This is a genomic window from Bradyrhizobium sp. Kon56 (assembly GCF_055807635.1).
In genome coordinates this window covers 1-115,343 of the sequence record NZ_JBVVOU010000019.1, presented here as the reverse complement: position 1 = coordinate 115,343, position 115,343 = coordinate 1, and the positions used below count along the sequence as shown (strand labels likewise).

Annotated in this window: 88 protein-coding genes and 5 pseudogenes; 31 read left to right on the top strand and 62 right to left on the bottom strand. The window is 59.3% G+C overall.

The window, feature by feature from the left end:
- Positions 1-110: 110 nt before the first annotated feature.
- The gene (metK, locus tag AC0L3B_RS26485) at positions 111-1,307 is read right to left on the bottom strand and encodes a methionine adenosyltransferase (RefSeq protein ID WP_247290184.1); all 1,197 of its coding nucleotides are present in this window, start codon (positions 1,305-1,307) and stop codon (positions 111-113) included.
- A gap of 60 nt (positions 1,308-1,367) precedes the next feature.
- A complete protein-coding gene (locus tag AC0L3B_RS26480) occupies positions 1,368-2,723 on the bottom strand; it encodes a hypothetical protein (protein WP_018457294.1) in 1,356 nt (451 codons plus the stop codon).
- Between the two features lie 172 nt (positions 2,724-2,895).
- Between AC0L3B_RS26480 and AC0L3B_RS26475 the strand changes: the two genes are divergently transcribed.
- The 3 genes from AC0L3B_RS26475 to AC0L3B_RS26465 all read left to right on the top strand — a co-directional run bounded on the left by AC0L3B_RS26475 (position 2,896) and on the right by AC0L3B_RS26465 (position 6,237).
- Positions 2,896-4,611, top strand: a complete 1,716-nt coding sequence (locus tag AC0L3B_RS26475) for a caspase family protein (RefSeq protein WP_473381361.1) — start codon at positions 2,896-2,898, stop codon at positions 4,609-4,611.
- Between the two features lie 273 nt (positions 4,612-4,884).
- The gene (locus AC0L3B_RS26470; RefSeq protein ID WP_473381360.1) at positions 4,885-5,133 is read left to right on the top strand and encodes a hypothetical protein; all 249 of its coding nucleotides are present in this window, start codon (positions 4,885-4,887) and stop codon (positions 5,131-5,133) included.
- 18 nt (positions 5,134-5,151) lie between these two features.
- Positions 5,152-6,237: an acyltransferase family protein gene (locus AC0L3B_RS26465; protein ID WP_473381359.1), complete on the top strand. Its 1,086-nt coding sequence runs from the start codon at positions 5,152-5,154 to the stop codon at positions 6,235-6,237.
- Positions 6,238-6,331: 94 nt separating this feature from the next.
- Here the strand turns inward: AC0L3B_RS26465 and AC0L3B_RS26460 are convergent, their stop codons facing one another.
- From AC0L3B_RS26460 to AC0L3B_RS26435, 6 genes are all read right to left on the bottom strand, one after another.
- Complete coding sequence (locus AC0L3B_RS26460; protein ID WP_473381358.1) at positions 6,332-7,450, bottom strand: cobalamin-independent methionine synthase II family protein; 1,119 nt, start codon at positions 7,448-7,450, stop codon at positions 6,332-6,334.
- A gap of 19 nt (positions 7,451-7,469) precedes the next feature.
- On the bottom strand, positions 7,470-8,186 hold the full coding sequence (locus tag AC0L3B_RS26455) for an ABC transporter ATP-binding protein (RefSeq protein ID WP_247361668.1): 717 nt from the start codon (positions 8,184-8,186) through the stop codon (positions 7,470-7,472).
- Complete coding sequence (locus tag AC0L3B_RS26450; RefSeq protein WP_085394522.1) at positions 8,179-8,934, bottom strand: ABC transporter ATP-binding protein; 756 nt, start codon at positions 8,932-8,934, stop codon at positions 8,179-8,181. Before AC0L3B_RS26450 ends, AC0L3B_RS26455 begins: the two co-directional genes overlap by 8 nt.
- On the bottom strand, positions 8,931-9,959 hold the full coding sequence (locus AC0L3B_RS26445; RefSeq protein ID WP_085348722.1) for a branched-chain amino acid ABC transporter permease: 1,029 nt from the start codon (positions 9,957-9,959) through the stop codon (positions 8,931-8,933). Before AC0L3B_RS26445 ends, AC0L3B_RS26450 begins: the two co-directional genes overlap by 4 nt.
- A gap of 8 nt (positions 9,960-9,967) precedes the next feature.
- Positions 9,968-10,837, bottom strand: a complete 870-nt coding sequence (locus AC0L3B_RS26440; RefSeq protein WP_007601971.1) for a branched-chain amino acid ABC transporter permease — start codon at positions 10,835-10,837, stop codon at positions 9,968-9,970.
- Between the two features lie 146 nt (positions 10,838-10,983).
- Complete coding sequence (locus AC0L3B_RS26435; RefSeq protein WP_456653845.1) at positions 10,984-12,174, bottom strand: ABC transporter substrate-binding protein; 1,191 nt, start codon at positions 12,172-12,174, stop codon at positions 10,984-10,986.
- Positions 12,175-12,704: 530 nt separating this feature from the next.
- On the opposite strand from AC0L3B_RS26435, the gene AC0L3B_RS26430 reads away from it, so the two are divergent.
- On the top strand, positions 12,705-12,989 hold the full coding sequence (locus AC0L3B_RS26430; protein WP_018457287.1) for a hypothetical protein: 285 nt from the start codon (positions 12,705-12,707) through the stop codon (positions 12,987-12,989).
- 37 nt (positions 12,990-13,026) lie between these two features.
- On the opposite strand, the gene purU is transcribed toward AC0L3B_RS26430, so the two are convergent.
- A complete protein-coding gene (gene purU / locus AC0L3B_RS26425) occupies positions 13,027-13,890 on the bottom strand; it encodes a formyltetrahydrofolate deformylase (protein ID WP_085348724.1) in 864 nt (287 codons plus the stop codon).
- A 141-nt stretch (positions 13,891-14,031) separates the two neighbouring features.
- Between purU and AC0L3B_RS26420 the strand changes: the two genes are divergently transcribed.
- On the top strand, positions 14,032-14,871 hold the full coding sequence (locus AC0L3B_RS26420; RefSeq protein WP_456653843.1) for a uroporphyrinogen-III synthase: 840 nt from the start codon (positions 14,032-14,034) through the stop codon (positions 14,869-14,871).
- 16 nt (positions 14,872-14,887) lie between these two features.
- Here the strand turns inward: AC0L3B_RS26420 and AC0L3B_RS26415 are convergent, their stop codons facing one another.
- The 3 genes from AC0L3B_RS26415 to AC0L3B_RS26405 form a co-directional block, all read right to left on the bottom strand.
- Positions 14,888-15,568: a redoxin domain-containing protein gene (locus AC0L3B_RS26415; protein ID WP_085348726.1), complete on the bottom strand. Its 681-nt coding sequence runs from the start codon at positions 15,566-15,568 to the stop codon at positions 14,888-14,890.
- Between the two features lie 21 nt (positions 15,569-15,589).
- Positions 15,590-18,913, bottom strand: coding sequence for an adenylate/guanylate cyclase domain-containing protein (locus AC0L3B_RS26410; protein WP_473381375.1), 3,324 nt, complete (start codon positions 18,911-18,913; stop codon positions 15,590-15,592).
- Between the two features lie 142 nt (positions 18,914-19,055).
- Positions 19,056-19,733, bottom strand: coding sequence for a Crp/Fnr family transcriptional regulator (locus tag AC0L3B_RS26405; RefSeq protein ID WP_026233339.1), 678 nt, complete (start codon positions 19,731-19,733; stop codon positions 19,056-19,058).
- A 332-nt stretch (positions 19,734-20,065) separates the two neighbouring features.
- Here AC0L3B_RS26405 and AC0L3B_RS26400 point away from each other — a divergent pair, with 332 nt between their 5' ends.
- The 6 genes from AC0L3B_RS26400 to AC0L3B_RS26375 all read left to right on the top strand — a co-directional run bounded on the left by AC0L3B_RS26400 (position 20,066) and on the right by AC0L3B_RS26375 (position 27,329).
- Positions 20,066-20,887, top strand: coding sequence for an ABC transporter ATP-binding protein (locus AC0L3B_RS26400; RefSeq protein WP_007601963.1), 822 nt, complete (start codon positions 20,066-20,068; stop codon positions 20,885-20,887).
- Positions 20,884-22,806 (top strand): AMP-binding protein, encoded by a 1,923-nt coding sequence (locus tag AC0L3B_RS26395; RefSeq protein WP_473381357.1) that lies wholly within the window; start codon positions 20,884-20,886, stop codon positions 22,804-22,806. The genes AC0L3B_RS26400 and AC0L3B_RS26395 overlap by 4 nt, the downstream gene beginning before the upstream one ends.
- A gap of 220 nt (positions 22,807-23,026) precedes the next feature.
- The gene (locus tag AC0L3B_RS26390; RefSeq protein WP_018457279.1) at positions 23,027-23,920 is read left to right on the top strand and encodes a branched-chain amino acid ABC transporter permease; all 894 of its coding nucleotides are present in this window, start codon (positions 23,027-23,029) and stop codon (positions 23,918-23,920) included.
- A 3-nt stretch (positions 23,921-23,923) separates the two neighbouring features.
- Entirely contained in the window at positions 23,924-24,997 is a 1,074-nt protein-coding gene (locus AC0L3B_RS26385) for a branched-chain amino acid ABC transporter permease (RefSeq protein WP_085348728.1), read from the top strand.
- 45 nt (positions 24,998-25,042) lie between these two features.
- Complete coding sequence (locus tag AC0L3B_RS26380; protein WP_026233336.1) at positions 25,043-26,326, top strand: ABC transporter substrate-binding protein; 1,284 nt, start codon at positions 25,043-25,045, stop codon at positions 26,324-26,326.
- 160 nt (positions 26,327-26,486) lie between these two features.
- Positions 26,487-27,329, top strand: coding sequence for an ABC transporter ATP-binding protein (locus AC0L3B_RS26375; protein ID WP_473381356.1), 843 nt, complete (start codon positions 26,487-26,489; stop codon positions 27,327-27,329).
- Here the strand turns inward: AC0L3B_RS26375 and AC0L3B_RS26370 are convergent.
- The gene (locus AC0L3B_RS26370; protein WP_473381355.1) at positions 27,326-28,480 is read right to left on the bottom strand and encodes an AGE family epimerase/isomerase; all 1,155 of its coding nucleotides are present in this window, start codon (positions 28,478-28,480) and stop codon (positions 27,326-27,328) included. The two genes, AC0L3B_RS26375 and AC0L3B_RS26370, sit on opposite strands and share 4 nt — an antisense overlap.
- 86 nt (positions 28,481-28,566) lie before the next feature.
- Here AC0L3B_RS26370 and AC0L3B_RS26365 point away from each other — a divergent pair, with 86 nt between their 5' ends.
- The gene (locus tag AC0L3B_RS26365; protein ID WP_473381354.1) at positions 28,567-29,790 is read left to right on the top strand and encodes a phenylacetate--CoA ligase family protein; all 1,224 of its coding nucleotides are present in this window, start codon (positions 28,567-28,569) and stop codon (positions 29,788-29,790) included.
- A gap of 411 nt (positions 29,791-30,201) precedes the next feature.
- Here AC0L3B_RS26365 and AC0L3B_RS26360 read toward each other — a convergent pair whose 3' ends face one another.
- Positions 30,202-30,531 carry a hypothetical protein gene (locus AC0L3B_RS26360; RefSeq protein WP_473381353.1) on the bottom strand — a complete coding sequence of 110 codons (330 nt, stop codon included), beginning with the start codon at positions 30,529-30,531 and terminating at the stop codon, positions 30,202-30,204.
- An 807-nt stretch (positions 30,532-31,338) separates the two neighbouring features.
- Positions 31,339-31,899 carry a D-glycero-alpha-D-manno-heptose-1,7-bisphosphate 7-phosphatase gene (locus tag AC0L3B_RS26355; protein WP_473349124.1) on the bottom strand — a complete coding sequence of 187 codons (561 nt, stop codon included), beginning with the start codon at positions 31,897-31,899 and terminating at the stop codon, positions 31,339-31,341.
- Between the two features lie 436 nt (positions 31,900-32,335).
- On the opposite strand from AC0L3B_RS26355, the pseudogene AC0L3B_RS26350 reads away from it, so the two are divergent.
- From AC0L3B_RS26350 to AC0L3B_RS26335, 4 genes and pseudogenes are all read left to right on the top strand, one after another.
- A pseudogene (locus tag AC0L3B_RS26350) lies at positions 32,336-33,130 on the top strand (YqaJ viral recombinase family protein); the annotation flags it as partial.
- 240 nt (positions 33,131-33,370) lie between these two features.
- Positions 33,371-33,667 (top strand): ERF family protein, encoded by a 297-nt coding sequence (locus AC0L3B_RS26345; protein ID WP_473381352.1) that lies wholly within the window; start codon positions 33,371-33,373, stop codon positions 33,665-33,667.
- 357 nt (positions 33,668-34,024) lie between these two features.
- Positions 34,025-34,312: a hypothetical protein gene (locus AC0L3B_RS26340; protein WP_473381374.1), complete on the top strand. Its 288-nt coding sequence runs from the start codon at positions 34,025-34,027 to the stop codon at positions 34,310-34,312.
- The gene (locus AC0L3B_RS26335) at positions 34,239-34,580 is read left to right on the top strand and encodes a hypothetical protein (protein WP_473381351.1); all 342 of its coding nucleotides are present in this window, start codon (positions 34,239-34,241) and stop codon (positions 34,578-34,580) included. Before AC0L3B_RS26340 ends, AC0L3B_RS26335 begins: the two co-directional genes overlap by 74 nt.
- Positions 34,581-35,360: 780 nt before the next feature.
- On the opposite strand, the gene AC0L3B_RS26330 is transcribed toward AC0L3B_RS26335, so the two are convergent.
- The 8 genes and pseudogenes from AC0L3B_RS26330 to AC0L3B_RS26295 form a co-directional block, all read right to left on the bottom strand.
- Positions 35,361-36,146, bottom strand: coding sequence for a YdcF family protein (locus AC0L3B_RS26330; RefSeq protein WP_473381350.1), 786 nt, complete (start codon positions 36,144-36,146; stop codon positions 35,361-35,363).
- Between the two features lie 1,009 nt (positions 36,147-37,155).
- Positions 37,156-38,116 (bottom strand): annotated as a pseudogene (locus tag AC0L3B_RS26325) (GDP-L-fucose synthase family protein).
- Positions 38,097-38,285 (bottom strand): annotated as a pseudogene (locus AC0L3B_RS26320) (GDP-mannose 4,6-dehydratase); the annotation flags it as partial. The pseudogenes AC0L3B_RS26320 and AC0L3B_RS26325, both read right to left, overlap by 20 nt.
- 2,038 nt (positions 38,286-40,323) lie before the next feature.
- Positions 40,324-41,274 (bottom strand): phytanoyl-CoA dioxygenase family protein, encoded by a 951-nt coding sequence (locus AC0L3B_RS26315; protein WP_473381349.1) that lies wholly within the window; start codon positions 41,272-41,274, stop codon positions 40,324-40,326.
- A gap of 321 nt (positions 41,275-41,595) precedes the next feature.
- Complete coding sequence (locus tag AC0L3B_RS26310; protein ID WP_473381348.1) at positions 41,596-41,847, bottom strand: hypothetical protein; 252 nt, start codon at positions 41,845-41,847, stop codon at positions 41,596-41,598.
- 775 nt (positions 41,848-42,622) lie between these two features.
- Positions 42,623-42,868: a hypothetical protein gene (locus AC0L3B_RS26305; protein WP_473349115.1), complete on the bottom strand. Its 246-nt coding sequence runs from the start codon at positions 42,866-42,868 to the stop codon at positions 42,623-42,625.
- A gap of 2,154 nt (positions 42,869-45,022) precedes the next feature.
- Positions 45,023-46,039: an NAD-dependent epimerase gene (locus tag AC0L3B_RS26300; protein ID WP_473381347.1), complete on the bottom strand. Its 1,017-nt coding sequence runs from the start codon at positions 46,037-46,039 to the stop codon at positions 45,023-45,025.
- A gap of 23 nt (positions 46,040-46,062) precedes the next feature.
- Positions 46,063-47,337: a nucleotide sugar dehydrogenase gene (locus AC0L3B_RS26295; protein WP_473381373.1), complete on the bottom strand. Its 1,275-nt coding sequence runs from the start codon at positions 47,335-47,337 to the stop codon at positions 46,063-46,065.
- A 167-nt stretch (positions 47,338-47,504) separates the two neighbouring features.
- Here AC0L3B_RS26295 and AC0L3B_RS26290 point away from each other — a divergent pair, with 167 nt between their 5' ends.
- Complete coding sequence (locus AC0L3B_RS26290) at positions 47,505-48,482, top strand: GDP-mannose 4,6-dehydratase (protein WP_473381346.1); 978 nt, start codon at positions 47,505-47,507, stop codon at positions 48,480-48,482.
- A 27-nt stretch (positions 48,483-48,509) separates the two neighbouring features.
- On the opposite strand, the gene AC0L3B_RS26285 is transcribed toward AC0L3B_RS26290, so the two are convergent.
- From AC0L3B_RS26285 to AC0L3B_RS26265, 5 genes are read right to left on the bottom strand one after another with little or no spacing between them, the layout of a single operon-like run.
- On the bottom strand, positions 48,510-49,463 hold the full coding sequence (locus tag AC0L3B_RS26285) for a UDP-glucose 4-epimerase family protein (RefSeq protein ID WP_473381345.1): 954 nt from the start codon (positions 49,461-49,463) through the stop codon (positions 48,510-48,512).
- The gene (locus AC0L3B_RS26280; RefSeq protein ID WP_473349109.1) at positions 49,460-50,617 is read right to left on the bottom strand and encodes a glycosyltransferase family 4 protein; all 1,158 of its coding nucleotides are present in this window, start codon (positions 50,615-50,617) and stop codon (positions 49,460-49,462) included. Before AC0L3B_RS26280 ends, AC0L3B_RS26285 begins: the two co-directional genes overlap by 4 nt.
- On the bottom strand, positions 50,614-51,480 hold the full coding sequence (locus tag AC0L3B_RS26275; RefSeq protein WP_473381344.1) for a class I SAM-dependent methyltransferase: 867 nt from the start codon (positions 51,478-51,480) through the stop codon (positions 50,614-50,616). The genes AC0L3B_RS26280 and AC0L3B_RS26275 overlap by 4 nt, the downstream gene beginning before the upstream one ends.
- The gene (asnB, locus tag AC0L3B_RS26270; RefSeq protein ID WP_473381343.1) at positions 51,471-53,405 is read right to left on the bottom strand and encodes an asparagine synthase (glutamine-hydrolyzing); all 1,935 of its coding nucleotides are present in this window, start codon (positions 53,403-53,405) and stop codon (positions 51,471-51,473) included. Before asnB (AC0L3B_RS26270) ends, AC0L3B_RS26275 begins: the two co-directional genes overlap by 10 nt.
- Positions 53,405-54,526 carry a glycosyltransferase family 4 protein gene (locus AC0L3B_RS26265; RefSeq protein WP_473381342.1) on the bottom strand — a complete coding sequence of 374 codons (1,122 nt, stop codon included), beginning with the start codon at positions 54,524-54,526 and terminating at the stop codon, positions 53,405-53,407. Before AC0L3B_RS26265 ends, asnB (AC0L3B_RS26270) begins: the two co-directional genes overlap by 1 nt.
- A 623-nt stretch (positions 54,527-55,149) precedes the next feature.
- On the opposite strand from AC0L3B_RS26265, the gene AC0L3B_RS26260 reads away from it, so the two are divergent.
- Complete coding sequence (locus tag AC0L3B_RS26260; RefSeq protein WP_473381341.1) at positions 55,150-56,172, top strand: FkbM family methyltransferase; 1,023 nt, start codon at positions 55,150-55,152, stop codon at positions 56,170-56,172.
- Positions 56,173-56,410: 238 nt separating this feature from the next.
- On the opposite strand, the gene AC0L3B_RS26255 is transcribed toward AC0L3B_RS26260, so the two are convergent.
- From AC0L3B_RS26255 to AC0L3B_RS26165, 19 genes are all read right to left on the bottom strand, one after another.
- On the bottom strand, positions 56,411-57,277 hold the full coding sequence (locus AC0L3B_RS26255) for a class I SAM-dependent methyltransferase (RefSeq protein WP_473381340.1): 867 nt from the start codon (positions 57,275-57,277) through the stop codon (positions 56,411-56,413).
- Between the two features lie 418 nt (positions 57,278-57,695).
- Positions 57,696-58,958, bottom strand: a complete 1,263-nt coding sequence (locus AC0L3B_RS26250) for a glycosyltransferase family 4 protein (RefSeq protein ID WP_473349097.1) — start codon at positions 58,956-58,958, stop codon at positions 57,696-57,698.
- Positions 58,955-60,025, bottom strand: a complete 1,071-nt coding sequence (locus tag AC0L3B_RS26245) for a Gfo/Idh/MocA family protein (protein ID WP_473381339.1) — start codon at positions 60,023-60,025, stop codon at positions 58,955-58,957. The genes AC0L3B_RS26250 and AC0L3B_RS26245 overlap by 4 nt, the downstream gene beginning before the upstream one ends.
- Complete coding sequence (locus AC0L3B_RS26240; RefSeq protein WP_473381338.1) at positions 60,018-61,268, bottom strand: methyltransferase domain-containing protein; 1,251 nt, start codon at positions 61,266-61,268, stop codon at positions 60,018-60,020. The genes AC0L3B_RS26245 and AC0L3B_RS26240 overlap by 8 nt, the downstream gene beginning before the upstream one ends.
- The gene (locus AC0L3B_RS26235) at positions 61,265-62,266 is read right to left on the bottom strand and encodes an NAD-dependent epimerase/dehydratase family protein (RefSeq protein WP_473381337.1); all 1,002 of its coding nucleotides are present in this window, start codon (positions 62,264-62,266) and stop codon (positions 61,265-61,267) included. The genes AC0L3B_RS26240 and AC0L3B_RS26235 overlap by 4 nt, the downstream gene beginning before the upstream one ends.
- Positions 62,263-63,627 carry a nucleotide sugar dehydrogenase gene (locus AC0L3B_RS26230; protein ID WP_473381336.1) on the bottom strand — a complete coding sequence of 455 codons (1,365 nt, stop codon included), beginning with the start codon at positions 63,625-63,627 and terminating at the stop codon, positions 62,263-62,265. The genes AC0L3B_RS26235 and AC0L3B_RS26230 overlap by 4 nt, the downstream gene beginning before the upstream one ends.
- Before the next feature lie 282 nt (positions 63,628-63,909).
- Positions 63,910-64,413: an NUDIX hydrolase gene (locus tag AC0L3B_RS26225; RefSeq protein WP_473381335.1), complete on the bottom strand. Its 504-nt coding sequence runs from the start codon at positions 64,411-64,413 to the stop codon at positions 63,910-63,912.
- 130 nt (positions 64,414-64,543) lie between these two features.
- Complete coding sequence (locus tag AC0L3B_RS26220; protein WP_473381334.1) at positions 64,544-66,043, bottom strand: O-antigen ligase family protein; 1,500 nt, start codon at positions 66,041-66,043, stop codon at positions 64,544-64,546.
- A 32-nt stretch (positions 66,044-66,075) separates the two neighbouring features.
- Positions 66,076-67,959 carry an asparagine synthase (glutamine-hydrolyzing) gene (asnB, locus tag AC0L3B_RS26215; RefSeq protein ID WP_473381333.1) on the bottom strand — a complete coding sequence of 628 codons (1,884 nt, stop codon included), beginning with the start codon at positions 67,957-67,959 and terminating at the stop codon, positions 66,076-66,078.
- On the bottom strand, positions 67,959-69,092 hold the full coding sequence (locus tag AC0L3B_RS26210) for a glycosyltransferase (protein WP_473381332.1): 1,134 nt from the start codon (positions 69,090-69,092) through the stop codon (positions 67,959-67,961). The genes asnB (AC0L3B_RS26215) and AC0L3B_RS26210 overlap by 1 nt, the downstream gene beginning before the upstream one ends.
- Positions 69,089-69,868, bottom strand: coding sequence for a glycosyltransferase family 2 protein (locus AC0L3B_RS26205; RefSeq protein WP_473381331.1), 780 nt, complete (start codon positions 69,866-69,868; stop codon positions 69,089-69,091). The genes AC0L3B_RS26210 and AC0L3B_RS26205 overlap by 4 nt, the downstream gene beginning before the upstream one ends.
- Before the next feature lie 64 nt (positions 69,869-69,932).
- The gene (locus tag AC0L3B_RS26200; RefSeq protein ID WP_473381330.1) at positions 69,933-71,192 is read right to left on the bottom strand and encodes a glycosyltransferase; all 1,260 of its coding nucleotides are present in this window, start codon (positions 71,190-71,192) and stop codon (positions 69,933-69,935) included.
- A gap of 63 nt (positions 71,193-71,255) precedes the next feature.
- Complete coding sequence (locus AC0L3B_RS26195; protein WP_473381329.1) at positions 71,256-72,935, bottom strand: hypothetical protein; 1,680 nt, start codon at positions 72,933-72,935, stop codon at positions 71,256-71,258.
- Entirely contained in the window at positions 72,932-73,627 is a 696-nt protein-coding gene (locus tag AC0L3B_RS26190; RefSeq protein WP_473381328.1) for an acylneuraminate cytidylyltransferase family protein, read from the bottom strand. The genes AC0L3B_RS26195 and AC0L3B_RS26190 overlap by 4 nt, the downstream gene beginning before the upstream one ends.
- A gap of 31 nt (positions 73,628-73,658) precedes the next feature.
- Positions 73,659-74,813: a UDP-N-acetylglucosamine 2-epimerase gene (gene neuC / locus AC0L3B_RS26185; RefSeq protein ID WP_473349079.1), complete on the bottom strand. Its 1,155-nt coding sequence runs from the start codon at positions 74,811-74,813 to the stop codon at positions 73,659-73,661.
- Positions 74,813-76,009: an N-acetylneuraminate synthase family protein gene (locus AC0L3B_RS26180; RefSeq protein ID WP_473381327.1), complete on the bottom strand. Its 1,197-nt coding sequence runs from the start codon at positions 76,007-76,009 to the stop codon at positions 74,813-74,815. The genes neuC and AC0L3B_RS26180 overlap by 1 nt, the downstream gene beginning before the upstream one ends.
- Positions 75,972-77,432 carry an oligosaccharide flippase family protein gene (locus AC0L3B_RS26175; RefSeq protein WP_473381326.1) on the bottom strand — a complete coding sequence of 487 codons (1,461 nt, stop codon included), beginning with the start codon at positions 77,430-77,432 and terminating at the stop codon, positions 75,972-75,974. The genes AC0L3B_RS26180 and AC0L3B_RS26175 overlap by 38 nt, the downstream gene beginning before the upstream one ends.
- Before the next feature lie 132 nt (positions 77,433-77,564).
- The gene (locus tag AC0L3B_RS26170) at positions 77,565-78,527 is read right to left on the bottom strand and encodes a TylF/MycF/NovP-related O-methyltransferase (RefSeq protein WP_473349074.1); all 963 of its coding nucleotides are present in this window, start codon (positions 78,525-78,527) and stop codon (positions 77,565-77,567) included.
- 601 nt (positions 78,528-79,128) lie between these two features.
- Positions 79,129-81,453 (bottom strand): FG-GAP-like repeat-containing protein, encoded by a 2,325-nt coding sequence (locus AC0L3B_RS26165; protein WP_473381325.1) that lies wholly within the window; start codon positions 81,451-81,453, stop codon positions 79,129-79,131.
- A gap of 199 nt (positions 81,454-81,652) precedes the next feature.
- Between AC0L3B_RS26165 and AC0L3B_RS26160 the strand changes: the two genes are divergently transcribed.
- Together AC0L3B_RS26160 and AC0L3B_RS26155 are read left to right on the top strand one after the other, a co-directional pair.
- The gene (locus AC0L3B_RS26160) at positions 81,653-81,949 is read left to right on the top strand and encodes a hypothetical protein (RefSeq protein ID WP_473381324.1); all 297 of its coding nucleotides are present in this window, start codon (positions 81,653-81,655) and stop codon (positions 81,947-81,949) included.
- Between the two features lie 820 nt (positions 81,950-82,769).
- Positions 82,770-83,462, top strand: a complete 693-nt coding sequence (locus AC0L3B_RS26155; RefSeq protein WP_473381323.1) for a hypothetical protein — start codon at positions 82,770-82,772, stop codon at positions 83,460-83,462.
- 176 nt (positions 83,463-83,638) lie between these two features.
- Here AC0L3B_RS26155 and AC0L3B_RS26150 read toward each other — a convergent pair whose 3' ends face one another.
- On the bottom strand, positions 83,639-83,863 hold the full coding sequence (locus AC0L3B_RS26150) for a hypothetical protein (protein WP_473381322.1): 225 nt from the start codon (positions 83,861-83,863) through the stop codon (positions 83,639-83,641).
- Between the two features lie 441 nt (positions 83,864-84,304).
- On the opposite strand from AC0L3B_RS26150, the gene AC0L3B_RS26145 reads away from it, so the two are divergent.
- The 4 genes and pseudogenes from AC0L3B_RS26145 (at position 84,305) to AC0L3B_RS26130 (ending at position 88,679) form a co-directional block, all read left to right on the top strand.
- Positions 84,305-85,498: a CaiB/BaiF CoA transferase family protein gene (locus tag AC0L3B_RS26145; RefSeq protein WP_473381321.1), complete on the top strand. Its 1,194-nt coding sequence runs from the start codon at positions 84,305-84,307 to the stop codon at positions 85,496-85,498.
- 537 nt (positions 85,499-86,035) lie between these two features.
- Complete coding sequence (locus tag AC0L3B_RS26140; protein WP_473381320.1) at positions 86,036-86,938, top strand: O-antigen ligase family protein; 903 nt, start codon at positions 86,036-86,038, stop codon at positions 86,936-86,938.
- A 640-nt stretch (positions 86,939-87,578) separates the two neighbouring features.
- Positions 87,579-87,912: pseudogene (locus AC0L3B_RS26135) on the top strand (CoA transferase); the annotation flags it as partial.
- A gap of 278 nt (positions 87,913-88,190) precedes the next feature.
- On the top strand, positions 88,191-88,679 hold the full coding sequence (locus AC0L3B_RS26130; RefSeq protein WP_473381319.1) for a hypothetical protein: 489 nt from the start codon (positions 88,191-88,193) through the stop codon (positions 88,677-88,679).
- Positions 88,680-88,703: 24 nt separating this feature from the next.
- Here AC0L3B_RS26130 and AC0L3B_RS26125 read toward each other — a convergent pair whose 3' ends face one another.
- From AC0L3B_RS26125 to AC0L3B_RS26105, 5 genes are all read right to left on the bottom strand, one after another.
- Complete coding sequence (locus AC0L3B_RS26125; protein WP_473381318.1) at positions 88,704-90,203, bottom strand: tripartite tricarboxylate transporter permease; 1,500 nt, start codon at positions 90,201-90,203, stop codon at positions 88,704-88,706.
- A 12-nt stretch (positions 90,204-90,215) separates the two neighbouring features.
- Positions 90,216-90,758 (bottom strand): tripartite tricarboxylate transporter TctB family protein, encoded by a 543-nt coding sequence (locus tag AC0L3B_RS26120; RefSeq protein WP_473381317.1) that lies wholly within the window; start codon positions 90,756-90,758, stop codon positions 90,216-90,218.
- 175 nt (positions 90,759-90,933) lie between these two features.
- Positions 90,934-91,920 (bottom strand): tripartite tricarboxylate transporter substrate binding protein, encoded by a 987-nt coding sequence (locus AC0L3B_RS26115; protein WP_473381316.1) that lies wholly within the window; start codon positions 91,918-91,920, stop codon positions 90,934-90,936.
- A 127-nt stretch (positions 91,921-92,047) separates the two neighbouring features.
- Positions 92,048-92,845, bottom strand: coding sequence for an enoyl-CoA hydratase/isomerase family protein (locus AC0L3B_RS26110; protein WP_473381315.1), 798 nt, complete (start codon positions 92,843-92,845; stop codon positions 92,048-92,050).
- A 61-nt stretch (positions 92,846-92,906) separates the two neighbouring features.
- Positions 92,907-94,106 carry a pyridoxal-phosphate-dependent aminotransferase family protein gene (locus tag AC0L3B_RS26105; RefSeq protein ID WP_473381314.1) on the bottom strand — a complete coding sequence of 400 codons (1,200 nt, stop codon included), beginning with the start codon at positions 94,104-94,106 and terminating at the stop codon, positions 92,907-92,909.
- Positions 94,107-94,280: 174 nt separating this feature from the next.
- Here AC0L3B_RS26105 and AC0L3B_RS26100 point away from each other — a divergent pair, with 174 nt between their 5' ends.
- From AC0L3B_RS26100 to AC0L3B_RS26090, 3 genes are read left to right on the top strand one after another with little or no spacing between them, the layout of a single operon-like run.
- A complete protein-coding gene (locus AC0L3B_RS26100) occupies positions 94,281-97,292 on the top strand; it encodes an FAD-binding and (Fe-S)-binding domain-containing protein (RefSeq protein WP_473381313.1) in 3,012 nt (1,003 codons plus the stop codon).
- Positions 97,285-97,713, top strand: a complete 429-nt coding sequence (locus AC0L3B_RS26095; protein ID WP_473381312.1) for a GlcG/HbpS family heme-binding protein — start codon at positions 97,285-97,287, stop codon at positions 97,711-97,713. The genes AC0L3B_RS26100 and AC0L3B_RS26095 overlap by 8 nt, the downstream gene beginning before the upstream one ends.
- Positions 97,713-99,032 carry a site-specific integrase gene (locus AC0L3B_RS26090; protein ID WP_473381311.1) on the top strand — a complete coding sequence of 440 codons (1,320 nt, stop codon included), beginning with the start codon at positions 97,713-97,715 and terminating at the stop codon, positions 99,030-99,032. The genes AC0L3B_RS26095 and AC0L3B_RS26090 overlap by 1 nt, the downstream gene beginning before the upstream one ends.
- Positions 99,033-99,165: 133 nt before the next feature.
- Here AC0L3B_RS26090 and AC0L3B_RS26085 read toward each other — a convergent pair whose 3' ends face one another.
- The 5 genes from AC0L3B_RS26085 to AC0L3B_RS26065 form a co-directional block, all read right to left on the bottom strand.
- Positions 99,166-100,815: a hypothetical protein gene (locus AC0L3B_RS26085; protein ID WP_473381310.1), complete on the bottom strand. Its 1,650-nt coding sequence runs from the start codon at positions 100,813-100,815 to the stop codon at positions 99,166-99,168.
- Positions 100,812-101,153: a hypothetical protein gene (locus AC0L3B_RS26080; protein ID WP_473381309.1), complete on the bottom strand. Its 342-nt coding sequence runs from the start codon at positions 101,151-101,153 to the stop codon at positions 100,812-100,814. The genes AC0L3B_RS26085 and AC0L3B_RS26080 overlap by 4 nt, the downstream gene beginning before the upstream one ends.
- Positions 101,154-101,609: 456 nt before the next feature.
- The gene (locus AC0L3B_RS26075; RefSeq protein WP_473381308.1) at positions 101,610-102,671 is read right to left on the bottom strand and encodes a class I SAM-dependent methyltransferase; all 1,062 of its coding nucleotides are present in this window, start codon (positions 102,669-102,671) and stop codon (positions 101,610-101,612) included.
- Between the two features lie 324 nt (positions 102,672-102,995).
- Positions 102,996-103,511, bottom strand: a complete 516-nt coding sequence (locus AC0L3B_RS26070; RefSeq protein ID WP_473381307.1) for a hypothetical protein — start codon at positions 103,509-103,511, stop codon at positions 102,996-102,998.
- 323 nt (positions 103,512-103,834) lie between these two features.
- Entirely contained in the window at positions 103,835-105,343 is a 1,509-nt protein-coding gene (locus AC0L3B_RS26065; protein WP_473381306.1) for a tetratricopeptide repeat protein, read from the bottom strand.
- A gap of 2,020 nt (positions 105,344-107,363) precedes the next feature.
- Here AC0L3B_RS26065 and AC0L3B_RS26060 point away from each other — a divergent pair.
- Entirely contained in the window at positions 107,364-107,714 is a 351-nt protein-coding gene (locus AC0L3B_RS26060) for a hypothetical protein (protein WP_446480984.1), read from the top strand.
- 175 nt (positions 107,715-107,889) lie between these two features.
- On the opposite strand, the gene AC0L3B_RS26055 is transcribed toward AC0L3B_RS26060, so the two are convergent.
- Positions 107,890-111,225: an AAA family ATPase gene (locus AC0L3B_RS26055; protein WP_446480983.1), complete on the bottom strand. Its 3,336-nt coding sequence runs from the start codon at positions 111,223-111,225 to the stop codon at positions 107,890-107,892.
- A gap of 920 nt (positions 111,226-112,145) precedes the next feature.
- On the opposite strand from AC0L3B_RS26055, the gene AC0L3B_RS26050 reads away from it, so the two are divergent.
- Both AC0L3B_RS26050 and AC0L3B_RS26045 read left to right on the top strand, forming a co-directional pair.
- On the top strand, positions 112,146-112,274 hold the full coding sequence (locus AC0L3B_RS26050; RefSeq protein WP_283806975.1) for a hypothetical protein: 129 nt from the start codon (positions 112,146-112,148) through the stop codon (positions 112,272-112,274).
- A gap of 470 nt (positions 112,275-112,744) precedes the next feature.
- Entirely contained in the window at positions 112,745-112,927 is a 183-nt protein-coding gene (locus AC0L3B_RS26045; protein WP_446480982.1) for a hypothetical protein, read from the top strand.
- 322 nt (positions 112,928-113,249) lie between these two features.
- Here the strand turns inward: AC0L3B_RS26045 and AC0L3B_RS26040 are convergent.
- Positions 113,250-113,366 (bottom strand): annotated as a pseudogene (locus AC0L3B_RS26040) (cold-shock protein); the annotation flags it as partial.
- A 506-nt stretch (positions 113,367-113,872) separates the two neighbouring features.
- Here AC0L3B_RS26040 and AC0L3B_RS26035 point away from each other — a divergent pair.
- Positions 113,873-114,001, top strand: a complete 129-nt coding sequence (locus AC0L3B_RS26035; protein ID WP_446480981.1) for a hypothetical protein — start codon at positions 113,873-113,875, stop codon at positions 113,999-114,001.
- 180 nt (positions 114,002-114,181) lie between these two features.
- Here AC0L3B_RS26035 and AC0L3B_RS26030 read toward each other — a convergent pair whose 3' ends face one another.
- Both AC0L3B_RS26030 and AC0L3B_RS26025 read right to left on the bottom strand, forming a co-directional pair.
- A complete protein-coding gene (locus AC0L3B_RS26030; RefSeq protein WP_473381305.1) occupies positions 114,182-114,418 on the bottom strand; it encodes a DUF4142 domain-containing protein in 237 nt (78 codons plus the stop codon).
- 763 nt (positions 114,419-115,181) lie between these two features.
- Positions 115,182-115,343 (bottom strand): cold-shock protein (locus AC0L3B_RS26025; protein ID WP_473381372.1); only part of this gene is annotated, 162 nt, incomplete at its 5' end.

Here is a 115,343-nt window from a genome sequence, read left to right as displayed (position 1 = left end):
TTGAATTGGTCATCCCGGGTCACCCTGGAGGGCGAGCCCGGAATCTCGATGCGATCGATTAGGAATTCCGGGTTCGCCGCTGTCGCGGCGCCCCGAAATGTCGTCGGTGATCAGACCGCGCGCTTGAGCGCTTCGACGAGGTCGGTCTTCTCCCAGGAGAAGCCGCCCTCGTTGTCGGGAGTACGGCCGAAATGGCCATAGGCGGAGGTGCGCGCGTAGATCGGGCGGTTGAGATCGAGATGGCTGCGGATGCCACGCGGGGTGAGATCCATCGCCTTGGCCGCGGCCTTCTCGAGCTGATCCTCCGACACCTTACCGGTGCCGTGGGTGTCGATGTAGATCGACAGCGGACGCGCCACGCCGATGGCGTAGGCGAGCTGCAGCGTGCAGCGGTCGGCAAGACCGGCCGCGACGATGTTCTTGGCGACATAGCGGGCAGCGTAAGCCGCGGAGCGGTCGACCTTGGTCGGATCCTTGCCGGAGAACGCGCCGCCACCATGCGGAGCCGCGCCACCATAGGTGTCGACGATGATCTTGCGGCCGGTCAGGCCGGAATCGCCGTCGGGACCGCCGATGTAGAACTTGCCGGTCGGGTTGATGTGCCAGATGGTCTTCGCCGTGATCCAATCCTTCGGCAGCGCCTCACGCACATAGGGCTCGACGATGTCGCGAATCTGCTTGGACGAGATGTCCTCGACCAGATGCTGGTGCGACACCACGATCTCGCGCACGCCGACCGGCTTGCCGTTCTCGTACTGCACGGTGACCTGGCTCTTCGAGTCCGGGCCCAACACCTTCTCGCGGCCGGAGTGCCGCGCTTCCGAGATGAGGCGCAGGATCTTATGGGCGTAGAAGATCGGCGCCGGCATCAGATCGGGCGTCTCGTTGGTGGCGTAGCCGAACATGATGCCCTGGTCGCCAGCGCCCTCTTCCTTGACTTCGCCCGGCTGCAGCGCATCGACGCCCTGCGCGATGTCGGCCGACTGCGGATGCAGCAGGATCTCGATATCGGCCTTCTGCCAGTGGAAACCTTCCTGCTCGTAGCCAATGTCCTTGATCGCGGCGCGCACGACACCTTCGATCTGCTCGTTGGTCACGGATGCGGGACCGCGGGTCTCGCCGGCGATCACGACCTTGTTGGTGGTCGCGAGCGTTTCGCAGGCGGCACGAATTTGCCAGGGATCGATGCCGGCTTTCGGTCCTTCGCGGTAGAACAGATCGACGATCTCGTCGGAGATCCGGTCGCACACCTTGTCCGGATGGCCTTCGGACACGGACTCGCTGGTGAAGAGATAGGACGCGCGCATCAGTAACCCCTTGTTCCGCCGCTAGCTGGCGGGCGTTGCGATATTTAGCATTGAATGATGTCAATCACGCCGGCGCGAGATGACGTAGGATTCGTCGAGAAACCAGAGCCCATTGTACTTTCGCAGCACGTCCCTGGCGGCGTCCAGAGTGCGGCCGTTTTGAGTCATTTCCGTCAACCGGTCGTCCTCAATCTGAGCGACATACACCGCCGCATTCCAGGCTGCAAAGGCCGTCGAGGTTCCGATGGTGCCCGTCACCTCGTTGGGCAGCGCTTCCATATCATACCTGAAGATCGAGCGGTTATCTGCATAAGCATTAAAATTTAAGTCGCGGCCCACCGAGCCGAGCTCGTACTTCACCGCGCGCAATAGCTCATGACGGCTCACCGAGAAAGGATTTTCTCCGGGCCAGATCGCCTGGATCATCTCCATGCCCGGATCCTGGCCATGGGAGTGAATACCGATCAGGCGGCCGCCTGCCCGCAAGGCCCGCGCCAGGGGCGCTATGATCCGTTTTGCCCTGAAATTGACCGAGGACAGCGCCCGGTATGGCTGGGATGCGATAACCAGGTCGAAATTGGCCTCGGCCTGACCCGGCCGTGGAATGGTCGAATCGAGCAGAAAACGCTGATCTTCACGGTAGAGCACCAGCACGACGGGCCGCTCATAGAGCGGCATCCCCGTGCGCGGGCTGACCGCTGCGCGCCAGTTCTGCTCCAAAAACGGCTTCAACTCCGCGATTTGCGTCTCGAACTCACCGGAGGAGGCACCCCGCAGGGGAACCTCGTGCCAGACGGTCGCGGCGGCCGCCGCGGGCGATGCCGGCGTGAGCCAGGGCGCCTCCGCGTAGAGCATGTTGGTAAAAACGAACACCGAGGCCGGGTGCTCGAAAATGCGATCCGGCACCTTGTCCAGCGTCAGGCGGAGGTCCTCGAGACTGAGCTCCTTGCCAGCGACATAGAATGGCATGTGCGGAAAGCGCTGGTGCATCGAGCGCAGCACGCGCGCCAGCACCGTGCCGTCGCCAACGCCGGCATCGAACACGCGCAGCGCCGGGGGCCGGGGATGGATGCTGGCAAGCTCCAGCGCCACGCGCTCGGCGACCACCCGCTTCTCACTGCAAGTGTGGACGAACAGCAGGTATTTCTGCCGGTTCTCGAAAAAGCGGAAATTGCCGCGCGGATCGCGCTTTTCCGGGGGCACCTGAAGCCCCCGCGGCGGCGGCACGCCGCCGGCCATCGATGCAGCCATGTAGGCCTGGATCCGGTCCAGGGTATCGATCGTGATGCGTTTGCCCTCGCGCAAGCGGTGCACGAGCTTCCCATCGTTCACCGCGCGCCGGCCGAACGTCGACTCCGCCATGTCCGCCTTACGGCAGAACTCGGTGATTTGGCTCAGGATTTCGTCATTCTTCATGGAGTGGGACGCAGTGGGCAGAGGGACTGGGTACTGCCTCCTAGCAAAATCTGCCCACCGAGGGAATAGCGATAGAGCCACCCCTGTTTGCCGTTTGTACAACAGGGAGCCGTGAACCACCTTCCCCTGCCGGGTAACCAACAGACGCCTCTCCTCTACGGGACCACCGCCAATGCGTCGCCTGCTCGTCGCGCTCTGCCTGCTCGCCGCAACCCTGTGGTCGGCGCCAGCTTTTGCGCAGGCGCGCAACCAGCTTGGGCCGCTCTGCACCACCGACACCATGCCGGCAGACCAGATGATCGACGCCTGCAGCAAGATCATTTCGCTGAACGTGTTTAAAGGCGAGCAGCTCGCGACGGTCTACTTCTGGCACGCGGTGGGCTGGAATAGGAAGGGCGATTACGCCAAGGTCATCACTGACGCCACGGAAGCGATCCGGCTCCAGCCGAGCCAGGCAGTCTACAATCTACGCGGCTCGGCGTATTACGACAGAGGCGAGTACGAGATCGCGGTCGCTGATTTCGACGATGCGCTGAAGCTCGGCCCGCCTGACGGAACCATCTTCCACAATCGCGGTAATGCCTGGCGCGGCAAAGGCGATTACGCCAAGGCGATCGCCGACTACGACATGTCGATTAAGGCCAATCCAAAGTCGGCGTTCTCGTACCAGAACCGCGGCATCTCCAAGGAGGCGCTCGGCGATCTCGACGGCGCGCTGACCGACATCAACCAGGCGATCCGGCTCGACCCGACGCTGCCGCAGCCGCTGATCAACCGGACCGCGATCTGGCGTGTCAGAGGCGATTACGATCGCGCGATTGCCGACGGGAGCGAAGCGCTTCGGCTCGCGAAAGAGAAGCCGCCCGTCAACATCATGACTCCGCCGAACAGCGTGCTGATCTCAGGCTACACCCATCGCGCGCTGGCCTATGAGGCGAAAGGGGATTACGCGCACGCGAGCGACGACTACAAGGCGACGCTGGCGATCGCGGCGTCCGATGCCGGCAGCAAGGCCAATCAAGCCACCGCAAAGGTGCGGCTGTCGCTGATCACCGACGCAAGCACACCGATCCCGCGCGATGCGCCGTCACCGACCGAGCCGGCAAAGGCACCGGCTCCCCAGCAGACCGGTGCCGCGCCGCCCCCCTCGCCTGCTCCGGCCGCGCGCGGCACGCGCATGGCGCTGATCATCGGCAATGGCGCCTATTCGCATGTCAAGGCGCTCCCCAATCCGCCCAATGACGCGCGCGCCATTGCCAGGGCCTTGCGCGATATCGGCTTCACGGTATCAGAAGGCGTCGATCTCGACCGCGCGGCGATGCAGAAGATGACGCGTGACTTCTTGCGGGAAGCGGCGCGGGCGCAGGTCGTATTAGTCTACTATGCGGGCCACGGCGTGCAGGTCGACGGTCGCAACTATCTCATTCCCGTCGACGTCGAACTCAAGCCGGGCGCGAGGATGACGGACGCGATGATCGACATGGACACGATCATGGTCGGCCTCGACGACCAGGTCCGCACCAACATTTTGATCTTCAATGCCTGCCGCAATAATCCGATGGCACAGCAGGTCGCATCAGCCGGCACCAACCGCGCCATCGAAGCTGCCTCGGGCCTCGCAGCGCCACCGAGCCTGGGCGCCGGCGCGATGCTCGGCGCCGGCACGCTGATCGCTTTCGCCACTGCGCCGGGCCAGGTCGCTCTCGACCGCGAAGGCGCCAACTCGCCGTTTTCCGCTGCCCTCTCCCGCCACATCGGCACGCCCGGTCTCGAGGTGCAGCAGATGCTGACACGTGTGCGGGCGGAGGTGGTTTCGACCACGAAGAGCAAGCAGGTGCCGTGGTCGAACTCGTCGCTGCTGGGAGAGGTCTATCTGGCGGAGAAATGATGCGAATTGGCATCGTCCCGGCAAACTGCCTTTACCCTGGCGAGCGTAGCATCCGGGAACAAGCAGTCCCGCACATCGCGAGGCTCTTGCGGCCAAAGTTGCGGTTTTGATCCTGCTGACATCCCGCGCCGACGCGCCAAAATTACAACAGCGCGCGAGATAGTCGAACGCAACCTGCGGCTGCTCTTTCCCATAGCCTATCGTTATCTTATAATGACTGCACCACCGACCAGGCGGTGGACTGGTTGCTGGGGAATTCTGTGAGAAAATTCGTTGCCGCCGCCGGCATCGTCCTGTTTGTCGTGTTCGGATTACAGCCGGTTTTCTCACAAGGCGCTCCGCCCCGCAGCCCTCGGCGCGTGGCGATATGATCCGCATGCACCCGAGAACGTCGCCTATTACGGTGTCCCGCTCCAGACCAAGCGCGAATATGGCGGCGCCTATCTCGCGCTCGCAGCCTTGCTCGCGGTCATGACCTACGATGTCCACGAGATGCTGGGATCAATGATGCGGCCGAGGTAGCCGAAGGCCGTATTCATCATGCCGAAAACATTGCCACTGCCGGAGGCCCGGAAGCTCCTGGGATTGGAGGGCCTACGCTTCCTTGCGACCCTCGCCGTGCTGTTATGGCACTATCAGCACTTTGCCCTTGTCGCCGAGCCCGCCGTCAAGCTCACCAGAAGCGAGCTGCCGTTCTACCGCGTTCTGTTCCCTTTCTATGAGGCCGGCGAGTACGGCGTCTGGTTCTTCTGGTGCATCTCGGGCTTCATATTCTTCTGGAAGTATCGCACCATTATCGCCGATCGCACGGTCGACGGCCGAAGCTTCTTCGTGAACCGGCTGTCGCGCCTCTATCCGCTCCATATCGCAACGTTGCTGCTGGTCGCGGTGCTGCAACCGGTCTATTTCGCCCAGCATGGAGTCTACTTCGTCTATCCGAACAACGATCTCCCGCACTTCCTCGCACAGCTCTTCATGGCGAGCGACTGGCTGCCGCCGCGCAGCGAAAGCTTCAACGGGCCCATCTGGTCGGTCTCAGTCGAGATTATGGACTATGCGACCTTTTTCATGGCGTTGCGCTTTGTAACGGCATCGCCGCTGTTCAATTTGGTCGTGATCCTTGCCTCGATCACGATCGGAACGCAGGTCGGGACCAGCCTCGCCTTCTTCTATGCAGGCGGACTTGCCGCCATGGCCCGGCAGGCCGTCGTCGATTCCGGGCATCGGCGGATATCGGAAGCAACGGCCGCGTTCGCCGCCATCGCAGTCCCGGCGGCGATCTGGCTGGCGGGCATCGAGCTCGCCCCGGCCGCCGGACCGCTGCTGCTGATCTATACACCGATCCTGCTGTTCTGCTGTTCCGGCCAACTCACCTTGCCGCGGCGGGTGCAGGCACTACTCGAGATGGCCGGCAATATGACCTACTCCTGCTATCTTCTGCACTTCCCGATTCAGCTCGCCATCGCACTCGCCTGCGTGGCCATGCAGCGACCGATTCCCTACGGCGACCATCTGTTCTGGGTGGCCTTCGTGCTGCCGACACTCGTGGCCTCGCACCTTACCTATCGCTGGTTCGAGGCGCCGGCGCAGCGCCTGATCCGCAGTACCCTTCGACGCAAAAAATAAGCGGGGCGGACAAGTCCGGCCCCGCTCTGATGTCGCGGATCGAGCAGCTTTGACACAACGCGTCTCGCTTACGCAAAGACGCGGCTGCACCCGATCACTGCCCCCACACTTCCTTCGCAATCTCGACCGCGAGGCTGAGCTTGGCCCACTGCTCCTCCTCCGAGAGGATGTTGCCTTCCTCGGTTGAGGCAAAGCCGCATTGCGGGGAGAGCGCGAGCTGCTCCAGCGGGGCGAACTTGGCGGCTTCCTCGAGACGCCGCTTGATCGCGTCCTTGTTCTCGAGCTCACCGAACTTCGAGGTGATGACGCCGACCACGACGACCTTGTTGCCCTTGGGCAGGAAGCGCAGCGGCTCGAAACCACCGGCGCGGTCGCTGTCGTATTCGAGGAAATAGCCGTCGTAATTGGTGCCGGCGAGCATGGTCTCGGCAACCGGCTCGTAGCCGCCTGAAGAAATCCAGGTCGAACGGAAATTTCCGCGGCAGACATGCGTCGTCACCACCATGTCGGCGGGCTTCTCGGCCAGCGCGTAGTTGATGACGCGCGCATAGATCTGCTGGAGACCCTCGGGATTGTCGCCCCGCTCGCGCGCCTTCTGCAATTCGTCCGGCGAGCAGAGATAGGCCCACACGGTGTCGTCGAACTGGAGATAGCGGCAGCCGGCGTCGTAGAACGCCTTCACGGCCTTGCGGTAGGTCTTGCCGAGGTCTTCGTAGAAGGCATCGAGATCGGGATAGACGTCCTTGGAGATCGCCTTGCGGCCGCCACGGAAGTGCAGCACCGCCGGCGACGGGATCGTCATCTTGGCGGTGACGTGAGCCTGGTCGGCAGCCTTCTTCAGGAAGCGGAAGTGATCCAGCATCGGGTGGTCATCGGGGAAATCGAGCTTGCCGATCACGCGCACCGCGTCGTGCCGGGTCTCGACGCCCGCAAACTGGATGCCGGTGTCGGGGTGAAACATTTCACAGCCGGTGAGCTTGGCCAGGAAGTCGAAATGCCACCAGGAGCGGCGGAATTCGCCGTCGGTTGCGAGCTTCAGGCCGAGCGAAGCCTGCTTATGCACGACCTTCTCGATCTCCAAATCCTCGATCTTGCGCAGATCGTCGGCCGAGATCTCGCCCTTCTCCAGCCTGGCGCGGGCTTCCTTGATCTTGGCGGGACGCAAGAGGCTGCCGACCTCGTCGGCGCGGAAGGGGGCTTTGGTTCGCTGCATTTCTTACTCCCAGTTATTTTTAGTGGGCCGCCGCCCCTGCAACGCCGAGGTGGCGCTCGAGGACCGACGGGTCGGCCTTCAGCGCGGCGCTCGGGGCGTCGTGGACGATCGTTCCGCGCTCCAATATCACAACACGGTCGGCCAGCCCCAGAATCTTTTGGGCATTCTGCTCGACGATGATCGAGCAGATGCCGCCCGCCCGCGTGATGGTCCCGATCGCCTTCAAGAGCTCCTCGACGATGATGGGGGCAAGGCCCTCGGTCGGCTCGTCCAGGAGAAGCACTTTGGGATTGAGGGTCAGCGCGCGGCCGATTGCCAGCATCTGCTGCTCACCGCCGGAGAGCTGGTTGCCAAAATTGCTCCGCCGCTCCTTCAGCCGCGGGAACATCTCGTAGACCCTTTCGACGGTCCAGGGACCGGGCTGGGCCACTGCGGACATGTTCTCCTCCACCGTGAGCGAGCGGAAGATGTTGCGCTCCTGCGGCACCCAGCCGATCCCGGAGCGCGCCCGTTGGTCGGGCCGCAAGGTCGTGACGTCGGTACCGGCGAGCCTGACAGTTCCGGAGAAGCGACGGGTGACGCCGACGATCGAGTTGATCAGCGTGGTCTTGCCGGTACCGTTGCGCCCCAACAGCGCCAGCACCTGGCCTTCGGCGAGACGCAGCGACATGTTCGGCAGCACCACGGCCTCGCCGTAGCCGGCGCGAAGCGAGTCGATCGCGAGCAGGTCAGACATTGACCGCCTCCTCGCCGAGATAGACCGCCTTGACCTGCGGGTCGCGCGCGACCTGCTCGGGCGGGCCTTCGGTGAGCAGCGCGCCGGAGACCAGGACAGAGATGCGGTCGGCGAAGGAGAACACGAGGTCCATGTCGTGCTCGATCAGTAGCACGGTAACGTCGCGCGGCAGGCTGCCGACGACGGCGAGAATGTCGTGGCGCTCGCTCTCGGGCACGCCGGCGGCGGGCTCGTCCAGCAGCAGCACGCGCGGCTTGGCGGCGATCGCGACCGCGATCTCGAGCAGGCGCTGCTTGCCGTAAGGCAGCGTCACCGTCTGTTCGTTCATGACGTCGAGCAGGTGGAAGCGCGTCAGGAGGTCGGCGATCTCGCCGTTGACGTCGCTGCGCGTGCCCATCCGCCGCCACCAGTCGCCGCCATGGCCGAGGCGCTCGGAGACAGCGAGACCGATGGTCTCGAGCGGAGTCAGGTCGGGATAGAGCTGGTTGATCTGGAAGGTGCGCGACAAGCCGCGCAACACGCGCTTGTGCACGGGCAGATCCGTGACGTCCTGGCCTTCGAGCAGGATGCGGCCCGAGTTCGGCTTGAGCACGCCGGTGAGCTGGTTGATCACCGTGGTCTTGCCGGCGCCGTTGGGGCCGATCAGCGCGTGGCGGGCGCCTTGTTCGATTTTTAGCGACAAGTCGCGGGTGACGCGCAGACCGCCGAACTGCTTTTCGAGATTCTGGGTTTCGAGCACGATGGTCATGCGTCGCTCTCCGGCACGGCGACGACGGCCTTGCGCCCCGCTATCTGCCTGATGACCAGATTGGGCACATACAGCATCCAGCGATGCAGGCGCTGGCGGCCGACCAGGACGATCACGACCAGCACGAGGCCGATCCAGAACTGCCAGTATTGCGGAGTGATGGTCGAGAACAATTCCTGCAGCATGCGAAACAGCACCGCGCCAATCAGCCCGCCGTAGAGATAGCCGGTGCCGCCGATCACGAGCACAAGCATCAGGTCCGCCGAGCGCTCGAAGGCGAACACATCGAGCGAGGCGATCGCGGTAGTCTGGGTGAACAGCGCGCCTGCGATGCCGGCATAGAACGCCGCGAGCGTGTAGATCGCAATCAAGCGGCGGTTGACGGGGATGCCGATCGCGGCCGCGCGCAGCGGATTGTTCTTGATCGCGCGCAATGACAGCCCGAACGGGGAATGCACGACCCGGCGGGCGAACAGGAACAACAGGAACAGAACGGTGAGCGAATAGAAGAAGCCGGTCTTGCCGAACATGTCGAACGGAATCTCACCGAAGATCGGCTGCATCTCGATACCCTGCAGACCGTCGGTGCCGCCGGTGATGTTGGAGAAGCGTTCGGCCAATGCCTCAAGCAGCAAGGCGATGCCGAGCGTCACCATCAGTCGCGTCAGATCGACGCCGCGGATCACGAGGAAACTGGTAGCGAAGCCGAGCACCATCGCGACAACGCCGGCGACGACAAGCGCAAGCACGGGCTCGTTGATGATCCCGTGCAGCGCAAGAAGCCCCGCCGCGTACGCGCCGACGCCGAAGAAGGCGGCATGGCCGAGCGAGACGATGCCCGCGTAGCCGAGGATCAGATCGAGCGACATCGCAAACAGCGCGAGCCGCAGGATATCCGTCATGATCAAGTAGCGCGAGGGAAATACGAAGCCGCAGGCCAGCACGATCAGCCAGAAAGCGGCCTCGCCATAGTGCCAGCGTGCCTGGCGCTGGGCGTGATAGCCGACGTCGGAGGAGGCGCTCATCGGCGAACTCAACGCGCGGCCGTGCGGCCGAACAGACCGTTCGGGCGCCAGATCAGGATCACGATCATCATGGTGTAGATCACGAAAGGTCCCATCTTCGGCACGTAATATTTGCCGGCAACGTCGCCGATGCCGAGCAGCAGCGAGGCCAGAAACGGGCCGGTGATGGAGGACGAGCCGCCGACGGTGACCACGATCAGGAAGTAGATCATGAACTTCAGCGGAAAATACGGGTCGAGGCCGAGGATCTCGGCGCTCAGCGCGCCGCCGAGACCGGCCAGGCCGCAGCCAAAAGCAAATGTGAAGGCGAACACCTGCGGCACGTTGATGCCGAGGCCGCTCGCGGCGCGGGGATCGTCGACCGCGGCGCGCAGGCGGCTGCCGAACCGCGTCTTCGCCAGCACCATCTGGAGACCGATGGTGAGCAGCCCGCAGATCACGATGATCATCAGCCGGTAGCGGCCGATGCCGACGCCGAACAGGTCGAACTGGCCCTGTAGCGCCGCCGGCAAGTTGATAAAGACGCGCGACGAGCCCTGGATGTAGTCGACGGCCGCGACCGACATGAACGTGAGGCCGATCGTGAACAGCACCTGGTCGAGATGGCTGCGCGCATAGAGGTGTCGGTACAGCGTGCGCTCGAGCACGATGCCGATCGCAGCGGAGGAGACGAAGGCTAGCGGCAACGCAGCGAAAAATGGCCAGCCCATCCGGTTGACCAGCACCATGCAGACATAGCCGCCGGCCATGGCGAAGGCGCCATGGGCGAGGTTGACGAAATTCATCAAGCCGAGCGTGACCGCGAGCCCGCAAGCCAGCACGAACAGCAGCATGCCGTAGGCAACGCCATCGAACAGGTTGGTGAGGATTGAGGTCATCGTCTCAGCTTGGCGTTATCGTCATGGCCGGGCTTGTCCCGGCCATCCACGTTCTGTCTGGTGTTTCTTTTCCCGGCTTTGCGTGGATGCCCGGGACAAGCCCGGGCATGACGCAGACACGGAGGCGAGCCCCGGAACGACGCGAGTCACTTCTTGGTCTTGCCGAGATCCTTGACGGCCTCGAAGGTCGCGAACTCGACGTTGTAGAGCTCGCCGTCGACCTTCTCGACCTTCCGGATGTAGATGTTCTGCACGATGTCGCGGGTTTCGGGGTCGATCGAGATCGGGCCGCGCGGGCTCTCCCACTTCTGGCCCTTCATCGCTTCGACCAGCTTGGTGCCGTCGGTGTCGCCGTTCGTCTTCTTCAGCGCTTCGTAGATCAGGTGAATGCCGTCATAGCCGCTCACCGCCATGAAGCCCGGCCGGTTTCCGTAGGCCTTCTTGTAGGCCGCGACGAAATCCCTGTTCATCTGCGAGGGATGCGCCGCGGAATAGAGGTGAGCGGTGACCGTGCCCAGCACGGCGTCGCCCATGTTGTTGAGGAGATCGTCGTCGGTCACGTCGCCCGGTCCGATCACCTTGATGCCGGCCTTGTCGAGCCCGCGTTCAGCGTACTGCTTCATGAAGTTACCGCCCTGGCCGGCCGGCACGAACACGAAGATCGCGTCAGGCTTGGCATCCTTCATACGCTGGAGGAACGGTGCGAAATCAGGATTTGCAAGCGGCGTTTTGACCTCTTCGACCACCTCGCCGCCACCGGCGGTGAAGTTCTGCTTGAAGAAGTTGAGCGCGTCATTACCCGGCGCGTAGTCCGAGGTCAGCGTCGCCACCTTCTTGATGCCGTTTTTCACCGCCCAGTCGGCGATGATGGTGGAGGACTGCGCCAGCGTGAAGCTGGTGCGCACGATATAGGGCGAGCGCTCGGTGATGATGGAGGTGCCGGCTGCCATCACGACTTCCGGAATCTTGGCTTGCGTAGCCAGCGGCGCCGCCGCGAGCGCGGCCGGCGTCACGCCGAAGCCGGCGATGAAATGGACCTTGTCGTTGACGATCAGCTCCTGCGCGGCGGTCTTGGTCTTGTCGGGAATCGCAGCATCGTCCTTGAGGATGATCTCGATTTTCTTGCCGGCGACGGTGTCGCCCTTCTGCTGCATGTAGAGCTTGATCGCGTTCTCGATCTGCTTGCCGGTCGAGGCCTGGCCGCCGGTCATCGGCAGGATCAGGCCGATCTTGACGCTGTCCTCGGCCTTGGCCGGAGCGACGGCCACGAGGCCCGCGATGGCGGCAGCTGCTGCGGCCCAAGCGGCCTTATGAGACGGTTTTTTACGTTCGAACATCAGATGTCCCTCCCCTTCATTCCTGATCTCTTGTGCGCCGGACCGAGTGCCCGATCCTTTCCTTAAGTCTAGCTCACGCACGCGTGATGTCGCGCGCAACATGGCGTCTTTCGCGCCCTTATTGTCAATCGGACGTTTGGCGACCATTCGGCGCAAGCCGAGCGTTCCGATTGCCGACGGCAGAAGCGATATCGGGTCACGTCCGGGTACCGCCGGCATCATGATTGCGCTCGCTTTCATTTGTACGATTGTACAAATGAACTGGACCTGTCAACGAAAAAGCCTCTTTGCTGATCAAGCCACTTTGTCGCGAACCCTTGCCGCAGTCTAGAAACGCTCCCAGCCGGGTGGATGGAGGATTTCGTCTTTTGTTTGCAGAATTTCAACATCGGCAAGGCTTGGGTCGGTACACTCCGGTATCCAATTACCTACCTCGAATAAGCCTATTTTACCTTGTTGAAGGCTACTCTCCCGGCGACAGCCTGACCTGGCGTCCAACACGGCTGACCTCGCCTCTGTACAATGGTGCAATGCCTAGATCCTTCGGTTCCCTCCTGATCCTCCTCGCGCTCTCCGCGGGCCTGTCCGGCTGCGGCACAGTCAACGAAAAGCTCTCCTCCGGCATGGGCGACTACGTCCCGCAATGGGCCGGCGGCTTGCCGGCGGACGCCCCGCCGCGGGCGGGCACGCCGCAATACGATGCCTACATGAAGGAGCGCGAGCGCAGGCGACTGATGCCGGCAGCGGATCGCGAAAAGGAAGAGCAGGCGCAGAAGGGCGCAACGGGCTCGGCGTCCGGCACCGCGGTGCGCTAGTCGCGCCCCTCGCCGCTTGCGGCGAGAGCGTAGCAAATCAATCCACGAACACCACGGTCTTGCGGCCATTGAGGATGACGCGGTCGTTGAGATGGTAGCGGATCGCGCGCGCCAGCACGCGGCGCTCGATGTCGCGGCCCTTTCGGACGAGATCCTCAGGCGTGTCGCGATGGCTGATGCGCTCGACGTCCTGGTCGATGATCGGGCCCTCGTCGAGGTCGCGCGTGACGTAATGCGCGGTGGCGCCGATCAGCTTGACACCACGCTCATGGGCCTGGTGATAGGGTTTTGCGCCCTTGAAACCCGGCAGGAACGAGTGGTGGATGTTGATACAGCGTCCCGACAGATTTGCCGAGAGATCGTCGGACAATATCTGCATATAACGGGCGAGCACGACGAGATCCGTCCCGGTCTTGGCGACGAGATCGAGGATCTGCGCCTCCTGCTCGCGCTTGGTCTCTTTCGTAACAGGCAGATAGTGGAACGGAACCCCGCCGAAATCGAGCCCGTCATAGACCTCGCGCGGATGATTGGAGACGATTGCGGCCAAAGTCATCGGCAGCTCGCCCGTGCGCCAGCGATAGAGGATGTCGACCAGGCAGTGATCGGACTTCGACACCAGCAGCATCACCTTGCGATGCGCAGCGCGATCGCGCATCTGCCATTCCATTCCGAAGCGCTCGGCGATCGCGGCAAAGCCGGTCTGGAGTGCCGACAGCTCCACGGCGAGATCGGCAGCGGTGAACACCACCCGCATGAAGAACTTGTTGGTCTCGGTGTCGTCGAATTGTTGGGCGTCGAGGATGTTCTGTCCGGAATTCGCCAGGAAGGTCGACACCGCCGAGACGATGCCGGGACGATCCGGACAGGACAGGGTCAGGACATATTGATGATCTGGCATGGGCCTTGATGAAGGTTTGGGCAGCGGCTGCGGAACGACCCGCGATTTGCGCCCTGCTCTATCACCGACCCTACCTTGCGCCAATCCCGACCGTGGAGTCAGGATGAACGCACGATTGCTTTGACTGACCGGAGTAGGCTCATGGCCCACCGCTTGAACGGCGCCCGCATCCTGATCCTGGAAACGCGCGAGGAGGCGCAGTTTTCGAAGCTGCTGGCCGAGCAAGGCGCCGAGGTCGTGCAATGCCCGATGTTCACCATCCAGGATGCACCGGACCCCGCCCCGGTCGAGGCCTGGATCCGCCGCGCCATCGACAAGCCCTTCGACGATCTCGTGCTGATGACCGGCGAAGGCCTGCGGCGGATCATGAAGCTCGCGCGAACCCGTGGTCTCGACCAGGCCTTGGTTGCTTCCCTCGCCCGATCGCGAAAATTCACCCGCGGCCCGAAGCCCGGCAAGGCGCTACGCGAGATCGGGCTCGAGCAGCAGCAGATGACGGAGAAGCCGACCACCGAGGGTGTGATCGAGATGCTGAGCAAGCTCGACCTGAACGGACGTCGCCTCGGCCTCCAGCTCTATCCCGACAAGGACCACAGCGCGCTGACCGGCGCGCTCGCCGCGCAAGGTGCCGAGGTCGATACCGTGTTGCCTTACGTCTACGATCCAAAGGCTGCGGACGCCAGCATCGTCAACGCAATCGACGACATGGCGGAAGGGCGGATCGACGCCATCGCACTGACCAATCTCGGCCAGGTCCGCCGTCTCCTCGAAGCTGCGAGGGCGCATGGCAGCGAGGCGCGCCTGCGCGCAGGATTCGAGCGGACGCTGATCGCGTCAGTGGGGCCGGCCGTCTCCGGCGAGCTCGTAGCGCACGGCTTGCGCACGGACATCTCGCCGGTGGAAGACCACTATTTCATGCGCCCGCTGATCTCGGCGATGGCGGCAGCATTGGTGGACAAGCGGCCGAAGGTGGCGGAATGATCGCCAGACGCGGTGCCTAGCTTGCCATCTGCGAGGCGGCCGACATCAGCTCCTGCGGGCTCGGCGCGGCAAACATGCGATGGCCGCCTTCGGGCACCTCGGTAAAGCTCCAGCGCACAACCCCCTCGCGGTCGAGCAGAAACTGCCCGAAGAGCTGGCCCTGGCCGGTTGCCGCCATGCGCTGATCGGCTTCCGTTATCTCATAGCCGTCCTTGTTATTGAGGTACTCCGCGGCCGCGGGCCGGTTCATCGGGGCGGGCAATTCGCCGGGCATGTCGACTTGCATGCTCATGACCACGTTCATGCCGACCTTGTGCGGCCACTCGGTCTCGTTCTCCGTGAACTCGAGATTGGGCAGGCCGAATGCGCGGTGCGAGAGCCGCTCGGGATCGGACGCAGCGAGCAGGTTGGGCAACGGATGGTAACGAAAATAGAGTCGCGCGCGCTCGATCGGCGTGTTGACCACCGTGAGACTTTCGACGCCTTTCTCGTGCAAGGCGGCATCAAGTTGCGCCTGTGCCGCGATATGGCGGCGGCAGAACGGGCAATGCAGCCCCCGATACAGGCCCACCAATATCGGGCTTTGTCCGCGAAAGTCTTCGAGCGCGATCTTTCCGTCGCGTGTGATCGCGTCCAGCACGACGTTCGGTGCACGATCGCCCGGTTGAAGTGGTCCCTCGACGTGACGTTCAGACATGATGGCACTCCTTCACATGATCTAGTCAAGAAACGGCAGTACGATCAGCCCTGCGGGATCAAGCCCGTGCCGCGTGCAGACGTCCTGTGCCAGCGCGAAATATCGCTCGGCCTCGGGCATGTCGCCTCGATCAAGGTTCAGCGTCGCAAGACCATCATAGCATGGAAACAGCTGCTGCGGCTCGCCGGTTTCGCTCGCCACCTCGATTGCCTCATTGTAGCAACGAGCAGCCAGATCGGGCCGGAAATGGCATTGATGGATTTGCCCGAGCACGATCAACGGCACGGAGAGATGCTCGCGCTGATCAAGCGCGCGGTCGATTTCGATCGCCTTTTCGGCGGCCGGCACCCCCTCCTCAGTACATTTGTCCGTGAAGGTGCAACAGGCAACAGCAAAATTGGCAAGAAGGCGCGCCTGGAACCCGAGATCGCCGATCCGACACGCGACATCGAGTCCGCGCCGGCAAACCTCCACGGCTTTCGCCGGGTCGACAATCGTGTAGAGCACACCGAGATTGGTGTAGCCGCGGCAGGCCACGTTGAGGAGCCCGGCGGCCTCGGCTGCTGCGACACTTTGCTCCACCTCACGCACCGCCTCCTGGTGTCGGCCAAGCCGCGCCAGTGCCACCCCCTTGGTGTTGAGCGACTCTGCAATGGCGCGCGCCGCCTCGAATCCGACTTGCCTGTCGGCGTCCGCCGGTACGCTTCGGGCGTAGCCAAGCGCCTCGTCCGCCCATCTCGCGGCGGCCACGTGATCGCCCGTGCGAAACGAAAGACGGCCGCGCTCTTGCAGGAGGTGCGCCCACTCGATGGGCGCGTCGGTCCCTCCTAGCCGTTCGGCCGCCTCGGCATAATGCGCCTCTGCCTTGATCCGCTTGCCGGCGTCCCACAACAATCGGCCAAGCTTGCGGAGAATTCGCGCTTCGCCGATGCGGTCCTCCGCATTGCGATGACCTTCCAGCGCACTCTGGTAGTGCTCCTCAGCCGTGATCCTCCGGCCGGCCGCGGCACACAGCTCCGCGATCCGCTCGCAGAGGATCAGGCGTTCGGGCTCCCATTCCCCGCCGGCCAACAACACGGCGAGAGCCTGTTGGTAGAAGCGGATGGCATCGTCATTGGCGTAGGTCGCGCGGGCGCGATCGCCGGCCGCGCGCAGATAGCGCGCACCTTTCGGCTTGCTCGCGCTCAGACTGAAATGATGTCCGAGCAGTATGAGGTCCTCGAGGCGCTCGGGCTCATTGCCATAGAGCCGCTCCAGCGCGGCACCAATCCGTCCATGGAGCTCGATCCGACGCTGCAAGAGCAGGTTTTGATAGATCACGTCCTGAAGCATGGTTTGCGTAAAGCGATAAGATCGCAGCGAGATCGAGTTCGCGCCCGCGACCTCCTCGACAATCTCGGCATCGCACAGAAGTTCGAGCCCCGCTTCCACCTTCGTCCGCTGCGATGCCATCGCACCGAGAAGAGCCGCATCGAAACGTGGGCCGATCACCGCGGCCTCCTGGGCCAAGCGGCGCACCTCATGCGGCAGCCGGTCCAGGCGCGCCAGTAACAGGGCCTGAATGCTTGCCGGTATATCGGCGGCGGCTTCATCTGACTTGATCCGCCACTGTGAGCCGTCACGCTCCAAGGCGCCAGCTTCGATGAGACCGCGGATGATTTCCTCAAAGAAGAGTGGATTGCCGCCCGCGCGCTCCAGGATTCGACTGAACAGACTTCCCGGCGGTTCACTCCAACCGTGGCTGAAGTAGGCCGCGAGCAGCTTTTGTCCGTCTGCATCACCAAGCGGAAGCAATCGAAGGGTTGTATGGCTGATCCGCCCCGAGCCGAACTGATCCAGTTCCAGCATAGGCCGATGCGTAAACAACAGCATCAGCCGCGTACGCTCCAGCCGGTCCATCAGGAACCGCAGCGCTTCAAGCGATACGGCATCGGCCCAGTGCAGATCCTCGACAATGATCAGGAGCGGCGACAGGACCAGGCGCCGTTCGAACACGGTACGAATCGCAAAGAATATCTGCCGCCGAAGCTGCTCGGGCTCGACGTGCTGCAGCGCGGCGTCCGGATCGCCGAGGCCGAGAACGTGGAAATAAAGGGGCATCAGGCGATCGGCCTCTTCGACCCCAAGGCCGAGCTCCGACAGTGCCGTCGCCAGCTTGGCCTGGGCCTCCGCCACGGTCGTCTTCTGCGCGATGCCGTAGGCGCTGCGCAGCACAGCGGCAAGGGTGCCATAGGACTGTTCGCCCAGCGGCGAGCAGACAGCGCGCCGGATCGCCACGCCGGCGAAACGGTCCTCATCGCGGGCGTGGGCAACGAATTCGTCCACCAGACGCGTTTTGCCGATGCCGGCTTCACCGACCAGCCGCACCAGCTGCGCCGCGCCGCCACACGCGAGATCAAGATTGTCGACCAGACGGGCGAGCTCGGCGTCGCGCCCAATCACCGGCGCACTCAGGCCCAGCGTATCGAGGCCGCGTGCCGCACGGGGCGTGTCGAGCGGTCCGTTCAAGCGATGGACCAGGACGCTGCCCATCTTGCCCTTCAGCGAGACCTCGCCAAGCGATTCATATGAGAATGCATGCCGCGTAAGACGGTAGGTCAGCGGCCCGACCAGCACCTCGCCCGTGGAAGCCATCGACTGCAATCGTTGAGCCGTATTCACCGTATCGCCCGTGACCGAGTAGGATTTGGCAACTCCAACACCCAGTCCGCCAGCAACCACGTGCCCGGTGTTGATGCCGACATGAAGCAGGAGCGGTGACCCGGCATACGCCTTTGCACGTTCGCTGAGTTGCGCCGTTCGGCCGATCATGTCGAGCGCGGCGCGGACGGCCCGCTCGGGGTCGTCTTCGTGCGCGGCCGGCGCTCCGAATAGCGCAAGCAGCGCGTCGCCGATGAATTTGTCCACGAAGCCGCCAAAGCTTTGCACCGCCGCCGTTAGCTCCTCGAACAATTCGTTCTGAAGCGCCTGCATGACTTCAGGATCGAGTCGCTCGCTCATCGTGGTGAAGCCGCTAAGGTCGGCAAACAGCACGGTAATGGTGCGGCGGTTGGCTTCGCTGTCGATCTTGTCCGGCTGCGATCGAAACCCGTATTGGGCTTCGGCCGTCGGCGCCAGCGGTGGCGAGGACGCACTGGTCGGGACTGTCACGCGGCTGGCCCGCATTGATGCCAGCCCGCCTGACTTGGAGGCTTCACTGACGAGGGCGCCGCATTTCGGGCAGTACGCGAAATCCGGTGCGCACGCATAGCCGCAACCGGGGCAGGCGTTCGGCTGCTTCGTGCCGCATTTCGGGCAGAAGACAAAGCCGCTCTGAACCTCGGAACCGCAACAGGAGCAGTTCATGGTCGAGACCCCGCGGGCGCCGCGATGGCGCAGCCTGCTGGACCCGGTCAGATGGCCCAGGATCTCGGCAAGGATGGGCTCGTCGTGCCGGAAGAGCAAGCGGTGGGTTGCGGCGCTCGCAGTTGCGGCCGCGAACGCTGCTTCACTCCTCCCCGTACCCCCTTAGCCGTTCGATATCGAGAATAGTCACGCCACCATACTCCAACCGGAGCAAGCCCTCTTTCTCCAGCCGGTTCAGCGCGCGGTTGGCATTCTGGCGGGACATGCCGGAAAGCGCGCCGATCTCTTCCTGGGTGATCTCCAGATGCGCGGTGGATTCCGGATAGAGGATCGGATTGAACAGCGAAGCAATGCTGCGGGCAAGCCGCGCAGTGGCATCCAACGTGCGGTTGACCTCGAGCATGCCGATGAACTGGCCGAGCCGCTCGTTGAGCTGGCGTACCAGGAAGCGGTTGAAGCCGACGCTGTTCTCGAACAGCCACATGAAGGCGCTGCGTTCCATCAGCGCGACGCGGCTGTTGCGCAGCGCGACCACGTCATAGCGGCGCGGCTCGTTCTTGAGCACGCTGCCCTCGCCGAACCAGGCCCCTGCCGTCAGCCCGGCAAGACTCGTCTCCTTGCCGTCGCGCGAGACCCCACCCATCCGGGCAAGGCCGAACACCATGCCGGCCCAATAGTCGAACGTATCGCCGCGCATGAAGACGGTCTCGCCAGTGCCGTAGGACCGCTCCGTGATCCCCGTACGAGCGACCTCGATCTCCGCTTGCGTGAGCTCGCGCGACCAGGCAGCGACGCGCTTCAGTTGATCCTCTGAAATCATGATCCCGAAGCCAGCCGCACCGTTCGTCACTCCTGTTCTGCTGCAACGCAGCATGACCGTTTCGAACACCATCCAACGAAAGATGGATGATCCCCCCATCCAAAAACTTTGTCGCAGAATTGTCAGGCGGGAGACATTTTAAAATAACGCTTTCCCCTATTGAGGACCACCTCGGGCGATGCGGCTTTTGATCCCAAACGGGAACGAGAGCGGCGCGGCTCCGGTCGAGACCATCTGCTGCATGGCCTCACCGGCACGGTCGTACTAGGATTGCCCGATAGAACGGACGAAGAGCGCCACTGAAAGCGCCATCACCGGGAGGGATCTGTTTGGTGGCTACCAGTCTTGAAGTGCGCGGCGTGTCCTTGCGATTCGGCGGCGTTCGTGCGCTGACCGATGTCGGCTTCGCCATCAGGGAAGGCGAGCTGTTCTCGATCATCGGCCCCAACGGCGCCGGCAAGACCTCGATCGTGAACTGTATTTCCGGCCGCTACAAGCCGACCGAAGGCCAGCTGTTCTACCAGGGCCGCGACATCACCGGCCTGACGCCCAACGCGCGCGCGTCGCTCGGCATCGGCCGCACCTTCCAGAACCTGGCGCTGTTCCACCACATGAGCGTGCTCGACAACATCATGGTCGGACGCCATCACCTCCTGAAGAACAATTTTCTCACGGGCTCGCTGTACTGGCTCACCGGCGCGCGCAAGGAAGAGCTCGAGCACCGCCGCAAGGTGGAAGAAATCATCGATTTCCTCGATCTCCAGTCGGTGCGAAAGGCGCCGGCCGGCACTCTCTCCTACGGCTTGCGCAAGCGCGTCGAGCTCGCCCGCGCCATGGCGCTGGAGCCGCGCCTCATTCTCCTCGACGAGCCGATGGCCGGCATGAACTTCGAGGAGAAGGAGGACATGGCCCGGTACATCGTCGATCTCAACGAGGAGTTCGGCATGACCGTGGTGATGATCGAGCACGACATGGGCGTGGTGATGGACATCTCCCACCGCGTCATGGTGCTGGATTTCGGCCGCAAGATCGCCGAGGGCGATCCGGCCGCCGTGCTCGCTGATCCCCACGTCAGGCGCGCCTATCTCGGCGAAGAGGATGAGGTGCTGGTCGATCCTGACGATGCGCCGCCGGCGCAGGAGAGCGCGGCATGATGGATTACGCAGGCCGCGTTGCGCAGGCCGACACCTATCCGAAGATGCTCCGGCTCAATGCGAAGGAGTACGGCAACGAAATTGCGCTGCGCGAGAAGGATCTTGGGCTATGGCGCCCGTTCACCTGGAACGACTACCAGACGCGGGTGCGCGACTTCGCGCTCGGCCTCGTCGAACTGGGCCTTGGACGCCAGGATGTCATCGGCGACAACCGGCCGGACTGGGTCGCGGCGGAAATCGCCACTCATGCGGTTGGAGGCTTGAGCCTCGGGCTCTACCGCGACGTGCTCGACGAAGAAGCTTCGTATCTCCTCAATTATGGCGAGGCGCAGCTCGTTTTCGCCGAGGACGAGGAGCAGGTCGACAAGCTGCTCACCCTCGCCGACCGCGTCCCAAAGCTGAAGCACATCATCTATTCCGATCCGCGCGGCATGCGGAAATACGATGATCCGCGCTTGATGTCGGCGGAGACGTTTGCCGAACTCGGCCGGGCGCGGGCTACGCGCGAACCGGATCTTTACGATCGGCTGGTGGACGCGACCAAGGGCGAGGACGTCGCGATCCTCTGCACGACATCAGGTACCACGTCGCATCCAAAGCTCGCGATGCTCGCCGCCGGCCGCGTGCTCGGCCATTGCGCCACGTATCTCGCTTTCGACCCGAAAGGGCCGGACGACGAATACGTGTCGGTGCTGCCGCTGCCTTGGATCATGGAACAGGTCTATGTACTCGGCAAAGGCCTCTTGTGCCGAATGAAGATCAACTTCGTCGAGGAGCCCGAGACCATGATGAACGATCTGCGCGAGATCGCGCCGACGTTTATCCTGTTTGCACCGCGCGTTTGGGAATCGATCGCCGCCGATGTCCGCGCCAGGGTGATGGACGCAACCCCGTTCAAGCAGCGCCTGTTCGACATCGGCATGAAGAGCGGGCTTGCCGCGCTCGAACAGGGCGAGCGTTCCGGCTTTGCCGACGCGATCCTGTTCCGTGCATTGCGCGACCGTCTCGGCTTCACCCGCCTGCGTTCAGCCGCAACCGGCGGCGCGGCACTCGGGCCCGAGACCTTCAAGTTCTTCCAGGCCATGGGCGTGCCGCTGCGCACGCTCTACGGCCAGACCGAGCTGCTGGGGGCTTACACGCTGCATCCTGCTGGCAAGGTCGACCCCGACACGACGGGCGTGCCGATGGCCGACAGCGTCGAGATCCGCATCGACAATGCCGACGTCCACGGCGTCGGCGAGATCGTGGTGCGGCATCCCAACATGTTCCTCGGCTACTACAAGAACCCGGAGGCGAGCGTAGCCGACATCAAGGACGGCTGGATGCTGTCCGGTGACGCCGGCTATTTCAACGCGAACCGTCAGCTCGTGGTCATCGACCGCATCAAGGATCTCGCCGAAACCTCGCGCGGCGAGCGCTTCTCGCCGCAATTCATCGAGAACAAGCTGAAGTTCTCCCCCTATATCGCCGAAGCCGTGGTGCTGGGCTCGGGCCGCGACGCGCTCGCCGCAATGATCTGCATCCGCTACTCCATCATCTCGAAATGGGCGGAGAAGAACCGGCTCTCGTTTACGACCTACAGCGACCTGGCCTCGCGGCCCGAGGTTTATGCGCTACTCAAGAAGGAAGTCGAGACCGTCAACGCGACTCTGCCGCCGGCACAGCGCATCTCCCGTTTCCTGCTGCTCTACAAGGAGCTCGACGCCGACGACGGCGAACTCACCCGCACGCGGAAAGTGCGCCGCAGCGTCATCAACGAAAAGTACGAAGGCATCATCGACGCGATCTACCGCGGCCAGGCCGACATCCCCGTGGACACCGTGATCCGCTTCCAGGACGGCAGCACGCAGCGCGTACGTACAACGCTGAGGGTCGTGGACCTGGGCGGACCCGGGCACATGGCGGAGGCCGCGGAGTGAGCCTACTTCGAACCGAGAGCGCGATGCGGGTCGATGCGCCCTCTCCCCTTGCGGGAGAGGGCATCTCCGCTATTAGCCAAGACCCCACTCGGGTGAGGGGTCCTCTCTCCCCGCCCTTACTGCTGAGACAACCCCTCACCCGTCTTCGCTTCGCCAAGCCACCCTCTCCCACAAGGGGAGAGGGGAAGAGCGCGCCGGATTTGTCAGCGAGCACCACTTCATGAACACCGCCTTCCTCATCCAGCTCCTGGTCAACGGCCTCGTGGTCGGCACGCTCTATGGCGTGGTCGCGATGTCCTTTGTGCTGATCTACAAGGCTAGCCAGGTCGTCAATTTCGCGCAGGGCGAGCTCTTGCTTGTCGGCGCCTGGGTGTGCTGGACCTTGCTCGCGAAATACCAGGTGCCGTTCTGGATCGGCATGCCGATGACGCTGGTGTTCATGTTCGTGTTCGGCATCGCGGTGCAGGTCCTGATCCTGCGACCGATGATCGGCGAACCCATCATCTCGGTCATCATGGTGACGATCGGCCTCTCCACCGTGCTGCAGGCGACGCTGAAATGGATGTTCGGTGTCAATCCACAGCCGTTCCCGCGTGTGTTCGAGAGCCAGTCCGTCAGCCTGCTCGGGCTCCAGATCCAAACCGTCTATGTCATGAGCCTCGTCGTCTCGGTCGCGATGATGATCGGCATGGCCTGGTTCTTCCGCGCCTCGAAGTACGGACTTGCGATGCGCGCCACCGCGTTCAACCAGCAGGTGGCACAGTCGCTCGGCATCTCTGTGAAAAGCGTGTTCGCGATGGCGTGGGCGATCTCAGCGACGGTTTCCGCGGTCGCGGGCGTCGTCGTTGCCGTGGTGAACGGCGTCTCGTCCGGGTTGGCCGGCTACGGCATTAAGGTGTTTCCGGCGGCGATCCTCGGCGGACTCGATTCCGTCGGCGGCGCCGTGCTCGGCGGCATCATCATCGGCCTGCTCGAGAACATCGCGCAATATGTCGACAGCGAATACCTTCACTGGGGCAATCTCTACGAGATCGCGCCGTTCTACGTCCTCATCATCGTGCTGATGATCAAGCCCTACGGCCTGTTCGGCACCCACGACATCGAGCGGATCTGATCCATGGCCGGCCCTGTCCTCATCCCTGCTGGTGACTTCCGCACCTCCTATGCGGCCGACACCACGATCTTTCCGACCACGACCAGCCGCAATTTTGCGATCGTCGGCGTGCTGCTGCTGTGCTTCGCGCCCCAGTTCTTCAGCGGTTACTGGCTCAGTATCCTGATCCAGATCGGCATCTTCTCGATCGCGGCGCTGGGGCTGAACATCCTGGTCGGCTTCACCGGCCAGATCTCGATCGGCCATGCCGCCTTCTTCCTGCTCGGCGCTTTCACCTCGGCCTACATCTCCAACAACACGCCGATCCCGGTCTTCTTCGCGATCCCGCTTGCCGGCATCATCACGGCGCTGATCGGGCTGATCTTCGGCATCCCGGCGGCGCGCCTGAAGGGGCTCTACCTAGTGATCGCGACACTGGCCGCGCAATACATCCTGCTCGACTTCTTCTCCCGCGCCGAGTGGTTCACCGGCGGCTCGGTGCCGGCGAGCGCAAGTCCGTTCTCGATCTTCGGATACACGCTGCGCGGCGACAGGCAGTATTTCTACGTTGTGCTGGCCTATGTGCTGGCGAGCTACATCCTCGTCACCAACCTGATGCGTACCCGCGATGGCCGTGCGCTGGTGGCAATCCGCGACCATTATCTCTCCGCGGAGATCATGGGCATCAATCTCACAAAGTATCGCACGCTGTCGTTCGGCCTTGCCGCGTTCTTCGCCGGCATCGCCGGCGCGCTCTATGCGCACTACCAGCTCGTGGTATCGCAAGAGGGTTTCGGCATCGAACGTTCGATCCTGTTCCTCGCCATGATCATCATCGGCGGCACCGGTTCTATCATGGGCACGCTGATGGGCACCGCGTTCGTGGTGCTGCTGCCCGAGACGATGGAGTTCCTCAGCGTCGCGCTGAAGGGCGGCGCGATCGACAAGGCGCTGTCGCTCAACAACAACATCACCTTCCTGCGCGAGATCGCAATCGGGGTGATCATCATCGCGTTCCTGATGTTCGAGCCGGACGGGCTCGCCCATCGCTGGCGACAGATCAAGGCGTACTGGAAACTCTACCCGTTCTCGCATTGAGCGCGGGCACTCGCTAACCAACAAATAAACAGGAGGAGGCAACCCATGAAGACAAAATCCCTTTTGAGCACCGCGTCGCTGGCGCTGGCGATCGCCGCATTCTCGGCAAGCGCGCAGGCGCAGATCGCAATCGGGCACCTCGCCGATTATTCCGGCGGCACCTCCGACGTCGGCACACCCTATGGCCAGGCCGTCGCCGACACCTTCGCCTGGGTCAACAAGAACGGCGGCGTCGGCGGCAAGCAGCTCAATGTCGACACCAACGATTACGGCTACCAGGTGCCGCGCGCGATCGCGCTCTACAAGAAGTGGTCGGCGCCCGACTCCAAGGTCGCGGCCATCATGGGCTGGGGCACGGCAGACACCGAGGCGCTGACCGGCTTCCTCGCCCAGGACAAGATCCCCGACATGTCCGGCTCATATGCCGCCGCGCTCACCGACCCCGAAGGTATCAGCGGCAAGGCCAAGCCCGCGCCGTACAACTTCTTCTACGGCCCGAGCTATTCGGACTCGCTCCGCGCCATGCTGATGTGGGCCGCCGAGGACTGGAAGGCCAAGGGCAAGTCCGGCAAACCGAAATTCGTCCACATGGGCGCCAACCACCCCTATCCGAATGCACCGAAGGCCGCCGGCGAAGCCATGGCGCAGGAACTCGGTTTCGAGGTGCTACCGCCGCTGGTGTTCGCGCTCGCGCCGGGTGACTACAGCGCGCAGTGCCTGAGTCTGAAATCCTCGGGCGCCAACTACGCCTATCTCGGCAACACCGCCGCCTCCAACATCTCGGTGATGAAGGCCTGCAAGACCGCCGGAGTCGACATCCAGTTCATGGGCAATGTCTGGGGCATGGACGAGAACGCCGCCAAGACCGCCGGCGATGCCGCCGACGGCGTGATCTTTCCGCTGCGCACCGCTGTGAGCTGGGGCGGCGATGCGCCCGGCATGAAGACGGTCATGGAGATCTCGAAGATGTCCGACCCGACCGGCAAGGTCTATCGGCCCGTGCACTACATCGCGGCGGTGTGCTCGGCGCTCTACATGAAGGAGGCGATCGATTGGGCCGCCAAGAACGGCGGCGCCACCGGCGAGAACGTCGCCAAGGGCTTCTACCAGAAGAAGGACTGGGTGCCGGCCGGCATGGAAGGCGTCTGCAATCCCTCGACCTGGACCGACAAGGACCACCGCGGCACGCTGAAGGTCGACCTCTACCGCACCAAGATTGCGGGCGCGACCGACGGCGACCTCAACGACCTCATGGCCAAGGGCGCGATCAAACTCGAGAAGGTCAAGACGGTCGAGCTGCCGCGCAAGCCGGAATTGCTGGGCTGGTGAGCTTAGCGCTTACCTCACACACAAATGTCATCCCCCGCCTTGTGCGCAGCGCGCACTGGAGCGGGGGATCCAGTACGCCGCGGCCTCTCCGTAAGTGTCAGGCGTCTCTGGAATACAGGGTCGCCCGGTCAAGCCGGGCGACGACAGCGGAGTATGAGACATGACCGAAATTCATGAAGCAGCTGCTCGTCCCTCCCCAGGCGCTGTACCCGCGCCGCCTCTCCTCGCCGTGCGCAACATCGAGGTCGTCTATGACGATGTCATCCTGGTGCTGCGCGGTCTCAGCCTCGACGTGCCCAAGGGCGCGATCGTGGCGCTGCTCGGCGCCAACGGCGCCGGCAAGTCGACGACGCTGAAGGCGATCTCCGGGCTGCTCAAGACCGAGGACGGCGAAGTCACGCGTGGCGAGATCCTGTTGGAGGGCGAGCGCATCAACGGCATCGATCCCGATAAGATCGTTCGCCGCGGCATCTTCCAGGTGATGGAGGGCAGGCGCATCGTCGCCGACATGACCTCGCTGGAAAATCTCAAGCTCGGCGCCTTCACCCGCAGGGACCGCGAGGTTGGCGCCGATCTCGACATGGTCTTCAACTATTTCCCGCGCCTGAAGGAGCGCACCGGACTGGCTGGTTATCTTTCCGGCGGCGAGCAGCAGATGCTCGCGATCGGCCGCGCGCTGATGGCGCGCCCGAAGATGATCCTGATGGACGAACCCTCGATGGGTCTGTCGCCGCTGCTGGTGAAAGAGGTGTTCTCGATCATCCACAAGATCAATCGTGACCTCGGCGTCACCATTCTCCTGGTCGAGCAGAACGCCCGCGCTGCGCTGTCGGTGGCAAGCCACGGCTACATCATGGAGCAGGGCAAGGTCGTGCTCGACGGCACCGCGGACGAATTGCGCGACAACGAGGACGTCAAGGAATTCTATCTCGGCGGCGCTGGCGACCAGCGCAAGAGCTTCAAGAACCTCAAGAGCTTCAAGCGGCGCAAGCGCTGGCTCTAACCTTCCAATACCTGTTCCGCTTCCGTGACTGCGCAGAGAACATGATAGAACGACGACGCAGGAATGGTGTCGATCAGCGATTTGCCGTCGCGCTCGAACTGGTCATACCAGCCGCCCCGCACGGGATGGCTGAGATAATGGCTTTCGAGCCGCGCCAGCGCCATGCGCGCCTCCTCCGCCGCGCCCGCCTCGCCGGATTCGGCCTGCGCGATCCACGCCTTCGCAATCTCGGTCTGTGGCCACAGCCGGCGCGTAGTGCGGCGAATGTTGCCGGCGTCGTCACCCTCGTCGATCAGGCAGCCGGTGGCCTCGTCGCGATAGCGCAGCGCGGTTTCCAGCAGCTCGGCGCGCCGCTGTCCGGTCGGGCAGCCCGTGATGCGTTCGAACCCCTTCAGCAACCAGACCCATTCCGCCTGGTGGCCGGGCTCGACGCTGACTGGCGCGATCTTCGACCAGTCCTCTTCGAAATATTCGCCGATCGCGCGCGTCCGCTTGTCGTAGAGATTGGCGAGGAACAGCGCGAAGAACTCGCCGGCACGGTTCTGGAACGACAAATCGTGGGTCGCGTCGAAGCACGCGATCATCGCCTCGAACAGATGCATGTGCGGGTTCTGCCGGCGCGGCAGCGAGACCGGAAGGCCTTCGTGGACGCCGCCGTGCGGCGAGCGCAGATGGCCGTCGAGGAAGGCGAGCAGCGCGTCGATCTCGGCGCGAATTTGCGCGTCCTGGTCGAGCGCATAGACGGCCGCGAGCGCAAACAGGATGAAGGCGTGGTCGTAGGCGTCGCGCCGGCCGTCCAGCACCGCGCCCTCCGGCGTCAGCCGGTGCACGTAGCCGGGCCGGCCGTCGGGCGCCTTTGCTTTGGCGAGCAGATGCTCGAGCCCCTTCAGTGCGATGGCGCGCCCCTCAGGGTACCAGCCCATCTGCGCAGCCTTGGCGTAGCACCAGATCTGGCGGGCCTGCACGAACACCCGGCGCGGCGCGGCGCTGTCCGCCGTGCCGTCGCGGTGCAGCCGATCGATGAAACCACCCGCGCCATGGTCCCAGCCGACCGTCGACCACAGCGGCAGCGCCTCGTCGATCATGCGGCGCTTCAGGCGCGCGACGACGTCCGCCGCCTCGTCCGCCGCACTGATTCCCTCGTCCGCCATCGCGTCCTCTTCAAACCTCGCCCATGGCCGTCTGATACCCATGCCGGCGGCGGCGCGCAACGGATGCCAACCCGGAAAGATGAGCCATGACCGCCCATTACGACGCCCTCGAGACGCGCGAACAAGCCGCGCGCGAGGCCGATCTGTTCTCCCGCCTGCCAGGCGTGCTGCGCTCTGCGATGACCGCGCCCGCCTATGCCGATCGGTTGAAAGGCGTCGATCCGGCCGCCGTGACCTCCAGGGCGGCCCTGGCGGGCCTGCCGGTGCTGCGCAAGTCGGAACTACCGGCCCTGCACAAGGCCTCCACGCCTTTTGGAGGGTTCGTCGCGGCGGCGCCCGGCTCGTTCGCCCGCCTCTTCACCTCCCCCGGGCCGATTTTCGAGCCGGAGGGGCGGCAGGCTGACCCCTGGCGCGGCGCACGGGCGCTGTTCGCGGCCGGGTTCCGGCCCGATGACATCGTGCTCAACACCTTCAGCTACCATCTCACCCCCGGCGGCTTCATCTTCGATGCGTCGGCCCGCGCGCTCGGTTGCGCCGTGATCCCGGCTGGTCCAGGGAATACCGAGCAGCAATTCGAGCTGATCGAGGCCTACCGTCCCGTCGGCTACAGCGGCACGCCGGACTTCCTGAAGATCTTGCTTGATGCTGCCGCAAGCTCGGGCCGCGACGTCTCCTCGATCAAGCGCGCGCTGGTCTCGGGCGCAGCCTTCCCGCCCTCGCTCCAGGCCGAGATCAGGGCGCGCGGCATCGACGTCTACCAGGCCTTCGGCACCGCCGATCTCGGCATTATCGCCTTCGAGACCAGCGCGCGCGACGGTATGGTCGTGAACGAGGATCTCATCATGGAGATCGTCAAGCCCGGCACCGGCGATGCCGTGGCGCCCGGTGACGTCGGCGAGATCGTCGTGACCTCACTCGACCCGCACCATCCCTGGATCCGGCTCGCTCTCGGCGACCTCACCGCGGCACTGCCGGGGACCAGCCCCTGCGGGCGCACCAATATGCGCATCAAAGGCTGGATGGGCCGCGCCGACCAGACCACCAAGGTCAAGGGCATGTTCGTCCGCCCCGAGCAGGTCGCCGAGATCGGCAAGCGCCATTCCGCGCTCGGAAGATTACGCCTCGTCGTCACGCGCCAAGGCGAGGCCGATGCAATGACGCTGAAAGCGGAGACGGCGGCCGCGAACGATGCGTTGCGCGACGAGATTGCAGGCACCTTGCGCGCCGTGACGAAACTCGGAGGCGAGGTTGAACTGGTGAGGCCCGGCGCGCTGCCGAACGACGGCAAGGTGATCGCGGACGAGCGGTAGAGCTGATCGTCTCTTCATAAGTGCGGCAAACATGGATCTTGGCCGCAGGCATACCGTAGGGTCGTTAGTTAATCAGCGGACGTCCGATTGGGCCCCAAGAGCTGACGGCAAGATTCCGATCGCTCAACTCATGTCAACTAGTTGCCTCACTGCGGGACCTGTGGTCGTCATCAATGACAGCGGTCACGCCATCGATAAAAGCTTGACACTCAGCGTGGGTCTTGAACGTGCCCTTGTCCGAAAAAGTATTGGCCGACGTGTCCGCCGCCTTCGTCTTTGAACTCAATGCTACCAAAGCTTTGCGCTGACTTGAGGTCTGTCTCCCGTAACTTGATCCGCACATGTGTCTCCGTGATTCACGGCGGGCTCAGGACGTTAGCGGCCTTAGCGTCAACTTGCGTTGCTAGCAGATCAGCGCTTCGCCGCGCTAGCAGCCAATTCCATCGCTAGGTCCAGAGCTGCAACTCCAATTTGATCTGAAGAATTAGACTTGCAGCGCCGGTCCATCCAAGCAACGATCGCGGAGAAATCGCCGCCGCCGACAATATCCCTCTCGGCACTCACGTTTAGTCCGCTGACGAAGCCCACGACCCAAGATTCAAAGGCTGCCTTTACGACTAAGTTCTTCTTCCTATTCAGCCAAGCGGTACAAGATTGGGAGCCGGCGCCCACGATCGTTGATCCGGCGTTCAGCGAGGTCGGCAAGATTAGCATCATCACGATGACAAGAGCTCGTTTCATCTCTTCCTCGACCGAAAACGGCTACTTCCAAGGAGGCCCTATCTGTTGCTTTGCCCGACGGCGCAAGCTCAGTTTCGATTTCTCGATGCGACCTGCGTATGACGATGGACGCTTCTACGGCCGATCGCTATCTCAGACTCGAGCCCGGCCAGTGAGGAAACCTCATCGGCGCGGCGGGGTCGACGCAACTTCAGCCGCACCATCGCGTAGAGCACAAACAGGCCGATGGTGATCGCGACAGCCAGCAGTGGGAAACTAGTTCATGCAGTCTCCAAGACTTTAGAACACTAGCAGCCCGTCCACTCGACGCTCCCCGGCCTGAGACCCTACACTGCCAATGTCCTACTCAGTTCGTGGTTCTCATCCGGCATTCCGCTTCAATGTTTGGGCCCCCGCCTTTGCCGCGAGAGAGCAGCTTTCTCATACCGTTCCAAGCTCGACAAATATCTCATTTGCTTTGGTTCCGCGCCCTCGGTCACCGCCGAGATCAGAATTAACTTAAGAGTCGCAGGCGATCCTGGCCACTCCTACCTTGAGCCGGATCTTGAACTGCGACATCCATGTCCGTATCTTTCGGGTCTTTTGCAAGGACTGCATCGAAGCCAGAACCGGCGGGTTCGTCTCAACGAGATAAGCCATGTCGATAACGCGTTGCGGCTCGATGCTGCTTTGCCGGCCTTTGTTTGCGGCCCGGTACTCCTCGCTGCGTTTGCGCGATTGGCTTCGATTTGTCGCTTTGACGCCAACTTGCCTCCTTGATTTCTCTACTTAGCAATGGAGCAATCCGTTTGTCGCGAAGACCACGCCTCAATCCTCGGTTCCGGCTCCTCCACGATGCGACGGTGGCTGATCCGGAGGATACGACCGATCGGTCAACAGCGGAGCAATGAAAGTATGGAGGTTTGATCCATCAAACAGATAGGCTGCGATGCCGGCCGCTTGCGCCGCTGCAAGGTCGCTCTGCTTGTCGCCGATCATGAAACTAGCATCGATATCCACCGAGTACCGCTCAAGGAGGGCTCTAATCATCCCCGGCTGCGGCTTACGGCAGCTGCAGAGGATACGGTAACGCTCGATCAGGCCGTCGGGGTGATGTGGGCAAAATTCGAACGCATCAATACGGGCACCAACCATAACAAGTTCACGCGACATCCATTCGTGCAGATTGCGGACATGCCGCTCCTCGTAAAACCCCCTCGCAATTCCTGATTGGTTGGTCACGACAAACGCAAGATACCCGGCTTCATTGACTGCTTTGACAGCCTCGGGGGCTCCTTTTACCCACCGAATCTTGCCGGGATCGAAAGCATAGCCGTCGTCCTCGTTGAGAACGCCATCGCGATCGAAAAATACTGCCGGACGCTTCAAATCTCAGTGACCCAAATCGGAGGGGATACCCGCCGATCTTCCGACAATCACGGCTTCATTTCAACATGTCATGCGACGGGACAACGTCGTTCTCCGCGAGCGCGCCTTTTGCATCTAGGTCTTCGCTGTTCATGCGCGAATTGGCTTTGTTTTGTCGGTTTCATACCGGCCGGCCTCGTCTAGTCCTTGCCCTAAGAGCGTGAGAACAAGAGCCATTCCTGCCGCAAAAACGAGCAAGATTGTTGCTGCAGAAAGGACTGGCCTTCATCCGCGATTGGAGCGTTACTGATTCGACCGGGCGCCACATTCGATCGTAGTGCCGGTATCTCGCCTTGCGGAAGCGGGGCCAAGCAGTGCGGCAATTGAAGCCGCTTATTTTTGCGTAGGAGATACCGGTGACACGGCTCAAACAAATGGCGCTGATGCGCCCAATCACATCATCAGGTTCAGCCCCAATGACCGCCGCCACTTTATCGGCGGCTCGGATGCGCGTGTCATCATGAGTGACGACCAGGACAAGCTCACCCGCCTTTGGTCAAGAGAAACGTGGAGAGGTCGCCACCAGAAGATCTCGGATAAATTTCATCGTCCAACTCGGCACGATAACAGAGGTCCTCAATCGAGCCTGGTACCAGCGCTCAACAGGACAAACGATCTCAGACATCCAAAAGCGCGTTCGGCACCCGGTGCACAAATGGATGGCGGCAACACTCGATGGCATGGTCGAGCAGACCGGAGCGGTGTTCGAGACCAAGTTCATGCTGCCTTGGGCGTTCACGGAGGAGGCCGTCGCCGAAAAGCATATGGCACAGCTGCAGCGTAATATGTGGGTGGTCGCCGCTCGCTCGCCCGTACTCTCGATCATCACCGGCGGTGGCAAATGGGTTGAGATCAAGATCCACGCCGATCCGCTCTATCAGCATCTGCTCCTCACCGCCGAGAAGAAGTTTGGCGCTGCGTTCAGAGCGGCGAGACGCCTCTGCTCTTCAACATCGAAACGCCGCGACCAAGGCTGGAGGCCGTTAAGGTCGTCGATATGTCTTCGTCCAATGCCTGGGCCGAGTTCGCTGCAACCTATCTCCGCACCAAGGACGCCCACGGGGAGCACGAGCTCTCCAAAGCTGAGTTGAAGAAGCTCGTGCCCGACGATGCCAAGGAGGCAAGCGGGCACGGGATCAAGGCCAAGCGCTCCAAGTCCGGCGCGATCAGCTTTGACGCTTTCGTTTTGGAGGGTCCGATGCATCAGTCCAGTGAGCGGATCGGGGCCATCGCAGGGCGCCCTCGCCCGGGCACAGGCCGAGCTTACCAACCCGGAAAAGCCTTACGGCGGTAATCCGGTCCCCCTTCCCGCGGGAGGGCGACCGGACCTTCCGCTACGCCTCGCTGGCTTCGGGCCTGGACATCGTCCGCAAGACGCTAGCAGGAGATCGCAACCGTCCAGACCACACGGATCGATCCCGGGAGCGGCCAGGTGCATCTCACGACCCTGCTGGTCCATGCCTCTGGTGAATGGATTTCCTCCGATTGGCCCGTCTGCGCCGCAAAGGAGGTCGAGGCGCCGCATCGGATGGGAGCCTCATTGACCTATGCCCGCCGCTACGCCCTATTTGCTCTAGTTGGCATTGCCGGTGAGGACGACCTCGACGCCCTGATGCAATCGCCGGACCTCCCGCGCCGCCCAGCCGCAAATGGCTGCCGGGCCGAAAGCAAAGCCCGCCAAAGCCGTCTTGAACCGACAGGCTATCCTGAAGCCCCAGCAATCGGCTGAGCTACGGGAGCGGCTGCTGGCGGAGCTGGCGGCAGCCTTGGGGAACAGCGACGACCTCCTGGCTTGGGCCCCTGAAGAACACCCTTCTGGGGGCCGACGCCCGGGCGCTGAGGCGGCCTATCAGGCGAGGCTCGGGGAGACGGCCCGGCCAGAGACCGAAGCTGATCTACCACCACCCGAGGCTGAGCGCGCCCCCGGACAGGAACCGGCGGAAGAACTTTCCCTCTCCCAAGCTGCTATCCCGGGCTCAAGCTCGGACGGGCCGGCGGATCAGTCAGGGACCGACCTCGCCTTCCCCAAAGAGCCCCCGCGCAAGCGGAGCAAGGCCCACCTTGCTTTGTCCGGGCGCAGCCCTGCCTGGTCTGCAAGCAGGCTCCATCCGATGCCCACCACCTCAAGTTCGCCCAGCCGAGAACACTAGGGCGCAGGGTCAGCGACGAATACACCGTCCCGTTATGCCGCTCTCACCATCAGGCTCTCCATCGCCATGGCAACGAAAAGGCATGGTGGGTCGATATGCAGATATCGCCCTTGCCTCTCGCGAGCGAGTTATGGGCAGCGAGTCCTGTTCATGACCACGACAATCCTACTGTGGCCACTTTCGATACTACATCGCAGGGCCGGCCGGAGGTCACACGGGAATGAATGGCCCCTTCAGCAACGCCACTCCCGCAACCACATCCGCTATTCCGGCCGAATTCAGGCCTTGTGTCCCGCTCCGCAACTTCTGCCCGGAGAAAGCATCGACCGTTATCGCGCGCGCCAGACCGTCATCTTCCGCGACATAGCCCCCCAATGGGCAAGCGAGTGGCTGCTTGCCATTGATCTTGCGGAGCTCTCCTGGGAGATGCAGCGCTACCGAATTCCGCGGCACAAGCTGCTGGAACACATCAACAAAAGGCAAGAGAGATGACGCTTCGTCGGATAGACGTGCCCGCCATCGTGCCCGACTTAGAATGACGTCGAACGCTACATCATTCAGAACGCGCTCGATTGGCGGCTGGACCGCATCGCGGCAGTCGAGATTGAAGCACGTCTGGCATCATATGGCTTCGATCAGCACACCATTAGCGTGGAAGTTTACGTGTAGGCTCGCGAGATCCTCACCTTGTTCGAGACGTTAATGAACGCGGCACAGCTAAGACGGCTGTTCTTGCTCAAGGAGATCGTTAGCCGACGCCGAATGCAGGACCCGGCTAGCTTCGTCCGCGGTCAACCGAAGGTCCGATCAAGAACGAGGTACAGTCCGCTGCTGCAGAACCAATCCAGCGAGGCATCGAGATCGTGAAAGCGGCATCGAACATGCCCTCGAAGTCAGTGTGCGAGTGACGCCGCCGGTGTGCTCAGTCGCTATGTAACGGCTAGTAACGCCGCTGTTGTGATGCAGGCTGAGCCAATTTTCAACCAGCAGCTGGAACAGGCGACCGAATAAAGATGTCCAGAGCTACCCATTCAATCCAGAATACCCGCGCCGTTGACGGGTTATCTAACGACTCTCCCTTGATCGTTTTCATCGCGACGTCAAGTCCTCGAGCTCTGTCTTTGACCTTCCATTCGCTCATTACTCGCGGCGTTAGGAGTCTAAGGTTTGCAGCGGTGATCATCAACGATTCGTCTGAGACCTCCCACATGATGATGTGTCGAACGCTGCAGGCGGCCGGTTCCATTCTATTGTTGAGTAATCGTGTGCGAACTACGGGGTTGGACCTGGAAATAGAGAGTCCGATTTGCCCAGCGCTCCATAGACTGCAAGGCCAACCCACTCTCTTGTCCCGATATGCACCAGGAGAATCGACGAGGCGAAGTTGCCGAAGTCGAGCCAGGAACTGCGCTCAGCGGTGAGCCAGCCAGTAGGGACCGGCTCTACCGGGAAGCCAGAGGCACGAAACAGTCCTACTGCTCGAGGCATATGGTAGGCGGAAGTAACGAGCAACCAGCGCTGACCGGCAGTCGGCGTGGCGATCGCCTTAGAAAAAGACGCGTTCTCGACAGTGTTGCGCGAGTCGGCTTCTATCTGCACGCGATCCTTCGGAATCCCTAATTCATTGAGGATTTGCAGAGCGTAATCTGCCTCTCGCAGCTCGTTCGGCCGGAGTTCAGGGCTTCCCCCGGAATAGATGACGCGAGCCGTGGGATAACGGCGGGCGAGCCTTGCGCCTGTGATTAGTCGATCGATTCCTATGTCGGAAACCGGGAGTCCTCGGGCGGCCGAGATTTCTGGCTTGGTCGTTCCCCCGAGAATGATGATACCGGTCGGCGGATCCGCACTTGGCACCCACGCCGGAAAGCGATCTTCTAGGGGCTGTAGTAACAGGCTGCCTACCGGCGTGAACCCACATGTTGCGAGGGCAAGCAGGGAAAGGACGGCGACCTTGCGACCAGCAGAGGCAAAGCGCGTCAGGAGCAGCAGACAACCGGCCAGGCCGAGGGCCGCCAGGAGATTTGGCAGGATGGATAGGACGCCGAGCGTTTTTGACACCAAGAACACGGGCGGGGCCTGACGCTACTTCCGATCCTTCGCAATCGAATTTTCGTACTCCTTGACTTGCTCGATATTGATTTTCAGCACCACCCCACAGCAGATGGCAAATGCGATCCATCCGATTACAACAAGTTTCACGGCAGCCTCCATTTTTGACCTCAGCAGAGCTGAAGGGTTGGGCCAGTTAGGTTAAAACCGCGGCCGTGGCATCCGTAGCTGGAGAGAGACGGTCCGGACGGCTGCCGGGGTTGAGCTGGCAAACGTACAGCTACCAGATCTCGTTACGTATATAAATCTCCTACTTCTTCGGGAGTAAGAGGCGATATTCCCAGTCGCCAGCGCCTTTTTTGCGGCGCATGACGAGCCCGCCGTGAAACGAAGTGCCGTCGATAAGACGTAAGACGGAATCGACCACTATCATAGCCTTCAAGCCGCCGTCCTGCGCAATATCAATCCTCGGTCGGCAATAGAGTGGCTGCTCGCATTCGACACCGCGGAATTTTCCTGGGAGATGCTACGCTACCGCTCCAGGAGATCGAGGAAGAACCGACACAGCAGCAATCTCTAAGAAGCCTCAACAAGAGCCCCGGAGGCCGACTTGATACAGCGCTGGAATAAAAAAGGCCGCCCACAGAGGCGGCCTAACGTGTACAGTCCTCGAAAAGAACCTCGACGGGACCAGCACAATTGCGTGGCGCATGGCGTGGCATGAACAGCAACCCCTGGGCTTGCAACCATCCCGAACGGTCATCGCTCGGCGATCGTGCCTGCAGCTGCGGCGGCGCCGGGAAAATTTTGAACAAGTTTGTGCGCCTACCGCTCACGGCGCGCTGCCTGAATAGTCCACTTAGGCCCGGCCTTGGGAATGCCCTCAGCCGACTGCCTGTTTTGGCGATTTGGAAGAATGAACCTCTAACGAAGCGGCTGGATGCTGTGGCCACGTACCGAAATAGCGGTGCCCGATCGGTCGACCCCTAGTCGGACCTGCTTCTGAATCGGTGGGCGATCAATCAATTCTTAAGGTGTGGAGCTTCTCAGCCGATGACAAGTAAGCTGCGTGAGCGCACCGAACGCCATCCTTAAGAGAGGTATTCGCGTGCCAGCCAATCCTGGCGAGGCGGCTGACGTCGAGCAGCTTGCGCGGCGTGCCGTCAGGCCGCGAGCTGTCGAAACTGATCTCGCCGCTGTACCCGACGATTTCGGCAACCACCCGCGCGAACTCTGCGATGGTGATGTCCTCGCCGGCACCGATATTGACCAACTCGGCGCCCGAATAGGCCTTCATCAGATGCACGCAGTCATCCGCCATGTCGTCGACATAAAGGAACTCGCGCCGCGCCGTCCCTGTGCCCCAGACGACGACATTCTTCGCGCCCGAAACCTTGCCTCGCGGAAGCGGCGGATCAGGGCGGCGACCACGTAACTCAGCTCGGGATGATAATTGTCGCCGGGGCCGTAGAGATTGGTCGGCATCACGCTGATGAAGTCGCATCCGTACTGGCTGCGATAGGCCTCGGCCATCTTGATCCCGGCGATCTTGGCGATCGCATAGGGCTCGTTGGTCGGCTCCAGCGGGCCCGTCAGGACGGAATCTTCTCGCAATGGCTGCGGCGCCATTTTTGGATAGATGCAAGACGAGCCCATAAACATCAGCTTCTCGGCGCCGTTCCGATGCGCGGCCTGGATCACGTTGGCCGCGATGTTGTCGTAGATGAACTCGGCCCGCAGCGTGTTGTTGGCAACGATGCCGCCGACTTTCGCGGCGGCGAGGAAGATCACCTGCGGTCGCGCTTCGCGAACCAGTCGAACACCGCCGTCTGGTTGCATAGATCGAGCGCACGCCGGTCCACCGTGACGAGCCTGACGTCCTCCCGTTCGAGCCGGCGCGCAAGCGCGCTGCCGACCATGCCGCGATGGCCGGCGACGTAGACGCTTTTGCCTTTCAGCTCAAATGGTGCGTTTGCCACTGGCCGCGTCCCGTTTTGCGTCTGCCAGATCGCTTGCCATCATCTCCGCGACGAGCTCTGCAAAGCTTCGCTTCGGCGTCCAGCCAAGCACCTCGCGCGCCTTGCTGGCGTCGCCGACGAGGAGATCGACCTCGGTGGGGCGGAAATAGGTCGGATCGACCTTCACCACTCCTTCTTAGCGAGATCCACAATAAGCTGAACGCGACGGACCAAATTGCTAAGGCGCGCGGGCCTGTGCGGACGCAGGCAATCTTCCCGACGCCATACGTGTTTCTATGGATCTCGACCAACGCATGTAGGTCGGCTACACGATGCCGTCACTTTGCTTGGACGGTTGACCCGCGATGAAACGGCTTCAATGCGCGGTTCACCACTGCCAAATCTTATCTGCCGGCTCTTTCCCGCCTGATTGCAATAATTAGCTTCTTCAAACCGACGATTATGCTATTTGCAATTGCGCTTAAACGGGATCGGCCTCGCCCGCGAGCATTGAGCACTCTGGTTGCCGCGATCCTCTGCCTGCATCTCAAGCTTCGCTCCGATCGTCAGATAATCCGCCTAAAGAAACAGATCATCGCCAAGCCTATCGAGGCAGCGATGCCGCCAGCAATAGGTTTAGCCGCCCGGGGCCGATCAAACTGACTGAATATCTGATAGGGATTGCCTCTCGGTTGGTCGAAAGCCTAGCGATGCAGTGCCAGCTACCGTCGCGCATCTCGCCCCCAACTTCGCTCAAACCATTGAGAATGAGTTGAGGAGCGGCCTCACCCACTTGTTTGTTGATGAGATTCCTTACTATCTCGGCGTCACACGTAGGTAGTATCGGACGTTCTGCGGTTAATCCAACCGCGAAAGCTGTTAGCAAGAGAGCGGCGATGCTTCCGCCAAAGACAAATGACCTCACCGTCCCTCCAACGCGAGCCCGTGCCGACGGACGCAGCCGAACCAGTTAACGTCACAATGATTTGCTAGTGGTTAACAAGAACTCTACAATTACCGTAACGTTCCCGTCGTTTCAGCAACGCGAGCGCGCGTTGGACCCTGCCCAACGGACCTGAATCGGCGGTACGCTGTAATGAAAATGTCACCTTCAGAAGCCCGGCATAACCTGCAGCGACCTAAGTTCCCACTTCAATCGCGGCGGAAGTAGATTGAGCCCCGTCAATTTCTCGTGCACGCTTGCGAGCACGAATTCCTGTTTGCGTCGAACGGCGCCAGAGCAATACCCGCAGTAAGAACAAGGTGCCGAAGTCAATCTCGGCCAAATTGTACAACGAATGGTAGAGTCTACTCATCTTCTGAGCCTGCCGCCGGCCCATTTTCGCAGAAACGCGACGTTCACTAGCTTGCTCCTCTAGGCTGCACGACAGGGTCAGTTTGCCCGGACGACAGGCTGTCGATTCATGCTACGGCACGGCCGATCAAAGACTTACTAACATCGGAATTCCCGCACAGCTCTGGATGGCAGCGCTCAACTAATCCGAGGGTTCAGACCGCACATACTCTGATTCACCTCAAACAACAAGACCCTCCGCTCTCTGCGGCGCCCCGAAGGGATGAGTACACGATCATTGAGTCTGTGCTGCTCCGGTAGCCCCTGCCGCTTGACGTACTTCTGTGAATAGAGACATGACAAAGCCGGTGCCAGGAGGATACCGAACTACTCTTTTTCCTAACTTTGTAGTTGTGTGACACGCAGCTTGCGTAGGATCATCGGCGTGGTCTATGCCAAGATCCCGTTCGGCATTTCGAAAGAAATTGCCATCCTCGCGAGCCAGGCTCGCATCAATTCCGGAAAACCCAAAGCGCTGAAAGAGGCGGGGCTTGACGCAGATAACAGATATCGTCGCAGATGCCTCTCCTCTCGCTCCACGAAAAATAGGCGATGATGTTGGAGAGACAAACCATTGCGCATGCGAAAAGGCCGAGAGCTCTCAAACTCGAGCGAGACATTCCCCAAGCTTGCGAATACCCGGCGATCAGCAACGAATCCAACATACGTGCCCTTGACCATTTGGGTTCATCTTTAGTGTTTTTCCATAAACGAACATTCATCTAAGAGGCAACGACGCGAAGATTGTTCCATAGACCGCCACTCACAGGTGGCTCACACTCCGTTACCATTATTTTTTTGGGTTTAAAGCAACAACGGTACACGATGAACCCACCAAAGCGGCATGTCACGGCAGGTTTGCTTCTTGCCAGCGTCAGTAATTCGCTAGTGCGCGCCCGACCTTTCGGACTGCACGACGCACAAGCGTCTGAGGTTTTTCCGAGCTAACGCCGGTTATGAGAGGGTCAAATCCGCGCTGGTTGTCGAAGACATAGACCCGGTCGCGTTGAGATGCCGGCACCGTGTTGATTGATACAAGTACTGATGGCAGTTGTGCGGAAAAGTCGCGGCGCGCAAACCATGTGTTGATCACCATGCGCTCTGCTTTTGGTGCTTCCGGCCGGTGGATCCCGTGGGTGTCGAATAAGACGATCGATCCGGCAGGCGCATTGACCGTTACTCGCGCTGCCTGGTGTTCATTTGGGATTGCTGCTTCCGGGAACAGTTGGCCGATGGGCAGTGGATAGAACGCCGAGAGCGCGTCTTTGCTACTGCCGATGATGTAGCTAAACCCGCCGGTCGAAACATCGCTCAAATAGACGATCATGCGGATCCGATGATCGGCAAACTTCTTTCGGCCATTCAAAATTTTGTTCGATCCAGTATCGATATGCCAATCGAGAACGATGTCATCGGCGGGAAGAGAGCGTTGAAACAGGGCATGATGGATGATCGCCCTATCGCCAATTACCGACTCGATGACATCAAGGAGCGCAGGCGATGTTACCAGACGTGCGGCGGCACGGGACAGAAGAAACGGCTGGCTGAATTCTTGTGTATGTGGCGTTACCTGAGTGAGGACCTTGCATCCGTTTTCGCGCCCATATGAGAAACCCTTCTCCGTAGAAATACGCGCCGACTGCTGCAGCTCCTGAAGAGTAGTGGGATCAACGAAATCGCGGATCACGGCGAGGCCATTTCTAGAGAGTGAATCTCGAATGTCGTCCGCCTCGAACTGCGATAGTTCAAACAGCGTTTTGACAGGGCGGTCGAAGTAAGCAGTCGCAAGGCTTGGCCCACGTAGCTCGCCTGTCGTTACGTTCATGTCGCGTTCCTCCCATTCGTTTAGTTCCATAGCTTTTTAGCACACCGCTGAAACCCAAAACCATCGGAGATTGCGGCGTCGTCCTTGGTCATCGGGCGGCTTCCACAGCCTTGAGTGCCGAATGCGTCCAAATGACCGATTTTATCCTCTGGCCCACATGTGCTGCGCGATAGCCATATCGAAGTGCTGGAGCATCCCATCTGGCAGAGTTGCGGCCATGCCGAGATGGGCGAGAAGGACATGCTGTCGATGTTAGACCTTAGCTCCCTAACTAGGACGAACGCTGATTACTGGCTTAAAGCCGAGCCATCACGTTGATAGCTAGTGCGGTGGCAAAGCGACTTTTGGCAGTGAAAGCGCGATAACAAACGGTAACGGCAATGCCCCGGCGAGGCGCGCAGCTGGAGTTCTGACGGCGAGCTCCGGCGTCGGCAAGCAGCAAGCTTCTACATCGTTGGCTTGAACCATTTCTCGATCATCGATTGCCAGACCTTCGATAGCGAGGGGGACGGCTTCTATGTCGGCGGTGAGGACAACACGACTGGCAAGTCGCAACATTTCAAGTTCGACCACTGTTACGCCAACGGCGCCTCGCGCAACGGCTACTCGGTGGTCGGTGCCGCCTATGGCGATTTCTCGGGCTGCACGGCGACTGGGATGTCCTATGGCATTGCCCACAGCAACATCTCCTATGGCCGGGACTTCGGACGGCTCGCTCTCTGTCAATGTCGCTGTCAACGTGTCTCACGCAAAGCATCAGGTGTCAGACGGGTTTCCACGCAAATGTCGGCGCGCAGGTGCCAGGAATCATATCGAGAGGATCGGCTATGTGGAGGCCAACACCACGGGCTTCTACGCCTCAGCTTCCAGGCTCAGGCGTCCGGGTAATGGAGCTCGCTACACGGGCAACTCCACAACTTCACCAACGTAGCCGAGCGATCGGAAGTTTTCCCATAATCGATTTGACGATAGATATGATAATGCCTGCGCTGGACGAAGGCTCTACCATAGTTGCGATCGTAACGACATCATGGGGAACGCTACAAGTAGCAGGCTTTGGTAGCGAGAATTCGCTCCAGTTCGTAGACGCGAATCCGTCGCATCTCATGCTGTCGGAGGATATGCAACTGCGCGTCGCCGCACCACAATGTCTAGCTGCGGCCGCGGCTAGCTGTTACCGCTCCTCTCAATGAGTGCACTTATTTGCAGCACCCGGTTAAATTTTTGCAGCACCCGTTTGAATTCGGCGGATCGCGCGCCATCGTTTCTACACGATCCCTATAAGGGACTGCTTTGGCCTTCAGCACTTTGCAAGCGTTTAAAGCTCCGAAGACGTTGGTCGAACAGCTCAGAGCAGTGCGGATCTGACGCCAAGCCAGAACGCTGCAATCGAGAAGACCACCACGGACAGCACCTTCGGCGGAAGCCAACCTGATCCTGGATAATGACCGCGAATGCGCGCAATGATAGTGGCTACACCAACGATCACCGCGAGGACCATGATCCAGAAAGCCCCGCCATCCTGCCCCCCCACGAACAGGAAGGTCGCGATAAGTGCAATCACCCAATCCATCAGCGCTTCATCGTTCTTCAATTCTGATAATCTTGACTTGGAACGTGACGGGACTAAGAAGCTCAATACAGTTGATCTGACCAGGGCGGCCGAGCGCTCCTGTGAGGATCAATCCCCTAGCCTGGGATCAAATGGCCCTTCGCTCTTGTCCAAGCAGTCCCTTCAATTTAGCCGAGTTTTGAATGAAACTCCAGGCTTCGCTTGCACTGTTGCTCACGAGAGGGCTCTTGACGTGGGGAGCTCGTAAGGGATGAAACAAAGCTCCGAATGCGCGAATTTGAAAAGCGGATGGAACGGTTCGTTGAACGTGGGGCGTCAATTTAGCGCTGTTCTTGTGGCATCTATGGTTCCGATGACAACTACTGGCGCGGCCATCGCGCTGACGCTCCTGATCATTTTCAGCGCACTGTCGATCGCTTCGAACAATTGGCATCTGACGCTGCGATCTTCGGGTGCCATATTTCCTTTAGCTATATTCGCTCTTGTTACACTCAGTATCCTGTGGTCACCTCACCCGTTTGGACCAGGCGGGCCTCACACGACGTGAAGCTCTTGCTAATTCCCATCGTCATGGCCGGTGCATACACCAGCCGGCAGGCAATGAACATAGCATATGGCTTTGCTGCAGCATGCACTATCTTACTAGTTCTATCTCTCGCCTCGTTAACGTGGCACGCCGGTCCCTGGGAATGGTTTAAGGGTCCCGGGGTGCCAGTGAAGGATAATGCGGCTCAAAGCACCTGTTTCTCGCTGTGCGCTTTCGGCTTAGGAATTTACTCAATTCGCCTTTTGCAGCTGAAACAGCAATTGACTGCAGTTTTAGTAGGCCTTTTGGCCGTCGCGCTATTTACAGATGTCTTCCTGATCACCCTATCGAAAACAGGGGTGCTAATCGCTCTGGCGCTTACCTTAAGGCTTTGCCTACATCGGCACTTGGCGAAGCCGTGTTGCGGTGACGATTCCTTTGTGCCTGATTGCCGGCTTAGCCGTTACTTTTTCCAGCGAAGCACAACGCCGGGTCGAAGAGATTAGGACTGATCTCCGCGCTCTTGATCAATCGAAGATTATCGCTACGGCGGTCCCTCAGATCAACGCCGGCAGCTCCCCCATGCCCGAAAACAGAGATCGGATGCTTCTTCAGGTCCCACAATGTCGACTGCAAGTCGACTCGATTTCTGGAAAAAAGCAATCGAATTCATCGGCCAAGCGCCCATCTTGGGGCATGGCTCAGGAAGTACCAAGTCGCTGTATGCTTCGTTGGAAAAAGACAGAGCTTTCCCGGTCCCCATAATCAGTTTTTCGCAATCGCGATACAGGCGGGTCTCGTCGGTGGAGCGCTTCTTGTAGCTATGTGGATAGCGCATATTCGCCGCTTCTGGGGTCCTGGTGTTCCTCAAGTTTTGGGACAGGCCGTCGTGCTTCAGAACGTGCTAGGGTCGCTTTTTAATAGCCAACTCTCCCACGTTACCCAGGGAGTCCTGTGTTGCTTTGCTGTAGGACTGCTCGCAGCCATACTGCGACGCTGCGCTCCAACACCGTCAGGGTATTATTGTAGAATCCCAGCACGTGCTACAATCACGATCTGCCTTAGACGAAAACATCGATGTTAACGGATGTCGGTAAGGCGGTTAGCAAGGATTGGCGAGGCCACATATGTACATCGTTGTCATGGTGGGGACACTAGTACTAGGAAGCCTGGTGTTTTTTGCCCTTTTCTTCGCCGGTCAATTGACTTCAGCAGCAAGGTACCTAGACAACGAGCGGGAGTAATATCTCTGGCTCGCATCTGCTTCGAGTAAACCGTTCCTCGAAAGGCATTTCAACATACATCCCGGCATCTGCTTGATATCGATATCACTATTTGCGATTTTTCCGACCGCTTGGCTCTGAAAAATCTGAGAGATCAATTGGCCAAAGGTCGGCAACTTTGCTGATGCCAATGTCCTCTCCATTTCGAAAGCCAATCCGATCAGAGTAAACAACGGCAGCAATTGTTACCATCATCCAGTAGAGGGAGACCACGAGATCCTCCGTTTTGGTTCCCATCGGTCCGAATACAATCTACCACGCACACGTGCTAGAATAAGAGGCCAACACATCCTGACAACTGAGAAGGGACACCTTCAAACAAGAAGTCGCGTGGCATGGTGTTTGACACAGTCCCCCCTTCTTCGGTCAATCTCGATAGTAGCCACGATACCATTTGACGAATTGCTTAACCCCATCCTCGATGCTCGTCGAAGGTCTAAAACCGACGTCGCGCATGAGATCATCGACATCAGCGTAGGTCGCCGGCACGTCTCCGGGCTGCATGGGGAGCATCTCTTTGGCAGCGACACGCCCCAACTCTTTCTCAAGTAAAGCAACGACATCCATGAGCTGCGTGGGCCTATTGTTCCCGATGTTGTAAACCATCCATGGCGCGACACTGCGCCCGGGGTCAGGAGCATCCGCGGAACCTCGCTGCGCAGGAGTGGGGGGGCGGTCGATCAGCCGGATGATGGCCTCTACGACGTCGTCGACATAGGTGAAATCACGCGACATTTGCCCGTGATTGAACAGTTTGATGGGTTTGCCCTCCACGATCGCTTTTGCAAAAATGAACATCGCCATGTCGGGCCGACCCCAAGGTCCATACACCGTAAAGAACCGCAGGCCGGTGGTCGGCAGCGAGAACAGATGGCTGTACGAATGTGCCATCAACTCGTTCGCCTTCTTGGACGCCGCGTAGAGGCTAATCGGGTGATCGACGTTATCGCGGACCGAGAACGGCAGCTTCTTGTTCGAGCCATACACAGAGGATGACGAGGCATAGAGAAGGTGCCGACATTGCGTGTGCCGACAGCCCTCGAGGATGTTCATGAAGCCTTGCAGGTTCGCGTCGACGTAGGCATGCGGGTTCTCCAGGGAGTATCGAACGCCGGCCTGAGCCGCCAAATGCACAACATGGGAAAACTGGGATTCGGCAAAAAATGGAGCGATCGCATCGCGATCAGCGAGATCCATCCTGACGAAGCGGAAGGATGGAAGCTTCTCAAGCACGCGAAGCCGCGCCTCCTTTAGCGTAGGGTCATAATAGTCGTTGACGATATCGAGACCAACGACCTCCCGACCGGCCGACGCGAGCCGCTGCGCGACATGAAAACCTATGAAACCGGCGACACCGGTCACAAGAATCTTTTGGTCAGTCATTGCGCCTGTTACCTGCTCAGAATCTAAAGTCGCCAGAGTTCGATCTCGGCTGGCTTGGTCGCCCGATCCAGCCGGGACTTGACGTCCAGTACTAGGCCTTGCCTTTCCTTCAACAATGTCTGCAAGAACGGCCACCCCAAATTAATGAAATTGTCATGCGCAACAGCGAGGACGACGGCGTCCGCCGGCTGCTGCTCGTTGTGGTCGGAGAGCGCAATTCCATACTCGCGGAGGGCCTCAGCGGGATCCGCCCAGGGATCGCTAACCTGGACCTTGATGCCGAACGATTCCAGTTCGCGGACGATATCGATGACCTTGGAGTTACGAAGGTCCGGCACGTTCTCCTTGAACGTCACGCCCAGCACAGTGACGACCCCGCCGCGCGATCCTCGTTTAAGAAGGCGCCGGACGCACTCGCGCGCAATCCGCGCGCCCATATCGTCGTTGATGCGCCGTCCGGCAAGGATAACTTGAGGATGGTACTTCGCGATCTCGGCTCGATAGGTCAGATAATAGGGATCGACTCCGATGCAGTGTCCTCCGACAAGACCAGGCTGAAATGGGAGGAAATTCCACTTGGTGCGAGCGGCGGCCAGCACGTCGCCGGTATCAAGATCGAGCGCATGGAAAATCTGCGAGAGTTCATTCATGAAAGCGATGTTGAGATCGCGCTGCGTGTTCTCGATCACCTTAGCGGCTTCCGCGACCTTGATCGATGGCGCCTCGTAGATGCCGGCCGTTACGACTGCACCATAGACGTCGGCAACGATCCTAAGCGATCCGGCGTCCTGCGCCGACACCACCTTCTGGATGGTTTCGAAACGATGCGCCTTGTCTCCGGGATTGATTCGCTCGGGCGAATAGCCAACGTGGAAATCAACGCCGGCCTTGAGTCCGGAGGCACGCTCGAGCATCGGAACGCATTCCTCTTCGGTCGCGCCGGGATACACGGTCGACTCGTATACGACAATGTCTCCCTTCTTCAATGCGCCACCAACGGACCTAGATGCGCTCAAAAGTGCGCGAAGGTCGGGCTTGTTGGCGCCGTCGATCGGCGTTGGAACCGTGACGATGAAGAAGTCGGCCGCAGCCAGGTCTGCCGGCTGATTCGTGTATGCGATCCGCGCCGCTCCCAGAGCAGCCGCATCGATTTCGCGCGTACGGTCCTGGCCTCGACGCAACTCTGCGATTCGCTCAGCGCTGATGTCGAATCCGGTGACCCGATATCCAGCCCGACCAAACGCAACCGCCACTGGAAGCCCGACATAGCCGAGGCCGATGACGCCAATGTTTCGGATAGTTGGCAAACCTGTCCGCTCCTGCCAGAACCGCGCTGCAGCGTCTCGTTAGCTAGGAAGCCCCCCTGTTGCAATCCCCTATCTTTCCCAAGCCGCTAGCTCTTGAGGCCACCTGCCTTTAAAGTTAGCTATGGTGTCGCAAACCGCGGCTCGGAAGTCAGCTCATCATGTCCCAAAAAGCCCTCATTTTCGGAATATCCGGGCAGGACGGCTCGTTATTGGCCGCGCATCTGCTCGAGCGCGGTTACGCGATCCACGGGACATCCCGCGACAGGGAGCTCGGCATCTTCGCGAACCTGCAGCGGCTGGGTATTCGTGATCGGGTGGTGCTGCACTCTGTCGATCCTGCCGATTTCGGTAGCGTCCTGAGCGTCGTTTCCGATACGACTCCCGACGAAATCTACAATCTCGCAAGTCAATCTTCCGTCGGCCTGTCATTTGACCAACCGATCCAGACGCTGGAATCCACCATTTTCAGTGCGCACAATATCGTCGATTCTGTCCATCGGCTGAAACTAAGCTCTCGCGTCTACAATGCTTGCTCGAGCGAATGCTTCGGCAATACTGACTTGCCGGCAGACGAAACCACCCCGTTCGGTCCGCGAAGCCCTTATGGTGTCGGAAAGGCCGCGGCATTCTGGACAGTGGCAAATTACAGAGACGCACATGGGCTGTTTGCATGCTCAGGGCTTTTGTTCAACCATGACTCACCGTTGCGGCCGCAGCGCTTTGTCACCCGAAAGATCGTGGCGGGCGCCGCCGATATCGCCGAAAAGAAGACGGATAGTCTGCGAATTGGAAACCTGAACATCTCCCGCGACTTCGGCTGGGCGCCGGAATATGTTGAGGCTATGGCGATGATGCTCCAGGCCGACGCGCCCGAGGACTTCGTGATCGCAACCGGACAAACCAACTCGCTCGAGAACTTCGTTCGGGAGGCGTTCAGCTATTTCGGACTTGACTGGGAAAAACACATCGACTTTGATGAAAGGCTGCTTCGTCCGATCGACCTCAAGTGCAATTCGGCCAACCCGGCCAAGGCGAAACGAATTCTTGGCTGGGAAGCGAAAATTTTCATGAAAGACGTCGTCAGGCGGTTGGCAGACGGCGAACTCGAATATCGCGCAGCGAAGGCGGGGGCTTAGCGTTCCGCGAATTCTGGCTGGCCTGTGTTAGCGAGATTGCAGAAACGCTCGCGCGGTCCGCCTCAACTCCTCGTCGACGCCGAAGGGCGGATGCCAGCCGAGCGTTTTGCGGGCCTTCCGACTGTCGGCGCAAAGCGAGAGGCAGAGCCGCTGCACCATCGCTCGCTGCCCTGCGAGCGCGGCCACGCCCTCCAACAGAGCGACGGGAACGGGTAGCAAGCGCGCTTTGGTGCCCAGAGCTGCCGCCAGCCTTTCCAGGAGCTCTGGCGTTGACAGGTCCTCGCCATCGCTGGCCATGAAGACCTCTCCAGCCGCTGCCGGGTGTCGCAGACACGTGGAGATCAGATCGACTAGATTGCCGACACCGATCAGGCTACGGCGGTTCTCTATGCCGCCAAGCGGCAGTGGAACTCCGCGCCGCAACCAACGCATCAAAGATAGAAAATTCGCCCGCACTCCCGGCCCATAGACCAGCGGTGGCCGCAGGATGGCGACCTGCATGCCGCTCGCGCGACCAAGCTCAAGCAGGCCGCGTTCGGCTTCGAGCTTCGACAGTCCGTATGGATCTTGCGGACGCGGCGTTGCGGTTTCGACAAAGGGTGCGTCGGCAGGGGTGAATTCGCCGCACACCTTAACAGAGCTGAGAAACACGAAGCGGCGAACACCGGCAGCTGCAGCCTGACGCGCAAGAGACAACGTCCCATCCACATTGACGCGGCGATAGGCGTCGAGCGCATTTGCACTGCGCTCGCGCATGACATGAACACGCGCTCCCAAATGCGCAACGGTGTCACATCCCGCGATTGCAGATGTCCAATCGAAGACACTTCCGAGATCAACGTTCTCGGCAAAATCGATCCCAGCTGGCAAATCTGCGCGATTGCGATGGACGGCTGCGCGAAAAGCAATTCCGTCGGCAGCAAGTCGGCGGATAAGATGCCCGCCGACGAACCCCGAGGCTCCGACGATGAGAACCTTCATTGCGACAAAAGCTCTGAATAGATCGCAAGTGTCTGGGCGACGACGATCTCCTGGGAGAATTCCTTCTGGACCAGCTCTCGGCCGTGCGCGCCCATAAGCCTACGTTGCTCCGGGTTTTCCAGCAACAGCGCGATAGCCTCGGCGAGTTGGTCGACGTCGCCGGCCGGGACTAGCATGCCGTTGATGCCATCGATCACGATTTCCCGGCAGCCCGGCACGTCATAGGTGACGATGGGACATTCGCCGGCAGCGGCCTCGATCAAGGTCTTGGGTATTCCCTCCCCGTAGGTGGTCGGAAGACAGACGATCGCCGCCTCACGGATGATCTCCGGGATATTGTCGCGATGTCCCCACCACTCGACAAGGCCATCTTCGTGGTACTGCCTGAGCACGGCTTCAGGAATGGAGTGCGGATTTTCAGGGTCCGGCGCGCCGGCAAGGATGAACCTTGCAGCCACGTTCTTGGCCCGCAGCCGGGCAGCAGCGAGCACAAAATCCTCGACGCCCTTCTCTTTGATCATCCGCGATGCCTGGAGCACGATCGGCGGAGAGCTTTCCCGCCGCATTTGCGAGAACTGCGCGAGATCGACCCCGGATCCCTTGACGAGGCGTATCTTCTCCGGCGCGACGCCGATCTCATCGACCAGGGCCCGTGCATCATCCCTGTTCTGGACAATCGTCAAAGCGTGCCGCTGACTCAGCGCGAACCTTAGCAACGGTGCGATAACGCGACGGAGGGTCTGCGCATAGACCGCCTTGGACGAGAATACGAACCCCAGTCCGGCGACGTTGTTGACGATTGCAGCCACGCCCGAGATCCGCGCCGCGATCGAACCGTATAGGACAGGCTTCATGGCCACGTGATGAACGATGCTCGGGCGATGGCTTCGGTAAAGCTTCACCAGTTCAACGATGCTTGCCAGCTCGCGAAACGGATTTCGACCGGAACGCCGCATGCGCTCGAGGCCGATCAGCACGAAGCCTTCACAGGTGATAGCATCGGCCTTTTCGCCGAGCCGCGTCGCCACCAACACCTCATAACCGGCGGCCAGCGCCGCGCGGGCGATCGGCAGGCGGTGGGACACGAAGTACCAGTCCTCGGTTACGACGAACAGCAACCGCTTCTGAGCGAGAACGGCGGAGACTTCGCTCACGCCGGCCTCATGATCACGCGGATCTCGCAAACCATGAAGTCCTCATCCGCGAACGGCCGAAACTGTGGCGCCATCCGATCGCGAGGAAGCGGCAGGCCCGGCCATCGCTGCTCCGAGAGCACCTCGACGCTGAAGCCTGCCTCCCTCATCAGCTCGATCATTTCTCGCGGGCGGATGCGATTGGTGTAGAATCCTGAGGTTCGGAAAGCCTTGGTCTCCCAGACGTCATCTCCAAAGCGAAGGTTGTTCAGGCGGCCTCCGAGATGGTCGCGGAAATCGATGCTGTGAACGCCGATCCCGTTCGGAGCCACAATCCTGCGCAGTGCTTTCATGAGGGTCAGAAATTCATCGCGGTAGATGTGCTCTAGCACGACCTGCGACCAGATGAAATCTACTGACTGGTCCGGGATAATCGACAGCGAGCTCGTGCCTTCCGTCAAGTAGACGACGTCAAACTCCGTCATCGCGTCCTGCAGGGTCGCCGACTTCAGCGGTGCAAGCGCTCTCCCGCGCGAGGCAAGAAGGGCAAGAAGCTCGCGGCAAACGGCGATGTCAGTCTCAGCAAACGACCCTGCATCCGCCAGCCAAGCTTTTTCAGCACCAAAGGCACGGGCGACGAAGCCCGACAGCACCGAATCCCCCGGTCCAAGCTCGAGGCACCGGTACCTCTCAGGAAGGTGCCCATGCTCCACCGCTGACTGGAAATGGCTCTCGAAGGCGGAGATCGCGCGCTCCGGTACCATCATCTCGCCATGACGGAAGAGTCCGAGCCGTTTCCAGAGCGCGTAAGGGATAGGCAGGCGCGCGAGCCCGAGCTTGATGCCCAGTTTGGCCCACCACGGCACGTAAGAACTCAGACCCATCGCCGTGCCTGCTCAAGCCACAGGTCGAACATCAGCACGGTCCAGAGCTGGCCGCCGCGGTCTACCCGACCGATTTGGTGTTGCTGCCAGTTGTCGGCGATGGCCTTGCGATCGAAAAACTCGTTGCTGCCGGACGATAGCCAATCGGATGCCCAGCCCTTCAGCGGGCCACGCAACCAGTTGTCGATCGGAATGCCAAAACCCATCTTGGGACGTTCGAACAGATCGCGCGGCACGTAACGCTCTAGCAAACGCCGGAGGATATATTTTCCGGAATGATTCCTGAACTTCAGGGAGATCGGAATTTCCCAGGCGAACTCGACCAACCGGTGATCCAGCAGCGGCACACGCGCTTCGAGCCCGACGCGCATGCTCGCGCGATCGACCTTGGTCAGGATGTCATCCACGAGATACGTCGACATGTCCCAGGCCATTTGCTCCGCAGTCGCGGGCACGTCAGGCGCGAACGCCGGCGGCGCGGATCTCGCAAGCGCGACACCGTTAGACGCGAGCAACACGGTTTCGGGGTTCGCCCATTGCGACACCAGCCTGCTCTGCAGCTCATACAAGGTCGAGGAGGCTAGCACCGACGCAACCTTGTGGATCTTCTGCCCTGGCAGCGCAGGCTGCAGGTGGGACGGTAGAACGTAGCTCAGGGCGCGAAACGCAGCGTCCCAGCTCGCTGGCGATGCCGAGGCTAGACCGGATGCGGCCATGCGACGCAATGCATGGGGAATCCTGGTCAGACGTTTCCAGTAATCGGACACGAACAGATAACGGTTGTAGCCGCCGAACAATTCATCGCCACCGTCGCCGGATAGTGCAACCGTCACCTGCTGCCGCGCGAGTTTCGAGACGAGATAGGTCGGTATCTGCGAAATATCCGCGAAGGGCTCGTCATAGATGTCGGGGAGCGAGGGAATGACGGCCATCGCATCGGCATCCGAGACGTAGAGCTCCGTGTGGTCAGTCTGAAGGTGCTTTGCGACCTCGGCCGCATAGTTGGCTTCGTTGTGGCTCGGGTCGTCAAAACCGATCGAGAATGTCTTGGTGGTAGCGCCGCCCACGGCCTGCATGATGGCTGTGACCGAGCTGGAATCAATGCCGCCGGACAGGAACGCACCCAGCGGTACATCAGAAATCATGTGTTCGGCAACGATGCCGCGGAGGCGCTGGTCAAGCTCTTCTAGCACCTCCTCTTCGTTCGCTCGCGGCCTCGACATGCCTCGCGCGACGACCTCCGGAATCGACCAGTAGGCTGTCGGCTCGCTCGCATGACCGTCCCGAAACCTGAGGCTGGTCGCTGCGGGCAGCTTGTACACGCCCTCGAAAATGCTGAACGGCGCCGGAACATAGCCGAGCCGCAGGAATTCGGACAAAGCCGGCAGTGAAATCGAGGGAAGCTCACGACGTTGCACCACGATCGGGCGCAGCTGCGAGGCGAAAACGAGCGTTCCGTTCACAACGCTATAGTACAGCGGTTTGATACCGAGCCGATCGCGCGCGAGCACGAGGGTGCGTTCACTTCCGTCCCAAACGGCGAGCGAAAACATGCCGGCACACCGCGAGATCGTCTCGTCGATACCCCAACGCTCGAATCCAGCAACGACGACCTCGGTATCCGAGTGACCATTGAAATGATGGCCCGTGGCCTCGAGCTCGCGGCGCAGGTCGCGGAAATTGTAAATTTCGCCATTGTAAGTCAGCGCATAGCGGCCGGACGCCGAAATCATCGGCTGCGCGCCTGCGGACGACAGATCGAGGATCGAAAGCCGGCGATGGCCAAGCCCTGCGCAGCCGTCCTCGCTGATCCAGTGGCCGTCTCCGTCCGGGCCGCGATGCGCAATCGCATCTGTCATCTGGCCTAAAGTCTGGCGATCTATCCGGCCCGGCTTGCTGCTCGCAATTCCGATTATGCCACACATTATCGCGCCTCGGGCTTCCGGCGTGGGGTAATCGATGCGAGAACGGACGCGAACTTCGCCGCGATGGCCGACCAGGACAGCTCACTCACAGCATGGGCCCTCGCCGCCTCCCCGCAACGCAGCCGCAAAGCCTCGTCATCGACGAGCCGGCTGAGTGCGACAGCAAGCGCAGCCGGCGTCGAATCCGACGCAACCAGACCAGTCCGCTCGTGCAAGACCTGCTCGGCAAGACCGCCAACCGGCGTCACGACGGCCGGAATTCCGGCGATGCCCGACGTCGCAAGCACAGCAGACTGGCTTGCTCCACGATATGGCGCAACGACGATATCGACCCCCTCGAAGATCTCGCCGAGATCCTCTTCAGGGATCCATCGGTTGTCAACGAAGACGTCCTCGAGCTCGGCAATCTGCGCCCGATACGGCTCGATGTCCCCCGGGCCGATAATCCGAAGCCCCACATCCTTTCCCTCGCGCTTCATGAACTTGTAAGCGTCCAGAAGGATATCTAGCCCCTTGTAGGGCAATAAGCGTCCAAAAAAGAGCATTTGGATTTTGCGCCCGGTTCGTGTGGGAGCCTGTTTTCTCGTCTCGGCATAGGGGAAGACCCCCAGCGGGGCGATCCACACGCGTTCGGCGGGAAAGTCGTTGTTCGTCGTGACCGATTTTCGCGTGTACTCGGTCAGCGCAAAGATGCCGTCGCTTGCGGCGATTTCGGTGTCCAGCATCCACTTGCGGATAGCGATGTCGTCGCCGGCGTGCGGCTTTGGATCATGCAAGACAAACACGTAGGCAATGTCCCGGGGTCTCCGCCACAAGGTCGGAACGTTCCATAAATGGCTCATCGTGCAGACCACTACGGATATGTCATGCTCGCGCACATAACGCCAGAGGCGACGTCGAACAAACGGCAGACGCAGCAGCGCGAGAATAGCCGACGAAACATTGGTGTAGGTGTCGACGTTATAACCTGGCAACCCAAGCGCGTCGAAATCGGCAATGATGTCCCCTTGCCGTGAGAGCGACAGGTGCAGCTCGAGCTCCGGATGTTTCCTGAGTTCGCGCACCAACTCATAGGTGTACCTTACCCCGCCGCCCCGCCGCCCCCAATGCCAGATGAGCACCTTACGGGCTCCTCGAGAAAGCTTCGGTTCCATCATAGAGCTCTGAGCTGAGGCTGCCTTCATCACTGTATTATTATACCACCGCGCATTCGCCTCGAAAGCTTAGTGCGGCGGGACCTCTTCAAATGGTTGTGCCGGCGGTCTCAATATGGACGTCTCCAGCCTCAATATTCGACATGGGGCCCCATGTCGATGAAGAGCTGCTGTTTGATTGAGAGAAATGCGTTGGTGACGTCCCAACGACGCGCCTTGCGAACGGGAGAAGGCCTCACCTCAGTTGGTCAACACAGAGTTCCCAACGCCTCGATATCTGAGCGAGGTCGCGAAGCGGCTTAGGGACGCATCGCCACTTGGGACGGCTTTCCTGGACCGAACCACATTTGAGGAATAGCGCCGTTCACGACTTTCTTTGAGCTTTACCTCAATATTGGCATAGGCCTCTCCAAATCCGCTGATGTCGAGCATCTCGCCGCCAGAACGATCGAGTTGGCCTCTCTCCAGACGAGTTTGGACGCCCAGGGAATGAAGGTATTATTTATCATCGATGGCTGATTTTTCGACAGACGAATGATGAAGGTATCTATATTTGTCCTAGCGCGAATGTCCAAGCAAGGATCCCCTGTATGCTGAAACAATCTGTCCGGTATCTACGGCGCAATCCTCTCGATTTCAAAACCGCCAAAGGACCGACAATTGGTGAGTTGATATTCTCGCACATCGACGAGTCGCCGGTGCTTATCGATGTCGGAGCTAGAAACGGTATGAGCATGTTCCCCGCTTCGTTTGCTAGACGTTCAACCATTGTGGGGTTTGAGCCCAATCCAGAGGAATACGCTAAATTGGCGTCTCGCTCGACAGATGCAGCGGCCCTCGGAGCGCATTTGCCCGACTTCAAATATTCCGAATATCATCCGGTTGCAATTTGGAGCGAGAAAGGCGAACGAACTTTTTTTATCACCGCCGGCCCTGGCGCCTGCACTCTTTTGGGAGAGCCCCTAGACGTAACAAAAGATATGTACCTGGATACTGTTTCCCGTCGCACCATCTCTTATTTTGACGTTGCCACCCGAGTGGTGAAAACCACAACAGTTCAATGCGACACACTCGACAGCATTATTTCGGCCGGCAGGACCGTCGACTTTCTTAAACTCGATGTCGAGGGCGGCGAAGTCGAATGCCTCAAAGGCGCTTCCAGGCTTCTCAACGATCATGACATTCTGTTTGTCTACTCGGAGTTTCAAACGCTCCCCTACTACAATAAGCACGGCGTACTAGGCGACCAGCACGCCTTGTTAAACTCGCTGAAGTATCGCTTACTCGATCTTGATCTCGGACACCCAACCTATCGCAGGGGCAAACGCGACATGTCAGAAACGGTTGACCGTCGCCTCTTTATGTCGGGCGATGCTATTTTTTGTGTCGATCCTGATCGTGTCTCTTTGACTCCTAACAAGCTGCAGCGGCTAGCGGCGGTTTCAATGTCTTTTGGATTTGTCTCTTTTGCATTGTCTCTGCTGGAGAACGCTGGGCTAAATACCGAATGGGAGATCGATCAGATGGAGAAGGCTGCTTCGTCGGCTTGGACGTTCCAGCGACTGAGACGTGCGTGGCAGCGCGCGCCTAAAACGATAGGTCGCATGATTTAGAGCGTCCACCTGCAGTGCTAGTCGACAGATCCGCTCTCTAAGGGGCATCGAGGAACTGATATTCTTCGAGTCCCGTTTAGGCAAACCTCGGCCGGCATGAATGCCGCCAGCTATTTGCTGCTGGGCGTGGTTCCATAGATTCTGTTCGTCAATTCTGACAAAGACCAACGTTCTTTGGACCGCACCTAAACGGACAATCTGCATGATTCCGCAACTGACGTAATAGAGGCATAAAAGGTCATAATGTGCCGGGCTTGTGATCTCGTTCCTTTGACCGAATGCCTCTATCGGGCATGGTCCCCGAATAAACACTATGAATGCAGGCAGGCACCAATAACGCCTCGATCCGAAGCTTCTCGAGCAGGTTGGCCACTTTGACAAAGAACGGATTCGACGCCAACGCAGTCGGCACCAGCCGGAACAAGCGCGAAGAACCCTCGATACCGTACCGCGCAAAAGCGGTTGCAATGGCTCCCCCGGTAACGAGGCGCTCATTCCCATAAATGAAGCGCTCGCCCGTCGCTTTATCGATCTTATCGATGATCGTGTTGAAACCGCGGATCCGAAACATCTTATACTGAATCGCAGGATTCCATGCGTTAGGTTCGACGATCACTATTCTGCCTCCGGGGGCAAGCAACGACGCGATCTTTGCGACGATCTGATCGCGTGGCTCCAAGTGATGAAAGGTATCCTTCATGTAGATGAGATCGTATTGGACATCAGGGAGATCAAGCAAATTAATGCGCTCGATCTTAACCGTGACCGGACCGATCTTGTCACGAACATGCCGCGTCAGTTCGCGCGCAGCGTCCGTCCATTCGGACTTCACATCAATACCTGTGGCATCTGCCCCTCGTAGCGCTAGCCAATGGAGGTCAGAACCAATACCACAGCCGACCTCAAGGACGCGCAAGCCAGGACGGACGAGCGCAACCACATCAGCCAAGCGCCGGTCATAGGCCTTCCAGAGATAGGGCGCCGAATTGCCAAAATATTGAGGGTAATTGGCCCGAAAAGGTATCTTATCCTGATCGACAGAATGAAGGCACCACTCAAAAAATGCTGCTGGTGAAGAAAGGGCCGATTTTCCGCTATAGTTCATCGGATACCATTCCCACGATTAAGGCTCGCCACGGGAGATGGAATATCTCGCCACTGAAGCTGCTTCTATAGTGGCATTGAGGTAGCCGAACAAGCGGACAGCAGACTGAACGACCGGCGGTTCCGCGCGAATCAGGCTCCCCGGCGCCTGCCGTACGGGCTCCACCAGCTCCGACGGTCAGTCTAGAGCTTCGCTACACAACGACGATCGTACCGGACGGAGGCCGCGGTCAGACTCTAGGACCGCCGGACTCTTCCATCTCTTCTCACTTTGTCGACGATCTATCTATCGAGCCGATCTAGTCAAGCAACTCCGCTTGCGCCAGCGCTTTGGTACAAACCCGCACCGAAGCTTTCTTCGAAGCGGCCCCAACCGTGGTCGGCCTTGTCCGCACTTATCGCTTCTTAGGTTGAAAAACTTAGCGATCGCTATAGCGATTGAACCTTTCGACAACATCCTCCGCAACTGTCTCCGCCCTGAACCTGCTCAAATAGGTCTCCCAACCCGCACTTCCGATGCGGTCACGTAGCGATTGATCCTGCCCTGCTCGCACAATCAGACGTGCGATGTCAGCGGCGTCACGCCCAAGCAAAGCATTCTCTTCGTGTTTGATTTCGGGCATCGACATAGACACATCGCGATGGGCTACGACGCAGGAACCGAGAGTCCAAGCGTGAAGATATCGAGTATGACCAACCTTGAACGGGGTTGCATTGTTAGTGCACAGGAACACATGCGCCGCCAGCATAGCCTCGTCAATATCCGGCACGAATCCACGAAACACGACATCCTGCCCCTCGAGAGGGGCACGAATGCCCGACTCGAGCTCGCCGGACCCGAGAATTTCGATCCTGAATGTCCCTGGCGCCATGCGCTTCCGTAGCTCGGGGAGCAGCTCGCGACCAAGATAATCGAGCCCAAAGCGGTTGGCGGTTCCGCCTAACTTTCCGACATTGCCGATGATGACAAGTGGGCTGGGCTTTTCGAGCGCGCGCCTACGCTCACGCCACCCCTCGCCGAAGCGGTCAATCCAGACGTTCTGGATATAAAATGCGTTCGGATGCCCAAGCCGAGCGTAATAACTTGCATCGTTGGCAGCGACGTCTCCGAGTATTTCATAGCGATGCATGATCTGGTTATGCACTTTTTCGAGACGGGACAACCCGAGGCGCAATCGCAGATGGCCAAGGCTCAAGCCATTCAGTCTTCGATCATGCAATGCACGCATATAGCCGGTTTTGTGGTCCGGATTTCCATAGTACGCGAATTTGAGAACGGGCACGGTGGAACAAGCGGCGGTTAGCCATTCGCTCCAAGGCACCAACAGCGCGTCAGCATTCCAGGATGCCAGCGCCCGCGCAATCGCATCTCCCTGGCTGACGTAGGGATAGAAATGTTCCGGCTTCGGACTGAGTAATTTGATGAATGGCGAGCCCTGAGTCGTTCGCATGGGCAACACGATTTCCGGCAGAATGTCGACACCGAATTCGGCCAGAGCGGCAAGACCTGCAATCTCTTCAGCGTCAGCTCCAGGCTCCCCTTCCAGACCGACCTTTAGAAACCCGATAGTCATTCCGGGCTGCGTCGCCAGGGCACGCGTAAGTTCAAACACGACCACATTCGCAGCGCGAACGGTATGTCCGGGAAAGGGCCGGTTCGATGCGACGATGACGAGCCTCACACCGGTCTCCGGACGTCGATGGCTCGGTTGTCGACCGCCGCTTGCCTAATGGCATCGACGAGTTGCTGTACGCGTGCCCCCTCGCCAAAACTAGGATGACAAGTGGTACCTGCCCTTACTGCGGCAACGAAGCGCTCGGCAAGCCGTTTGAAGGGAGGCAGACGACCATCCCCATCGGGGATAGGCTCGGAAACTTCCGACAATACCTTACCACTGGCGCTCGTCGCGACCAATTTGAACCCCCCCATATAGTCTCGCGTAGAATTATCGATCACTGCCGTTCCGGCACTCCCCACCACCGTCCAGCGGTGCGTCGTTAGACCTGGATTAGCATTGCCGATTGTAATTGACGTTACCGCACCGGAAGCATGGTCAAACGTCGCATGGACTAGATCTTCCGCTGCACTTGCACCGTCATTTGGCTTCAGCTGCGCGGTAACTCGCGAATCCAGGCGCGCAGACAAAGCGACCACTGGACCCGCAAGCCATTCCATAAGGTACAGAACATGCGTCCCGAAAAGATTTAGCACGCCGCCGTTGCGGCGGGCATCAGTCTTCCACGACCAACTTCCGCTTCGATGCACCCAAGATTCGTTGAGCCAGGTCACCTGAATGTGCCGGAGATCCCCGAGCTCTCGTGCTCCGATCATCTCATGCAATGCTGAAAATGCCGCCAATTCTGCAAACTCGAAATCCACCGCCGTCGTCAGATCACTGTACTTCTGTGCCAATCTCTCCGCGGCCAGCATATTGGCACCGAGCGGCTTTTCGCACAGCACAGGAAGGCGGCGCGCATGGCAGCGTTCTAGGATGGTCTCGACTTCTCCTGGCGGCACCGCCACGCTCACCGCATCGAGGCCCAACGTGAAAAAGCGGTGAGCGTCCGTCAACACAGGAATCTGAAGACGGCTTTCCACGCTTGCAGCCCTGTCGGCGTTTCTGCCAAGCAAGGCAACGATCTCGACCCCCGGCAGCAAAGCAAAAGCTGGGACATGCACGTCGGCACCAAATCCCAGCCCCACAACCCCGAGCCTGAGCGCTCGTTTCGCCACCATCAAATCACTCAATGATTCGCGGCTCGGGCAAGGGCACAATGAACTTTCCCCTGTAACCACGCTTTCTCAGATTGGCCGCGAGTTCATCGGCGATGTGCCAAGATAGCAGCAGCGCAAAATCCGGCTGATCGCTGTACAGCGCGGCCTCGTCGATCACGGGAATTCTCGTGCCCGGAATAAACCTATTCAACTTGTGCGAGCCTGATACCTCCATCACGGAGTCCAGGATTCCGTCGTCGAGACCGACATAGTTGATCAACGTAGATGCACGTGACGGAGCACCAATACCAGTAATTCTGGTTTCATCCTTTTTCAATCCGGCAAGCAACTTGTACAAATCCAGTTTAGAACGAACGACTCGTGCGGCAAAAGTCTTCAGCGCACTGCCATCGGCGAGACCGAAGCGCTCCTCGTCCGCGCGGCGCTCGGCAACTGACGGCTGAATCTGGTACTGTCCAGGACGAGAGGCATAAACTCGAATAGAGCCACCGTGTGTCGGAATGCGCTTAACGTGAAAGACTTCCAGTCCATGACGTGCTAACAGCGCCTCGATCGCGCCCAGCGCGTAGTAACGAAGATGCTCGTGATAGACCGTGTCGTATTGAAGCGTCTCGACGAGATCGAGCAGATAGTGCGACTCCGAGATGAATACACCGTCCTCGGCGAGCCATTCGGCAACGCCTTTCGTAACATTGTGGACATCACCGATATGCGCGAACACGTTTGCCGCAGTGATAACCTTTGCGGCGCCGCGTTCGGCACGCAGCCGGGTTGCGAGCCCCACCCCAAAATAGTCCGTCAACGTCTCAATGCCGCGCCCGCGCGCGACTTCACCAGCGCGGGATGGCTCAACGCCAAGAATACGATGGCCGCCGTCCTTGAAATTGATCAGTAACGATCCGTCATTTGAACCAATGTCCACCACGAGATCATCTGCCGAAATCTTGATGAGCGATGAAGCCTCGCGATAGAGCTCAGCGAAATTCTCGCGCAAGATCTTGGTCGTGCCGCTCAGATACGGATAGGAATATGGGAAGAGAATTTCCGCATGGACCTCCAATCCGATCTGGACCAGACTACATTCCTCGCATCGGAACAGCTCGAGCGGAAAAGCGGGCTGCTCAAGCGCGCGCTCTCCTACTAAAGGCATGGTGTTCACCGGGGGGACATAGCCGAGAAACAGAATTGGCGTGAGTTCACTGCTCGCACAGATCTGGCACTCGAGGATGGGCCTGGATTGCGCCGGCGCTGTCATTTGCTGTCTCCTAAATTTCGTAATGGCCGTAATTCTGGATGGTCTCGGTACCAGCGAACAACGGTGGGTAGACCGTCTTGCAGGGAAATGCGGGGGGACCAACCTAGAGCCTGGATCTTACTGATGTCCGGACAGCGGCGCTGCGTTTCGCCCAAGGGCGCGGGACCGGCCTCAATGATCGCCTCCCGACCGAAGGTTGCGACGATCAATTCCGCAACACGTCGGATCGTCACCTCTTCTGTGTTTCCAATGTGGTAAACGTTGAGGTGCTCGCCGCGTGTAACGACCGTCGCCAGACCATCCGTGAAATCGTCGACACGAATGAAAGCACGCGTCTGGGCGCCGTCGCCCTTCAAAGGAAAAATCAAAGGCAATCCCGGTTTCGTCACCAAATCCGACTCTGCCGCCCTGACCGAAAATTCAGGAACTACATGCTCGAACCCCATATCGATGCCATAGACGTTGTGAGGTCGGAAAACGACCACGCGGTCAAAATGGGTACGGCCATAATTAAGCGCGATCAATTCGGATGCGAGCTTTGACCCACCGTAAGAATATCGCGGGTTGCGGATGTCGGGCACGACCAACGGAACGTTCTCTGGAGTCGGCACTTGATCCGGCGACTGATAGGCCTCGGAGCTCGATGCAACGACGAGTTCGCGCACCTTTGCATCCCGGCACGCATCGATCACGGTGAGCATCCCGCGAATCGCGACATCCACCACCAGTTCAGGCTGCTCGTAGAAATACCGAGTTCCATTGATCGCGCTCATATGAACCACACAGTCCATACCATCGACCGCTCGGCGCACCGCCTGCGGATCCCGAATATCGCCGATATGCAGCTCTATCCGATCTTCAATTCCAGCAAGCCGCCTTGGATCACCGCGCCAGTTATTGTCCAGCACACGCACACAATGCCCGGCCCCCACCAGCTTCTGGACCAAAGCCGCTCCCAGAAACCCGGTACCTCCCGTGACAAGATATCGACGGCTCATAGACCCTGCCCCCTCGGAAGTTTCGCTCGACCGTGGCTGCCAAGCGCCATGTAGCCGACATGCGGCGCCAAAAGCAGGTAATCGGCGTTGAAGAAGTTCCAAAAATCGTAAAACATCGCAGGCGAAGCCATCCGATGCGACAGCGTTTCGATCGCCATGGAGCGGAATCGGCTGTGATTGTTGGTAATGACGGCAACATTGGCGCCATCAAGCGCTTGCTCTAGAAACGGAATCGGATCTAGCCCGAAATCTCGAATAGCCTCCAGCGAGACAACCGGATCGAAGGCCCTGAACCGCGCATTCGGAAAATGGCGCTGTAGCGCTGCGAAAATAGGACGCGCCATCGTGCCACGCAGATCATCCGTTTCGGGCGCACCCTTGAAGGCAAGGCCGAGTACGGTCACTATCGGTGCATCTGGAAAACCATTGATGCGACCAGTCGCCCGCTTCAATGCTGCGATCGCTTGCTCGGGCTGAGCTTCATTCAGTTTCCGCGCGGTCAGCACAATCGCTGGCGACACGCCGCGATGCTCCAGTCCTTCGGCTAGGATATAGGAATCCTTTTCGAGACAGGGACCGCCGACCGGCCCTGGCATTGCCAGATTTGTGCGTGGATATCCAAGCTTTCCGGCAGAGATCACATCCGCGGCGCTCACTCCGATCGCGTCACACATCGACGCTACTTCATTGGAGAAAGCGAAGTGCACGTCACGCTGGGAGTTGTCTACTAGCTTAATCATCTCTGCGGTCTCGAGATCACGTACACGCACCGTTGTCGGCGTGACGAACTGAAATAGCTGCCCTGCTCGTACTGTCGCATCTTCCGAAGCGCCACCGACGATTTGTGGAAGGATACGCAATTCTTGAATGGCAACACCTTCGAGCGTTCGCTCAGGACAGAATGCCAAATCGTAGGACTTGTTGGCAGCATCAAGAATGGGGGCAACGATCGAGCGCGTGGTTCCCAACCGCACTGTAGATCTCATAATGATGAGGGCTCCTGCTGGCATCGCTTCAGCAACCTCGCCCGCGACATGCTCGATCATGTCCGTGCGTACACGCCTTTCCGCACCCAGCGGCGTTCCTACTGTGATAATGAAAACCGTCGCGTCACAATCCTGCGGTACACTTGCATGAACCGAAAATGCGCCGCTTTTTAAAACGCGGGCCAACTGGTCAGCCAGTCCGGGCTCATGGAAATGTGGCTGTGCCTGCTGCAACAGCTCCACCACATCCTCGCGGACCTCGACGCCCCAGACTCGAAATCCGACGGCAGCCATGGTTGAAGCAAGGGTAAGACCAACATATCCAAGGCCCAAAATGCAGACGGATCGGTCGGCGAAAGAGCGGGGAACGAGCATGGCGGAGGTCTTTTACCCATCGAGAGAGCAGATTTCTCGCCTCCCAATAGACGATACGGCTCCCTATGTCTTGCTGTTTGTTGATACCTAGCGAGCGAGGAAAGCGCTCGCTACGACCTGTACCAAGCCCCTAGAAATGCTCGAATTTTCGTGTTGCAGGGCACTTGGCGGGCACCATGAAGATGGCGACTCGTGGTGGTCCCTGAGGCCGCGCTTTGCTGACGCCGAGGCCATCTATCGCGGAGGTCTCGCCCATGGACGCAGCGAATAGTCTGACACTCGCTAGATCAGGCCCCTTAACCGGGCGACGGCGAACAGCGCCAGATGCGGGGCATGGTTGAAGGTGCCGTCACGGATAGAATCTTCCAACGTCGTCAGGCTCACCCAGCAGATCTCTAGGTCCGGCTCAGGTGCCCAATTGGCCAGCTTTTCCGCCAGAGGTACAACGAAGCCCCATAGCCTATTACCGAGCCTTCCCGAGTCCGGGAGCAGCTCTCCCAGACTGATGGCTTGCGGAGCATACAAACCTACCTCCTCCGAGAGCTCCCGTAACGCGCAGCGCTCCGGCTCCTCGCCTTCATCTAGAAGCCCGCCTGGGAACTCTAGCGTCCACTGTTCTATCGCAGGACGGAACTGCCGAACCAGCGGCAGTGTCCCGTCGGCCGTGATGGCAATCGCAGAGACATAATCTGCAAGAGCAAGCCCGTGGAAATTGCCTATGGATGCTCCGCGTCCGTCCAAGACCTCGCGTTCGACCAAGGTGAGCCAGGGGGAGACGACAGACATTTTTCGGCCCCTAATACGCGAGGCTGCATCACTCTTCGAGTTGTCAAACGGACCCATAACAAAGCCCCAAATTCTGCAAATTAAGCCACCAGAATTGAAATTGCCGCCAAAACTCTGATACGCATTAAAACTAGCCCGATGGATTGATTGGCACGTTGGCCTCCCCAGCGTCAAACAACCGAGCGCCGCGGACTGCCAACAAGATTAAGATCAGCGCATATCCCCAGTAGCTCGTCTGATATGCCGCGTTGACGAGGGCAAACGAAAGCAGCGCAATTACCAGCAGCCAAGCTGAAATAGAGTCGGTCCGTCGCGCAATTGCATGGCGAAGAACGGCCCAGAACAACGCGACGAGAAAACCGACAAAGATCGCAGACCCGAGAACACCGGTCTCGACCCACAGATTCATCAACATATTATGCGGTGTGGGATATCCGCTTGTGTCGTACCCCCCTACGCCGGGGCCAAAGCCAAAAAGCTTCATGACGAAGGAAGCATGTGACATTTCCAAAGCGGTCTGCCGTACTAAATCAACGCGATCGCTCGTGACAAAAAAACGTTCGAGCATATCCTGGCTTGGATCAATCTTACCGCCCAACATCACCGTCAAAGCGGCCGGCAGAGATACATAGGAGAAACACACCAAGTACGCGAGAATCACGGACGGCAGCATCAATATCATGGTCCGCCGCGTTGTCTTCAAAATCAACAACATCGCAAACGGTATGAGCATTGCGACGCGGGCAGTCCGGCTCGCGGTTGCCATCAAGAGCCACGGAACAATCTGAAAATATACAGAGGTCCAGAAAGACGGCTTCCCCCTGCGATGCAACCAAAGCAACGTCAACGGCACCGAGACTAGAAAAAAGAAACTGAGTGATACAGGCCCCGAAAACGTCGACTTATATCGGTAGTAGTATCCCAACCCAAAGATTGTGTCATTTCCGTCGTATTGAGACGAATGGACAAGTAGTGGCACTGCAAAACAGGCGATGACACCTTGCGCCAGTACGCCCCAGACGAACCCGTCAAGCAGCCGATCGAAATCAACTTCGTAGCCGTCTGCTTTGACGGCCAAGGCATAAATCACGAAGCAGACAGGGCCAAACAGCAGAGTGAACGCAACCCCAACTTTCAACTGCCACAAGTTGGCATAGACCGCATAGTTAATAATAGTCGAGAAGATTGCGGTCACACAAAATAACACGAACAGTGTCGCATGAAGTGGCGTCTTGCTCCTCTTTGCGCCGCGCAAGAACTCAACAAACAATACAAGGGACCACAACACGACGACGACATGGGCGTACTCATAAAGAAATGGCAGCAGCGGCACACGAGGCAAAAAACCGAGTGCAGCAGACAGCCCCGCTAACCAAGCCAGAGAGGACCTGGTTAAAACAAACAACAAAGCAGGTATAGATAACGCAAAGAAGAATCCGATTCTTACACCCACCGGGACGACGTCCTCGGCTAATCCGGTATTCCCGCTATCGACATAAGCAGATCTAACGAAGCACCAGATCACTGCGACAGAGAACAGATACAGTGCCGTAAACGCCTTCGCTTTTGTGCCATCAAGAACGCCATTTTTCGTCCCGGCAAACTGGGCGCCCAGTGAATCCGCTACCATAGCCAACCCCAACGTATCTATCGGCGCGCCATTCAGCCAAAACAGCTCTTGAGGCTTGGTGATGTCGTCATTCGCACAGTGTGCTTAGTATCCCACTTCAGGAAAACGTAGGCAGCCCAGAGCAACATCGAATGATCGACAACGCCAAGACGATGTTCATCGGCAAAAGCTTCGATAGATCGCCAATTTAGCATTGTCTGCCTCCGAGCCAACTCCAACAATTCCTCACGCATCCTGCCCGACTTCATCCACTTGCGTATCGGGAGCAGGAAGCCCTTTTTGCCGCGTGTCAAAATGTCCGACGGCAAGTCATCTTTGAACGCCTCTCGCAGAATGTACTTCCGTACACCTCGTCTGATGAGAAATTCCGAAGGCAAACTCAAGGCGAATTCCACCAAGCCCGAATCGAGAAAGGGCAGTCTCACTTCCAGTCCGTGTTGCATACTCGCAAGATCGACCTTCTTGAGCATATCGCCCGGCAAATTGAACTCGATATCCATTCGAAGAATATCCTGGAGCTTGCGCAAGTCGCGAACTCGTAACTCTACGGGCAACTTCTCCGTGAAATCGCCAGAAAATCCCAAACTCTCGATCTGTTGCTGGGACGCATAGGATCGCCAAGACAGATACTCTTCTACCCCTGTCGGTCGCAAATGCATTCGAAAGAATGCGGCCGCTCGAAGAAGCGGATTTTCGATTCTTGCCGGGTTCCGATGCATCGGAAGTACCTGTGCCAGATGCTTAGCCCAACGCGGAATGCGAGCGCTCATCATCATCGCAGCATAGACGCCGTATCCTCCAAACAGCTCATCTGCGCCATCGCCTCCGAGAATGACTTTCTCTTTCACATGCGAACAGAGAAACGCTGTCGGGATAATAGAGGCGTCACCGTGAGGCTCCCCTAAGAATGCCAACGTCTTGTTGGTGAACTCGGTCAGATCCTCTTCAGTGACATTGATGACTTGATGATCGATGTGGGGATATCGGGCGGCCACCATTCGCGAATATGGCGATTCATCGAAGGTAGGATCATTCGGAAAGCCTATCGTGTATGCGGCAATCTTGCGCCCCGATATCCTTGCTGCAATACTTGAGATAATCGACGAATCCAGGCCGCCGCTCAAAAATGTGGCGATTGGCACATCGGACGCAGCCAGACGCTGCTCAACAGACGCAATCAGCCGTCGTCGTAATTCCTTCTTCGCATCTGCAAACGAAATAGTATTAGTCTTCTGAGAGGGACCAGGGAGTTGATAATAGCGCCCCTCTCGAACTGCCCAATCGTCCACGTCGAGTTGCAGCCAATGGCCTGGGCGCAACTGTTTCACGTTTCGATATGGGGTCAACGGTATGGGCAAATACGAAAACTGGAAGAATGACGGTAGGTTGCTTCGCTCGATTTTGAGGTCATTCTCCGCGAGGATCCCGATTGCAGAAATCTCAGAGCTAAACAGCAGCCGCTGCCCATCCTCGAGACATACAAGCGGCTTTTCGCCGTAGCGATCGCGCGCAAGCGTCAATCGCCGGGCTTCTCGATCCCAAATGGCGAATGAAAACATACCCTCGAAGGTCGGCAGCGCAGCCAATCCATCCATGGCAAAAGCCGCAAGCAAGACTTCCGTGTCCGACTCAGTATGAAAAACACGACCACGTGTCTTAAGAGACGCCCGCAATTCGCGATAATTATATATCTCCCCGTTAAACACGATAGTCAGCGAGCCGGCATGCATCGGCTGGGTAGACCGCGCATCAAGGTCTATGATGCTCAGACGTCGGTGACCAAGAAAGACGCCGGGCTCGAGATGATCACCCTCGGCGTCCGGCCCTCGATGGGCCAACGAACGCGATGCAGCGGCGACGATATCTGTTGCCAGCAATCGACCATCGCTCCAAATTCCGCCGACCAGACCACACATCAGCAACCCGCCAGAAGCTTAGCGTAAAGCGCATGATACCGGTTCAGATTAGCGACCATCGAATATTCTTCGCGGACACGCCGCTTTGCCCTACCGCCCATCATCTTTCGAAGCTCCACATCCTTGACGAGAGTAGTCAGCCTAGACGCCAATGCTTGAACATTACGTTCGACGACGTACCCTGTTTGACCGTCCACATGGCACTCTGTAACGCCAGGAGCGTCAATCACGACACTCGGCAGGCCCAACTCCATTGCCTCAAGCACGGCGTTACTTAACCCCTCGGTCTCAGACGCATGAACAAAAATGTCTGAGTCAATCATTTCGCACACGACCCTCGAAACGTATCCTGCAAGTCTGATATTATGGGATATGTTCAGCTCCGCAGCCAGCCTTCTAAGCCGATCTGCGTCCGGTCCATCGCCGGCCAGGACTAGCTCAATATCTTGTCCACACAAATCGACCACAATAGAAAAGGCCTTCACGATCAAGGCCTGCCCCTTGGCTGACATGAGCCGCCCCACCGAAATGATACGCACGGTTTTGCCCACTCGCCGGGCGCAGTCTTTAGCCTCCGCCTGGACCGCTTCTGAGTCGATGCCGTTCGGCAGCGAAATTGCGGATCGATTTCTAAGCATAGGATTCAGGGACAGAGCTGATGCGTGAGACACGCCGGCGACAGCATCATAAGGCCGATATAGAAACTGAAACATCCAGTTCGACCCGGCCTTCGATTTCGTTCCGCGGTGCACGTAGACGAAACGAACACTTCGGAGAAGACAAGCTGCAAGCCAGCAGGTCAGCGCGCCCTGCAAGCCATGTGCTACGCAAACTGCAGCGCCCAATTTGCGCAACATCCAAATCGTACGGACTTGAAGTACAGGAAGAATCATCAGTAGGACTAGCATCTCCAACGCCAGTGAGGGAAATAACCGCGCTCTCAGCGGCAGCAATGCCTTGAGAGTCAAATTGGGAATAGATTCAAAATAATTTCTGCAAGCGTCATCGCGATAAACGAATAGAAAGATGTCGCGAAAACTATCGCCGGCATTAGTTCGGAAGAGCTGCCCTAATTGGCGTTCACCGCCATGGACACCATAGGTTCTCATGACATGGGCCACGGTAATTGTCATAACGGCCGCCGGAGTCGCCTGGTCTTCTGCGAAACAGCTCGCAATACGTCTTTGAGGTTCCATTTCAACAGCCTGACCCAATATATCAAACGCGCTTCGGTGGCGTTTAAACCGTGACGTTGAGATATTCTCATAGCTTCTGAAAATGTAAGGTCCGGCCGCGTAAAACTAAGGCCGCCCGAATACATTCTCGTAACAGGCTCAGCGATATACTTCACAGGAAAGCGCTTCGCTAAGCGAAGAACCATGTCGTAATCTGCAGCAATCTTCAGTGAAGTATCGAACTCGCCCACCTGTCGATACAACTCTGGCGAAACAAACATCGCCGGCTGCGGAACGCTTGAGGCCCGAAGCTCCTTGCGCCATTCGAACGGGCGCCCCAAGAGCTTCAAAGGCATGTCACCGTCGACATAGTGCATTTGTCCATAACATACCGCCCCAGCGTCGAGCTTTGGAATAACAGAAGCCAGCACGTCCGCCGACGCGTATCGATCGTCCGAATTGAGGAAATGTACGAAGCGACCCGCTGCAAGCTTTAGACCCTTGTTCATAGCATCGTAGAGACCGCGATCCGGTTCGGATACAAGACGTGTAATCTTTCCCTCGTAGCGCTTGATGATCTCCAACGTACCGTCGGTCGAGCCGCCATCGATAATAAGGTACTCGAGACCTTGAATTTGCTGCGCGAGGACGCTCTCGATGCAACCCTCGATATTTTGCATAGCGTTGTAGACCACAGTTATTACTGTGACCGGTGGCCTCGTTGCAGTCGTCATCCTGCTCGCGCCTCACAATTCAATAGCCGACTACAACCAACGAAAACAGTAGTGTCGACATGGCTTACTTCTCGGAACGAGCTACATCTTCAAAGAGATCGGCATAACGACGAATACACTCCCCCAGATCAAATCTCCGTTCGGCAAACAACCGAACGCCATGCCTAAATGCGGGATCTGATGTGTACTCTAACAATCGCGCCACGCTCGTTGCCAAGCCTTGATCATCGCTGATTTGCGCAAGAGAGCCGCTAACATCATCTTCAACAGCATCCCCAATGCCGCCAGCCGCGAATGCGGCAACGGCCGTCCCGCACGCAATAGCTTCAAGGATCACATTGGGCAAGTTGTCTTCCAGAAACGGAGCAACCAGCACATCGGCCGCAGAGTAAACTAGTGCCATACCTTCCTCCGTCTGGATTCGACCAAGATGGAAGGCAGGAATTCCCGCAATCGGCGAAACGCCTTTGGTTGCCCCACCAAATATTACGGGGATCAGGTTGCGAGGTCCGGTAGAACAAAGGATTTCGATACAACGAACAAAGTGGGTGAACCCTTTCCGCGGATCTTCCGTCGCACCCAACGCGCCAAACAGTACTATCTGGCCGTCTTCCGGCAAGCCCAATCGCCGCCTTGCCTCCATCCCGTCCCGGGGGCGAAACACGTTCAAGTCGACCCCGGTGGGGATGTGCTCGATCCGTCGCTCGCCGAACAAGCTGGAGCGCCGCGCCAGACCAGCGATCCACCGGCTCGGCGCCGCAATAGTCAGATCCAGGCGCTCAAATGCACTCTTTCTCGCTTCGATACCCGCACGCGAGAGATCCTGATCCGCGTCACTGCCAAGTTGCGGACAAGAGCCACAGACCTGCTCGAAACGGTCACAGCCTCCGGGGAAATGACAGCCTCCGCTGAATGGCCAGATATCCGAGAGACGCCAGACGATCGGTTTCCTGACCGCCTCAAGCTGCTTGAAATTGAGGAACGCGCCGGCGATCCAATGTGCACAAATCACATCAGCCCCCGCGATCAACCTGGCGTTCAATTGCCCGTATCGCAATCCGATAGGTGAGAAGGGAGTTGGCCTCTTGTGCGGATAGTTCTTGAGCTTCTGCGAGTTCAAATAAGCGATGACATCGCTCACCGGAAGGCTCGCACCGGGCAGATGCGCAGCTACTACGGAATTGTCATCAAGATGCTTTCGTCCGACATGAAATGTGGAATGCAAGCCGATCGATTGAAGGCTTCTATGAATTCGGTACGCAGCCTTGTTTGCGCCGCCTTCGTTATCGGATTGGGCCAAATGAACGACGGACAAACCTTTCATCTCAATGCGCCTGTATCGTTGCGCCCCATGACACGCTGAATTGAGAGAAGGCCGCCCGCTTCGTCAACGGACCGGAGAAAGGTAGTCGAGCTCATCAGGCGCTTCGGCCCAATCGGCAAACCGATCCAGGTCTCCGATCTTGTCGATGTCTGCATTCGATCCCGCCCTCACGGTCAGATTCTGATACAGCGGATCCGAGACATTCCTGCCGATGTGGGTCTCGAAACTACTAAAAATCCAGGGACGACGCACGAACAATGCGTGCGCATGGACACGAGCGCGGTGGGTGCGCGGCTCATCAAGACGTCCCATGTGCTCCAAGCCCGCCAACGTTCTCAGATAGCTTTCCGAATCTTCATGGTCTTCAGTAAAGCCAAAACCGGAGTACCTTCCCGTACCAGCAGTTACAACGGGTACCCCAAAGCAGGGTAGCTCATACCCGATGCTGCCACGCACTGTAATGCCAACGTCGATCGCCTTGAACAGGGAGAGCGTACTGATCTTGGTATCGGCCTTTAACACTTTGACGTGTGCCGGCAATTCGCCGATTTGCTCCCTAATCAGACGCATCTCGCCATATTCAGCGGTGACGCCAGATAGCTTGCGCTTCCATAGATTGGCGGGATGCAGTTTGATGATCCAGTTCATTCGCGGATTCGCGACGGCCGCCTTGACTGTCTCGATGAACCAATGGCCATAGTTCTCAAAAATGTCGCGGCCATAGAATAGATTAGCGTCCCATAACACGTGCGAGAACAACACCGCAATACGCTTAGACGCATCTAGGTTTAGTTCATCGACAATCTGACTTTTGGACACGTCGATCGTGTCTGGCTGATTACGTGCCTGGATTTTCCACACCCCGCCATATCGCAGCTGGAACTCTTCGTCGAGTTCAGCTTCCTGCACCTTACCCCACGGCGAACTGACGAGATGCTCCAGCGTACTTTTAGAAATCGAATTGGGGTGAATGCGTCGTGTTTCCGTCGACAGCTTTTTCAACACCAAGCCATCCTCGCGTGAAGGTTGGATGAAGTGGATCGTTGCAATACGGCGCGCGATCGCTACGTCCACGAATGGGCCGAGAACGTGATAGTTCGGTTCATTGACCAGTATCAAATCCGGTTTGCTTCGGGCGAATGTTTGCTCTGCGGCGCAGACAAACTTCACCGACTGAAGAAGCTGACTGAAAAGTTGTTCTCTGGTTGCAGGGTCGCGCGGATCTGGCGCTCCATCAAATTGCCGGCGGGAGATCGACGATAAGAGCTGCGGACCGATCCACGCATCTCTATACGTCCACTCAAGGACCGACTGAAAATCCGTGGGCTCGCTCCTGCGCCGATCAACCTCTGCCGCACTCGCGCTCACGGCATCAGTTTCAGAAATCAGCTTTTCGAAGTCGACAAATTCCTCAACCCCAAACGCACGGAAAATTCTTTTTGCATGTGTGTAAAGCGACGATGTAACAACCTGGACCCGCCACCCGCGACGCCGCATGGCCAATGCGAGCATTCCTTCAACCTTCGCATTGTAAGTAGAATTAGTCATGCTCAGAATCAGCAAGCGACGCGCGCTCGACGACGGCTTTGGAAGGCGGCGGAGGAATTCAACGTCAGCGGCTGTTTTTTTTATATCATTCAGCAGCCGAAGTGTACGACGCGGTGACGATCCAAGCGCAGCGAGGTCCGCTACGGGGCCGGCAAGCGGAGTGAGACGGACCCGATCGAGCAGCTGTCGCATCATGCGTAGCCCGTCTTCATTAAATGATCGGCCAGGCGCAAATCCGCCGGCGTGTCGATATCAATCGATGCAAGGTGATCCATCTCGTAAGCGACAGTGGGATCGCCATACAACACCCCCGAATCTAGCACGTCGCTACGAACGATCAGCACTGCAGGACCATTGCGACCGAAAGAAATTTCCTTGTCCTGCCGCCGGGTGCGACCAACCTCGCCGCCGAGATACGGAACGAGCTTGCCATTCTCTTCTCGCATTTGCGCTTCTGGAACGAAACAGTGAGGCACTCGAGCCACGCTCACAAGCGTCGCCGCACTACGAGCACGAAACTTCTCGACCGCCTCGCGAACGTGATGAGCGCGTCGGAAAGGGGATGTTGGCTGCAGTAACACAAGCGCTTCGACATCCGCCTTTTCGTTGCGGAGAGCAGCCAAGCAATGCTGCATAACGCCAAGCATCAGTGCATGGTCACCAGAAAGATCGGCCGGACGCCTGAATGGAACCTCCAGGCCCAAGGCCGCTGCAGCCGCAGCGATTGCCTCATCGTCGGTCGAAAGAATGGCCCGGTCAATGACACCCGACTGGAGCGCCGCTTCAGCTGTCCAATCCAGCAGTGAGCGCTCACCGCAACGAGCCAAGTTCTTACCAACGATTCCCTTTGAACCGCCGCGGGCAGGAATGAGCGCCACCAGCGTCATCGGCACGAACCGAGAGTATGAGCGTCATCCGTCAATAAGTGATGCACTTCTGGACATCCACCTGCTCGGTCGCAAGAATATCGGCAATCCTAGTGCCGGCAGTGCCGTCCCCATAGATCGGATTCACCGCATAGCGGCCGTGAACAACCTGCTTTGCGATCGCCTTGGAAATCGCGTCCTTTCCATACGGAACCTCGATCACGTTCTCGCCGCGATCGCGCATGTTCTGACGTGAGCCGATGTTAACCACCGGTGTTCCGATAAAGGCGCCTTCTCTAATGCCGCTGCTGGAATTGCCGACCAAGCAAGCCGTCGCGCGCATGAGATTGACATAGATCTCAATCGGCAAATTCTTAAAGAAGTGCATTCGTTCGTCGAGCTTCCGCTCGCGCCATTTCCTTAGCCCCCGCGAAATGTCGTCGGATCCAGCATCCGAGTTGGGCCACAGAACGATAGCGGCAAGCCCTTGCTCCCGAACCGCCTCTAGCGTCATTGTGATCTGCTCTTCACCCGCTCCATATTCGGTCGTGACAGGATGCTGCGAGATCAAAACAAACGGCTCATCGATGGAAAAACGCTCGCCGACACCGACATCGAAGAGATGATCGCTTAGCTTCCCACTAGAATTGGCCAAGATGTCGGCAACGAGATCGATGCGCGGACATCCGACCATATGCACGTGCTGCGGCAGTTCGCCGAGCCTAATGATACGCTCCTTCGCACCTTCACTCGCAGGAAAATGGATGTGAGCGAACTTGGTAACTGCGTGTCGAATGCTTTCGTCGATCGTTCCGCTGACTTCGCCACCCATCGTATGGGCAACAGGAATATTCATGTAAGCAGCCGCCAGCGTCGTCGCCATGGTTTCGAAACGATCGCCGACGGTCAGAACAACGTCAGGCGCGAGCTGTTCGAAAAGCGTCGGCAGCTCAATCAACCCAAGGCCGGTTGACTTGGCCATCGTCGTAGGTGTTTCACCCTCGATCAGCATCGTCACCCGCGCGTGGGGTTTGAAGCCATCCTGCTCGATCAGATTGACCACAGATCCATAACGATCGAGAACGGCTGACGCCGCGACGATAAGTTGCAGCTCCAATGCCGGATGGCTCTGGATGGCACGCATTGCAGATTTAATCGAGCTGTAGTTTGCTCGCGAACCAATTACGACGCAGATCTTCTTCTGCATCACGCGAAGTCCTCATTCACGAACTTATGGTCTGCCGAAACAGCTTTCACGATGCGCCGACCGATAAAATCCCGATACCTGGCAGCCGAAATGCCATCACCTGGCTTCTTGAACGCCAAGTGATGCATCTCGATCATGGTGTCGGCGGAAAGATCTTTGGCAGCGACGATACTCTTCTCGAAGATCAGCTTCATGCCTGAAACAGAAGAAAGATCATCTTTGTCGACTGGATGCGCGATCATGCGGCCAGTGTCCTTCAGCTCGCTGCAAAGCTGACGGAACTGATCCGGCTCCATGCTGTGCTTTGCATCGCTACCATACATCAAGCGAGAAAACGTAAAATGCTTCTCTATCACGGTTGCACCCAACGCCACTGCGGCGATGGGGGCACTGAAACCCAGCGTATGGTCGGAGTATCCGATCGGCAGCCGGTAGCGCTCCCTCATAGCCAACATGACGTTGAGCCCGACCTGCTCAGGCAGACACGGATACACCGACGTGCATTGCAACAGCGTGAGGTTGCCACTTCGTCGCAACGCAGCAACGGCCGCATCCAGCTCGTCCCAATTGCTCATTCCCGATGAAAGCAAGACAGGTTTGCCGGTTTTGGCCACACGTTCGAGCAACGGAATATTACTGACCTCGCCGGATGGAATCTTGTAGGTGCCGACGCCAATAGCTTCGAGCAGATCTACGGCCTCCAGTGAAAACGGCGACGACAGGAAATCGACGTTGCGCGCTTTGGCGACCTTTACAAGACTTGCCCATTGCTCGCGCGAAAAACCCGTTCGCCTAAAATATCCCGCGCGCGGTTCCGCCGAAAAGTAAGACGGCGACGGCGCATCCATAAGCGTCTCCGCTTCAGCAATGTGCGTCTGGAACTTCACCGCATCCGCACCACAGTCGGCTGCAACTTCGAGGAGCCGGCAGGCATTGCCGAACGAGCCATCGTGAACCGACCCGATTTCAGCTATAATATATGGGTTTAGGCGGCCAGCGAACATGAGCACTGCAGCTTTCAGAGCGGTTTTGTAGGAAACTTGCCGCACATAACCCAACTGAGACGCCTCAATCAAGCGCCATTCCTGCTCCTTGTTGCACGATATGAAAAAGCACCGAATCGCGACAGCCAGGCCGCCCTCAAGCGCCTCATATTGCTTACATTTTTCCGATGAAGTGCCAAAGCGACGCAACACGGGCACGTTCCACGATGACGACCAACCCGACTACTGCACCAAATACGACACTACGTGTCGCAAAAGACCACATGGAGAACCGATTCATCACGCACAGAGTCGATATTGCGAAGAGACCGACAACTACCCACCGATCGTGAAAAACCAGAGATTTGACAAATTCCCGCGCCTTCCACCGCAGATATAAGCGGAACAACACAGCTTCGCTTAATAGTACCGCGATCAGCCCTGACAATCCGAACCCGATTCCGAAATTAGGATTCATTACGAATGGGAGGGATGCCAAAGCTGCCAAGGATAGGAGGGCCCGCACTTGGTTCGCGGCTTTTGCTCCGCCCCGCGCGAAAACCACCGCATTCTGGATGCGTCCAGACAAGCCAATCAGTGAAAGATTGACCAGCCAAGGTATCATCGCGGCAGCTGGCGTTAATCGCCCGTTGGTGAGCAACTTGACGACGTCACTGCCGAAGCATACGGCGCCGACTCCAAACAGAGTAAGGCCGATGTGCACCCACGTCCATATGTAGACGGTTTTTGTAAACTGGCCATCTTCATCACGAGCCTCAGCAAGGGACGTCGACCACATATTATGGGAGACAGCGTTCGTCGTCGTCATGAGCATTCCGTAATACAGACGCGCGTGACTATAAAAGCCCACAGCCGCCACGCTGAGGCTTCCCGCAATCACGCTGTTCTCGCCAACGCTACGAATGCCGTCGCTTAACCCGGCGAATGCAGAGATTGGCGCATGATCCCGCACGATAGTCAGCCAACGTCGACTGGGCCGCGTCCAGGGCTCCCGTCCCAGAGCGATGGCCGCGACTGTCAACGACGCCAATTGTCCGGCGACGGCTCCAGCAAAAACAGATGAAAGCCCCCAATTCAGAACGAACAAACAGATCAATGTCGTTGCAAAAGTCGCAAGGGCTTGACCGGCAATCTGGGCTGCAATTGCGTTCGCTCGACCGCCAACGGACAAGATCGCGGTTGCCATGACTGAAAGCGACCGCAACGGAATGAAAGCTGCCGTAAGAGTAGCAATGGTCCATGAGAACTCTTCTGCATGGGTCCCGACGATAAATGGCGCCAACAATGGCCACACCAATGCAAAAGTAATAGCAAGGATCGAGCTCAATGAGAATGCAACCCACAGAAAGCTGGCAATCATGCGCCGACGTTCGTCAGGCGTGGCAATGCCGTAATGCGCATGCAAGGCCATTGAACCGCCTCCGTCACTGACGGCATTTACGAAAGCGGCGAGCGACATCATCAGCGCAAAATAGCCGAAATCCGTCGGAGTCAGGACGATAGTTGTGAGAGGCAGAATTGCGATCGCCAGGACGATCTGAAGCCCAGTCGCGATGAGAAAAAAAAGAATCCGCCCGGCAAGCCGCCCTCTCATCAAAGCAACGAGCTTACGCATCCAGCTAAGCCTTGATGATCGCATCACGGCAGCGCCCCAACGACTGAATAATTACATTGCCTGCGATGCGCCGGAATCGAATTTTGACGCAGGCGACAAGGTGTTTCCTTTTCGCACGAGAGTGGCGGAAACTTATGCAGCATTAACCGCTGCACGCGTGTTCACCTCTATCAAAACCTGAGAGCCATCCGCGCTGGCAGCCAACACTCGCCAATCCGTTAACTTGTAGAGCGCGAGAAATTCGCGCCACGCCTTGAATTCATGGTTCGCAGAATACAACTCATCGAAAAGGATTAGATAGCGATGCTTGAGACGACCACACACCGTGTCCAGCACGGGACGCGTCGACGTGTAGAGATCAGCATCGAAGTGAACAAGACGCAGGTCATCAAGCCCCTCATCTTTCAAATAACGAGGCAATGCTTCGCTGAATAGACCGGACTCAATTCTGACATTGGGCTGCGGCGGCGGCGGAAACGGCAAGCCACGAGCCGCATCGTCAATGATTCTCTGGCGTATTTCGGGTTGATCGTCCCAAAGCGCCACTGGAGCCCCGAATCCTTTGATCGAGCCTGCGGGCAGACCATCCCAAGCCTCAGGCAACCCCTCGAAACAGTCGAAGCCGCAGAGACGAATCGTCGCTGGCAAGCGATCGACGAAATATTTGAGCCAACCCCCATTGTTAGTTCCAAATTCGACCACAGACCCCGCCGGCGCATTATCGTGGATCCAATTGATCGCGACATTCCAGATCGGGTGCTTGCCAATCTTCTTGTTGAATGTCGGCACTACGAGGACGCGCGGGTCATTCGCAATCCTTTCAGTCCAAAAGCGCTCGAAGCGCAGGACGTTCGCAACTTTCTGAAGCGCAGTACCGAAGCGATCGATTCCATCAACGACGACGGCCGGCAGCCAGCTTGTCCGGACGATGAGACGGCGCGCTGTACCGACATGGCTTGGCTTAGCCAGCCTGGCAACGGTTACGACCTCGAGCGGCTGCCGTTTTTTCTGATTAGCACAAATCATTTGATGCAGGCCCTTTCGATCAGACGCAGGGTCCAAATCGTGACACCGCAGCTTGTCTGCATTGCTCATATCGCATCGCAACTTGTTCCGCCAGACCGCACGCGGAGCGAAATCAGAAAGCCGCGCAGAGGCGATCTCAATAAATTCTCGCGTGGCACGCGCTCTTCCGTTGCTAACACAAAGACATCGAGCCCGTTGATGCGAAGGATTTTGTGCCGTTTACGTAGTCCGGGTAACGCTCATCGCGATGTGACACGATCCTGACCCGATTTAGCAATTCACAAGGTCTCGCTGCGAACTGGATTCCTGGAATTTAAACACCTTCCTTGCTTTATGCGCCCCGGAAGTTCATCGCGATTCATTGCCGCAGAACTCCTTTCTGCAGCATAAGGCGACGGAGGGTGGAGCTTCAGACTTTCCTGCCGCAGGATCTCCGGCGTCAGCCTATACAGTTCTGCTATCAAGGTCTGAGGTACGTGCCCTTCCCGGTATCGAGAGTCCCGGTCAGGGAGCGCACTATCCTCCAAGCCAGTTCCGCTACACCGATCATGGCTTCGGCTTGGGCACGCGAAATTCGCCGAGGTGTGACATGGTCGTGATGTAGAACAAAGACCTGTCTACGTGCCCCTCTTAGCTTAAGCTACCACATCAGCAATTGCTCGCCACGTCGTTAAGACAGCATGAAATTGTGTAGGTGGGCCACAAAGTTGGTGGCGTCATGGCTCTGCAGCAAATGAGAATCATCCGCTAGATCCTGAGAAGGGCTGCTGGTGCTGGCCGCGATCGACTGGCTGCTCGCAGCAGGCGACGGAACCGCGTTCGGTGAGGCAGATGGCGCAGCCAACCCGGTCGCGGCTCCCGCAGTGGTACTCGATATTTCGGTGGTGACGTTTGTTGCAGCATTCTGCATCAAAATCATCGGTCCACCCGAGCCATGCAAATCCAATAGCCCTGCGACCTTCCAACTAGAATTGGGAGTTCCGAGGTCTTTCCAGTCAAAGGCATATCCCTGCTCATTGATAAACCACTCGATCAGCCGGCCGCTGGTTTCGTTCTGCCACAGTAGGTCGACACGGCTATCACCATTAAAGTCGGCCGTTGCGACGACATCCCACCCTGCTCCCATTGTTCCGAATCTTTGCCAAGCTACCGCGTTGCCGTTTTGGCAGAACCACTCGATCCCCTCTCCCGTGTTCGTATTCTGCCAGAGAATATCAGTCGTTCCATCGTGATTGAGATCGACCGTTGACGCCAGTTTCCAATCGGGACTCATCACGCCAAACTTCATCCAAGCGTCTGCATGCCCGTTGTGAAGAAACCACTCAAGTCCCTCCCCGGTAATTTTGTTTCGCCAAAGCATGTCATCGGTTCCATCTCCACTGAAGTCGCCCGAGGAGATGAGCTGCCAATTCGAGTCCATCACGCCAAAATTGAAAGTCGTGGTGATCTGTCCTCCGGAAAGAAGGCTCTCGCTGGCCTGGCCCGTTGTTTGATTTTGCCACAGGAGATCTGTATTTCCGTCGTGATTATAGTCCCCATGACCAATCACAGCCCACCCTTGACCAAGAGTCGCAAACTGCACCGAGCTCGTTACGGAGCCTTCAGCGAGATAGGTAATCTTTCCGGCACCGGTTGATGGCTGAAGCCAGAGAATATCGTCATGTCCATCATGGTCGAAGTCTTGTGTGATGGTAGCAATCCAGCTTGCCCCCGAAGGCTGTAAATTGCTCATCAACGTGGAACTAACCACTTTGCCGTCGGCGAACTGAAAGTACTCAACATTCATGACGGTGTCGGTACCATCGAGCGAGCCCGAGCGGTGGTCGAAGATCGTGAAGGTCTGCGTCGCCGAGTTGTACGAGATGCTGTAGTTGGCTTCGTTCCCCGAGTACACCGCCGTGTCCGTACCAGGGCCGCCGTCGATGGTATCGTTGCCACCGCCGCCGGTGGTCGTGTCGTTGCCGCCGCCGCCCTTCAGGATATTGGCGATGGCGTTGCCGATGATGATGTCGTTGCCGGAGCCGCCGGTGGCGTTGTCGATGTAGGAACGCGCATCGCCATTGTAGAGATAAGCGTTGTAGACGTTGCCAGCCGCGTAATGGCCATTGCCGAGATAGGCCAGCTGCGTGGCGGAGAACACCGACGAGGCGCCGGGATTGAGATTGACGGTGAGATTCGTCGTGTAATTCGACAGGTCGTAGGTATCGGCGCCGCCGCCGTCCCAGACCGTCTCATAGATGCGGTCGGCCGAGCCCCCGACGCCGCCGCCCGGCGTAAGCTGTCCGACGCCGTTGATGAACTCCTGCCCAGTGGTCGGACTCCAGGTGTAGACGGTGTTGCCGCTCTGGGTGTTGTAGTTCGCGCCATATAGCGTTTGCAGCGCGATGATATCGTTGGCCATGTAGGTCTGCGGATATCCGTAGGCCTCATTGGTGTAGCCGGTGAGGGGTCCGCCCACATAGCTGCGATAGCTCATGACGGTGTATTCGCTGTCGTCGTGCGCGCTGGGCACCGCGACGTTGGCGACGCCGCCAGCCTCCTGGCTGTGCTTGAGGCCAAAAGCGTGGCCGAGCTCATGCAGCGCGGTCGTGAAGTAGTAATTGCCGAGCTGCGCCTGCGTGTAGTCGTACTGCGTGCCGAACCACACGTCGCCGCCCGACGCGTAATTAGCGGGGTAATAGGCATAAGACGTCGGATTGGCTGCCGGCGACTGTGCGACCATGATGTCGGAGCTGCCCGCACCGTTATAGGTGATGCTGGCGTTGGTGAAGCCCTTGATCAGCGCGATGGCGTAGTTGATCGCCGCCTGCATCTGGGTCGGCGCGGGGGCGAAGCCCGACGTTGTCGGTTCGCCATCACCGCCGAAGTAAGGATTGGCGTAGGTGCCGGCCGATGTAGGGAAGCTATAGCTGATCGTGCCGGACCATTTGACGCCGGCCAGCATGCCATCAATGTCTGCGTTGTTGGTCGCACTAATGTTGACAGCGGTCGCCAAGGGAATCTCCGAAGCAGCAGGCCCATTTGATTCGAGGTGCGAGCCAGTGATTCTATCTTCAGAAACATACGTTTGGTTAAAGTTTGGCGAAGCGGACCAACTTCCTCCGCAAGGTCGTGTTAGCATCAAATCCCGTAATCATACGGACCCGACCCACGATGACGGTTCCCCCAGCCCGTCGTGATTTACAAGGGAGATCATGAAACATCTGCTCGCAGCCAGCTTGGTTTGCGCCCTGATGGCGCTATCAGCTCCAGATCATCTGCCCCCGGGAGGACTCCCTGTCATGGTCGGAAAAGCCTACGCGGACGACGGCGGCAAGGCGCGCGCGCCCTCGGTTCCGCCAGCCCGCTCACCTTCGGCAGCGGTCGCCGAGGAATACGAGATCGCCCGGCAGAAGGGCACAGCAGAGGCGTTCGAGCTCTTTATCGCTCGGCACAGCGAAGATCCGCTCGCCGATAAGGCACGGATTGAGCTGAAGCGCTTGTCACGTTGAATTTCTCATCCATAGGGCGCGAGAAGTTGGCGTTTGAAATAGCTTAGGCAACGGCCTCGGGATCACATCCCGTCGGCATCGTCAGCGCGCTGCCGCCATCCGGGGGGCGGCTGTTGTTGCGGGTTCGGCAGCGGCTTGCTCCGGACGGCGCTTACGGGGCGATCGGCCTGATCCCGCGGCGCCCTATGCGACCAGCGGGGCCGTCGGCGACGGCGTCGGACATCACCGCTTTCGACCTACTCAAAACGCGTCCCGCCGTAGGCGCTGCAACGCAGCAAATTGTTGCTCAACTGCAACGATCCATTGAAATTGCAAGGGAAACACGCAGGAACTTGCGCAAATTCACCGCCAATCATTGCGGGTCCTCGCGAGACCATGAGATCATAGGCCAGCACGGCTGGGGCCCATCCGGTTGGCTGTTTCCGATGATCCTTTTCGACGATTTAAGAAGACCAGATGGCTAGATCGACGATTGTGAGGAAGGGATCGACTGACGGCTCCGCTCCCCTGGTCCATCACTCGCTCGCCACAACGTGCACAAGAACTTATGGTGGAGTCGCTCAATGAGCGCAGGAGGTCCGAGAAGGCTTTGGACGCCGAGTATTCCGGACGACCTCGGCACGTTGCTCCTAGTTGCGGCTTTTGTTTTTTCCCTGTTTTGTTTATGGCTGATCGCCGACGAATTTGAAATTTGAAAGCTCGGCCAGTTATGAGAACTTCGAGTCCCAACCTCGTAGAGGCAGCAGAGTCTGCATCGAAACTAATCCTTGACGGCGATCACGTCGAGAGATGGGTTGAGGGGTCAATTTTCCCGAGCGAGATGGCATTCTTTTTGGCCGTCTGTGACGTAGAAAGGATCGAGCAAATCATCGAAAGTGGGCGTCAGGATGGCTATTCTACTGCGATTCTTGGCGAATGGGGTGACCGTACCGGCAGGAAGACCATTTCCATCGACTTGGAGACTGATCAAGACCGTGCAGAGGCGTGCCGCAATCGCCTTGCAAATTTCAAATCATTGCAGTTGGTCGCGGGCAACGCCTATACAGAGTTCGGGCGTTACGCACTGAAATCCGAAGCGCGAACCGCTTTTCTGGTCGATGGACCGAAGGGCCCTCAAGCGATCTCGATGATGGCCGCAGCGTTAACTAAGCATGTTTGCATTGTCGCTAGTCACAATCTTCTCCCAGGTCGCACGGACTATAATTATTTCACCGGCTTGGGCGGTGACGATATTTTCTATGAGAGTGCGCTGCCAAATCCAGGGCCAAACTGGATCGAGCTTCGCCGGCGCGATTCAGAACACGCCGCGCGAGTAGGCGCGGTGCGCTCGATTGAGGCGTCGTCAATCGGTGTTCTTGTCCTCGATGAAGTCCGACGGCGCACCATGAAGGGAACATGGGGCATGCCCTACGGATTGCATCAGCCTGCAGCGGTCCGCCTTCTCTGGCGTCTCGGCGCCTACAGATGGACTCCCCTGCTCTACGGCGCATCCTATCGCCTGCTTGGTCGCTAAAGCATTGTACGAGTCGATGGCATCGACATTCTTTCCTCTTAAATGCCGGAAGATCGCTTGGCGCGGATCTTACTTTTGGCGTAACTCACCGAGCAGGCTGGCGATCGCTATGCAAAGCATCAAGCTACCGCCGGCGATCGCCATGTCAAGCAGCTCACCCCGAAATGCCGCCAAAGTCATACCGGAATGTTGAGATATTCGGCGACCACTCGCCGCGCCACCCGATGCGAAGATCCCAAACCAATAAAGGCCCGTCGCTCCACCACCGACCACTTGCTGTTTCGCGTCCTTGACGCCAGGACAACCAGCTTCATTTCGGCAATATCCTTGAACGCTGCCGCGACTTGGTCATCGCCCGCCCCGCCACCACCACGATCTCGACGGGCTTTATCGGTTTTCAACCCGCGATTGCGGGCCAGTTCAAGCCGCCGGCGTCGCAAACGCTATGACTTTGGGATGAAATCGATTCGCGCACGGCCAACTCAAAGACCCATTCGCAATCTCGGGTTCGACGAAGAAACCAAACAGCGCCTCCAGCATGAAAGGCCCTGAAGCGTTATCACGCTCAAGCCGCTCGCTCAGAGCCCGCCGAACCCGCCGTTCTTGGGCGTGGCGCCCGCCAAGGGCACGGCGGAGGCATTCGAGCTGTTCATCGCCCGCCATGGTGACGATCCGCTGGCCGAGAAGGCGCGCGCCGAGTTGAAGCGCCTACCGCGCTGATCTTTCCGCCGGGCAAGGGCCACACGAGGCATCGCATTTTGGCAGGCAGCATCGGCGCCGAGCCGACTTGCCGCATGATCTTTCGGCACTATGGTAGCCCCGCCATCTAGGAGCTCTTCGAGATGCCCTTTCCGCATGCCTCCGAAGCCCTGTCGCGCTTCACCGTGCTCGATCTGACCCGGGTCCGCTCCGGGCCCACCTGCGTGCGGCAGCTTGCGGACTGGGGCGCCAACGTGATCAAGATCGACGCGCTGACCGAGGATGCTGGCGGCGAGCAGCCGGGCGGGCCGCGGCGCGGCTCCGACTTCCAGAATTTGCACCGCAACAAACGGGCGATGACGCTGAACCTGAAGGACGAGCGCGGGCTTGCCGTGTTCAAGCGCCTCGCCGCCAAGGCCGACGTGGTGGTCGAGAACTTCCGGCCCGACGTCAAGAAGAAGCTCGGCATCGATTATGAGAGCCTCGCCGCGATCAATCCCCGCATCGTCTACGGCAGCATCTCCGGCTTCGGCCAGGACGGGCCCTACCACAAGCGGCCGGGCTTTGATCAGATCGCGCAAGGCATGGGCGGGCTGATGTCGATCACCGGCGCGCCGGGCGAAGGGCCGATGCGGGTCGGCATTCCGGTTGCCGACCTCACCGCCGGTCTATTCTGTGCCATGGGCATCCTCACCGCACTGCTGGAGCGCGAGGTCTCGGGCAAAGGCCAGTGGGTGCAGACCTCGCTGCTCCAGGCCCAGATCTTCATGCTCGACTTCCAGGCCGCGCGCTGGCTGATGGAGAAGGAGGTCGCCAAGCAGGCCGGCAATAACCACCCGACCAGCATCCCGACCGGCGTGTTCAGGACCTCGGACGGATACATCAACATCGCCACGACCGGCGGACGGATCTGGGAGCGCTGCGCGCAGGCGATCGGCGCGCCCGAGCTCTATGCCCATCCCGACTATGCGACCGCGCAAGCGCGCTCCAAGAACCGCGAAGCGCTCAACGCAGAGATCGAGAAACACACCGTGGCGAAGTCGACCGAGACCTGGGTCCGCGAGCTCAACGAGGCCGGCGTGCCCTGCGGGCCGATCTACGCCATCGACCAGGTGTTCGAGGACGCCCAAGTCAAGCATCTGGGCATTGCGCAGGACGTGCCGAACAAAGACGACCGCCAGATCCGCCTGGTCGGTCAGCCCGTGACGCTGTCGCGCACGCCGAGCAGGATGGTGGCGCGGCCGCCGGAATTCGGCGAGCAGACCGACGAGGTGCTGAAGGAGTTCGGATTCAGCGCGACCGAAATCGCAAGCCTGAGAGAAGCCCGCATCGTCTGACTCGCTCTCTTACTTGAGCTGCGATCTTGAGCGAGCTTGACACGCGTTGCCTTGCAAGCCAATCGAGGGATTATGGACAGCGAGCTTAGCTCATCTACGGGAGACAAGAAGTTGTACAGCTTGGCTCGAAATTCCTGGCGCTTTCCGACCCTGTTGAACTCGACAGTCATGAGCGACGTTCTCGCTGTGATCACGGTCGCATCGCTGCCGTGGTCTACAACCATCACGTCTATCTTCAGCGCCCTCTGGGTACTTAGCGTATTCCCAAGGATACGACTCGGAGAATTTGCTAATTTGGTAGGCCGCTCCAGAAGCGGTTTTGCGGTGGCGCTGTTCGCGCTAGCCGCGATAGGTACTCTGTGGGCGACTGACGTCTCTTGGACCGCTCGACTGCGGGGCGTAAATCCTACGCTAAAGTTTCTTATAATGCCATTCTTAGTATATTACTTTCGAAGGTCATCGCGATCAGTTTGGATACTCTTGGCATTCCTTGGATCTTGCACTGTTCTCCTGGGCTTGTCGTGGGTCGCAGCGTTTGTGCCGAATCTCACCCCGACTGCAAGTTTGCAGCCCGGCGTTCCTGTAAAGAACTACATCGATCAGAGCCAATCGTTTGCGTTGTGCGCTGTGGTATTAGCTTGGCCGATTTTTGAGTTGATCAAAGTCCGAAAGATCCATTTGGCGTTGCCTCTGCTCGTGCTATCGATGGGATTTCTTGCCAATCTCTCTTTCGTGGTACTCGCTCGGACAGCTCTAGTATACGTTCCGATCATGTTATTTCTATTCGGAGCGTTTTATTTGCCGCGCTCACTTTTTTATGGAGCGATTGCAATTTGCATATTGCTTGCCGGGTCTGCTTGGTTTGCCTCACCCAATCTACAAAATCGAACGAATAGTATCCTGCTCGAATATTCAAAGTACGGTGCCGGCACTGATATAACGTCGACTGGATTGCGGCTCGAGTATTGGCGCAAGTCTCTCAGGTTCGTTGGCGCAGCTCCAGTCGTTGGGCACGGCACAGGATCTACCCAAATGCTATTTGATCGCGCCGCACTGGGCCAAACCGGGCTTAGCGCGGAGACGGTCAGCAATCCACATAATCAAACTCTCAACGTAGCCGTGCAGTGGGGGTTGATCGGATGTGTCGCCCTGTACGCCATGTGGATTGGTCATCTTAGCCTTTTTCGGGGTTCCGGCTTTTATCCATGGCTTGGTTTCATCGTCGTCGTACAGAATGCGGTTAGTTCGCTATTGAACTCGCATTTGTTCGATTTTGTGCCGGGCTGGATCTATGTGATCGGTGTTAGTCTCGCAGCAGGGCGTATCATCCAGCAGAGCGATGAATTTGGCGGACGATCCCTATCGAGAAGAATAGAAGACCAGAATGGAATGCCGACCTTCTATTCCGGCAACGCCGATCACGGAATCGTTCCTAGTTGACCAACTACCGAAACTCAGCCAAGTCGATCCGGATGCAAGCGAAAGAGACCTTTTAGCGTCCAGACAGATCGGGAAACCTCTCGCGCCGTATTTGGTACTCCGCTGCCAGGCGCCATCCCGCGATGTCGCTGGCGGTGCCGCATGCGTCGCAATGCAGGCTCTTCTCGGCCACCAGCAACCGTCCCCGCCGCGAAGGTTGCTTCTGAGGCTCGCTTGAGGCAGCTTGGACAAACCAGCGACATACGCCTAACCTTCCAACGCTCTACGAGACCTGAGTAGACTGCCCAAGACTAGGTGGCGAAGACGCTCTTCTCTCATCGTTTGCTCAGCTCTGGAAGTGCCCTGCGGCCGGGTGATTTCGACGAGCCAGAGAGCACTTGCTTGTGAGATCGTGAAACTGGAGGTTCCCTACGAATATGATATCCTAGAACGCCAAAATGCTTGCTGCATGTTTGCCTGTCTCGCCGCGGGTTGCGGCGACCAAGCAAAGCGAAACTAAACTATTTACAGACCGATGTGCCCTGATCGAGCCAGAGTCAATGCGACATTGCGACCGCGGGCGCCCACCTGCCCTATATAACCAAGGCCGGGATGTGATGCCATGGGCGGAGCTCGTTACGGCCCGCGGAGCCTCACGCACGCGCTCAACGCCGAGATCGAGAAGCGCACAGTGACGAAATCACCGAAACCTGGGTCCGCGAGCTCAACGAGGCCGGCGTGCCTTGCGGACCGATCGACGCCATCGGACCAGATGCTCGAGGACGCGCAAGTCAAACATCTAGGCATCGCGCAGGACGTGCCGACGATGGGGGCCGCCATATCGCCTGGTCGGCCAGCCCGTGACGCTGTCGCGCACGCCGAGCAGTATGGTGGCGCGGCCGCCGGAATTCGGCGAGCAGACCGACGAATTGGTCGCCGAATTCGGTTTTGATCTACAAGAGATTTTAGCTCTTAGGGCGGCGAGAGTCGTGTGAATTCCAGGTGAGCACGGAAACTTTAAAATGAAAATGCATGCGCAAGCACGTTTCGTTTCAGTCCGTGGAGTGAACGCGATCACGCACGGGCTTCCTGCCAAAGGCCGCAACGAGTGCACCATTGCCGACAGGCTAATATGAATAGAACGAGGGTTACGCTCATTAGCGGAATGCGCGATCCGGTGCTCTCTGGGGGCGCATCTTTGGAATGTGCGGCCTTGTGCTTCTGAGTGAGGCCGTGCTTTTGTGGGGCGGATGCTCGAGCGGTACGGTCCGGTATGATTCTAAGTACACACGCGATTGTTGGCGGCGCCATCGCTTATATGTTGCCCTCCCATCCAATCGTGGTCGCTGTCGCAGGATTTGCGAGCCATTTTGTGATCGATGCAATTCCACATTGGGACTATCCCCTCCAAGCAATCTCAGTTCGCAAGAATGCCGATAACCGACTGTTGAAGGCGGATCGTCGGTTGTGGATGGACCTGCTTACGATTGCGACCGATGCATCGACTGGATTCGCCCTGGCGATCCTTCTATTTTACCCAAGCGCGCCGATTTGGCTGATCGCACTGGGGGCAGCCGCCGGCATGCTGCCCGACCCGCTCCAGTTCGTGCATAGCCTCTACAAGCGAGAACCGCTAGTGACGCTTCAACGATTCCATGTCTGGATACACACTAAACGTAGGCTGAACTGGCAGATTGGTATCGTGTCCCAGGCCGCCTTCGCCGCACTCGTTGCGGCAACCGCGCTAGTCGCGAGGCAATAAGCGAGTAGAAGACCATGCGGTTTTCTATCGCCTCCTCGATTTTAGATGTCCAAGGAGACGGTCGAGTACCGGCCAAAACAGCAGCACGATCGCCAAGGTCGTGATCGAGCCGACCAGGCGGTTCGACCAGAACACCTTGAGGTCGCCGCCGGCCCCGATCATCGACAGACGGAAGGCATCCTCCGCCCGGTTGCCGAGTACGAGCGCCAGCGTGAACGGAGCGAGCGGAATACCGATCTTCTTGAAGACGTAGCCGACGACGCCGAAGCCGAGCATCAGCCAGATGTCGAACATGGCATTCTGGATCGCATAGGCGCCGATCGCGCAGGACACCACGATCATCGGCGCCACGGCCGCGAACGGCACGCGCAGGATCGAGGCGAAGATCGGCACCGTCGTCAGCACCAGCACGAGCCCGACGACGTTGCCGAGATACATCGAGGCGATCAGGCCCCAGACGAAGTCCTTGTGCTCGACGAACAGCAGCGGTCCCGGATTGAGCCCCCACACCATCAACCCGCCGAGCAGGATCGCGGCGGTGCCGGAGCCGGGAATGCCGAGCGCCAGCATCGGCAGCAGCGCCGCGGTGCCGGAGGCATGCGCCGCCGTCTCCGGGGCGAATACGCCCTCGATGCGGCCCTTGCCGAAGCTCTCGGGATCCTTGGAGAAACGCTTGGCGAGATTGTAGCCCATGAAAGAGGCCGCGATCGCGCCGCCCGGGGTAATGCCGAGCCAGCAGCCAATGAAGGAGGAGCGCAGCAGCGTCACACAGTATTTCGGCAGGTCCTTCCACACACTCAGCACGACGCGCAGCGAAATGCTCGCCGCGTGTCCGCGCAGGGCGAGGCGCTCCTCCATCGTCAGCAGGATCTCGCTGATGCCGAACAGGCCAATGACGGCGACGAGGAAGTTGATGCCGCGCAAAAGCTCGGACGAACCGAAGGTCATGCGCAGATTGCCTGACACCGTGTCCATGCCGATGCCGGCGAGCAACAGCCCCAGCGACATCGAGATGACGGTCTTGTGCTTGGCCTCGCGTCCCAGCCCGACGAAGGAGCAGAAGGTCAGCAGATACACCGCGAAGAACTCGGGAGGACCGAACTTCAGCGCAAAGGACGAGATCATCGGGGCGAGGAAGGTGATCAGGAGCACCGCGACCAGCGAGCCGATGAAGGAGGACGTGAACGCCGCCGTCAGCGCCTCCGCCGCCCTGCCCTGCTGCGCCATCGGATAGCCGTCGAAAGTGGTCGCGACCGACCAGGCCTCGCCCGGGATGTTGAACAGGATCGAGGTGATCGCGCCGCCGAACAGCGCGCCCCAGTAGATGCAGGACAGCATCACGATCGCCGAGGTCGGATCCATCGTGAAGGTGAGCGGCAACAGGATCGCGACGCCATTGGGTCCGCCGAGCCCGGGCAAGACGCCGACGAAGATGCCGAGCACCAGCCCGACCATCATCAGCACGAGCGTCTTCCACGTCAGCAGGACCGCAAAGCCGTGAAGCAACAGGCCGAGAGCTTCCATCGCGGGCCCGCCTTAGTGGCCGAAGGCCGCTTCGAGCGGCCCTTTCGGCATGATGACGTCGAAGGCGACGTCGAAGGTAACGAACATGATCGCCGTGAATACGACAGCGGTGAGCAGCGACTTCCACAGCGCGATCTTGCCGACGAGGCGCATGAAGCTGGCGATCAGTAGGAAGCTCGCGACATAGAGGCCGAGAAACTGCGTCGCCAGGCAGAACAGCAGCGTCGGCACGAAGACCGCCATCACGCGGCGGGCTTGCGCGCGCGTGACGAAGGTTGCCGGCGCCGCGCGGTGCGCGACCAGCGCCACGATCAGGCCGTAGAGGCTGGCACCACCGAGGATGACGGAGAGATAAAACGGGAAATAGCCGGGCTCCGGCCCGGTCGAATCCCAGGAGGCGCCGGTGCGCCAATTGTCGTAGCCGAGCGTGGCGGCCAGCGCGAGCAACAGCAGACAGACGAATATCTCGATCGTGCCGGAGGAGACGACGGAAGGCGAGTCGTCTTCGGGCGCGGTCGGATCGTCGACGACGATTTCAAGATCGGTTTGGGGCATGAGCCGTTTGGGACGGAGTAAATTCAATTACCCCCTCCCCCGCTTGCGGGGAGAGGGTTGGGGTGAGGGGGAGTGTCCGCGGTGACGGTGAGGATTGGACTCGCGGAGAGAGCCCTCAACCCGACCCTCTCAGCGCGAGCGAGCTCGTCGCGCCCCCACGAGCGAGAAGCCAAAGCTACTTCGCGACGAACCCGGCTTCCGTCATCAGCGACTTGTTGACTGCATCGTCCTCCTCGAGGAATTGCACCATGTCCTTGCCGGTGAGGAAGATCGGCTTCAGGGCCTGCTTTTCCATGTAGTCCTTGTATTCGGAGGTCTGCGTCACCTTGTGGAACAGCTCGACATAGAACGCCTGCTGTTCCGCCGTGACCTTGCCGGGTAGGAACATCGCGCGCAGCATCAGATACTGCACATCGACGCCCTCCTCCTTGCAGGTCGGGATGTCGGCCCAGGACTGCGTGTCCGTCACCTTGCTGGTGTAGGAGATTCGCTCCTTGTCGAACACGCAGAGCGGACGCACCTGGCCCGCGCGCCAGACCTCGAGATTTTCGGATGGATTGTTGACGTTGGATTCGGTGTGGTTGCCGACGAGCTGGGTCGCGGCCTCGCCGCCGGACTTGTAGGGCAGATAGGAGAATCTCGCGCCGGTCTTCTGCTCGAGGAACACGGTCAGCACGTGATCCTCGCGCTTGGAGCCGGTGCCGCCCATCTTGAACGGCGCGCTCGCCGCCTTCGCGGCGGCGACGAACTCCTTCACCGTCTTGGGACCCGCGCTGTTGTCCCACAGCACGAACTGGTCGAGCGCGATCACCGAAACCGGGGTCAGCTCACGCCAGTTGAACGGGATCTTCGCCGACAGCGGCAGCATGTAGATCAGCGAATAGGCGATCAGCACCTTGTTGGGTTCGCCCTCGCTGGCTTTCATGTACATCAGTGCTTCCGCGCCGGAAGCCCCGCCCTTGAGTGAGACCACAATCGGCTGCTTCATCAGATTGTTCTTCTGGATCGCGGCCTGCATCATCCGCGCCATCTGGTCGGAGGCGCCGCCCGCGCCCGCCGCGACCACGATCTCGACCGGTTTGGTCGGTTCCCAGCCCGCAAAGGCCGGCGCGCTCAACGATAGCGCCGCTGCAACGCCAACAGCTTTCACTAGAATTCGCACGAGTTTCGTCCCCTGGATTATTAGCTTTGTTTCTCGACGCATTGTGCGGACTAATGCGAGCGAGTTCAAGCACGCGGGTATCCCGCTGCCTATGACTTTCGGCTGACGAAGCCAAGCCGGAGACGCGCTACTTGCCCTTCCAGTTCGGCGTGCGCTTGTTGAGGAAGGCGTCCATTCCCTCGCGGAAATCCTCGCTCATATAGGCCTTGAGGATCAGATCCTCACCCTCTTCGCGCGACAGCGTGCGGCGGATGCGGCGCACTGCCTCCTTGGTCGCTTCAAGCGTCAGCGGCGCGTGGCTCGCAACGAGCCTGGCGGTCTCGTCGGCGCGGCGCTGCAGCGTCTCGACATCAGGGACGATCTCGTTCAGGAGGCCGAGCGCCAGTGCTTCCGGTGCCTCGACGAGGCGCGCCTTGAAGATCATATCCTTGGTGCGGGCGGGGCCGACCAGCGAGACGACGCGGCTGATGTTCGACATCGACAGGCAGTTGCCGAGCGTGCGCGCGATCGGAAACCCGATGCGCGTCGTTTCAGTCCCGACGCGCAGGTCGCAGCACGCCGCAATTCCGGCGCCGCCGCCGGTGCATGCCCCCGCGATCGCCGCGATCACGGGCACGCGGCACTGCTCCAGCGTGCCGAGCACGCGGTCGATGCGGGCCTCATAGTCGAGCGCATCCTGCGCGGTTTTGAACGCACGAAACTGAGAAATGTCGGTGCCGGAGGCAAACGCCTTGTCGCCGGCGCCGGTCAGGATCAGCGCCTTGATCGAGCGGTCGGCGTTGATCTCCTGGCAGATCTCCGCCATGCGCTCGTACATGGCGAAGGTCAGTGCGTTGCGCGCCTGCGGGCGGTTGAAGGTGATCCGCGCGATGCCGTCCGTGACGGAGTAGAGCAGGTCTTCGTTGGCGGTCGTCGGTGCGTTCATCGCGCGCTCTCTTTTCTCGAAGTCGGTTCAGGCAAGCTGAGCCTTCAGGCCACCTGAGCCTTTAAGCCACCTGGGCTTTGGTCATCGGCACCGCGTCGCGTCCCTTCAGGACGTCCATGGCCGCCAACACGCCGCCGCTCCGGTGCGGGATCTTTGCAAGATCGAGGCCCATCTCGACGCCGGCGAGCGTCCCCATCAGCATCAGGTCGTTGAAATGGCCGATATGGCCGATGCGGAACACCTTGCCCTTGACCTTGTTCAGGCCAGTGCCGAGCGACATGTCGAAGTTTTCCAGCACCACCTTGCGGAAGGCGTCGGCATCGTGGCCATCAGGCACGCGCACGCCTGTCAGCGCCGGCGAATGCGCGGCAGGATCGGCGCACTGCGTTTCCAGGCCCCAGACCTTGATCGCGGCACGCGTCGCCGCGCTGTGGCGCTTGTGGCGGGCCCAGACGTTCTCGAGCCCCTCCTCTTCCAGCATCTTGATCGCCTCGCGCAGGCCGTAGAGCAAATTGGTGGCCGGCGTATAGGGGAAGGTGCCGAGCTTGTTGAAGCCGATGACCTCCTGCCAGTCCCAATAGGAGCGCATGCCGGGGTTGGCCTTGGCCACCGCGAGCGCCTTCTCCGAGACGGCGTTGAAGCCGAGGCCCGGCGGCAGCATCAGGCCCTTCTGGGAGCCCGCGACTGAGACGTCGATGCCCCAAGCATCGTGCTCGTACTCCATCGACCCGAGGCCGGAGATGGTGTCGACCATCAGCAGCGCGGGATGCTTGACCCGGTCGAGCAGCTTGCGCACCTCCAGCGGCGGCGTCACGCAGCCGGTCGAGGTTTCGTTGTGGACGACGCAGACCGCCTTGATCGCGTGCTGCTTGTCGGCGGCAAGGCGCTTCTCGATCTCGGCGAGATCGGCACCATGGCGCCAGTCGCTCGGGATGAAGTCGACGTCGAGCTTGAACTTGTCGGCGATGCCGCGCCACAGCGCGGCGAACTGGCCGGTCTCGCACATCAGCACCTTGTCGCCGGGCACGAGCACGTTGACCATCGCAGCTTCCCAGGCGCCGGTGCCGGACGAGGGAAAGATGATCACGGGCTGCTTGGTGCGGAACACCCCCTGCATGCCGGCGAGGACGGCGAACCCGAGCTCGGCGAACTCCGGACCGCGATGGTCCAGCGTCGGCATGTCCATCGCCCGCAGCACCCGGTCGGGCACGTTGGTCGGTCCTGGAATCTGGAGAAAATGCCTTCCAGTATGCACGGTCATCGGCGTCCCTCCCGGTCTTTGAGTCTGTCGGCTGCGCAAGCCGCTCGAATATCACTATTCGCCGGGCTTGTCCCTCGCCCGGCGGGGTCCGTCAATGCACAAGAAGCAGGGCTCGCCTTGCCAAGGACCGTGACCGGAGGCAAGACGGGGGCGGCGAACAGGCAAGAGCGGATCATGGCGGCGGAAGTGCCCGGGAAATCACAGGAATCGGCCAAAAAGGACGGCCTTGCGGCACGTCTGGCCCGCGAAGTGACCGGTGACGTCCTGTTCGACGCTTTCAGCCGGGGCCGCTACGCCACGGACGCGTCCTTCTACCAGATCATGCCCACTGGCGTGGTGGTGCCGCGCACCATGGACGAGGCGCTCAAGGCACTGGCGATCGCGCGCGACGAGGGGCTGAAGGTGACCCCGCGCGGCGGCGGCACCTCGCAATGCGGCCAGACCGTCAATGACGGCCTCGTTGTCGATCTCTCCAAACACCTCAACCGAATCCTGTCGCTCGACGTCGAAGGGCGCACCTGCGTGGTCGAGCCCGGCATCGTGCTCGACGACCTCAACCGCCAGCTGAAGAAGCACGGCCTCTGGTTTCCGGTCGATGTCTCCACGGCCTCGCGCGCCACCATCGGCGGCATGGCCGGCAACAATTCCTGCGGCGGCCGTAGCCTGCGCTACGGCACCATGCGCGACAACACGCTATCGATGGAGGCCGCGCTCGCCGACGGCACGCTGAGCCGCTTCGGCGAGGTGTCGCGCGATCTCTCCGATCTCGATGCGAACGACAGCGCCCGCGCTCTGTTCCGCGACATGCTCGATCTCGGCGCCCGCGAGGCCGGCGAGATCGCCGCACGCTTTCCAAAAGTGCAGCGCCGTGTCGGCGGCTACAATCTCGATGCGCTGGTGCCGCGCAATGCGCGCAACAACATGGCGCATCTGCTGGTGGGCTCCGAGGGAACGCTTGCCTTCACCACCAAGGTCGAGCTGAAGCTCTGGCCCGTGATCCGCAACAAGGCGCTTGGCATCTGTCATTTCGGCAGCTTCTACGAGGCGATGGACGCGGCTCAGCATCTGGTCAAGCTGAAGCCGATCGCGGTCGAGCTGGTTGACCGCACCATGCTCGCGCTCGGCCGTGACATCGCGATGTTCCGGCCGATCATCTCCGCCGCGATCAAGGGTGATCCGGATGCGGTGCTGGTGGTCGAGTTCGCCGAGGAGGACCATGCGGACAATTTCGTGCGCCTGAAGCAGCTCGGCGAGCTGATGGGCGATCTCGGCTTCAACTGGAATAACGACAAGCGCAAATGGGGCGGCGTGGTGGAAATCACCGAGCCCGCGCTGCAGAGCGGGATCGCCGATTTCCGCGCCGCCGGCCTCAACGTCATGATGTCGATGAAGCAGGAAGGAAAGCCCGTCTCCTTCGTCGAGGACTGCGCCGTGCCGCTGCCGCATCTCGCCGACTACACCGCGCGGCTGGGCGAGGTGTTTGCCAAGCACGGCACCAGCGGCACGATGTATGCTCACGCCTCCGAAGGCTGCCTGCATGTGCGGCCCGTGCTGAATTTGAAGCTGGAGAAAGATGTCAAGGCGATGCGGGCCATCGCCGAGGAAGCCTTCGAACTGGTGCGCGAATACAAGGGCTCGCATTCCGGCGAGCACGGCGATGGCCTGGTGCGCTCCGAATTCCACGAAACGATGTTTGGCGAGCGCCTCGTCACCGACTTTAGGGAAGTGAAGCAGCGCTTCGATCCCGAGGGCGTGCTCAATCCCGGCAAGATCGTCGACGCCCCCAGGATGGACGATCGATCGCTGTTTCGCTTCAAGCCGGACTATCGCGTCGCTGAGCTAAAGACGAAACTCGACTGGTCCGCTTATCCCGGAGCCGGTGGCGGCTTCCAAGGCGCGGTCGAGATGTGCAACAACAACGGCGCCTGCCGCAAGCTCGAGGGCGGCGTGATGTGTCCGTCCTACCGCGTGACGCGCAACGAGAAGGACGTGACGCGAGGCCGCGCCAATACATTGCGCCTCGCGATCTCCGGCCAGCTCGGCGCAAGCGCGCTCTCCTCCGACGAGATGATGGAAACGCTGAAGCTCTGCGTATCCTGCAAGGCCTGCCGCCACGAGTGTCCGACCGGCGTCGACATGGCCAAAATGAAGATCGAGGTGCTCGCCGCGCGCGCGGCCTCGCAGGGTCTGACCTTGCGCGATCGCCTGGTCGGCTACCTGCCGCGCTATGCCGGCCTCGCGTCGCGCTTCGCGCCGCTGGCAAATTTGCGCAACCGCAGCCCTCTGCTGCGAAAGCTGTTCGAGCGCTTTGCCGGCATCAGTGCGCGCCGCGCGCTGCCCGCGTTCCGCAGCGACGTGTTCGTGCCGCCGGCCGAGGCGGTCGGGCCGGAAACCGGGCGCGAGGTGGTGCTGTTCGCCGACACGTTCAATCGCATCTATGAGCGCGAGAACCTCGAGGCCGCGTTGCGCGTGCTCGCAGCCGGCGGCTATCGCGTGCGTCTACCGAGACCTGCAAGCGGCAGCCGTCCGCTGTGCTGCGGCCGCACCTTCCTGTCAGCGGGTCTCGTCGACGAAGCCAGGTCCGAGCTCGATCGTCTCGTCGCCGCCTTCGCGCCCTTTGCCGCGCGCGGCGTGCCGATCGTCGGCCTGGAGCCAAGCTGCCTTTTGACGCTGCGCGACGAGCTCGCCTCGCTGCGCAAGGACGATGACGCCAAAGCCGTCGGCGCCCACGCGCTGACCTTCGAGGAATTCCTGGTGAGCGAGGCCGAGGCCGGCCGGCTGCAACTGCCGCTCGGCAGCGTTGCCGACAAAGCTCTTGTGCACGGCCATTGCCATCAAAAGTCCTTCGGCGCGTTCAAGCCGGTCGAGCAGGTGCTGCGCCTCGTCCCCGGCCTGAAGGTCGAGACCATCGAGTCGAGCTGCTGCGGCATGGCCGGCGCGTTCGGTTATGGCGCGGACACCTACGATGCCTCGATCGAGATGGCCGAGCTCTCGCTGCTACCCGCCGTGCGGCGCGCGGACCAGAATACGCTCGTCGTTGCCGACGGCACCTCCTGCCGACACCAGATCCACGACGGCGCCCAGCGCGAGGCGCTTCACGTTGCGCGCGTGCTGGCGGTGAGCCTCGATCGTGCGAAGACGGAATCCACAATCCCTCCCGTTGCAAAGGAAACCAGCCATGGCTGACCTCACCCTCGACACCGCCCGCAAGATCCTCGATGCCGCCTTCGCGAAATCCACCGAGCTGAAGCTGAAGCCGCTGGTGGTTACCATCCTCGACGCCCGCGGGGTGCTCAAGATCGCCGCGGCGCAGGACGGCACCAGCCTGATGCGCGCCGAGATCGCGCACGGCAAGGCCTATGGCGCGCTCGCATTGGGCATGGGTTCACGCGCCCTATTCCAGCGCGCGCAGGAGCAGGCCTATTTCATCGACGCCGTGAACACCATGGCCAAGGGCGCGCTGGTGCCGGTCCCCGGCGGCGTGCTGATCATGGACGGCACGACGCTGCTCGGCGCCGTCGGCGTCTCCGGCGACTCCTCGGACAATGACGAGGCGTGTGCCGTGGCGGGCATCCAGGCTGCGGGGTTGAAGGCCAACGCGGGATAGTGATCGTCCACGCACGCAGAGCTCCTGCGCTTCACAAGACGTTATGGAGTGCGTCGCCCAGCGCCGTCGGCGACGAGCCCCTGGGCCTGCGGGAGGCCCGTGAGAAGGCCAAGCGCGAATGGGCGAAGATGGGCAATCCCGTCGAAGCTCCAGAGGAGAAACCGTGCTGGACCTGGGGCGAGCTTGTCGAGAACTATAGGATGCACATCTCCGGGATGCGCGAGGACTCGTCCGGACGGCCGATCTACCCGTCGGCCGAGACCCAGAGCGACGTCCGGCAGATATTCGGACCCAAGGAGGTCGCGCGGAGCGCTAACCTGCTCCTGACGAACCTGAACGAGGACTGGTTCGAGGGCGTCCAAAAGAATCTACACGAGGAATACGGATACGACGCCTACCGGAAATTTCGCGCCTACGGCAGCGCCGCCTTGACCTGGGCGGCGAGTTACGGGCGCAAGGATAGCGGACTCCTCAGCCGCAAATGGTGGCTCCTGGCAGAGCGGCGCCGCCGGACGCCGGCGGAGGTGGAGAAGAAGGTCGAACGCGACCGCGCGCTGAAGAAGAAGAAGGAGAACTTCAAGGTCGAGCACCTTGGCATGCTGCTGGCGGAGCACGAGCGGTTCTGCGCCTCGCGATCCGGCAACGAGCGGGTGTCGCCGGGCGTGCGTTGGGGCCTCTGGTGGGACTGTCTCACCGGACACCGCCGCGGCTCCGGCACCTGGGTCGCCCGCAAGGACTTCGAACTCCAGGATCCGCGCGGCGAGCCCGGCTGGGGCCTTGCGGTCTGGCAACCCGAAGTGATGAAGACGCAGAGCCCGTTCGCCCTGCCCATCCCCCAGTTCGGACTGCACCTCGCGCGCTGCTGCATGCGCGACTGGAAGCGGGCCGCCGAGCGCGCGGGCCTGCCTGACCGCGAGTGCAGATGGGTGTTCGCCTCGAGGGTGATGCAGTCCACGGCGGGCGACATAGCGGTCTCTGGATCGGCGCTCGCCAACCACATCCGCAACATGCGCGGCCTGCGCGGAAGCAACCACCGCGACGTTTTGCGCGGAATTCCCCACTTCAGCATGCACATTCTCCGCTCGACGATGGACGACCACATCCTGGACGAGACGGACCTGCCGCCGGGCACCGCTTCGCTGATGATCGGGCACGAGATCGCCGGCGATCGCAGGAATGAACTTGATCGGGTCGGCCAGACCGGAAAGCGCTGGTACTTCCAGGCGCAGCGGATTCCCGAGAAGACAAAGGCGATGGAGTTGTGGTCGGCGGCTCTGCTGAAGGCGTTTTCCGAAGCTGGCGGAACTTACCCGGAGTAAAGGGGGACGCACCAGGATACAGCGGCAGTTCAAGCCGAACCGGTACCCAGGGGCGCATGCAAACTTGCGCTTTCGGACCTAAACTCGCTTTTGGCGAAGCAGCGACATAATGAAGCTTGGCACTAAAGATGGCTTACCACCGCCAGATGGTACCCTCGACAAGCTCTCGGAAATAAGAATCAAACTCTTCGGTGCCCTCGACAGCTATCCTGAAGGAAACATTAGACGGCATAGTGGACGCGATCCGTGGTCCCAGCTGCTTCCCCCGCGGGACTGCGATGGCAGCTCTCTTCAGTTCGAAGCCTGATTTGAGTTCCTTGGCGGAAATGTCGAAGAATCGATCAAACAATTGTCCCTCGACCTTGAATACGAACACAATGTGTCCGTGCTTCGTATCCAAGCCAAATGGTCGGCTCCAATCACCGTGCCCGTGCACGCAGGGCACTAGATACATCAGGTCTCCCGTCGGGTCCGGGCAGAGGGGTTGGCTCGGATCAGTAACAATACTCCTGAGAGCTCTAAGAAGCTTGCCGTCCTTCATCCTGGCCGCGGCCATGTCGCAAAATCCCGCCGAAAGATCTCGGCTTAACCCCACTGATTCAGATTGAAGAAGGTGAGCACGGAATTCTTCTAATATGGTCCAATCGGGCTTCCGGCGATCGGGAAAGAGTGCAAATTCCATCGTCCGACTGAGCCCAGTGTCAAGTGCATCGATCCTTGGTTCAAGTTCCTTTACGATCGCATCAAGGCTCTTTGCGACCGTCTCTAGATTTTCGTTGCTTGGCTCATCTCCGTAGGCCCATTGAGCGATTGCGGCCTCAAGAAATTCTCGTTGTATGTGGGCGCGCACGTGCATGGCGATCGGATGAAAACCCAAAGCCCAATCGATCGTGTCCTGCTCAGTTGCCGAAGCCGCTATCGCCACTCGCCGACACCGATCAATGACAGCGATGACATTGATAATGATGGTCATTTCGGCAGCGAACTGCGGTCCTGAAAAGCGGTCCAAACCGACCTGCTTCATAATCTCCGAAGTCGATTGGAAAAGCACAGCTGTCGCGAACAGATCTGCTAGAGCTTCACCGCGCAAGTGAGAAAGAGCTAGGACCGAGTCGCCAGATTTCGCAGCCTGCTTCGCCTTCTCACGAACGGGCAATGCATAAGCATCGAATTGGTCAACTACTAATTCGATCAAACCTGTAATCCAGTCGTCAGACATCCAATGCCCAGCGTCGAATTGTTTAGACTGACTTGGATCGAGGTGTCCCATTTCGTGGACAAGACCAAAGAACCAAATCGCCATGTAGCTCTCGCAAATGGGCGTGTGTTCAAGAGGCGCAAGTTGCTCTTTTTCGTCTCCGAATTGATGCATGAAGAAGTGCATTCCGGTCACGGCCCTGCAAAACGCAAGCGTGGCAAAATCTGGATCCCCATAGTGAAGCGCCAGCTCTGCGATCAGAAGCAAAGAAAGTCTGTTTGCATTGTCGACTAGCAATTCGCCGGACGCCGGCGAACGAATGAGGCGACGAAGCGCGGCTGCCAAAATCAGGTACCGAACATTGAACACGACTGGCGCCGGCTGAAGGCCAGGAAGACAAAAAACGTCTGGCGGGCCGTTATCAACCCAATAGACGGAAAACACTTTTCCGATCTGGCGTTCCACTTCATCCAGGACGAAGTTCATCGGAGTGCGGTTTTGACGATCATACCGCCGAAAGGTGGCCAGCTTTCCGAGGGAAGCCCGCAGAGCTTCGTCCGCGGCCAACTCGGAAAAGCTACTCATTCGAGCTTGCTGGTAGGCAGGGAAGCAAGGCGAGCTCTGAGTTCATCCAGCTCCTTTATTCCCGGGTTCTCAATCTCTATGTCGCCAATTTTGAACCTTTTCACCTTGTTGATCTGAAGGACATCTCGCATGAAGTTCAGGATGTGAGGCAGGGATTGAGCGCTCAGGCTGGCAATAACTATCCACGCCGCTGTGTCTCCGTCAAAATTCTTGCGCTCGCTGGATCTGCTTTCACTATTCGGCTGCGCGTCTATTTCCGTTTTAAGTAACTCTATCTGACGCTCTGTGCCTTCAACGACAATCATCGCGCTGGCCACAGCATCGGTACGTATTGCCATGACAATCTCCAGGGCTCGCACCGCGAACGGGTAGAACAATGAGATAATACACCTTTTCTGGACTGATGTCATAGGGCACGTCGCGGCCAGGAAGCTTCTGTTGCATTTCGAGAATTGTGGCTAGTACCGCTCGCGGTCCCGCAGCAACGAGCACATCGGGCCTAAGATTGTGCGACGCTCGCCGCGACACGCTCCGCAGCTCTTCGACTGTCGCCGTCCTGAGAACACAAGGCACGAGCTTGGCCTTTGAACAATGCATTGCTTAGACGGCGTGTCATACGGGTCAATTTGCGCCGTAGAGGTTCCCGATCACCGTTTCCCGACAAGCCGACCAACATTCGGCCAGCGACATGGCCGCGGAGGGCACCGAAGCGGACGTAGGTCCCGAGTGAATGCAGGCTCTAAGAGCGCTTTTCCGCAAACACTCGGACTCATGCTCACTGTGGATCCGGTGCCTCAAGAACGCACTTCGAAGATCATATTGAACGGCGTCTCGGTCGCGCGGCGGAAGCGCCTAAAGCCCGCTTCAGTCGCCACCTGACGCGATCTGTTTTCACCCGCCTGCGCACCGAGACCCAACCCCACTTCTTGCGAGAGCGATGCCGGCGTGCAAATGAATGTCGAGGCGTGATAGAAGATGCATCCGACCGGGTTGAGATTATCCTTGAGATTGTCATGAGCAAACGGCTCGACGATCATCCACGCCCCGTCCTTGCCTAGTGTTTCCTTGACATGTTTGCCTGCCCCGACGGGATCGCCCATGTCATGCAGGCAATCGAAGAACGCCACCAGATCATAGTCTTTAGCCGGAAAGTCCTTGGCGCTGGCCTGCGCGAACGTGATGCGGTCTCCAACTCCCGCTTCTTGCGCCAGGACCTTCGCCCGTTCGACCGAAGGCTTGTGGTAATCGAACCCGAAGAACTCTGAATTGGGGTAGGCCTGCGCCATCACAATCGTAGAGGCGCCGTGGCCGCATCCGACATCGGCCACCTTGGCGCCGGCTTTCAGCTTCGCTTCGACGCCTTCGAGCGTCGGAATCCAGTTCGAAACCAGATTGGCGTTATAGCCCGGCCTGAAGAAGCGTTCGGTGCCAGAGAACAGACATTTCGAATGCTCGTGCCAACCAACGCCTTTCCCGGTCCGAAACGCTTCGGCGACTTTGGGTTCGTCGAGGTACGTGGACTGCACGACATCGAATGCGCCCGCAAAGAAGGCTGGCGACCCCTCTTCGGCGAAAGCCATGGCCTGCTCCGCCGAGAGTGAGAATGCATTTTTTTCCGGATGGTAGTCGATGTATCCTGAGGCGGCCTGCCCTGACAGCCATTCGCGCAAGTAACGCTCATGCAGTCCGATCTTCTTCGCAAGCTCGGACGGAGTGATCACGGCACCATCCGCCATCGCCTTGTAGAGCCCGAGGCGATCGCCGATCAGTATGCTCGCACCGCCAAGCGAGATGCCAAGGTCGCCGACCAGCTTTCCTACCAGCGCGTTCAATTTTTCGACGTTTGGTTCACGCATTTCAGCTTCCTCCTCTTGAGAACAACCCGGCCTTACTCAGACTAGCGTGGGATGACCGGCAGATTGCGAGTGAAGGAGTTCACGTTTCCACGAGTGGCCTGCGTCGCTCGATATCAGCTTTGGTCATCGCGTCTGTCGTTCGGCAGTCGAGCGGCTTCCGCTCTGCTCCCGCGCGGCCAAGCAGCGGCGGCACCTGCCAGGGGCAACCAAAACTCGTGGTACTATCAGAATTGCCTCAGCCGCGGATCATCGAGTAGATGCTCCAGGCCAAGCGATTATCCGGGCATCGGTTTCGAAATATGTAGCTGCCCAAGCTTGGTTGGCTCAGTTCGTCTTAGCGAACTTGTACGTTCCCTTCTTGTGGCCAATGACCTGATTGACGCCTTCGAAGTTGCTCTTAAGCGGGTCTATGGTGACGACGAGCGCAGCCTGGAGACCTTCAAATTTCCCCGTTCCACCGGTGATGTTGCAATTGTTGGCGGATCCAGGCATCCAGTCGCACTGCTCGAACAACTGATCGCCGTCCTTGTCGACGTAAGTACAGAACCCGTGAATCTCTGCGGTCTTTGCAGACGAATCCGTTAGGCGGCTCAGCTGGCAGCGTCCACCCATGTTGTTGAGTACGGGGTTTCCAGCCTCGTTCGAGGCTGCCATGGCCTGGTTGATGAAAACAAACTCTCTACCGCTGCCAATCGACATTGGCTTGGGTGCTGGAATCGGCGTGGCGGTGAATATGACTGAGACCGAACCTTCCGGCGGCACGCTCTGAGCAACGACGCTCGAACTTGTCAGAACAGCAACCGGCAGAAACAATGCGATGAGTACACGATTAATAGCCATCGTTCCCTCCCTTTATGATGGCGCAGAGAACTTATGCGAGCGAGCAGGCTATGCCCTGCGGAACGCTCCAGCAAGAGTCACAGACCAAACAAAGAGTAGCACGGTGTCGCAGGCGGCGCTCAGCCAGCGAAGGTGCGTCAGTAGAGCTGATCCACTCGAAATTTTTGGGCGGGCACATCCGCCGCGAATGAACATTTCCGCGTCGGGTCCATTCGCGTCGGTGTTGGCCGGAGCTAACGTAACAGCCGACCTTGCAAAATCGGCCCAACAGCTGACATTCGAGGTGTGAAGAGGCCGTCGACGCCAGCAAGCGAATAGGCTTGCTATTCCCGAACCCCTCCCTTCCTCAGCCCATCGAGAATGTCGTCGATCTCTTGACGAAACTGCGGGTTCGTTGACATTGAGTAAACAAGATCACGGTACCACTGGATCGTGAAGTCTGGTCGCAGTTTGTTCAATTCAGTCAAGCTCCGCTGTGCCTGTTCCAATTGCCCCGTGGCTCCATAAGCCGAAGTCAGATCTACATAAGCGTACATGTGCGAGTTGTTCAAATTGACCGAGCGCCCGCATTCCTCGATAGCTTCTCCATATTGGTGCAGGTGCAAGTGTGCATGGCAGAGCCAGAAGTGCCATTGGAAAGCAAAAGGATCTCTGGGACTGAGACGGAGAGCCAACTGGACCGGCGAGAAGGCTTCGCGCGCGCGCCCGGAGGCGACGAGTGCAATTGCTTTAGCAGCGTAGGCAGCTGGATTATTTGGATCAATTTCGAGCGCCGCATCGTATTCAGCCAATGCCTCCTCAGGACGTCCAAATAGAAGAATGGTTCCCTTGGTCGTATGAGCACTCGCGCTTGCCGGGCTTTTGGACAGAACTCTGTCGATGAGGTCGATCGCTTGTTTTTTGTCTTCAACAACGGACGTAGACCATCGGTTGTTCACACCAGCGGCCAGACACCGCGCTTTGCCAATCATGGCCTCGACGTTGTCCGGATCGAGGCGCAGCGCGTTATCGAATAGGTCCTTTGCCTGGCCATTTTGGACCTTCGACTGCGGCCCATAGAGCTTTGCCCAGCCGCGCATCGTGAAGTCCGTAGCGTCTGGATTTCTCGATCGGTCCACTTCGCTGCGACGGCTTTCGGCTTGGATCAGTTCGATGTTAAGCGAACGAGCGAGCCGCGCCGTGATCTGGTCCTGCAAGGCGGCGAGGTTCGTACGGTCGCCGTCGAAACGATCGGACCAGACGTCCCGAGCGCTCGCGATATCCGTAAGTGATACGTTGACCCGAACCTGATCCCCGTTGCGCCGCACCGCGCCCTGGACCGCCCAGCGGATGCCAAGGTCCTTGCCGAGCGTCCTGAAGTCGATCTGCTTGTTCTTGTATGTAAACGCCGTTCCGCGTCCGATAACGAACGCGCCGGGCATTTGCGCGAGGTCGGTCGTCAGGTCGGTCGTGATGCCATCGGCGAAATAGTCCTGCTCCAGATCATTGCTGACGTTTGCGAACGGCAGAATGACAAGTGACAAGCGGGGAGCAATGTCGGGCCGGGCCGTAGCTTCCCTCTGCGTCTGTTGCTTGTCCGGAAACACGTCGGTGCGAAGCGTCTTCCACACAGTCCAATAGCCGACGAGGCCACCCGCGATCGCACCGATAGCCGCGATCGAAGCAAGCGCCCCGCCAATCAATCGCATTCGCACCCGGAGGCGACCCTTAAAGTCGCGAGCCGATGCCGGTTGGTCCGGACGCTCGTCGTCGGATGGCGTTTTGTTCAGTGGGTCACTATCGGATACTGGTTTATTCGGTCGGTCGCTGGAGACTTCGGAGTCTGTCACCATTGCCTCCCCGCACGGGCCAAACGCCCGGATGCTCGAACCTAGCAGAGTTTTGTGGCTTTGCGTTGGTCAAGGTTGCTGACTGAGTTCATGGCCCTTACAAGTTGTTGCGGTGATGCTGAATGGACGTCCGGGGTCAAAAGCAGCGTTGGACGCCAAGTTGGATCGGCGTCCGGTTTGGCCCTGACAGCCGACATTGACATGCGCTCAATTCACCTTCGGGTAAGGGCCACTACAGGACTCATGCACCGCAGCAAATCTATTGCTACTCGAGAGCATGGCCGGGGGATCACTGTCCTGAAATTATGATGTAATTAGCCTGAAACTTCCGCTCTATTCCTTCAGGCACTCGCCGCGAGCGACGTCGGGGTTCATGCATTGGCACAAGGTGCACTAGTCAAATCCTGAGTTTCTGCTTGTCTGGGGCGCGCCTTGCCGATCTTTCCGGCCCCCAAGCTTCCAAGATTGGCGAGAACGTACAGGCCTCGGCGCGGCATCAGCTTCGCCGGGGCCACGGACGCGGAGATAGTCCAAGACGATGAACGCAGAGGCAGATCGGCAAGGAGGTTTGGAGTTGGGTCGCCGCTGGGCAGAGCATGCTTCGGCGCATGAGCTTGCACCATGGTGAGCGGGTCGTTTGGTGATCTCAGCCAAATTCTGCCACCGGACGCATCTGATCAGCTCGTTGGCGGCTTTCGCGAAGGCGTGTTGCGCGTCTGGCGCGGAGCTTAGGACGAGCTCAGCACAAGGGCGCCTGGATGAGACCAAGCGCCCTTGCACCCCCATCATCGGCTGATCCAAGGTGTGAGTTCTAAGAAATCGTTGGGCGAGCCGAGGAACGCTGGATTACCGAGCGAATCAATATTCGAACCTCTTGTTGCAACTGAGGCGGACGCGCGTTTAACTGCTGTCGCCGCTTACGTCAATTCTAGTGACCGACCTTCTAAAGGGATCTTCACCATCGAGCTTTTTCACGAACGACAGCTCACCATGATGTATGTGAGTGTTCGTGGCGCTCTCGCGTCTGATGACCCGCAGAAGGCTAATGGCCAGCAGCCTCGTTTCCAAGCTCGCGAAACGTCCGATCGGCAGGAGCACGCCGCCAAGCTGGAAACCGCAATGGTTCGGCGGAGTACGTCCTTGGAGATTATCGGCCCGAAAAGGTGGCGCGGCTGCCTCTCTAGAGTTCTGCTTTAGGGAAATTTAATGGATCGTTGCCGACGTTGAGTTTATTGTTATCGTCGCGGCGACACGCATCTGGTTGCTATCAACCGGGCCTGCTCGGTTGGCAGTCCCTTCACGGGAGGCCGATGCTAAAAGGTTGCATGATTGCTGCTTTCGCGCTGTCTTTTCTGAGCCTGTGGGATCATCAATATCAAATGGCAAGTATACTGACGAGGCTATCGCGATGGCAAAGCACATCACGCGTTCGTTCGGCGTCTGACGTTCAGAGTTCCTGGGGCAGTAAACGCCGGAAAGTGTTCGGATTGCGGATCGAAATTGCGATCCGGGCTGCGCATAGATTCGCGGAGCACCTGATCTGCGTGACATGCGAAGCGCGATTTTACGTCGTGCCGAGACGGCCGCTTGCCACCGCGTTCATTCGGCAATGAAAAGTACAGGTGATTTCGTCAGGGGTTGCCGAAAATAAGCACGCTTTTCGAGGTGTTATTCTCCGCTTGCGGTTGCCCGATCCCCGTTGCGTGGCGTGCGGACGAATCATGCTTACGGCAACGGAGTTCGATCACTTAGCGAATGCCCTCGCTCAGAGGAAGCCGCGCCGATGGCGGCTAGACCAAAGAAGCAGCTGCACTGACCTTTAGTTGAGGTGCCGTTCTTTTGAACCTTGGCTTGAATTGCGGGACTCACGTCAAAGGGCAGTGGCGATGAAGGGCCGCCCATCACAACATGGAGCGATTGTAGCTATCGTCGCTCACCAGCGGCAGCCGCAACGGATTAATGGTTGACAGCCTTAGCCGCACCAAGCCAGCCGATCGGCCGGTGATATCGCGGAGGCAAAGAGATGTTTCCAGCGAAACTTGCGGCGTTGTTGTTTGGCTCAGCGTTGCTACTGACGCCAGCACTCGCACGTGATGATGGCCGATACGACCACTCTCCGCTGAAGTCATGGTTCGAAAGCTTGCAGAGCGAATTTGGAAAGTGCTGTACCGATGCCGACGGATACATAGTGTCCGACGCGGATTGGGAGTCCAGTCGTGGGCGTTACCGCGTCCTCATTGACGACGAATGGGTGATCGTACCTGATGGCGCGGTCATCACACAACCCAACCGTTTCGGCCGCACAATGGTCTGGAGGCACTACATCGACGGCCATCCGCGTGTCCGATGCTTCATGCCAGGCAACATGACTTGATGCGTTTAGAAGGTAGTCCGCTTCGGGCGAAAATGGGAACACAATGTGAGCAACACTGGTCCGCCAAACCCCACCGAGCGGGCTAACCGAGGCATGCCGCGACTTCGCTGATGGGCCAGCTACGGCCCTAGACCATGAGAAGCTGGCGCCGGTCGCCCAAACTGGCTCTTGTGCATCAGGCCAGCTCATCGAGGAGTGCCCTGCCCTCGATGAGATCGCGCGTGTCGAAACCTTCGGTGAAGCTGCCGAGCACCGGCGCCAGTAGGGCACGCGCCTCGTCGATCTTGCCAGCTTCGCGCCATAGCCGGGCAAGTCCCTTCGCCGCGCGTAGCTCCCACATCCGCGCCGACTGCGCCGTCGCAAGCGTGAGCGCTCGCCGGAATTTTACCTCGGCATTCACCTTGTCCCCTTTTGCAAGCGCAAGTTCGGCGGCAAGCCGGTGTAACTCCGCCTCATACCAGCGTTCGTCCGTGGCCCGCACCAGGCGTAGTCCCTCGCCGAGCTGTTCCTCCGCTTCCGACCACCGACCGGCTTGCAGACAAATCTCGGCCAGGATTGATCTCTTGTAGGGATGCTCGACCTTCTGCTCCGTCGCGACGAGTTTAGCCAGCGCGTCACGCATCAGCTCTATCCCACCTTCGGGTGCGCCGCGACAAGCCCGTGTCCAGCCTTCGAAAAGGCGCATCTGCGCGCGGTACACGACCCCTTTCTTCGCCGCAAGATCGAGCAGCCTAGCAACGTTCGCCTCCACGGCCGCACAATCTCCGCACATATGATGCAGATAGCAACCGTTGCTAAGTGCCATTGCATAGTAGAACTCTGAACCCTTCCTTGAAGCCGCAATGGCTTCTGCGGCTAAAGCGTGCCCCTGGTCCGGAAATCCAAGCACGAACATGGTCCATGCCAAGTATGTCAGTGGCCAAGTGGGATACTGGCCGTGCGAGTAACGATTGACGCGCCCATGGTCTACGTTATCGATGCGCAGCGACTCTTCCAAATGTTGGCGACCGCGAACAAGATCACCCAGCAAAAATGCTGTGCTGCCAATCAAATACTCTGCCACCTTCAGCGCTGAAGCATTCTGGTCAATCTGCGCAACCTCCATGAACTCGCTCGCATAGAGCTCGGCATCATGAAGCTTCGGCCGATTGAACGCACCGACAAACTGACCATACATGACTTCCAAGAGCCGATCGGCGTCGCCAATCTCCTCACATAGTGCGCGGGCACGCCTATAGCTGATCTCAGTCTGCAGTGAGCCCGAGCCACGGAGGGCGCGATACACCGCGCCGAGCGACATCTGCAGGTCAAGCTCAGTACGCTTCCGCGCCTGGTCGGGCAGTTGCGGCACAAGTGCAACCGCCGCGGTCAAGGCGTGCTCAGCCTCGACGTAATTGGAGCGTTCGCGCGCACGCGTCCCGGACCGCTGCCAATAGGCGATCGCGCGATCGTATATGCCGGCGGCCGCGTAGTGGTGTGCCAGCAGTTCGGGCTCCGCTTCTGCAATCTCCGGGAATTGCTGCTCAAGTACGTCGGCGGTCCGCGCATGCAGTTGCTGTCTGGAGGTGAAGAGCAGGGTTCCATAGGCGGCGTCCTGCACCAGCGCGTGCTTAAAGACGTAGCTGTTTTGAGGGGGCAAGCCGCGGCGGAACAGTAGTCCCGCGTGAACCAACGCATCCAAGGCTGCGGTCAGTGCGTCTCGCTTCGGTGGCAAGACAGCTGTCAGGAGGGCCTCGCTGAATTCGCGGCCCAGCACCGCCGCCACTTGCGCGACTTCCTTCGTCCCGGCTGTCCGGTCCAGCCGCGCAACCAGGGCGTCCTGCAGTGTCACCGGAACCGAGAGCTGCAGTCGCCCGGCACGCCCGCAAGTAGTTTCGCCGTCGGCCAAGCCGGCCTCGAGTACCGCTTTGGTCAGCTCCTCGATGAAAAGCGGCACGCCGTCCGCTTTTTCAACGATCTGTTGAATTATTTCCGCCGGCAGCGCTTCGGTAGCAGCAAACGCACCAACCATGTCAGCTGCCTGCGCTCGGCTTAGCCGATTGAGCGTAAGCATGGTTAGATGGGGGCGGCCGCTCCATGGCGGTACGTAGTCGGGTCGGTAGGTAATCAGGATCAGGACCCGAGATTCCTGCACACGATCCATCGCGGCCATTATTAAGTCTGCGCTTGAAGCATCGATCCAATGCGCGTCTTCCACCACGATCAGCACCGGCTTCCGGGTCGCCAACCCAAGCATTCGATCGACCAATGCTGTCGCCGTTCTCTGCTTAAGGCTCTCTGCCGACAGCTCCAGCTTCGGATAGTGCGAAGCAACAGGGATCGATAGCAAACCTGCAAACAGCGAAGCGTTCTCGGGCACTGCCTGTCCAGATTCGGTCAACATCTGCTCGAGCTTGTTCAATTTAATCGCCGGCGGATCAGTTGGCAGGAACCCGGCCGCCTGTATCAACTGGCGCGCGAAGGGATATAGCGCGCTGGTCGCGAAATATGCCGAGCATTGGCACCGCAACCGTGCATGCGGCAGGTCCGCTATTCGCTCGATGAGCGCCTCGGCAATCCGCGACTTGCCGATGCCAGGCTCCCCACAGAGCAATACGACCTGGCCGTCACCTTGCTTCGCCTGCTCCCAGCGGCGCAGCAATAAATTGACCTCTTCCTCGCGACCGATCAGCGGGAATGGCCCGCCAGGATGCAGCGCCTCAAAACGACTCTCGGTCAGACGCTCGCCGGTCACTCGCCACGCCTGCACAGGACGGGCGACGCCTTTCAGCTGGTGGACACCAATGTCTTCGTAGGTGAAAAAGCCAGCGACCAGCCGCTGTGTGCTGGAGCTGATCACTAAGGTATTGGGGGCGGCCAGTGACTGTAGCCGCGCAGCAACATTCGGTGTTTCACCGACAATCGCCATTTCCTCGCGTGCGCCACCCGCACCCATCTCGCCTGCCACCACGAGCCCGGTGTGCACGGCAAGGCGGACACTGAGCTCGATACCGAATTTCTTGGACAAGTCTCGATTCAGCAGCACGACCGCCTCGACAATATCCAGCCCGGCACTCACCGCACGTTGGGCGTCATCCTCATGCGCACGCGGAAGACCGAAATAGACCAGCAGACCGTCTCCAAGGTATTTCGCGAGATGGCCGTCGTAGCGGTCAATGACGGCGACGCAAGCTGCTTGATAGGCGAGCAGTAGTTCTCTCAGCTGTTCGGGATCGACAGTGCTGGAAAGAGCGGTAGAATCGACGAGATCGCAGAACATCACGGTCAGCTGACGACGTTCCGCCTCGGATGTGCTCGGAGCCGGAATTGCCGCTAAGGGCTTGGTCCGCATGAGCGTGGCGATCGCCCTGAGCAGACGCTTGCGGTCTCCTAGCCTTGCAATCCCGAGATCTTTCAGATCGCTGTTACTGAGATCGGGCAGCAGATCAAAATCGACGCCGCTCTGTGCGAACGTTTCGGCATATCGCCCGAGTCCGAGATGCTCAAGCCAAGCTCTTACGTCATGGCTCATCGTCGTGTCCTCAGTGCACCCAGGGCGTCTTAAGTTTCCCAACTAGCTACTGAAGCGGACGAACCTGGCTCCGTGGATGAGCAATCCTATCTCATACGATGTCACCTGTGGGGACAGTTTTCGGCCATAATTCTGCTCATTAGCGAGATCGGAGTACGTCCCGACGCACGATAGGCCGACGCGGCTGGCCTCTTTCGTGTCCTCGCAATTGAGCAGCGCACAAGCAAAACCGCACGCCACGGCCGCGCGACAGAAATGGTTACCTGCGTTCCTTCCCATAAGCGCAACTCCACTAAGACGTTGCTGGCAAGCCTAAAGCCATAGCTCCCAAAAATACAATGTCAGAAGTGGGTTCAATAGCGTCTGTCGCGCGATACGCGAGCTGGTTCCGCTCTGCTCGTATGAACGGACAGCCCGAGGACGCCCTCGCTTTCGCATACGTGCGAACAAGCGAACTTCAGTGAGATGCCATCAAACGGATGGGGTGATTGTGCCGGCGCCCTAACCGACCGACGATCGCGGCGCTGGTCGTCGATGCACCCTTTGACTACCCGCCAGCTTCTCGGCGGCGACGCTCGTCTAATTCTGCGAAGGTAACGATACCCTGCGCGCACCGCGGCAGCTCGTCATAGGTCTCCGGAAATGTGGAGGAGCTTGTCGCCTGTCCTGGGATACCAAACTGGTTGAGGCTCCGGAAGCAAAACGCCGTCGGCTTTAAACGATCGCGGGTCGGTCATCATTCACCGCGTCAACAACCTTCCTCGGCAGTGCGGCGTCGTGTTGCGCGCGCGCAAGCTGGACGATCGCAACCGTCGAGGCGACGTACCCTTGAAGGGTGTTGACTTGCGCTGACCCTGAGGGAATGGACGGGATAGCGGAGAATTGCCTAAACTGACGCGATGCACCGCGAAATCAAAGAGATGCTGATCGGTTCAGGCATCATAATCTTACTCGGCATCGGCATCATCGCATGGCCGCCGCTCGGCCTATTCGTTGATCGCTACTTTTTCTCCTACCTGAGACTGGCGCTGCAGTGGGCCATCTCTTGAAGCAAATCGGCACCCACCCTGAGACAGTTTCAGATTCCCCTCGCCGCGGCGTCCAAGGTTAGCAATCGATGCCCGAAAATCCATTGAGTAACGAAAACGTCGCCGAAAGGCTTAAGCTCGTGCGTAAAGCCGTTGCCGGGACGCAAACGGCGTTTTCGTAAGCGGATCGGGATTGAAATCCCCCATTGGAACAATTTCGAACGTGGCTTCCCGTTGTCAAAAAGCATCGGCATTCTGCTAGTGCAAAAGATTCCTGGCCTTACACTGGATTGGTTGTTCTTGGGAAAAGCGGATGGATTGCCATTCCAACTTCGGGAGGAGTTCAGGTCCGCCAAGCCGCAGCTACAACCCTGAACATGCGCGCCACTCCTGTCGCGCTTAAACTTAGTTGCGCGTGAGGGTGAGTGCGCGGCTTGCGAACTGCGCGCTACGTTGTTAGACCGCGCCCTCAACATCGAAAGAGCGCCACGTTGGCCAAGAAAGCAAAGAAAATTATTCGCCGCGAGTGGACTAAGGCCGACATCAAGGAACTTAAAGCGCACTCAAAGGCGCGTACGCCTGTCATCAAAATATCCAAGGTGACCAAGCGCAGCGTTGGCGCGCTCCGTCAAAAGGCGCTGTACTTGGGAATAGGTCTGGGCCATCAGCGATAATGAAGGCTCGCTGCCTCACACTCGATGGAAGCGACCTGCCGAATTTCGATATTGGTTTGACATCAATCTGGTGGCCTCGTGCTAGAGGTTGAGGGCTCGCTATTGCCAGCCCCGGCGGGCCCTCCCTCAGTCAGCAAGACTGACATTTAAGTTTCCCATAAGTGTGACATCGACGACATTGCGGAGGTGAGCCGTCGCTGTAGGCTTATCTCGCCGGGGCTGGAATCAATATTTCACGCTTTCATTTTAACCCGGCTGGCCGCAGTGGTTCGCCGCTGCGGCCTTTTCGTGTGGTTCCTACCGTCGCATCGCGATTAAACGATCACCCCACGCGCAGATTTTCCGCAGAGTCCTTTCCACGATTGTTCACGACGTCAAAGCTGACCTTGGCTCCCTCGCTGAGGCTGCTCAAGCCGGCTTTCTCAACTGCCGAGATGTGACCCGTGCGGACGCGCATTTGCGCAAAGGGTGGGCTGGGGGTCCTCCCCCCGGCATCCGCCATCTTGGCGTTCTTGACCGCAGCGCCAAACGGGCGGTGAGGCCCTCCTGATGGGGACACAGTGGTAACACTGCCGATGCGGCGTGCGCCTGTACGACTGCCCAACCTGTAAGCGGTTGTTTTCGGGATGCCAGCCGCCATAATTTGCCTGATGGCGATCCTACTTTATCTGATCGGCAGCGGGTGGAAATGGGCCGAACCGGAGCTCCAAAGAGTTCGACGATTTGGTCCGCAAAGGACGACGAAATGCTTTTACGGATGCGGGCGAGCGGAGCGTCATTCACAGACATTGCAGCAAAACTCGGCCGTAGCCAGGCATCAGTCGAATCGCGCTATTCCAGCTTAAAGAAGCAGACTGAATCTGCGCGGTCGTTCCTAAAACCTTAAGCCCGGCCACCGGCGGGGTACGACCTGGTGAACACGCCTTCTTGCTCAATGCGATTGTAATGAAACGTGCAGCCATGAGCGCGGGCGAAGATTTCGGCCTCTGCAAGCGCGAGCGCGTCATTCCCGCCGAACGCATACTCGATGTACCGGTCGCGAATTATCAGCTGGTCCGCCCCGACATCATCTAAAACGCTCGTCAGCCGGCGCAGGTAGTCTTAGCGCCTCTCCATAAAGGCGTCGGATCAACTACCGGCCTTCAACGATTCTGCGGCGTCCAGGTGCTTTTGCAACGTATCAATCTGGCCGGAGGCATATTCACCGGCAGCATCCTTAGTTTTAGATGCCTTCTTGTACTCGGCGATGTCCTTCTAGTGGTCTGCGACCATGTGGGTAGCGAACATCTTGTCGAACCCTGCGCCGAACATTCTTGCCAGCTTGTCATGGTCGGCTTTTTGCTTCGCATTCGGCCCGCTCGGTGGGTTCATTCCCAATGCTTGGGCAGCATTTAAGGGCTTCTGATTGGCGGCAGCGTGGTCTGTGGAGAGCATTCTGCCGAACGACTTGACGGCATCGCTCTGGCCGTTCTGCTGCGCCAGCTCTCCCATGCTCACTTCAGCGAAATTGCCCTCGATTGCCTTCTTGAGGAACGTTTCGCTTTGCTTATCCTTCGCAGTTGCGTTGGCAACTGAGATCTTGCTGTCCCGAGCGACAAAAGCATTTGTTCATCGGCGACTCCTAGCGGGTTATTCGCCGATGAACACGCCTATGGCGGAAGAGGTTCCAATTAAGGCAGATCGGGCCGCGTTGGGCCCGGCAGACCCTGGCCCCGGCGCAGGCGCTACCGCAGGATCTTCCGCAGTCCGTAGTTAGCATGATGTCCAACAGGAACCGAAGACAGCGGGCGCTATTACGTCGCTATGAGCGATCGGGTTCTGTATGAAAGCAGCAATGGCGATATCTGGTATTTGTCGCGGCAACCACCTTCGAGCACGCCAGTCGTGAAGCATCGGCCGAATGCCAACTCAGGAGGACGGACCTCGTACATTGAAATCGGCAACTTCCTACGGGACAGCGTAACGGTCCTGAGCAGCAAGCGCTGCTCAACCTGATCGGGACCTTGATACCAGACTAGCGAGTACGCAATGCGGTATCCTTGGATAGTGGCATTCCTTTTTGCAGTCGGAGTCATCGCTTGGGTAATGCTAGCTGAGCGTCCCCCAGAGACCCCCCTGCGGATCGAGGCGTCCATGACGGTGGCCGCCGACCCCGACCTTCGTTTGGTCTCAGAGCGCAGCCCCTTCATGCGGACAGAGCGGTGAGTAGCGAAGGCGCGCCCGGCCACAACCGAGTTGGGCGCGTTTGGAGGGCTCACCCCATCCGTAGATTTTCAGCCGAGTCTTTTCCGCGGTTATTCACGACATCGAAGATAACCTTAGCTCCCTCTGTCAAGGAGGTGTAACCAGCCTTCTCAACCGCTGAGATATGGACGAAGACGTCCTTGCCGCCGTTGTCAGGTTGAATGAACCCGTA

Coding starts and splice junctions, on each gene's coding strand:
- metK (WP_247290184.1), bottom strand. CDS start 1,307: ATGCGCGCGTCCTATCTCTTCACCAGCGAGTCCGTGTCCGAAGGCCAT.
- AC0L3B_RS26480 (WP_018457294.1), bottom strand. CDS start 2,723: ATGAAGAATGACGAAATCCTGAGCCAAATCACCGAGTTCTGCCGTAAG.
- AC0L3B_RS26475 (WP_473381361.1), top strand. CDS start 2,896: ATGCGTCGCCTGCTCGTCGCGCTCTGCCTGCTCGCCGCAACCCTGTGG.
- AC0L3B_RS26465 (WP_473381359.1), top strand. CDS start 5,152: ATGCCGAAAACATTGCCACTGCCGGAGGCCCGGAAGCTCCTGGGATTG.
- AC0L3B_RS26460 (WP_473381358.1), bottom strand. CDS start 7,450: ATGCAGCGAACCAAAGCCCCCTTCCGCGCCGACGAGGTCGGCAGCCTC.
- AC0L3B_RS26455 (WP_247361668.1), bottom strand. CDS start 8,186: ATGTCTGACCTGCTCGCGATCGACTCGCTTCGCGCCGGCTACGGCGAG.
- AC0L3B_RS26450 (WP_085394522.1), bottom strand. CDS start 8,934: ATGACCATCGTGCTCGAAACCCAGAATCTCGAAAAGCAGTTCGGCGGT.
- AC0L3B_RS26445 (WP_085348722.1), bottom strand. CDS start 9,959: ATGAGCGCCTCCTCCGACGTCGGCTATCACGCCCAGCGCCAGGCACGC.
- AC0L3B_RS26440 (WP_007601971.1), bottom strand. CDS start 10,837: ATGACCTCAATCCTCACCAACCTGTTCGATGGCGTTGCCTACGGCATG.
- AC0L3B_RS26435 (WP_456653845.1), bottom strand. CDS start 12,174: ATGTTCGAACGTAAAAAACCGTCTCATAAGGCCGCTTGGGCCGCAGCA.
- AC0L3B_RS26430 (WP_018457287.1), top strand. CDS start 12,705: ATGCCTAGATCCTTCGGTTCCCTCCTGATCCTCCTCGCGCTCTCCGCG.
- purU (WP_085348724.1), bottom strand. CDS start 13,890: ATGCCAGATCATCAATATGTCCTGACCCTGTCCTGTCCGGATCGTCCC.
- AC0L3B_RS26420 (WP_456653843.1), top strand. CDS start 14,032: ATGGCCCACCGCTTGAACGGCGCCCGCATCCTGATCCTGGAAACGCGC.
- AC0L3B_RS26415 (WP_085348726.1), bottom strand. CDS start 15,568: ATGTCTGAACGTCACGTCGAGGGACCACTTCAACCGGGCGATCGTGCA.
- AC0L3B_RS26410 (WP_473381375.1), bottom strand. CDS start 18,913: ATGAACTGCTCCTGTTGCGGTTCCGAGGTTCAGAGCGGCTTTGTCTTC.
- AC0L3B_RS26405 (WP_026233339.1), bottom strand. CDS start 19,733: ATGATTTCAGAGGATCAACTGAAGCGCGTCGCTGCCTGGTCGCGCGAG.
- AC0L3B_RS26395 (WP_473381357.1), top strand. CDS start 20,884: ATGATGGATTACGCAGGCCGCGTTGCGCAGGCCGACACCTATCCGAAG.
- AC0L3B_RS26390 (WP_018457279.1), top strand. CDS start 23,027: ATGAACACCGCCTTCCTCATCCAGCTCCTGGTCAACGGCCTCGTGGTC.
- AC0L3B_RS26385 (WP_085348728.1), top strand. CDS start 23,924: ATGGCCGGCCCTGTCCTCATCCCTGCTGGTGACTTCCGCACCTCCTAT.
- AC0L3B_RS26380 (WP_026233336.1), top strand. CDS start 25,043: ATGAAGACAAAATCCCTTTTGAGCACCGCGTCGCTGGCGCTGGCGATC.
- AC0L3B_RS26375 (WP_473381356.1), top strand. CDS start 26,487: ATGACCGAAATTCATGAAGCAGCTGCTCGTCCCTCCCCAGGCGCTGTA.
- AC0L3B_RS26370 (WP_473381355.1), bottom strand. CDS start 28,480: ATGGCGGACGAGGGAATCAGTGCGGCGGACGAGGCGGCGGACGTCGTC.
- AC0L3B_RS26365 (WP_473381354.1), top strand. CDS start 28,567: ATGACCGCCCATTACGACGCCCTCGAGACGCGCGAACAAGCCGCGCGC.
- AC0L3B_RS26360 (WP_473381353.1), bottom strand. CDS start 30,531: ATGAAACGAGCTCTTGTCATCGTGATGATGCTAATCTTGCCGACCTCG.
- AC0L3B_RS26335 (WP_473381351.1), top strand. CDS start 34,239: ATGACCACGACAATCCTACTGTGGCCACTTTCGATACTACATCGCAGG.
- AC0L3B_RS26315 (WP_473381349.1), bottom strand. CDS start 41,274: ATGAACGTAACGACAGGCGAGCTACGTGGGCCAAGCCTTGCGACTGCT.
- AC0L3B_RS26300 (WP_473381347.1), bottom strand. CDS start 46,039: ATGACTGACCAAAAGATTCTTGTGACCGGTGTCGCCGGTTTCATAGGT.
- AC0L3B_RS26290 (WP_473381346.1), top strand. CDS start 47,505: ATGTCCCAAAAAGCCCTCATTTTCGGAATATCCGGGCAGGACGGCTCG.
- AC0L3B_RS26285 (WP_473381345.1), bottom strand. CDS start 49,463: ATGAAGGTTCTCATCGTCGGAGCCTCGGGGTTCGTCGGCGGGCATCTT.
- AC0L3B_RS26275 (WP_473381344.1), bottom strand. CDS start 51,480: ATGGGTCTGAGTTCTTACGTGCCGTGGTGGGCCAAACTGGGCATCAAG.
- asnB (WP_473381343.1), bottom strand. CDS start 53,405: ATGTGTGGCATAATCGGAATTGCGAGCAGCAAGCCGGGCCGGATAGAT.
- AC0L3B_RS26260 (WP_473381341.1), top strand. CDS start 55,150: ATGCTGAAACAATCTGTCCGGTATCTACGGCGCAATCCTCTCGATTTC.
- AC0L3B_RS26255 (WP_473381340.1), bottom strand. CDS start 57,277: ATGAACTATAGCGGAAAATCGGCCCTTTCTTCACCAGCAGCATTTTTT.
- AC0L3B_RS26240 (WP_473381338.1), bottom strand. CDS start 61,268: ATGACAGCGCCGGCGCAATCCAGGCCCATCCTCGAGTGCCAGATCTGT.
- AC0L3B_RS26235 (WP_473381337.1), bottom strand. CDS start 62,266: ATGAGCCGTCGATATCTTGTCACGGGAGGTACCGGGTTTCTGGGAGCG.
- AC0L3B_RS26230 (WP_473381336.1), bottom strand. CDS start 63,627: ATGCTCGTTCCCCGCTCTTTCGCCGACCGATCCGTCTGCATTTTGGGC.
- AC0L3B_RS26225 (WP_473381335.1), bottom strand. CDS start 64,413: ATGTCTGTCGTCTCCCCCTGGCTCACCTTGGTCGAACGCGAGGTCTTG.
- AC0L3B_RS26220 (WP_473381334.1), bottom strand. CDS start 66,043: ATGGTAGCGGATTCACTGGGCGCCCAGTTTGCCGGGACGAAAAATGGC.
- asnB (WP_473381333.1), bottom strand. CDS start 67,959: ATGTGTGGTCTGGTCGGCGGAATTTGGAGCGATGGTCGATTGCTGGCA.
- AC0L3B_RS26210 (WP_473381332.1), bottom strand. CDS start 69,092: ATGACAATTACCGTGGCCCATGTCATGAGAACCTATGGTGTCCATGGC.
- AC0L3B_RS26205 (WP_473381331.1), bottom strand. CDS start 69,868: ATGACGACTGCAACGAGGCCACCGGTCACAGTAATAACTGTGGTCTAC.
- AC0L3B_RS26200 (WP_473381330.1), bottom strand. CDS start 71,192: ATGAAAGGTTTGTCCGTCGTTCATTTGGCCCAATCCGATAACGAAGGC.
- AC0L3B_RS26195 (WP_473381329.1), bottom strand. CDS start 72,935: ATGATGCGACAGCTGCTCGATCGGGTCCGTCTCACTCCGCTTGCCGGC.
- AC0L3B_RS26190 (WP_473381328.1), bottom strand. CDS start 73,627: ATGACGCTGGTGGCGCTCATTCCTGCCCGCGGCGGTTCAAAGGGAATC.
- neuC (WP_473349079.1), bottom strand. CDS start 74,813: ATGCAGAAGAAGATCTGCGTCGTAATTGGTTCGCGAGCAAACTACAGC.
- AC0L3B_RS26175 (WP_473381326.1), bottom strand. CDS start 77,432: ATGCGTAAGCTCGTTGCTTTGATGAGAGGGCGGCTTGCCGGGCGGATT.
- AC0L3B_RS26170 (WP_473349074.1), bottom strand. CDS start 78,527: ATGAGCAATGCAGACAAGCTGCGGTGTCACGATTTGGACCCTGCGTCT.
- AC0L3B_RS26160 (WP_473381324.1), top strand. CDS start 81,653: ATGAAACATCTGCTCGCAGCCAGCTTGGTTTGCGCCCTGATGGCGCTA.
- AC0L3B_RS26155 (WP_473381323.1), top strand. CDS start 82,770: ATGGCATTCTTTTTGGCCGTCTGTGACGTAGAAAGGATCGAGCAAATC.
- AC0L3B_RS26145 (WP_473381321.1), top strand. CDS start 84,305: ATGCCCTTTCCGCATGCCTCCGAAGCCCTGTCGCGCTTCACCGTGCTC.
- AC0L3B_RS26130 (WP_473381319.1), top strand. CDS start 88,191: ATGATTCTAAGTACACACGCGATTGTTGGCGGCGCCATCGCTTATATG.
- AC0L3B_RS26125 (WP_473381318.1), bottom strand. CDS start 90,203: ATGGAAGCTCTCGGCCTGTTGCTTCACGGCTTTGCGGTCCTGCTGACG.
- AC0L3B_RS26120 (WP_473381317.1), bottom strand. CDS start 90,758: ATGCCCCAAACCGATCTTGAAATCGTCGTCGACGATCCGACCGCGCCC.
- AC0L3B_RS26110 (WP_473381315.1), bottom strand. CDS start 92,845: ATGAACGCACCGACGACCGCCAACGAAGACCTGCTCTACTCCGTCACG.
- AC0L3B_RS26105 (WP_473381314.1), bottom strand. CDS start 94,106: ATGACCGTGCATACTGGAAGGCATTTTCTCCAGATTCCAGGACCGACC.
- AC0L3B_RS26100 (WP_473381313.1), top strand. CDS start 94,281: ATGGCGGCGGAAGTGCCCGGGAAATCACAGGAATCGGCCAAAAAGGAC.
- AC0L3B_RS26095 (WP_473381312.1), top strand. CDS start 97,285: ATGGCTGACCTCACCCTCGACACCGCCCGCAAGATCCTCGATGCCGCC.
- AC0L3B_RS26085 (WP_473381310.1), bottom strand. CDS start 100,815: ATGAGTAGCTTTTCCGAGTTGGCCGCGGACGAAGCTCTGCGGGCTTCC.
- AC0L3B_RS26080 (WP_473381309.1), bottom strand. CDS start 101,153: ATGGCAATACGTACCGATGCTGTGGCCAGCGCGATGATTGTCGTTGAA.
- AC0L3B_RS26075 (WP_473381308.1), bottom strand. CDS start 102,671: ATGCGTGAACCAAACGTCGAAAAATTGAACGCGCTGGTAGGAAAGCTG.
- AC0L3B_RS26070 (WP_473381307.1), bottom strand. CDS start 103,511: ATGGCTATTAATCGTGTACTCATCGCATTGTTTCTGCCGGTTGCTGTT.
- AC0L3B_RS26065 (WP_473381306.1), bottom strand. CDS start 105,343: ATGGTGACAGACTCCGAAGTCTCCAGCGACCGACCGAATAAACCAGTA.
- AC0L3B_RS26060 (WP_446480984.1), top strand. CDS start 107,364: ATGTTTCCAGCGAAACTTGCGGCGTTGTTGTTTGGCTCAGCGTTGCTA.
- AC0L3B_RS26055 (WP_446480983.1), bottom strand. CDS start 111,225: ATGAGCCATGACGTAAGAGCTTGGCTTGAGCATCTCGGACTCGGGCGA.
- AC0L3B_RS26050 (WP_283806975.1), top strand. CDS start 112,146: ATGCTGATCGGTTCAGGCATCATAATCTTACTCGGCATCGGCATCATC.
- AC0L3B_RS26035 (WP_446480981.1), top strand. CDS start 113,873: ATGAAACGTGCAGCCATGAGCGCGGGCGAAGATTTCGGCCTCTGCAAG.
- AC0L3B_RS26030 (WP_473381305.1), bottom strand. CDS start 114,418: ATGGGAGAGCTGGCGCAGCAGAACGGCCAGAGCGATGCCGTCAAGTCG.